Annotated in this window: 99 protein-coding genes, 1 tRNA gene and 1 pseudogene (2 of these 101 cut by a window edge); 39 read left to right on the forward strand and 62 right to left on the reverse strand. The window is 74.5% G+C overall.

All coding sequences use genetic code 11. From position 1 onward, the window contains the following. The 5 genes from NQU55_RS00975 to NQU55_RS00995 all read left to right on the forward strand — a co-directional run. Positions 1-884: the 3' portion of an ATP-grasp domain-containing protein gene (locus tag NQU55_RS00975; RefSeq protein ID WP_168092201.1), read on the forward strand. It extends 358 nt beyond the left edge of the window; the window shows 884 of its 1,242 coding nt (coding positions 359-1,242); its start codon lies beyond the left edge, outside the window; its stop codon occupies positions 882-884. A gap of 194 nt (positions 885-1,078) precedes the next feature. Then, positions 1,079-2,164 carry a polyprenyl synthetase family protein gene (locus NQU55_RS00980; protein WP_168092200.1) on the forward strand — a complete coding sequence of 362 codons (1,086 nt, stop codon included), beginning with the start codon at positions 1,079-1,081 and terminating at the stop codon, positions 2,162-2,164. Between the two features lie 260 nt (positions 2,165-2,424). Then, entirely contained in the window at positions 2,425-3,009 is a 585-nt protein-coding gene (locus NQU55_RS00985; protein WP_168092199.1) for an RNA polymerase sigma factor, read from the forward strand. Then, the gene (locus NQU55_RS00990) at positions 3,006-3,725 is read left to right on the forward strand and encodes a hypothetical protein (protein WP_168092198.1); all 720 of its coding nucleotides are present in this window, start codon (positions 3,006-3,008) and stop codon (positions 3,723-3,725) included. The genes NQU55_RS00985 and NQU55_RS00990 overlap by 4 nt, the downstream gene beginning before the upstream one ends. Before the next feature lie 76 nt (positions 3,726-3,801). Next, a complete protein-coding gene (locus tag NQU55_RS00995; RefSeq protein ID WP_168092197.1) occupies positions 3,802-4,011 on the forward strand; it encodes a hypothetical protein in 210 nt (69 codons plus the stop codon). Between the two features lie 55 nt (positions 4,012-4,066). Here NQU55_RS00995 and NQU55_RS01000 read toward each other — a convergent pair whose 3' ends face one another. The 3 genes from NQU55_RS01000 to NQU55_RS01010 all read right to left on the reverse strand — a co-directional run bounded on the left by NQU55_RS01000 (position 4,067) and on the right by NQU55_RS01010 (position 7,396). Beyond that, entirely contained in the window at positions 4,067-5,077 is a 1,011-nt protein-coding gene (locus NQU55_RS01000; protein WP_168092196.1) for an SCO0930 family lipoprotein, read from the reverse strand. 118 nt (positions 5,078-5,195) lie between these two features. Next, positions 5,196-6,698, reverse strand: a complete 1,503-nt coding sequence (locus NQU55_RS01005) for an NADH-ubiquinone oxidoreductase-F iron-sulfur binding region domain-containing protein (protein ID WP_256789421.1) — start codon at positions 6,696-6,698, stop codon at positions 5,196-5,198. Beyond that, positions 6,695-7,396 carry a hypothetical protein gene (locus tag NQU55_RS01010; RefSeq protein ID WP_240976249.1) on the reverse strand — a complete coding sequence of 234 codons (702 nt, stop codon included), beginning with the start codon at positions 7,394-7,396 and terminating at the stop codon, positions 6,695-6,697. Before NQU55_RS01010 ends, NQU55_RS01005 begins: the two co-directional genes overlap by 4 nt. 345 nt (positions 7,397-7,741) lie before the next feature. On the opposite strand from NQU55_RS01010, the gene NQU55_RS01015 reads away from it, so the two are divergent. Beyond that, a complete protein-coding gene (locus tag NQU55_RS01015; protein WP_168092195.1) occupies positions 7,742-8,872 on the forward strand; it encodes a PucR family transcriptional regulator in 1,131 nt (376 codons plus the stop codon). Positions 8,873-9,035: 163 nt separating this feature from the next. Here NQU55_RS01015 and NQU55_RS01020 read toward each other — a convergent pair whose 3' ends face one another. The 3 genes from NQU55_RS01020 to NQU55_RS01030 all read right to left on the reverse strand — a co-directional run bounded on the left by NQU55_RS01020 (position 9,036) and on the right by NQU55_RS01030 (position 12,116). Beyond that, positions 9,036-10,433: a DUF1996 domain-containing protein gene (locus NQU55_RS01020; protein WP_168092194.1), complete on the reverse strand. Its 1,398-nt coding sequence runs from the start codon at positions 10,431-10,433 to the stop codon at positions 9,036-9,038. A gap of 6 nt (positions 10,434-10,439) precedes the next feature. Continuing rightward, positions 10,440-11,144, reverse strand: a complete 705-nt coding sequence (locus NQU55_RS01025; protein ID WP_168092193.1) for a DUF4142 domain-containing protein — start codon at positions 11,142-11,144, stop codon at positions 10,440-10,442. Between the two features lie 174 nt (positions 11,145-11,318). After that, positions 11,319-12,116, reverse strand: coding sequence for an endonuclease/exonuclease/phosphatase family protein (locus tag NQU55_RS01030; protein WP_168092192.1), 798 nt, complete (start codon positions 12,114-12,116; stop codon positions 11,319-11,321). A gap of 274 nt (positions 12,117-12,390) precedes the next feature. On the opposite strand from NQU55_RS01030, the pseudogene NQU55_RS01035 reads away from it, so the two are divergent. Beyond that, positions 12,391-13,158 (forward strand): annotated as a pseudogene (locus NQU55_RS01035) (alpha/beta fold hydrolase); the annotation flags it as partial. Positions 13,159-13,208: 50 nt separating this feature from the next. On the opposite strand, the gene NQU55_RS01040 reads toward NQU55_RS01035, so the two are convergent. Beyond that, a complete protein-coding gene (locus tag NQU55_RS01040; RefSeq protein ID WP_168092191.1) occupies positions 13,209-14,267 on the reverse strand; it encodes a methyltransferase in 1,059 nt (352 codons plus the stop codon). Between the two features lie 142 nt (positions 14,268-14,409). Next, complete coding sequence (locus NQU55_RS01045) at positions 14,410-15,258, reverse strand: class I SAM-dependent methyltransferase (protein WP_168092190.1); 849 nt, start codon at positions 15,256-15,258, stop codon at positions 14,410-14,412. Between the two features lie 118 nt (positions 15,259-15,376). Between NQU55_RS01045 and NQU55_RS01050 the strand changes: the two genes are divergently transcribed. Both NQU55_RS01050 and NQU55_RS01055 read left to right on the forward strand, forming a co-directional pair. Further along, complete coding sequence (locus tag NQU55_RS01050) at positions 15,377-15,946, forward strand: helix-turn-helix domain-containing protein (RefSeq protein ID WP_168092189.1); 570 nt, start codon at positions 15,377-15,379, stop codon at positions 15,944-15,946. A 157-nt stretch (positions 15,947-16,103) separates the two neighbouring features. Then, positions 16,104-17,375, forward strand: coding sequence for an MFS transporter (locus NQU55_RS01055; protein ID WP_168092188.1), 1,272 nt, complete (start codon positions 16,104-16,106; stop codon positions 17,373-17,375). A gap of 72 nt (positions 17,376-17,447) precedes the next feature. Here the strand turns inward: NQU55_RS01055 and NQU55_RS01060 are convergent, their stop codons facing one another. Next, positions 17,448-18,434 (reverse strand): winged helix-turn-helix domain-containing protein, encoded by a 987-nt coding sequence (locus NQU55_RS01060; protein WP_168092187.1) that lies wholly within the window; start codon positions 18,432-18,434, stop codon positions 17,448-17,450. 160 nt (positions 18,435-18,594) lie between these two features. Between NQU55_RS01060 and NQU55_RS01065 the strand changes: the two genes are divergently transcribed. Beyond that, positions 18,595-19,872 (forward strand): alpha/beta hydrolase family protein, encoded by a 1,278-nt coding sequence (locus NQU55_RS01065; protein WP_168092186.1) that lies wholly within the window; start codon positions 18,595-18,597, stop codon positions 19,870-19,872. Between the two features lie 18 nt (positions 19,873-19,890). On the opposite strand, the gene NQU55_RS36715 is transcribed toward NQU55_RS01065, so the two are convergent. Next, a complete protein-coding gene (locus tag NQU55_RS36715) occupies positions 19,891-21,636 on the reverse strand; it encodes a LuxR C-terminal-related transcriptional regulator (protein ID WP_256789424.1) in 1,746 nt (581 codons plus the stop codon). A gap of 162 nt (positions 21,637-21,798) precedes the next feature. Between NQU55_RS36715 and NQU55_RS01075 the strand changes: the two genes are divergently transcribed. Next, positions 21,799-22,485 (forward strand): esterase/lipase family protein, encoded by a 687-nt coding sequence (locus NQU55_RS01075; RefSeq protein WP_168093938.1) that lies wholly within the window; start codon positions 21,799-21,801, stop codon positions 22,483-22,485. On the opposite strand, the gene NQU55_RS01080 is transcribed toward NQU55_RS01075, so the two are convergent. Beyond that, a complete protein-coding gene (locus NQU55_RS01080; protein ID WP_168093939.1) occupies positions 22,475-23,659 on the reverse strand; it encodes a hypothetical protein in 1,185 nt (394 codons plus the stop codon). The genes NQU55_RS01075 and NQU55_RS01080 overlap by 11 nt on opposite strands. A 164-nt stretch (positions 23,660-23,823) precedes the next feature. Beyond that, complete coding sequence (locus NQU55_RS36340) at positions 23,824-24,513, reverse strand: VC0807 family protein (RefSeq protein ID WP_284702434.1); 690 nt, start codon at positions 24,511-24,513, stop codon at positions 23,824-23,826. A 141-nt stretch (positions 24,514-24,654) separates the two neighbouring features. Between NQU55_RS36340 and NQU55_RS01090 the strand changes: the two genes are divergently transcribed. Continuing rightward, positions 24,655-25,458: a hypothetical protein gene (locus tag NQU55_RS01090; RefSeq protein ID WP_168093941.1), complete on the forward strand. Its 804-nt coding sequence runs from the start codon at positions 24,655-24,657 to the stop codon at positions 25,456-25,458. 56 nt (positions 25,459-25,514) lie between these two features. Here NQU55_RS01090 and NQU55_RS01095 read toward each other — a convergent pair whose 3' ends face one another. Both NQU55_RS01095 and NQU55_RS01100 read right to left on the reverse strand, forming a co-directional pair. Next, positions 25,515-26,852 (reverse strand): phosphatidylserine decarboxylase family protein, encoded by a 1,338-nt coding sequence (locus NQU55_RS01095; RefSeq protein WP_206329562.1) that lies wholly within the window; start codon positions 26,850-26,852, stop codon positions 25,515-25,517. A gap of 74 nt (positions 26,853-26,926) precedes the next feature. After that, positions 26,927-28,471, reverse strand: coding sequence for an MFS transporter (locus tag NQU55_RS01100; RefSeq protein ID WP_168093942.1), 1,545 nt, complete (start codon positions 28,469-28,471; stop codon positions 26,927-26,929). A gap of 126 nt (positions 28,472-28,597) precedes the next feature. On the opposite strand from NQU55_RS01100, the gene NQU55_RS01105 reads away from it, so the two are divergent. Continuing rightward, a complete protein-coding gene (locus tag NQU55_RS01105) occupies positions 28,598-29,605 on the forward strand; it encodes an Lrp/AsnC family transcriptional regulator (protein WP_168093943.1) in 1,008 nt (335 codons plus the stop codon). A 309-nt stretch (positions 29,606-29,914) separates the two neighbouring features. On the opposite strand, the gene NQU55_RS01110 is transcribed toward NQU55_RS01105, so the two are convergent. From NQU55_RS01110 to NQU55_RS01125, 4 genes are all read right to left on the reverse strand, one after another. Further along, positions 29,915-30,856 (reverse strand): MurR/RpiR family transcriptional regulator, encoded by a 942-nt coding sequence (locus NQU55_RS01110; protein WP_168093948.1) that lies wholly within the window; start codon positions 30,854-30,856, stop codon positions 29,915-29,917. Positions 30,857-30,936: 80 nt separating this feature from the next. Beyond that, complete coding sequence (locus tag NQU55_RS01115) at positions 30,937-31,254, reverse strand: hypothetical protein (RefSeq protein ID WP_168093944.1); 318 nt, start codon at positions 31,252-31,254, stop codon at positions 30,937-30,939. Between the two features lie 161 nt (positions 31,255-31,415). Continuing rightward, a complete protein-coding gene (locus NQU55_RS01120) occupies positions 31,416-31,760 on the reverse strand; it encodes a hypothetical protein (protein WP_168093945.1) in 345 nt (114 codons plus the stop codon). A gap of 150 nt (positions 31,761-31,910) precedes the next feature. After that, positions 31,911-32,321: a DUF7144 family membrane protein gene (locus tag NQU55_RS01125; RefSeq protein WP_168093946.1), complete on the reverse strand. Its 411-nt coding sequence runs from the start codon at positions 32,319-32,321 to the stop codon at positions 31,911-31,913. Positions 32,322-32,489: 168 nt separating this feature from the next. On the opposite strand from NQU55_RS01125, the gene NQU55_RS01130 reads away from it, so the two are divergent. The 3 genes from NQU55_RS01130 (at position 32,490) to NQU55_RS01140 (ending at position 36,919) form a co-directional block, all read left to right on the forward strand. Next, a tRNA-Lys gene (locus NQU55_RS01130) sits at positions 32,490-32,563 on the forward strand. A 134-nt stretch (positions 32,564-32,697) separates the two neighbouring features. Continuing rightward, positions 32,698-33,510, forward strand: a complete 813-nt coding sequence (locus NQU55_RS01135; protein WP_256789428.1) for an AfsR/SARP family transcriptional regulator — start codon at positions 32,698-32,700, stop codon at positions 33,508-33,510. A gap of 16 nt (positions 33,511-33,526) precedes the next feature. Then, positions 33,527-36,919, forward strand: a complete 3,393-nt coding sequence (locus NQU55_RS01140) for an NACHT domain-containing protein (RefSeq protein ID WP_256789430.1) — start codon at positions 33,527-33,529, stop codon at positions 36,917-36,919. Between the two features lie 35 nt (positions 36,920-36,954). Here NQU55_RS01140 and NQU55_RS01145 read toward each other — a convergent pair whose 3' ends face one another. The 9 genes from NQU55_RS01145 to NQU55_RS01185 form a co-directional block, all read right to left on the reverse strand. After that, on the reverse strand, positions 36,955-38,295 hold the full coding sequence (locus tag NQU55_RS01145) for a PP2C family protein-serine/threonine phosphatase (RefSeq protein ID WP_256789431.1): 1,341 nt from the start codon (positions 38,293-38,295) through the stop codon (positions 36,955-36,957). 88 nt (positions 38,296-38,383) lie between these two features. Beyond that, positions 38,384-38,812, reverse strand: coding sequence for a hypothetical protein (locus tag NQU55_RS01150; protein WP_168092467.1), 429 nt, complete (start codon positions 38,810-38,812; stop codon positions 38,384-38,386). Positions 38,813-38,933: 121 nt separating this feature from the next. Continuing rightward, positions 38,934-39,530, reverse strand: a complete 597-nt coding sequence (locus NQU55_RS01155; RefSeq protein ID WP_168092466.1) for a TetR/AcrR family transcriptional regulator — start codon at positions 39,528-39,530, stop codon at positions 38,934-38,936. Between the two features lie 286 nt (positions 39,531-39,816). Then, on the reverse strand, positions 39,817-42,450 hold the full coding sequence (locus NQU55_RS01160; RefSeq protein ID WP_168092465.1) for a condensation domain-containing protein: 2,634 nt from the start codon (positions 42,448-42,450) through the stop codon (positions 39,817-39,819). Beyond that, positions 42,447-46,289, reverse strand: a complete 3,843-nt coding sequence (locus tag NQU55_RS01165; protein ID WP_240976294.1) for an amino acid adenylation domain-containing protein — start codon at positions 46,287-46,289, stop codon at positions 42,447-42,449. The genes NQU55_RS01160 and NQU55_RS01165 overlap by 4 nt, the downstream gene beginning before the upstream one ends. A 60-nt stretch (positions 46,290-46,349) precedes the next feature. Continuing rightward, positions 46,350-47,528 (reverse strand): acyl-CoA dehydrogenase family protein, encoded by a 1,179-nt coding sequence (locus NQU55_RS01170; RefSeq protein WP_168092464.1) that lies wholly within the window; start codon positions 47,526-47,528, stop codon positions 46,350-46,352. Further along, complete coding sequence (locus NQU55_RS01175; protein WP_168092463.1) at positions 47,525-50,686, reverse strand: non-ribosomal peptide synthetase; 3,162 nt, start codon at positions 50,684-50,686, stop codon at positions 47,525-47,527. Before NQU55_RS01175 ends, NQU55_RS01170 begins: the two co-directional genes overlap by 4 nt. 131 nt (positions 50,687-50,817) lie before the next feature. Continuing rightward, a complete protein-coding gene (locus NQU55_RS01180) occupies positions 50,818-52,149 on the reverse strand; it encodes a condensation domain-containing protein (RefSeq protein ID WP_168092462.1) in 1,332 nt (443 codons plus the stop codon). A 560-nt stretch (positions 52,150-52,709) separates the two neighbouring features. Then, positions 52,710-53,960, reverse strand: coding sequence for an MFS transporter (locus NQU55_RS01185; RefSeq protein ID WP_168092461.1), 1,251 nt, complete (start codon positions 53,958-53,960; stop codon positions 52,710-52,712). 326 nt (positions 53,961-54,286) lie between these two features. Between NQU55_RS01185 and NQU55_RS01190 the strand changes: the two genes are divergently transcribed. From NQU55_RS01190 to NQU55_RS01205, 4 genes are all read left to right on the forward strand, one after another. Continuing rightward, a complete protein-coding gene (locus NQU55_RS01190; protein ID WP_168092460.1) occupies positions 54,287-54,973 on the forward strand; it encodes a ribonuclease H family protein in 687 nt (228 codons plus the stop codon). Between the two features lie 58 nt (positions 54,974-55,031). Further along, positions 55,032-55,802, forward strand: a complete 771-nt coding sequence (locus NQU55_RS01195) for a GNAT family N-acetyltransferase (protein ID WP_168092459.1) — start codon at positions 55,032-55,034, stop codon at positions 55,800-55,802. A gap of 166 nt (positions 55,803-55,968) precedes the next feature. Further along, on the forward strand, positions 55,969-56,616 hold the full coding sequence (locus NQU55_RS01200; RefSeq protein WP_168092458.1) for a DUF4360 domain-containing protein: 648 nt from the start codon (positions 55,969-55,971) through the stop codon (positions 56,614-56,616). A gap of 60 nt (positions 56,617-56,676) precedes the next feature. Then, a complete protein-coding gene (locus NQU55_RS01205) occupies positions 56,677-57,324 on the forward strand; it encodes a DUF4360 domain-containing protein (RefSeq protein WP_256789435.1) in 648 nt (215 codons plus the stop codon). Between the two features lie 72 nt (positions 57,325-57,396). Here NQU55_RS01205 and NQU55_RS01210 read toward each other — a convergent pair whose 3' ends face one another. The 5 genes from NQU55_RS01210 to NQU55_RS01230 all read right to left on the reverse strand — a co-directional run bounded on the left by NQU55_RS01210 (position 57,397) and on the right by NQU55_RS01230 (position 62,633). Beyond that, entirely contained in the window at positions 57,397-58,068 is a 672-nt protein-coding gene (locus tag NQU55_RS01210) for a response regulator (protein WP_372504598.1), read from the reverse strand. Further along, entirely contained in the window at positions 58,065-59,405 is a 1,341-nt protein-coding gene (locus tag NQU55_RS01215; RefSeq protein WP_256789436.1) for a sensor histidine kinase, read from the reverse strand. Before NQU55_RS01215 ends, NQU55_RS01210 begins: the two co-directional genes overlap by 4 nt. 77 nt (positions 59,406-59,482) lie before the next feature. Beyond that, a complete protein-coding gene (locus NQU55_RS01220; RefSeq protein ID WP_168093679.1) occupies positions 59,483-60,685 on the reverse strand; it encodes an acyltransferase family protein in 1,203 nt (400 codons plus the stop codon). 116 nt (positions 60,686-60,801) lie between these two features. After that, entirely contained in the window at positions 60,802-61,521 is a 720-nt protein-coding gene (locus tag NQU55_RS01225; protein WP_256789439.1) for a YoaK family protein, read from the reverse strand. A gap of 59 nt (positions 61,522-61,580) precedes the next feature. After that, complete coding sequence (locus tag NQU55_RS01230; RefSeq protein WP_240976476.1) at positions 61,581-62,633, reverse strand: GntR family transcriptional regulator; 1,053 nt, start codon at positions 62,631-62,633, stop codon at positions 61,581-61,583. Between the two features lie 168 nt (positions 62,634-62,801). Between NQU55_RS01230 and NQU55_RS01235 the strand changes: the two genes are divergently transcribed. From NQU55_RS01235 to NQU55_RS01245, 3 genes are all read left to right on the forward strand, one after another. Then, positions 62,802-63,929, forward strand: coding sequence for an FAD-dependent monooxygenase (locus NQU55_RS01235; protein ID WP_168093677.1), 1,128 nt, complete (start codon positions 62,802-62,804; stop codon positions 63,927-63,929). Positions 63,930-64,028: 99 nt separating this feature from the next. Then, the gene (locus NQU55_RS01240) at positions 64,029-64,463 is read left to right on the forward strand and encodes a thiol-disulfide oxidoreductase DCC family protein (RefSeq protein ID WP_168093676.1); all 435 of its coding nucleotides are present in this window, start codon (positions 64,029-64,031) and stop codon (positions 64,461-64,463) included. A 76-nt stretch (positions 64,464-64,539) separates the two neighbouring features. Further along, positions 64,540-65,334: an HAD family hydrolase gene (locus NQU55_RS01245; RefSeq protein WP_168093682.1), complete on the forward strand. Its 795-nt coding sequence runs from the start codon at positions 64,540-64,542 to the stop codon at positions 65,332-65,334. On the opposite strand, the gene pip is transcribed toward NQU55_RS01245, so the two are convergent. Then, the gene (gene pip / locus NQU55_RS01250) at positions 65,331-66,335 is read right to left on the reverse strand and encodes a prolyl aminopeptidase (protein WP_168093675.1); all 1,005 of its coding nucleotides are present in this window, start codon (positions 66,333-66,335) and stop codon (positions 65,331-65,333) included. The two genes, NQU55_RS01245 and pip, sit on opposite strands and share 4 nt — an antisense overlap. Before the next feature lie 55 nt (positions 66,336-66,390). Here pip and NQU55_RS01255 point away from each other — a divergent pair, with 55 nt between their 5' ends. The 6 genes from NQU55_RS01255 (at position 66,391) to NQU55_RS01280 (ending at position 71,783) form a co-directional block, all read left to right on the forward strand. Further along, positions 66,391-66,957: a MarR family winged helix-turn-helix transcriptional regulator gene (locus tag NQU55_RS01255; RefSeq protein ID WP_256789441.1), complete on the forward strand. Its 567-nt coding sequence runs from the start codon at positions 66,391-66,393 to the stop codon at positions 66,955-66,957. Positions 66,958-67,130: 173 nt separating this feature from the next. Continuing rightward, positions 67,131-67,283 (forward strand): hypothetical protein, encoded by a 153-nt coding sequence (locus NQU55_RS01260; RefSeq protein WP_168093673.1) that lies wholly within the window; start codon positions 67,131-67,133, stop codon positions 67,281-67,283. A 118-nt stretch (positions 67,284-67,401) separates the two neighbouring features. Next, positions 67,402-69,816 carry a SpoIIE family protein phosphatase gene (locus NQU55_RS01265; protein ID WP_168093681.1) on the forward strand — a complete coding sequence of 805 codons (2,415 nt, stop codon included), beginning with the start codon at positions 67,402-67,404 and terminating at the stop codon, positions 69,814-69,816. Between the two features lie 163 nt (positions 69,817-69,979). Then, positions 69,980-70,588, forward strand: coding sequence for a carbonic anhydrase (locus NQU55_RS01270; protein ID WP_168093672.1), 609 nt, complete (start codon positions 69,980-69,982; stop codon positions 70,586-70,588). A 103-nt stretch (positions 70,589-70,691) separates the two neighbouring features. Continuing rightward, positions 70,692-71,165 (forward strand): cyanase, encoded by a 474-nt coding sequence (gene cynS / locus NQU55_RS01275; RefSeq protein WP_168093671.1) that lies wholly within the window; start codon positions 70,692-70,694, stop codon positions 71,163-71,165. Positions 71,166-71,285: 120 nt separating this feature from the next. Continuing rightward, positions 71,286-71,783 carry a nucleoside deaminase gene (locus NQU55_RS01280; protein ID WP_168093670.1) on the forward strand — a complete coding sequence of 166 codons (498 nt, stop codon included), beginning with the start codon at positions 71,286-71,288 and terminating at the stop codon, positions 71,781-71,783. 22 nt (positions 71,784-71,805) lie between these two features. Here the strand turns inward: NQU55_RS01280 and NQU55_RS01285 are convergent, their stop codons facing one another. From NQU55_RS01285 to NQU55_RS01335, 9 genes are all read right to left on the reverse strand, one after another. Then, positions 71,806-73,101, reverse strand: a complete 1,296-nt coding sequence (locus NQU55_RS01285; protein ID WP_308402189.1) for a benzoate/H(+) symporter BenE family transporter — start codon at positions 73,099-73,101, stop codon at positions 71,806-71,808. Between the two features lie 32 nt (positions 73,102-73,133). Continuing rightward, complete coding sequence (locus NQU55_RS01290; RefSeq protein WP_168095455.1) at positions 73,134-74,288, reverse strand: sensor histidine kinase; 1,155 nt, start codon at positions 74,286-74,288, stop codon at positions 73,134-73,136. After that, positions 74,281-75,048, reverse strand: coding sequence for a response regulator transcription factor (locus NQU55_RS01295; protein ID WP_168095454.1), 768 nt, complete (start codon positions 75,046-75,048; stop codon positions 74,281-74,283). Before NQU55_RS01295 ends, NQU55_RS01290 begins: the two co-directional genes overlap by 8 nt. 548 nt (positions 75,049-75,596) lie before the next feature. Next, the gene (locus tag NQU55_RS01300; protein WP_168095453.1) at positions 75,597-76,265 is read right to left on the reverse strand and encodes a lysophospholipid acyltransferase family protein; all 669 of its coding nucleotides are present in this window, start codon (positions 76,263-76,265) and stop codon (positions 75,597-75,599) included. Positions 76,266-76,269: 4 nt separating this feature from the next. Next, positions 76,270-76,944, reverse strand: a complete 675-nt coding sequence (locus tag NQU55_RS01305) for an AIM24 family protein (protein WP_168095452.1) — start codon at positions 76,942-76,944, stop codon at positions 76,270-76,272. 150 nt (positions 76,945-77,094) lie between these two features. Then, a complete protein-coding gene (locus NQU55_RS01310) occupies positions 77,095-77,298 on the reverse strand; it encodes a hypothetical protein (protein WP_168095451.1) in 204 nt (67 codons plus the stop codon). Positions 77,299-77,399: 101 nt separating this feature from the next. Next, positions 77,400-78,104 carry a CHAP domain-containing protein gene (locus NQU55_RS01315; RefSeq protein WP_168095450.1) on the reverse strand — a complete coding sequence of 235 codons (705 nt, stop codon included), beginning with the start codon at positions 78,102-78,104 and terminating at the stop codon, positions 77,400-77,402. Between the two features lie 301 nt (positions 78,105-78,405). Next, on the reverse strand, positions 78,406-82,269 hold the full coding sequence (locus tag NQU55_RS01330) for an nSTAND1 domain-containing NTPase (protein WP_168095392.1): 3,864 nt from the start codon (positions 82,267-82,269) through the stop codon (positions 78,406-78,408). Between the two features lie 169 nt (positions 82,270-82,438). Beyond that, positions 82,439-82,873: a MarR family winged helix-turn-helix transcriptional regulator gene (locus NQU55_RS01335; RefSeq protein ID WP_168095391.1), complete on the reverse strand. Its 435-nt coding sequence runs from the start codon at positions 82,871-82,873 to the stop codon at positions 82,439-82,441. A 109-nt stretch (positions 82,874-82,982) separates the two neighbouring features. On the opposite strand from NQU55_RS01335, the gene NQU55_RS01340 reads away from it, so the two are divergent. Further along, the gene (locus NQU55_RS01340) at positions 82,983-84,011 is read left to right on the forward strand and encodes an ABC-2 transporter permease (protein ID WP_168095390.1); all 1,029 of its coding nucleotides are present in this window, start codon (positions 82,983-82,985) and stop codon (positions 84,009-84,011) included. Positions 84,012-84,035: 24 nt separating this feature from the next. Here the strand turns inward: NQU55_RS01340 and NQU55_RS01345 are convergent, their stop codons facing one another. Further along, entirely contained in the window at positions 84,036-84,323 is a 288-nt protein-coding gene (locus NQU55_RS01345) for a DUF1876 domain-containing protein (protein ID WP_058041646.1), read from the reverse strand. A gap of 216 nt (positions 84,324-84,539) precedes the next feature. Between NQU55_RS01345 and NQU55_RS01350 the strand changes: the two genes are divergently transcribed. The 3 genes from NQU55_RS01350 to NQU55_RS01360 all read left to right on the forward strand — a co-directional run bounded on the left by NQU55_RS01350 (position 84,540) and on the right by NQU55_RS01360 (position 86,581). Further along, on the forward strand, positions 84,540-85,520 hold the full coding sequence (locus tag NQU55_RS01350) for an ABC transporter ATP-binding protein (protein WP_256789446.1): 981 nt from the start codon (positions 84,540-84,542) through the stop codon (positions 85,518-85,520). Next, positions 85,517-86,338, forward strand: a complete 822-nt coding sequence (locus NQU55_RS01355; RefSeq protein WP_168094188.1) for an ABC transporter permease subunit — start codon at positions 85,517-85,519, stop codon at positions 86,336-86,338. The genes NQU55_RS01350 and NQU55_RS01355 overlap by 4 nt, the downstream gene beginning before the upstream one ends. A gap of 120 nt (positions 86,339-86,458) precedes the next feature. Further along, positions 86,459-86,581 (forward strand): DUF6126 family protein, encoded by a 123-nt coding sequence (locus NQU55_RS01360; protein ID WP_240976559.1) that lies wholly within the window; start codon positions 86,459-86,461, stop codon positions 86,579-86,581. A 27-nt stretch (positions 86,582-86,608) separates the two neighbouring features. Here the strand turns inward: NQU55_RS01360 and NQU55_RS01365 are convergent, their stop codons facing one another. Continuing rightward, positions 86,609-87,547, reverse strand: coding sequence for a PhzF family phenazine biosynthesis isomerase (locus NQU55_RS01365; protein WP_168094189.1), 939 nt, complete (start codon positions 87,545-87,547; stop codon positions 86,609-86,611). A 93-nt stretch (positions 87,548-87,640) separates the two neighbouring features. Here NQU55_RS01365 and NQU55_RS01370 point away from each other — a divergent pair, with 93 nt between their 5' ends. After that, positions 87,641-88,555, forward strand: a complete 915-nt coding sequence (locus NQU55_RS01370; RefSeq protein ID WP_168094190.1) for a LysR family transcriptional regulator — start codon at positions 87,641-87,643, stop codon at positions 88,553-88,555. On the opposite strand, the gene NQU55_RS01375 is transcribed toward NQU55_RS01370, so the two are convergent. The 3 genes from NQU55_RS01375 to NQU55_RS01385 are packed head-to-tail and all read right to left on the reverse strand — an operon-like array spanning position 88,552 to position 92,167. Beyond that, positions 88,552-90,642 (reverse strand): xanthine dehydrogenase family protein molybdopterin-binding subunit, encoded by a 2,091-nt coding sequence (locus NQU55_RS01375; RefSeq protein ID WP_168094191.1) that lies wholly within the window; start codon positions 90,640-90,642, stop codon positions 88,552-88,554. The genes NQU55_RS01370 and NQU55_RS01375 overlap by 4 nt on opposite strands. Further along, positions 90,639-91,640, reverse strand: coding sequence for an FAD binding domain-containing protein (locus NQU55_RS01380; RefSeq protein ID WP_168094192.1), 1,002 nt, complete (start codon positions 91,638-91,640; stop codon positions 90,639-90,641). Before NQU55_RS01380 ends, NQU55_RS01375 begins: the two co-directional genes overlap by 4 nt. Next, entirely contained in the window at positions 91,637-92,167 is a 531-nt protein-coding gene (locus tag NQU55_RS01385) for a 2Fe-2S iron-sulfur cluster-binding protein (RefSeq protein ID WP_168094193.1), read from the reverse strand. Before NQU55_RS01385 ends, NQU55_RS01380 begins: the two co-directional genes overlap by 4 nt. A gap of 179 nt (positions 92,168-92,346) precedes the next feature. Between NQU55_RS01385 and NQU55_RS01390 the strand changes: the two genes are divergently transcribed. Then, a complete protein-coding gene (locus NQU55_RS01390; protein ID WP_168094194.1) occupies positions 92,347-93,150 on the forward strand; it encodes an SDR family oxidoreductase in 804 nt (267 codons plus the stop codon). A 56-nt stretch (positions 93,151-93,206) separates the two neighbouring features. Here the strand turns inward: NQU55_RS01390 and NQU55_RS01395 are convergent, their stop codons facing one another. The 4 genes from NQU55_RS01395 to NQU55_RS01410 all read right to left on the reverse strand — a co-directional run bounded on the left by NQU55_RS01395 (position 93,207) and on the right by NQU55_RS01410 (position 96,569). Beyond that, entirely contained in the window at positions 93,207-93,593 is a 387-nt protein-coding gene (locus NQU55_RS01395) for a VOC family protein (protein WP_168094195.1), read from the reverse strand. A 233-nt stretch (positions 93,594-93,826) separates the two neighbouring features. Continuing rightward, positions 93,827-94,486 (reverse strand): MBL fold metallo-hydrolase, encoded by a 660-nt coding sequence (locus NQU55_RS01400; protein WP_168094196.1) that lies wholly within the window; start codon positions 94,484-94,486, stop codon positions 93,827-93,829. After that, positions 94,483-95,568, reverse strand: coding sequence for an S-(hydroxymethyl)mycothiol dehydrogenase (locus tag NQU55_RS01405; protein ID WP_256789452.1), 1,086 nt, complete (start codon positions 95,566-95,568; stop codon positions 94,483-94,485). Before NQU55_RS01405 ends, NQU55_RS01400 begins: the two co-directional genes overlap by 4 nt. A 119-nt stretch (positions 95,569-95,687) precedes the next feature. Beyond that, entirely contained in the window at positions 95,688-96,569 is an 882-nt protein-coding gene (locus tag NQU55_RS01410; protein WP_168097066.1) for a LysR family transcriptional regulator, read from the reverse strand. A 304-nt stretch (positions 96,570-96,873) separates the two neighbouring features. Between NQU55_RS01410 and NQU55_RS01415 the strand changes: the two genes are divergently transcribed. Continuing rightward, positions 96,874-97,425 carry a cupredoxin domain-containing protein gene (locus NQU55_RS01415; protein ID WP_168096794.1) on the forward strand — a complete coding sequence of 184 codons (552 nt, stop codon included), beginning with the start codon at positions 96,874-96,876 and terminating at the stop codon, positions 97,423-97,425. 127 nt (positions 97,426-97,552) lie between these two features. On the opposite strand, the gene NQU55_RS01420 is transcribed toward NQU55_RS01415, so the two are convergent. Together NQU55_RS01420 and NQU55_RS01425 are read right to left on the reverse strand one after the other, a co-directional pair. Next, the gene (locus NQU55_RS01420) at positions 97,553-98,290 is read right to left on the reverse strand and encodes a dienelactone hydrolase family protein (protein ID WP_168096793.1); all 738 of its coding nucleotides are present in this window, start codon (positions 98,288-98,290) and stop codon (positions 97,553-97,555) included. Between the two features lie 89 nt (positions 98,291-98,379). Further along, positions 98,380-99,498, reverse strand: coding sequence for a GNAT family N-acetyltransferase (locus NQU55_RS01425; RefSeq protein WP_256789456.1), 1,119 nt, complete (start codon positions 99,496-99,498; stop codon positions 98,380-98,382). 283 nt (positions 99,499-99,781) lie between these two features. Here NQU55_RS01425 and NQU55_RS01430 point away from each other — a divergent pair, with 283 nt between their 5' ends. Then, positions 99,782-99,985 (forward strand): cold-shock protein, encoded by a 204-nt coding sequence (locus NQU55_RS01430; protein WP_256789458.1) that lies wholly within the window; start codon positions 99,782-99,784, stop codon positions 99,983-99,985. An 18-nt stretch (positions 99,986-100,003) separates the two neighbouring features. On the opposite strand, the gene NQU55_RS01435 is transcribed toward NQU55_RS01430, so the two are convergent. The 5 genes from NQU55_RS01435 to NQU55_RS01455 all read right to left on the reverse strand — a co-directional run bounded on the left by NQU55_RS01435 (position 100,004) and on the right by NQU55_RS01455 (position 106,060). Next, positions 100,004-101,011 carry a quinone oxidoreductase family protein gene (locus NQU55_RS01435; RefSeq protein WP_168096580.1) on the reverse strand — a complete coding sequence of 336 codons (1,008 nt, stop codon included), beginning with the start codon at positions 101,009-101,011 and terminating at the stop codon, positions 100,004-100,006. 43 nt (positions 101,012-101,054) lie between these two features. Then, positions 101,055-101,492 carry an Rrf2 family transcriptional regulator gene (locus tag NQU55_RS01440; RefSeq protein ID WP_168096579.1) on the reverse strand — a complete coding sequence of 146 codons (438 nt, stop codon included), beginning with the start codon at positions 101,490-101,492 and terminating at the stop codon, positions 101,055-101,057. Positions 101,493-101,629: 137 nt separating this feature from the next. Then, the gene (locus tag NQU55_RS01445) at positions 101,630-102,868 is read right to left on the reverse strand and encodes a MalY/PatB family protein (RefSeq protein ID WP_206330171.1); all 1,239 of its coding nucleotides are present in this window, start codon (positions 102,866-102,868) and stop codon (positions 101,630-101,632) included. Between the two features lie 58 nt (positions 102,869-102,926). Further along, a complete protein-coding gene (locus NQU55_RS01450) occupies positions 102,927-105,311 on the reverse strand; it encodes a glycoside hydrolase family 65 protein (RefSeq protein ID WP_256789460.1) in 2,385 nt (794 codons plus the stop codon). After that, entirely contained in the window at positions 105,308-106,060 is a 753-nt protein-coding gene (locus NQU55_RS01455) for an HAD family hydrolase (protein ID WP_168096300.1), read from the reverse strand. The genes NQU55_RS01450 and NQU55_RS01455 overlap by 4 nt, the downstream gene beginning before the upstream one ends. Before the next feature lie 151 nt (positions 106,061-106,211). Between NQU55_RS01455 and NQU55_RS01460 the strand changes: the two genes are divergently transcribed. Further along, the gene (locus tag NQU55_RS01460; RefSeq protein WP_168096301.1) at positions 106,212-106,730 is read left to right on the forward strand and encodes a hypothetical protein; all 519 of its coding nucleotides are present in this window, start codon (positions 106,212-106,214) and stop codon (positions 106,728-106,730) included. A gap of 481 nt (positions 106,731-107,211) precedes the next feature. Beyond that, positions 107,212-107,856 (forward strand): hypothetical protein, encoded by a 645-nt coding sequence (locus NQU55_RS01465; protein ID WP_256789461.1) that lies wholly within the window; start codon positions 107,212-107,214, stop codon positions 107,854-107,856. A gap of 102 nt (positions 107,857-107,958) precedes the next feature. Here NQU55_RS01465 and NQU55_RS01470 read toward each other — a convergent pair whose 3' ends face one another. The 4 genes from NQU55_RS01470 to NQU55_RS01480 form a co-directional block, all read right to left on the reverse strand. Beyond that, positions 107,959-110,181, reverse strand: coding sequence for a HelD family protein (locus tag NQU55_RS01470; RefSeq protein WP_256789463.1), 2,223 nt, complete (start codon positions 110,179-110,181; stop codon positions 107,959-107,961). Positions 110,182-110,335: 154 nt separating this feature from the next. Next, positions 110,336-110,449 (reverse strand): MFS transporter small subunit, encoded by a 114-nt coding sequence (locus tag NQU55_RS37255; protein ID WP_420823907.1) that lies wholly within the window; start codon positions 110,447-110,449, stop codon positions 110,336-110,338. Further along, positions 110,446-111,816 (reverse strand): OFA family MFS transporter, encoded by a 1,371-nt coding sequence (locus tag NQU55_RS01475; protein ID WP_168096348.1) that lies wholly within the window; start codon positions 111,814-111,816, stop codon positions 110,446-110,448. Before NQU55_RS01475 ends, NQU55_RS37255 begins: the two co-directional genes overlap by 4 nt. Positions 111,817-111,983: 167 nt before the next feature. Beyond that, on the reverse strand, positions 111,984-112,763 hold the 3' portion of the coding sequence (locus tag NQU55_RS01480; RefSeq protein WP_168096347.1) for a thioredoxin family protein. The gene runs 366 nt beyond the window's last position; the window shows 780 of its 1,146 coding nt (coding positions 367-1,146); its start codon lies beyond the right edge, outside the window; it ends in the stop codon at positions 111,984-111,986.

Below are 112,763 nucleotides of genomic sequence, written 5' to 3' on the forward strand. Positions count from 1 at the left end.
GGGACGCCGGCCTCGCGGTCCCCGGCTTCGCGCCCGTCGACGACGCGATGGACCTGCTGGACTTCATCGACGCCCACGGCTACCCGGTCGTCGTCAAGCCGCGCTTCGGCGCGGGCGCCGAGGGCGTCGCCATGCTGCACACCGAGGAGGACCTGGACGCGTTCCTCGCCCCCGCCGGCCGTCCGGCGGACTCCGGGGAGCCGTTCCTGCCCGGCCGGTGGATGGCGGAGGCGTTCGTCCGCGCACCCTTCTTCCACGTCGACGGCATCATGCGGGACGGCGCCGTCGTGCACTGCTGGCCGTCCCGGTACAGCGGTGGCATCGCGGAGCACCTGAAGGACGCGACCGGCTTCAGCAGCACCCTGCTCGCACCGGACGACGAACGCACCCCCCTCCTCATGGAGTTCGCGGCCGCCGTCATCGCCGCCCTGCCCCGCTCGGAGCAGACCACCGCCTTCCACCTGGAGGCGTGGATCGGCGACGACGGCCGGCCCGTGCTCTGCGAGATCGCCTGCCGCGCCGGGGGAGTGCTCATCGCCGACGCCTACGAGCGGGCCTTCGGCGTCCACCTGGCCAAGGAGGGCCTGCGCGCCCAGTGCGGCCTGCCGCTCACCCTCACCGCACAGCCCGCGGCTCCCGCCCCGGCGGTCGCCTGGGCCATCTTCCCGCCCGCCGAGGGCGTCTTCGCCCCTCCGGCCGGCCCCTGCCCCGTGCCGGGCGCCGAGCTGACCCTCCACCTCGCCGCGGGGACGAGGAGCGAGGGGATGCAGTACGCGGGAGAGTCCGCCGCGGCCGTCATGGTCACCGCGGACACCGCGAAGGAGGCGGGCGAACGGCTGAACGAGGCCACGCAGTGGTGGACCCTTGACGCACGCTGGACGTAGGAGCGCCGGCCCGCCGCGGCACCGGGGCCGCGGCGGGCCGGCCCGGCCGCGGTGTCCGGCGCCGGTCGCGCGCCCGCGCCCGGCGGCGCCGGCCCGCGCCGTCGAGCGCTCCGTGCACTCCCGGACGCCCTGCTGAACCGGCCCCTTCCGGTTGTACATTTGCGCTGGGACGCGACAGCGGAGGGGACCGCCTCATGTCGACCCTTGATATCGCGACCGCGCCGCTCGACCTGCCCGCAGTCCGCAGTCAGGTCGACGTCGTCCTGTCCGCGTTCCTGGAGGGCAAGGCGCGCGCCGCCGCCGCGGACGGCCACCCGGCCGTGGTCACCGAATTCCTCGGCACCTTCCTCTTCTCGGGCGGCAAACGGCTGCGCCCCCTGCTGTGCGTCATCGGCTGGCACGCCGCCGGCGGCCACGGCACCCCCGCCCCGACGCTGCGGGTGGCGGCCTCGCTGGAGCTGTTCCACGCCTTCGCCCTCGTCCACGACGACCTCATGGACGACTCCGCCACCCGCCGCGGGCGGCCCACCGTGCACCGCGCCTTCGCCGAGCGCCACCGGGCCGGCCGCAGCGCGGCCGCCGCCGACCGGCTCGGCAGCAACGCCGCCCTCCTGATCGGCGACGTCGCCCTCGTCTGGTCCGACGAACTCCTGCACACCGCCGGACTGCGCGCCGGCCGCCTCGCCGACGTCCTGCGGGTCGTCGACGCGATGCGCACCGAAGTGATGTACGGCCAGTGCCTGGACCTGCTGGCCACCGGCCGCCCCACCGCGAGCACCGCGCACGCGCTGGCCATCGTCCGCTGCAAGACCGCCAAGTACACGGTCGAACGGCCCCTCCACATCGGCGCCGCCATGGCCGGCGCGGGCCCGGCCTTCCGCGCGCGGCTGAGCGAGTACGCCCTGCCGCTCGGCGACGCCTTCCAGCTCCGCGACGACCTCCTCGGCGTCTACGGCGACCCGGCCGTCACCGGCAAGCCCCGGCTGGACGACCTGCGCGACGGCAAGCACACCACGCTCGTCGCCCTGGCCCTGGAGCGCGCCGACCGCGCCCAGCGGCGGGCCCTGCACGCCCTGCTCGGCAACCCGGACCTGGACGAGAGGGGCGCCGACCGGATCCGTGCCGTCTTCGCCGAGACCGGCGCCCACGCCACCGTCGAACGGCTCATCCAGTCCCGCTGCGAGCAGGCCGAGGAAGCCCTCGACCGCGAATCCTTCCCGCCCGCCGCGCTCGGCGCCCTGCGCCAGCTGGCCCGGGGCGCCGCCGCCCGGACCGCATGACGGTCCGAACACCGGTCGTACAGGCGAAGTTACGTTCCGTCAAGGTTTTTATGCGACGGACTGGACGCGCGGGGCCTCCGGGACGGCATGAGAAGTGAGAGCACGTGCTGCTCTCCCGGGTCCTCGGGGGGCACCGGGTCCGGACCGCTTCGGAAAGAAACCAGGGAAAACGTGATGTTCGACGGCACGGCGCCGACCGGCCGCCGCAGGGGGGCGACCCTCGTACGGCGCACAGAACAGCACCACGTGCGGGGTCCGGCGTGAGCGCCCGGCACGCCGTGCTGGGCACGGCCGCCAAGGATCAGCACTCGGTGGTCTACGAGTCCTTCGTCCTGCGCAAACGGGGCAGCTACGTGAACTGGTCCTACGTCAAGCTGTATTCGATGGAGGACGCCCGTGAGGCGGCGAACGAGGCCTTCTTCAAGCTCTACCTGCACTGGGACGACGCGCTGGCCAGCGCCAGCACCGATGCCTTCGCCTTCAAGATCCTCCGTGACGTCGTGGCCGACATACTACGAAAACGCGACCGCCGCCCCTGCGTTCCGGTCGGCCTCGCCTTCGAGCCCACGGTCAAACCCATCGCCGGCATCCCCAGCGAGGACGTCGACCAGATCCCCGTGCGCATGGAGGTGCACCGGGCCGTGGCCCGGCTCTCCGAGCGGCAGAACCTCTGCATCACCCTGCACTACTTCCTCGGCTACACCCCCGAGGAGATCGCCGACATCACGGGCCTTGCCGCCTCCACCGTCCGCTCCCACCTGGCGGCCGGCCGCAGCGCCCTGGCCGCGCTCCTCGACGCGCCCGCCGACGAACCGCCCGCACACGAGAAAGGCCACCACGGATGATCGACGACATCCTGCGCGGGACACAGATCCGGACCCCCGCTTACAGCAGCGAGCAGCGCGCCGAGGACGACCGCCTGCTGCGGGCCCGGATCGAGCAGGTGGAGCGGCGCCGCGCCCTCGCCGCCCGCGGCCCGGCCCACGACTGGCTGGTTCCCACCTCCCCGGAACTGGCCGACCTGCTCCTGCAGTCCGTCGGCGGCGAGGCCCTCGCCTCGCTGTGGAAGCTCAAGCGGCGCCTGCGCCGCGATCTGAAGGAGCTGTGCAGCCAGGTCGCCCAGGCGCCCGGTGCGGCCGAGCGGCTGGTGGAGTTCGCGGAGGCCGAGCGCCCGACCGACCCCGTGGGCGCCCGCGGCCTGGGCTGCCTGCTCTACCTCAACGGCTGTGAGGCGGGGGCGCGGTTCTGGTGGCGGTACGCCGCCGGCGCCGACGACGCCACCAGCGCCTACTGCCTCTTCCTGGAGGGACTGCTGCGCGACCGCCCCGGTGAGGCCGTCCACTGCTACCGCGAGCTGAACGCCGGCGGATTCCTGTGCGACGAGGACTGGGAGAGGCCCGCCGCCGGGGCGCCCGCGAACGCCTCGTGGCCGACGGCGATCAGCGAGCACATCCGCGAGGTCAACACCGGCTCGGGGCACGGGCAGGTGCCCATCCCCGAGGGCTACCTGGACGACGCCTCCCCGGCGGAACGCGACGAACTCCTCTGCCACCGCTGCTGAACGCCGCCGCCCGTGCCCTGCGGACCGTTGCGGGCCGCAGGGCACCGCCGTGCCGACCCCGGACCGAAGGACCGCCATGCCCCGATCACGCATCGTCCGACCCCGCATCCCCCGGCCCTGCATTCCCCGGTCGCGCAGGCTCCGGCGACGCCGGTTCCCGGCACCGCGGAAGCGCACCGGCCTGCGCCGCTTCGTCCGCACCCACCGCATCCAGATCGTCGGCGCCCTCCTGAGCGGCACCCTGCCCGCCGCGGCCGACTTCCTCGGCCCCTGGCTGGGGCGCTGACGCACGGGGGCGAGTGCCCGGCCCTGCGGAGCCGGGCGCCGGCCCTGCCCCCGTGTCAGGCCGCGGGGGCCGAAGTGACCTTCTTGCCCTGGTCGTTCACGGCGAACCACAGGCCCTGCTTGCCCTGTCCCGCGGTGTCGCCGGGTTTCTTGTCGCCCGTGAACCAGTAGACCGGCCAGCAGTCGACCGCCAGCTGCTCTGTGCCGTCCGGCCGGGTGACGGTGGTGATCAGCTTCTCCGGCACGCCGCGCACCGCGCTCTTCTCGACGGGCTCGGCGGGCTTCCACGTCTCCAGGCACGTACCGGTGCACGCGAACTTCATCGGCCAGGCGCTGTCCTTGGCGAACCGGTACAGGGTCCGCCCCTTGCCGTCCACCAGGATCTTGCCGAGGGCGGGGTTGTCGGCGACGGACACGCCCGCGGCGGCGGGCTTCCCGCCCTGCTCCTCGCCGTCCTTCGCCTTCTCCCCTCCCTGCTCCTGGTCCTTCTTCCCGTCCTTCTCCTCCTGCTTCGCGCCCGCCTTCTTGCCGTCCGGGGCGAACGCGCTCCACGTGCCGCCCACTCCCTGGCCCTTGGCGTCGCCGGGCGCGGTGTCCTTGGCGTAGCGGTAGACGGGCCAGCCGGCGAGCGTGAGCTGCTTGGTCCCGTCGGCGCGCACGACCTCCCCGACCTTCGCCCCGATCCCGGAGGCGGCGGTCGCGTCGCCGGCCGGCACGGGGGGCCAGGCCTTCGCGCAGTCGCCGTCGCACGTGGAGGCGGGCGGCTGCGCCGTGTCCTTGTCGAAGCGGTAGAGGGTCATGCCCGCGCTGTCGGCGACGACGGAGCCGATCCCCGGGGCCTCGCGCACCGTCATCTCCTTGGCCGGGGCGTTCTTCGCCTGCGTTTGCGAGGAGTCGCCGGAGCCGTAGCCACCGGCCCCGTACCCCCCGCCGATCTTGGAGGAGCTCCCGGCGGGGGCCTTGCCGTAGTCGTCCTTCGTGGACGAGTCACCGCCGCCGCAGGCCGCCGTGAGCATCATGACCGTGATCGCCGCTCCTGCGAGAGAGGCGTGACGCAGCTTGTTCATGAACCGTCCTTTGCTCGTGTTCCGGCGGTGAACCGCCGTTGCAGGGGGGATACGGAGCCGGTCCCTTCGTCCGCTCAACGGGACCGGAAATTTGTCATCCGGTGACAGAAAGCGGCGCTCAGCCGGAGGCGGCGATGCGCAGGGCGAGGGCGGGGCAGCGCCGCACCGCCCGCAGGGCCCGGCCGCGCATCCGCGCCGGGAGGGGCATCACGGCCCGCTCGGGGTAGCCGTCCGCGCCGAGCCGCAGCAGGCCGGGCAGCAGGTCCGCGCACAACCCGTGCCCCTGGCACAGCGTCCAGTCCACCAGCAGCTGCTCGGCGGGCGGCCGGGCGGAGCCGTCCGCCCGGGCCGGCGACACGGAGGTGTGCACGGCAGGCTCCTCGGGCAGCGGCAGGGCGCCGAGCGTCGGGCGGGCGCAGCCGTGCCCGAGGGCGTGGGCGGCGAACTCGTCGGTGAACACCGTGAGCGCGGAGGCCACGAAGCGGGCGGTACCGTCGGGGTGGGCGCAGGCCCCGCGCCGCTCGACCGCGGCCATCCGCGCGCGGGCCGCGTCCAGGGCGCGCTGCCCGCCGCCGTCCGCCGCGTCGGCCAGGGCGTCCGCGAGGGAGGGCAGGCCGAGGGCACAGGGCCCGCACTGCCCTGCCGACTGGGCCGCCAGCCACCGGGCCGTGCGGACCACTTCGCCCACGGGGCAGGTCGTCTCCGGCAGCGGCAGCACGGCTCCGGCGCCGAGGACGCCCCCGGCCGCGGCGAGCGAGTCGCGCGAGACGGTGGCGGACCGGGCGGCCTGCGCCGGAAGCCAACTGCCGTGGTAGCCGCCGACCAGGACGCCCTGGCCCGGCCCCGTCCGGCACAGGTCGAGGATGTACGTCATGGGCACGCCGGTCGGGGTCTCGACGACGTGGGTGCCGGCGACGGTCAGCATGACGGTGCCGGGCTCGGTGGGCAGCCCGCACGCGCCGTAGCCCGCGGCCCCGAGCCGCGCCGCGACGGCGAGCTGGGCGAAGGTCTCGGTGTTGGAGAGCAGGGTGGGGGAGCCGCCGAGCCCGCTCTCGCTGGTGCGGATCCGGCGGCCGGACGGCAGCGCGGGGCCGCCGTCGATGCCGCGGACGAGCGCGGAGCTCTCGCCGGTGACGAAGCGTTCGGGCAGCAGGGTCACGTCCGCCCGCGGCTCGGAGGCGTCGCGTTCGGCGATGGCGCGGTTCACCGACCGTTCGACGTCGGGGCGGGTCACGCCGACGGCCACGCGCCGGGCGCCGAGGGCCTTCGCCGCGAGCACGGCGCCGTCGAGGACGAGGTGCGGGGCGTAGAGCAGCAGGGCCGTGTCCTTCAGGCAGCCCGGTTCGCCCTCGCTGCCATTGACGACGACGGCGGCGGACGAGCCCTTGCGGTGCAGGGACGCGGCGACCGCGCGCAGCTTGCGGGCGAACAGGAAGCCCGCGCCGCCACGGCCCCGCAGGCCGGTCTCCTCGGCGAGCGCGGCGAGTTCGCCGGTGTCCAGGTCGGGGGCGGGGCCGTGCACGGACAGGTGGGCGTCCCGGTCCATCCACGCCGTCTCGTCCAGGCCGGCCAGGAGCCTCGGCGGCCCGACGGTGGCCAGTGCGGGCACGGTCCGGTTCACGATGCGCCTCCGCGGCTCCCGCGGCCCGCGCGTTCCTCGCGCAGCCGCGAGCGCATGCGCAGGGCCAGGGCGCCCGCCACCCCCGCCAGGCACAGCGCGTACGCCGCGGTGGCCCAGCCGGCCGCGGGACGGCCCGCGTGCAGCCCGTGCACCAGGGCCGCGCCCCAGGCCGGGTAGGCCGCCATGTGCAGGGCCCGCCACCGGCGCGAGCTGCCGACGCCGCTGAACGCGCTGCGGAACGCCCCGGTGACCGCGACGGCGACGAACAGGTAACCCGCCATCGTGCCCAGGCCGATGAGCAGTGGTTGCGTGTTGTCGGCGAACGGAACGGCCGCGGCCGCGGTACTGGTACGGTCCTCGGCAACCTTCACCCAGATGTGCAGGGCGAGAAAGCCGAGCCCGGCCACGGCCAGCCCGCGGTGCACGCCCTGGGCGAGGAGTCGGTGGGCCGAGCCCAGCAGCCGCCGGTCGGTTGCGGCCAGCCCCCACAGCACGGTGGAGGTGAGCGAGACGAGCGCGAGGACCCCCGCGCCGAAGTCGAGGAACTCCTGCGTCCGTTCGGCCACTCCGGCCCGGGCGGCGACGGCGAGGAGGAGCAGGATCGCCGCCGGAAGGGCGGGGCGGGCCGAGGGCCGCAGCTGCGGCCGGGCCCGCGCCCTCGTGGCCCGGGGTCGAGGAAGGGTTTGCATTCGCGACATGTGCATACGGGTCTCCGCCGAGCGGTCTCCGGTGCTTCCGGCGACCGCCCGTGTTCCTGAGAAATCCGGAAATCCCTCGCTTCGGCGATATCCGCCGGGAGGGCCCTTGTTGAATTCACACGGTGTGACCGGCCGGCCACGGGAAGCCCGGCGGCCGAATGTGCAGAAGCATCGTCCATCTCCGCAGGATCTTCATAAGGTTTATCGCGCTGTGACAAATTCCCGTACGGCTGTCCCCCCGACGGCCGCCGACTGCTGATGATGCCCACTCAGGCGAGAGCGGCCCGGCCCGCATTTTCCGGTTTCCCGGCCCTCGCGCCCGGAACGGAAGTCCGGAGGTAGACGATGTGCGAAATCCTGAACCGCATCTGGTCGCGGCCGCGCGGTGAGTGGTCCCGGGCGGTGAGAAGGGAACTCCCCGCGGTCGCCGCCCGGCTGGCCGAGGAACTCCAGCGCAGCACGCCGGCGTTCTCGGCGGTCGCACAGCGCATCGGCCCGGAAGCGACCCGGACCGCCGTCGAGCAGGCGCTGCTGCAGACGCTGGGGCTGGGGCCCGAGGCCGCCGCGGGGCGCATACCGCAGCCGCGGCGAAAACCCGCCCGCGTCGTCACCGCCATGCCCGGCACCCGGGCGCGCCAGGCACTTTTCGCCGCGCTCGCCGACGACCGGTGCATCCCCTCCGACGTGCTGGCCGAGCTCGCGGGCCAGGCCGGCTGGCCGCTGCCCCGCCGGGTGCGGGCGGTCGTCCTCGCCGCCCCCGGCGACGTGCCCTCTCCCTCACCCCACCTCGTTCCGCAGCCGTCCCCGCAGCTGACGTCCCAGCTGGCCGCGGCGCTCGGCCAGGGACTGCCGGGCACGGTCGAGGCCGACCTGTGCCTGCTGATCCCCGACCCGGGGCCACGGGCCCGGCCCGCGCTGGACGCCGCCCTGGAGGCGGCGCTGGGCGGCCGGCCGGCCGCCGTGGGCCACTCCGTGCCGGTCACCGAAGCCGCGGCGTCGCTGCGCTGGGCGCGCCGGCTGCTGGGTCTCGCGGGAACGGTGAACGGCCCGGGCGGCCGCGTCGCGTTCGTCGACGACCACCTCTCCGACCTGATCGTGCTGCAGGACGAGTCCCTGGCCCGGGCCCTGTCCGTACGGTGGCTGCGGCCCCTGGACGACCTCACCCCGCGGCAGAGCGAACGCCTGGAAGTGACGCTGCTGGCCTGGCTGGAGAGCGGGGGCGCCCCGGAGGCGGCCCGCACGCTCAACGTGCACCCGCAGACCGTGCGCTACCGCCTGCGCCAGATCGAGAAGCTCTTCGGGCCCGCCATGCGCGAACCGCACAGCCGCTTCGAGCTGGAGCTCGCGCTGCGCAGCCGGCGGCTGCTGGCCCGGGCCCGGCTGCTGCGCTCGCGGGCCCACGGCACCGCGCGGGCGGTCGGCGCCGCCGTGCAGCCGCTGGGTTCCGCGGGCCGGGCCCGGGTCAACGGCCTGTGAGCCCTGCGCGCTCCGCCGGGCCCGGACATGGCGCGGCGGCCCCGAATCCGGCAGTTCGGGGCCGCCGCCTTCCCGGCTCCGGGTGGCAGTGGGGGGAGGCGCACCCGGCGCCGGGGGTCGGTGGGAACGGAAGGGCCGAAGGGAAGGGCGGGCGAGGACGTCCTCAGCAGGTGCGGCCGGTGTTGATGCAGTTCGCCGCCCTCGCCATCAGGGCGTCCGGCATCACGTTGATGAAGTCGCCGTGGTCGGTGACGGGCTTGTGCAGCTGCTCGGGGAAGCTGTCCACGGCGAACGGGACGCCCGCCGGGACGTCGTAGGTGATCCGCTGCACCAGCTGCGGGATGGCGCGGAAGCCGCGCGGGCACGAGCCGTCCGCACGGGCGAACGCCACGTGGGTGCGGTGATTGGCGCTGTCCGTGCCGCGCCCGTCCCAGCAGTTCTGGAAGGCGAAGGTGCGCACCACGTCCGCGCCGTCCGGGCAGACCGGGTATTTGTCCTTCAGCTGCCGGTTCTCGAAGCCGGTGCAACTCCACGAGGCATTCGCGTTGGCCGTGCCGTTGGTGAGCGCTTTGGCATCGCCGGTGATGATGCGGAGGAATCGCGGCATCGCGGTCACCTTCGTCACCGGGCTGCCCCGGAACTGCAGGCTCACGGACGCGGGCCGCAGGATGGTTCCCATGTTCCCGTCGTGACCGCCGCCCGGTGCCCGGGCGTCCGGAGCGGCTTTTCCGTCCAGGACGCGCAGCACCGGCCAGTAGTGCGTCGACTTGTCCCCGTTGGTGCAGGTGGTGCCCGCCGCGGCGAGGCTCGCGTCGGTGGAAAAGGCGTCGGTGGATTTATTGCCCACGTAATCGTGCATGTGGTGGGCACCGTTGCGCACCCCCGGCGTCACGATGACATTGTCGGGGTTGAAGTGACCATTTTCATTGCGACCGCACACGGTGGTGAACGTTCCGCTCGACCCTCCGCGGGCCGTGGCGGGCGTGCCTTTGGCGGCCGGGGCGTTCCTGATGTCGGCGAAGTCGGCGCGGGACGGGCCGCCCGGCATGCCCCCGCCGCCGAGCCGGGAGCTCAGGGTGCGTGAGGAGTCGTCGGCCGCGGCCGTGCTGACCTTGCTGGTCCGGCAGCCGCTGAGGCCGGTGAGCTCGTTCGGCGCGGTGCCGGCCGTATCCGCCGCGCCTGCCGCGCCCGCGGCGCGGAGGGAGTCGGAGATCCGGCCTATCGTCTCCGTGCGCTCGCGCTGCAGATCGCCGAGGACGGCCTCGGGCTCCGACTCCGTCATCCTCCCGTAAGCCGCGGCCACTTGGGCGTCGAGCCGGGACAGCCCCTTGGAGACCTCGGTGCGGGCCGCCGCGGGCACGTCCTGCAGCCGGTCGCCGACGTCGGGGCAGGAGATGGTCGTCGCCGCGCCCGCGGCCCGCGTCCCCGCGGCGTCCCGGGAGGACCCGGCCGAGGCGTACTCGGCCACGATCGCCGTACCGCCTCCGCCGAGCAGCAGCGCCGCGGCCGCCACCACCGCCCGGGTCCGCAACTTCGAGCGTTTATGGGCCTGTCGCATCATGTGGGGTCACTTCTTTTCGTTGTCGCCTGTGTGGGGGAAGTCGACGAGTCCGGTGTTCTCGAGGACGGTGATGTGGTCGAGGACGACGGTGTTGGCGCGCGTCGCCAGGGCCCGCACCGTCGCGTTGGCGGTGCGGTCGCGCACGAGGGCCACCAGGCCGAAGACCTTGCCGTGGGCGGCGCGCACGAGGTTGGCGAAGACCCGGTCGAACGTGGCGCCGCGGGAGTCCTGCAACTGCTCCAGCCACCCCTGCTGTTCGGCGCTCGGGCGCTCCGGCAGGCTCACGTCCAGCGAGCGGGCCGTGTCGACGGAACGCTGATCGAGCTCGGTGTGGCCGTCGACCAGGTGGTCCCCGGCCATCCGCACCGCGTCCGTCGTCCCGCGCTCCTGGGCGAGCTTCCCCGCGGGCTTCTCCCAGAGCCCGGCCAGCCGCACCCGCCGGACGAAGTCCCGGTCCAGCGCCGTCAGCGGCCCGGACGGCGTCTGCCGGGTCCCCTCCCCGTCGTCGGTCCACGCGGTGCGGGCGCCGGCCGCCGCCGGGCCGGCGCTGCCGAAGAGGTACACCGGCACCACCAGCGCCAGCAAGGTCGCGGCCAGCGAGAAGACGACGAGCCCGGTGCCGAGGCTCCGCCACGACACGGGCCGGCGCGCCTGCAGGGAGCCGACGGACCTCAGGGAACGTACGGACCGCAAGGGACGCACGGGTCGCATGGATCGCATGGCACCTTCTTCGCTCGCTCGCCTGCTCGGAATGCCCACGGACGCTAATCCCGCGGAGAGCACGGCGGACAAGCCTTCACTCCCTCTGACAAACCCCCGCTCCCGCACCCCGCGCGCTGCTACCGTTCCGCGCGCGCACGGAGCGTCCGTGGGGCGTGCCGCGGCTCAGAGCTCGACGAGGGCCTGCACCGGGAGGTGGTCGCTCGGGAAGCGGCCGTCCAGGGAGTAGGTGTTGATGCCGGCCCGCACGGTGCGCACCGACGGCGATACCAGGATCCAGTCGATGCGGTCCCCGTCCGGGACCAGCGGCCGGTAGCCGTGGAACGTCGCGTACTGCGGGCCGCGCTCGGCGGCGGTGTCCCAGGTGTCGGCCAGGGATCCGTCGCCGAGCAGCGCGTCGTAGACCGGGTTGCCGTGGGCCGGGACGTTGAAGTCGCCGGTGACGATGCGGGGGAGGGCCGGGTCGAGGGCCCGGAGCCGCTCGCCGATCAGGGCCGCGCTGCGTTCCCGCGCGTACTGGTGGAGGTGGTCGAGGTGGGTGTTGAGCACGTGGAGGCCGCCGCCGGTGTGCCGGTCGGTGAACCGGACCGTCGTCGCCATGCGCACGATGGTGTTCCCCCAGGTGGCCGAGCCGATCAGGGCGGGCGTGCCGGACAGCCAGAAGTGGTCGAACTCCTCGGGCGCCAGCCGGAGCGTGTCGTAGAAGACCGCGCCGAACTCGTCGCGGCTGCCGCCGAGCCGGCCCAGCCCGATCCACGCGTAGCGGGGCCCGAGGTCCTCGGCGATGTCGCGCAGCTGCCCGTACAGGCCCTCCTGGGTGCCCAGCAGGTGGGGCCTCTCGTGCCGCAGCAGCCGCCGCATCACCGGGCGCCGCTCCGACCAGGGGTGGGGTCCGGACTCGGAGGCGTACCGCAGGTTGAACGACATCACGCGCAGGGGGGACGACGAGGCGGGAGCGGACATGGTGCCTCCTGGTCGGGAAGGTCCGGAAGGTCCAGCAGATCCTCCCGGCAGGAGGGGAGAGGGGCAAGAAGCGAAAGCGGACTTCTGCCGCACCCCGGAGCCGCACCCCGGAGCCGCGCCCCGGCGCCGTGCCGTGCCCGTGCCGTGTCCCCGTGCCGCGCGTTCCCGTGATCCGGGTCACTGAAGGGCCGGGCGACCGGGTGTCACGAGGAGGATGTCACGGAGGAGGCCACCGGTTCGGCGTGCCGTGCCGGGCCGGGGCGTGAGGGAAGGGATGTGCGCTGTGCCGTACGCCGGGAGCGCGGACGGGGTCCGCATCGCCTATCAGACCGGGGGAGAGGGCTCCCCGCTGGTGCTGCTGGCGGGGCAGGCCTGCAGCCATCACCGGTGGGACGGCGTCCGGGACGACTTCCACGCCGCGCACCGCACCGTCACCCTGGACTACCGGGGCACGGGGGCGAGCGGCAAGCCCGACGAGCCGTACAGCATCGAGGGGTTCGCGCAGGACGTGATCGCGGTGCTGGACGACCTCGGTGCCGACCGGGCCCACGTGTACGGCACGTCCATGGGCGGGCGGGTCGCCCAGGTGCTGGCCGCCCGTCACCCGGAGCGGGTCCGCGCGCTGGTGCTCGGCTGTACGTCGCCGGGCGGCCCGCACGCCGTCGAGCGCGGCGACGACGTGCGCAGGTCGCTGGCCGGGCCGGGGCCCGAGGCCGTGCGGGCCCTGCGCGAACTGATGTACACCCCGGCCTGGCTCGCGGCCCACCCGGGCCCTTCGCCCGTGCTCGGCGACCCCGCCATGCCGGCCCACGCCCGGCGCCGGCACCTGGCGGCCAGCAACCGGCACGACGCGTGGGACGCGCTGCCCGGGGTCCGCGCGCCCACCCTGGTGGTGCACGGCAGCGACGACCTCCTCAACCCCACGGCCAACGCGCACCTCCTCGCGGACCGCATCCCGGGCGCCCGGCTGCACCTGATCCCGGGGGCGCGGCACGCCTATTTCGAGGAGTTCCGCGCCGCGGCGGGCCCGCTCGTCCTGGACTCCTCGCGGAGCACGAGCGCACGACGTGACGGGCCCGGCGCGGGGGAGCCTCAGGCCGGTACCGCCTCGATGAGGTGGAAGGCGTTCGGGCGCGGCAGGGGGGTGATGGAGTCCAGGCGGAAGCCTCCCCGGGCGCACAGGGCGGCGAAGTCCTCGGCGGTGCGTTCGCGGCCGCCCACGGTGACCAGCATGTTGAGGTCGCTGAGGTAGGTCAGGTCGGTGTTGCCCGCGGGCACGACGGGCGGCAGGACGGGCTCGACGATCAGGAGGGCGCCGCCGTCCGGGACGACCTTGCGGATGTGGCGCAGGATGGTCGCGCACTGCTCGTCGTTCCAGTCGTGGATCACGCTCTTGAGCAGGTAGAGGTCGCCGCCGGGAGGGGCCGAGGCGAAGAAGTCGCCGGTCTCCAGGGTGACCCGGTCGGCGAGGCCGTCGCGCGCGAGCCGCTCGGGCGCCTGGGCGAGGCCTTCGGGGGTGTCGTAGAGGATGCCGCGCGGCCGCGGGTGTGCGCGGAGGATCGCGGAGAGCAGGGTTCCGTCGCCGCCGCCCACGTCCACCACGGTGCCGAAGCGGCCGAAGTCGTACCGGCCGGGGACGGCCGCGGCGGCGAGCTGCGTGGCCTGGCTCATGGCCTTGTTGAACTCGGCGGACAGCTCGGGCCGCTCCCGCAGGTAGCTGAAGAAGTCCGTGCCGAAGGCGGTGTCGAAGGTCGTCTCCCCCGTCCGGATGCCTTCGTCCAGCAGGTCCCAGCCGCGCTGCAGCGAGGGGTCGGTGAACATCCGGGCCACGGCGGTCATCGCGCCGGGGACGTCCGGGCGCAGCAGGTCGCCGGCCGCCGTGGTGGCGAAGGTGCCGGGCGCCGTCTCGGTGAGCAGCTGCAGGCCGGCCAGGGCCCGCAGCAGGCGGTGCGTGGCCTGGGGCTGGGTGCCGAGTTCGGCGGCGAGCCCGTCGGGCGTGCACGTGCCGCCGCCGATGCGTGCGAAGACGTCCAGCCGTACGGCGGCGCCCAGTGTCTGCGTGGCCAGTTGGCCGAAGACCAGCTGGGCCACGATGTCGCGCTCGTGCCGGCCGGCCGGTGCCTGTCCGTCGTCGTTTCCCGTCGTGGTCATCGATGCCCTCCCGTTCACGGCGCCTTGCGGCACCCGTCGACGATCGTGCGCATGCCGGGGCCGGTGGCGCGGGGCCGTGCGACCGCCCGGCATGCAACTTAGGTAACCCTAAGTTGTGCGCCGGGCGATCGGCAATGCTCCGTCAGCTGCCGTCCTCCGGGCGCAGGCCGAAGTGCACCGTCTTCGCGGTCAGCAGGAACAGGTCCGCACGCCGGTCGATCCCCGCCGGGTCGGCCGGGTCGAGCAGCCGGTCCAGCGTCGCCGCGTCCCCGGCGTCCAGGAGCTCGGTGCACATCCTGCGCTGCCGCTCCAGGGACTGCCGCACCGACTGCCGCGTCCCTTCGTCGAGCGGCGCGGGGCGGTCGACGAGGAAGGTCTTGCTGCGCACCTGCGCGAGCCCCGCCGCCCGCAGCATGCCGGGCCAGTCCTCGACCACGGCGACGGATCCGGGCAGCTCGTTCCGCATCCGGCTGAACCGTTCCGCCATCGCCACGTCCAGCCGGGCCTGCAGGCCCGGCCGCCCGAAGCCGAGGTCGCGCGGCAGCGAGCGCGCCCGCATCTCGCCCTCGACGACGGCCAGCACACCCCCCGGAGCGAGCAGCCCGGCGAGCCGGCCGAGGGCGTCCTGCTGGTCGCCGACGTGGTGGACCACCTGCGCCGTCCACACCAGATCGGCCGTCCCCAGGCCGTCGATCCCCTCCGGGAACCCGGCCACCCGGGTCCGCAGCCGTACCCCGAGCCGGGCGGCCCGCTCCTCGGCGCGCGCCAGCAGCTCCGGCGATCCGTCCACGGCGACGACCTCGGCCCGCGGGAACGCCTGCGCCAGGCGGCAGGCCGCGACCCCCGGGCCGCTGCCGATGTCGAGGATCCGCCGCGGTGCGCCGCCGGTCAGGTGCCGCAGCTCCTCGACGGCCTGCTGCACGTAGGGGCTGTGCGCCTCGCCTTCGAGCTCCAGCATGTCGGCCAGTGCGGCCCAGTCGAAGTCGTTCACCGGATGTGCTCCCTCGGCTCGTCGGCCGGCTCCGCCGCCGGCTCGTCCCTCTGGCGCAGACTGTGCGGCCGGATGACGAGCCTTGACAAACCTTGTTGCTGTTTCTGCAATAGAGGGCATGGAAGAAGTGCTCGCCGCCGTCGGCCCCCGACTCAAGAGCATCCGCCGGCAGCGCCAGTGCACTCTCGCCGCCCTGTCGGAGGCGACCGGCATCTCGGTCAGCACGCTGTCCCGGCTGGAGTCCGGGCAGCGCAAGCCGAGCCTGGAGCTGCTGCTGCCCATCGCGCACGCCCACCAGGTCCCCCTCGACGAGCTGGTGGGCGCGCCGCCGGTCGGTGATCCGCGCGTGCGGCTGAAGCCGGTCCGGCACGGGGACTCCACGATGGTGCCGCTGAGTCAGCAGCCCGGCGGGGTGCAGGCGTTCAAGATGGTCATGGGCACCTCGCGCAGCCGCCCCGAGCTCCGCACGCACGAGGGATACGAGTGGCTGTACGTGCTCGGCGGCAGGCTGCGGCTGGTCCTCGCCGAGCACGACATCGTCCTCCAGGCCGGCGAGGCCGCCGAGTTCGACACCCGGGTGCCGCACTGGTTCGGCAGCACCGGGGAGGCGCCCGTGGAGATCCTCAGCCTCTTCGGACCCCAGGGCGAGCGCATGCACGTCCGCGCCAAGCCCTCCGGCCAGGCCTGACACCGACGAATAGCGGCCCCGGCCGGACGTCTCCTCAAGCACCCGCCGCCGGACCGGGCCCTTGATGCCTGCGTTCCGGCCGTGACGTCCGCCGCCGCCCGCCGGCGGCGGTGCCGCGGGCCGCCCCCTTCACCCCGTACCCCTTGGAGACCTCCCCGTGCGCTACTTAGCCGACCTCACACCCCTGCGCCGCTCCGCGGACTTCCGCCGGCTGTGGTGCGGGAACACCGTGTCCTGGATGGGCCAGCAGATGACCGCGCTCGCCGTCTCCCTGCAGGTCTACGCCATCACCGGCTCCACGTTCTCGGTGGGCCTGGTCGGCCTGTTCTCCCTGGTCCCGCTGATCGCCGCGGGCCTGTACGGCGGAGCCGTCGCCGACACCGTCGACCGGCGGGCCCTCGGCCTGGTCAGCGCGTCCGGCGCGGCGCTGCTGTCCGTCGTCCTGGCGGCCGCCGCGCTGGCCGGGCTCCAGCAGGTGTGGCTCCTGTACGCGGTCGTCGCCCTGCAGTCGGTCTGCTTCGCGATGAGCACCCCGGCCCGCAGCTCGATGATCCCCAAGCTCCTGCCCCGCGAACAGCTCCCCGCCGCCAACGCCCTGTCCTCCCTGACGGCCAACCTCGGTCTCATGGGCGGCCCCATGCTCGGCGGCGCCGTCGTCGGACTCTGGGGCTTCCAGGCCGCCTACCTGATCGACGTGGCCGCGTTCTCCGCCTCCTTGTACGCGATGTGGCGCCTGCCCTCGATGCGCCCCGAGCCCGCGGCGGTCACGGGGCCGGCCGGCGCGGCCGGGGCGTCCGCGGAGCGGCGGCCGCAGGGGCGCGCCTCCGTACGGGGCGGCCTGCGCTTCCTCGTCACCCGGCCCAACCTGCGCATCACCTTCCTCGCCGACCTGGCCGCCATGGTGCTGGCCCAGCCCCGTGCGCTCTTCCCGGCCGTAGCGGGACTCTGGTACGGCGGCGACACGAAGACGGTCGGCTTGCTCGTCGCCGCGCCCGCCGTGGGGGCGGTGCTGGGCGGGCTGTTCTCGGGCTGGCTCGGCCGGATACACCGGCACGGACTCGCCGTGCTGCTCTCGGTCGCCGGCTGGGGAACGGCCGTCACCGTCTTCGGCCTGACCCGCAACCTCTGGCTCGGCCTGCTCTTCCTCGCCCTGGCCGGATGCGCCGACAGCATATCGGCGGTCTTCCGCACCACCATGCTCCAGGCCGCCACCCCGGACGACATGCGCGGCCGCCTCCAGGGCGTCTTCATCGTCGTGGTCGCGGGCGGGCCCCGGCTGGGCGACTTCCTCGCGGGCTCCGCCGCGGACCTCGCCTCACCCTCCTGGGCCGTCGTGGGCGGCGGCCTCGCCTGCGTGGCGGCGATCGTGTTCATCGCGGCCCAGTGGCGCAACTTCGCGCGCTACGACGCGCGTTCACCCCAGCCGTAGGGCGGGCGTTCTCCCCGGGCGCAGGACGCGCAGCGCCCCCAGCCGCAGGACGGACCCGGCCGCGGGCCCGGCTCAGGCGGAGAACCGGCCCGCCAGCAGGGTCCCGAGCGCCGTGCGCCGGTGCAGCACCGCCCGCCCGTCCCGGACCGTCGTGATCAGTCCCGCGTCGCGCAGCGCGGCGGCGTGGGCGGAAGCGGTGGCGTTGCTGACGCCCACGCGCCGGGCGAGGCCGCTCGTGGTGTGCTCCCGGGCGAGCGCGATCAGGATGTCGGTGCGGGTCCGCCCGAGCACCCCGGCCAGGGCGTCGTCCGCGCGTCCCGTACCGCCCGCCGTCCCTGCCCCGTCCGGTGCGAGGGGCAGCCCGGGACCGGCCGGGTAGGTCAGGCCCAGGGGGCCGCCGGGCAGGTCGGCGAGCATGGGGCGGCCGTTCCAGTGGAACGTGGGCAGGAGCAGCAGGCCGCGCCCCCGCAGCCGCACCTCCCGTTCGCCGGGCGCCTCGATCTCCCAGACGTCCCCGCGCAGCCGGGTGCCGGGGAGGAGGCCGGTGAGCGCGGCGCCGGTCCCGTGCTCGGCCACGGTCAGGGCGTGGCGGGTGAACTCGGCCCGGTGCAGGTCCTGGACGAGGGGCCACACGGGGCGCAGGACCGTCTCGAAGGCCGTGTGCTGGGCGCGGCGGATCAGCTGCCGGGCACCGGCGTCCCCGCGGTGCAGCGCGCGGATCCACGGCGGTGCGGGGGAGGCGTGCCCGGCGTACACGCGCTCGATCTCGGAGCGGACCAGTTCCGGGCGCGCGGCGAGCACGCTGTCGAGCGCGTCCTCGAGCGAGTCGCTGAACACGTCGAGGAAGCCCGGCGCCGCTCCCGCGGGGACGAGGTCCCCCAGCGGCCCGGCCGAATCCGGCAGGGAACGCAGCAGCCGCTGCCTCCAGCGGCCGAAGAGCAGCTGGTCGTCGCGGCGGAAGGCCGTCATGAACGCCGCGTTGAGCTCCTGCAGCGGGGCCGGGCGGGGCGCGAACCGGACCCGCGCGAAGTCGGCGGCCGTGAAATGGATCCGGATCACTACGCTCCCCGGCGCCGCGGCGCCATCGTTTCGGGCAGGGCCTCAACGATCGACCGCGCTCCCCGCCGGGCGCCAGCATGCAGGCGTGCCCCCGCCATTCACGCAGGGGGCCGCCGGACACCGCAAGGGCCGGCGTCACAGTGGGCACCAGGGGAGAACCATGCACCGTCACGGAGTTCGTGAACACGCCGGGGTGAGCCGGCGGGCCGTCACCAGGTCCGCCGTCCTGGCCGCCGCCGCACTGCTGCTCCCGGGAGGCCCCGGCGGGATCGGCGGCACCGGCCGGGCCGTCGCGCGGGAGCGGGACGCCGCGGCCGGCATCACCCTGCGGCTGCCGGCGCCCACGGGCCCGTACCGCACCGGCGTCACCACGCTGTACCTCGTCGACCGGTCGCGGCCCGACCCGTGGGAGCCGGGGATCCCCGTCCGGGAGGTGATGGCCACCGTCTTCTACCCGGCCCGCACCGTCCACGGCTTCCCGGCCGCCCGGCAGATGAGCGCGGGTGCCGCCGAGTCCTTCGGGCTGTACGGGCGCAGAATCCACCCGGAGCTGCCGGAGGCCGGTGCGGACTGGTCGGCCACCACGACCCACTCGCACACGGGCGCCCCCGCTCAGGCCTCGCGTCGGCGGCCGGTGCTGCTGTACAGCCCCGGCGGCGGCGATCCGCGCACCATGGGCACCACGCTCGCCGGGGAACTGGCGAGCCACGGCTACGTGGTGGTGACCCTCGACCATCCCGGCGACGCCGGTGAGGTGGAGTTCCCGTGCACCATGGCCGGCCGGGAGAAGGTGCGCCCGACGGTCCTGCGCGACGACCCCAGGAAGCACCCGGACCTCTTCCGCGCCATGATCGACACCCGTATCGCGGACGCCCGCTTCGTCCTGGACCGGCTGGCAGACCTGGCGGCCGGACGGAACCCGGACGCGGCCGGGCGCCCCCTGCCGGAAGACCTCGGACGCGCCCTGGACCTGCGGCGGGTCGGCGTCTACGGGCACTCGGCAGGCGGCACCACGGCCGCGGGGACGATGTACGAGGACCGGCGCGTCGGCGCCGCGGTCAACCTGGAGGGCTACCTGGACCGGGCGCCGGAGGCGCCCGGCCGGCCGGGCGAGTTGTACCCGGTCGCCCGGCACGGGTCGGACCGGCCGCTGCTCCTGCTGGGCACGGACGGCTTCCCCGGCAGGAAGGAGCTGGAGCCTTCCTGGCGGGCGGTGCTCGCCCGCTCGGCCGGGCGCGCCCACCGCAGGCGGCTCGACGGCGCCGCGCACGGCGTGTTCACCGACTACGCCGCGCTGGCGCCGCAGTTGCAGGCCGCCGGGCTGATGACGGCCGCCGCCCGGGCCTCGCTGACCGGCCCGGCCGACCCGGCGCGGTCGGTGCCTGCCGTTCGCCACCACGTCCTCTCGTTCTTCGCCCGCCACCTGCCGGCGCGCTGAGCGGGCACGACCCGGGGGTCACGGCGCCGCGTGCCGCACGGCGGACGGCGGGCCGCCGCCGAACGAGGCCAGCGCGTGCACCAGTTCCACCCGGGAGCGCACCCCGAGCGCCGCGAAGACGTTGCGCAGGTGGTGGTCGACGGTCCGGTGGCTCAGCGCGAGGAGGGCGGCCACCTCGCGGTTGGTGCGGCCTTCGGCCACGTGCCGCGCCACCCGCAGCTGCTGCGGGGTGAGTCCGGCCGGGCAGCGGGGGCGGGGGCCGCCGCCCGGCTCGGCCTGGCCGGCCGCCCGCATCTCCTCGCGCGCCCGCTCCGCCCACACGCCGGCGCCGCACGCCTCGAACAGCAGCATGGCGCCGCGCAGGTGCCCGCGGGCGTCGGCCGGCCGGCGCAGGCGCCGCAGCGCCATGCCGAACGCCAGCTTCGTGCGGGCCTGGGAGAACTCCGAGCCCACCCGCTCCACCAGCGCCAGCGCCCGGTCGAAGCACGGGTCCGCGGTGGCCGGCGCCGCGGTGGCCGACAGCACGGCCCGGCAGTGCAGGGCCGCGGCCCGGGCGCGCTGGTCGCCGTTGACCGCCGCCCAGTCCTCCAGGGTCCGCAGGATCAGCCGGGCCTGGCGGCAGGCGCGCTTGCGGGCCGGGGCGGGGAGTTCGGCGACGGCCAGGGCGACGGCCTCCACGAAGGAGGGGATGACCTGCAGGCGCCAGGCGAAGTGGTGCACCCCCGACTCGCCCAGGACGAGGGGGCGCAGCCGCTCGACCGCCTCCCGCGGCTGCTGGTGCGCGAGGTCCAGCCGGCCCAGGCTCCACGTCGCGAGCAGCGCGGGGACCACCAGGCCGTGGGCCTGCGCCGTGCCGAGCGCCCACCGGGCGTGGTCGCGGCAGGCGGCGGCGTCCCCGCGGATCGCCGCGGTCATGGCGAGCGTGGCGCGCAGCTGCGCCGCGGCGTTGGGCCGGCCGGCGGCGAGGGCGGCCTCCAGGCCCCGCCCGGCGTGGGCCGCGGCGCGGGCGTAGTTGTCGGCGACGAGTTCCACCAGCGCGAGGAGGCCGAGGAGTTCCGGCGTCGCCCGCTGCGGCGCCGCGGCCCGGGCCAGGGCACGGGTGGCCAGGTCCCGGGCGTGCGACACCTCGCCCAGCATGAGCGCGGCGCGGCAGGCGTGGACGAGGGTGTGCGTGCGGCCGTCCGCCGCGGGCACGCCGCCGGAGGCCGCGCGGAGCAGCGGGACGGACAGCGCGTGCTCGCCGCGCAGGGCCGCGGCGATGCCCCGGTAGTAGTCCCGCACGACCGGGGGCGCCGCGGCGTGGCCGCCGAGGCGCTCGGCGGCCCCCGCGTACCCGGTCCGGTCGCCCGCGGTCCAGCTCGCCTCCGCGGCGTGCAGGAGGGCGGCGAGCTCCTCGTCCGTGCGGTTCGCGTGCCGGAACAGTGCGGCGGCCAGGCGCAGGGCTTCGCGCGCGTTGATCACTTCGCCGGTGCGCAAGGAGTGCAGGCCGCGGGCGAGTTCCTGCTGCCCGCGGGCGGCGGAGGCGGCCTTCTGGCGGAGGGAGAGCGCGCGCAGGACCGTGGCGCGCCGCGAGCGCCCGGCCAGTCGGGCGTGGTCCGCGGCCGCCACGAGGAGCCGGTCGCGCGCGCCGTCCTCCTCCGTGCGCCCGGCCGCTCGTACGAGGGCGGACGAGCACCGCACGTGCAGGCGTCGCGTGGTGCCCGCCCGGCCGGCGGGCGGCCGGGGGCGGGAGCGAGGAGGACGTACGGCCTGGGAGTCGCGCACGGTTGCTCCTCGGCGTTCGGAGGACGGCTGGAAAGAGGGTGCGTTGCCAGCAAGTTACCCGCAAGTAAAACCGCTGGGTAGGTGATTTCGCCGATGCGTCGTCCCCGGAGGCGGACGCATGCTCTCCGCAGCCGCTCGGCAGTCCACTCCCTGGAGGACCGTATGCGAAAGTTCAGCCGTGCCCTGGCCCTGACGGCAGCCGTGGCCGCCGTCCTGACGACCGGGACCGCCGCCACCGGCACCGCCGAGGCCGCCACCGCGCGCACCCCCGTCGTCTTCGTCCACGGCTACCTCAGCGACTCCGTGATCTGGGACCCGGCCCGCACCGCCTTCCGCAACGCGGGATACAAGGACAGCGAACTCTTCTCGTACACCTACGACTTCCTCTCCTCGAACGAAGCGAGCGCCCGCGGGCTGGCCGGCTTCGTCGCGAAGGTGAAGAAGGACACCGGGGCGCAGAAGGTCGACATCGTGAACCACTCCATGGGCGGCCTCGTCTCCCTCTGGTACGCCAAGGAGCTGGGCGGCGCCGCGGACATCAAGCACATGGCGTCGCTGGCGGGGAGCAACCACGGCACGTACGTCGCGGGGCTGTGCACCATCCTCTCCCCCTCCTGCGTGGAGATGACGCCCGGCTCGGCGTTCCTCCGCACGCTGGCCTCCGGCGACGAGACGCCCGGAGCCGTCGACTACCGCACCTGGTACTCGCCGTGCGACGGAGTGATCAACCCGTTCACGAGCACCGTTCTGGACGGCGCGGTCAACACCCTGCTCCCGTGCGTGACGCACCTGGGGTTCCTGACCGACGAGGGGCTGCTGTCCCAGGTGGCCTCCTACCTCAAGGCGTGATCCCGCCGGGCTCGTAGTTGGTCAGGACGCAGCCGTCCACCACCGCCTTCTCGGAGCGGTAGCCCTGCGGGGTGGTGAAGCCAGGCCGGCACTCGAGGCGGAAGAACTGCTGCTGGTACAGCCCGAACCGGGAGGAGGGATCGTTGGTCTCGATGGCGACGTTCCCACCGAGGAGCAGCATGCTCTTCGTCGCCTTCGGCCGGCCGCCGTTCTCCTGGATCTCCTTGAGCTGGACGGCCTTGGCGCGCGACTGCAGGGCGGCCATGTCGTCGACCTTGTCGAGCCAGACCAGCCCGTGGGCGCGCTGTGCGCCCCCGGGCTGCCCGCACAGCCCGCGCTCGCCGACTCCCCAGGCGGCCGCGTCGCCGTCGATGAAGGGCTCGTAGTCGATGGACCGGATGGCGACGGTCTCCGGATCCGTGGAGAAGCGCTTGCAGTCGACGCTGGAGGCGATCAGCTTCCTCAGCTCGGAGAGGCTGCCGGCGCTCGGCAGGGCGGGGTTCGCCGGCGGCTTCTGCTGCCCGCCCTGCGAGGCCCCGGGCTCCGGGCTCCCGTCGCCCGGGCCGTCCGCCGTGTGCACGAAGTCGCTCAGCACGCAGGAGCCGGCGAGGGCCTTCTCCTTCTTGCGGCCCTCCGGCACGCCGAACGTCGGGTTGCACGTCAGGACGCGCATGCCGGACTTCGCGAGCGCCCGGGCCGTCGTGGCCGAGGTCGGCTCGGCCACGAAGTCCTTGCCGACGAGGACGCGGCTGTACAGGCCGTACGCCCCCTCGCCGGCCGCGATCCTGTCCATGACCTGCCGGTGGTAGGCCTCCTGGAACTTCTTCATGTCCGGCGTCAGGAAGATGCCGATCGCGCCGTTCTCGCGCAGGTCGCTGCAGACCCCCAGCCCGGCCACGGACCCGCCCACGCTCTTGACGGTGCTCGACCGCAGGCGCACGTCGTCCGGGCCGCCCGTCGCCAGGTTCTCGCAGGAGACGTGCTGACGGAGGTACTTCTGCGCGTCGGCCGTCGAACCGGCCGACGGCGGCCCCGCCTGCGGGGCGGGAGTGGCCGGTCCCGCGGGGATCGTGGCGCCGCCCCGGCCGGGTTCCGGCTTGTCGTCGCACGCGGTGACCGCGGAGAGGGCGATGAGGGCCGCTGCGGCCGCGGCGAGGGTCTGCTTGATGCGCATGCGGGGCTTTCGTCGGTGGGAAGGAGCGGGGAGAAGCACTTGGGGGTGTGGCATGCGCATGCTAGTCAGGTGATCCGGTCCCGTCGCGTACGGGCCCGGAAACGCCCTGCGGGGGTGCAGGAGGTCACGTCCTCCCGCACCCCCGCACAAGGGGAACGCGCGTATTACGCCATGCTCTTCACGGCGGGAGCGCCGTCCGCCGCGAGACCGGCCCCGGCCCGGGCCGCGGCCTGAGCCTCCGCTTCGGCCTGCGCGGCCGCCTGCCGGGCCCGGCCCTGCTTGCCCACCCTCACGGTCCACGCGACGAGCGCCGCCACCACCACGAGCGGGAAGACGTTGTTCACCAGCACCATGGCCTCGGTCGGCAGCGTGTAGGCGAGCGCCACGCGGATCGCCGCCTCCACCAGGAAGCCCGTTCCCCACACCGACGTCAGCAGGTACTGGGCGCGGCGGAAGCCCGGGTACTGCCACAGGCCGTTCCAGCGCGCCAGGTCCTCGGGCGTGCCGTCCGTGCCGAACTTGCGGCCCAGGTAGAACATCAGCGGCCGGCGCAGCGCCAGGCTGCCCAGGAACACCAGCCCCAGCAGGCCGGTGATGGCCGAGTCCTTGATGAACACCAGCTCGGTGGAGTTGTACGCGAGCGCGCTCAGCGCACCGAGGACCATCATCGCCAGCATCATCACGCCGAACTCGTCCACCCGGCGCCGCAGTGCCAGGTGCAGGAGCGTCTCGGCCGCGGGCCACAGCGAGATCAGCAGCAGCGCCTTCACCTTGCTCACCCCGTGGTCGGTGAGCACCCCGTACGTGACGAACGGCAGGACGACCCCGAACAGGATCGCCGGTGCCCAGTTCATCACTGACTTGCCCCTGCCGCCGCGCTCGTTCTTCATTTCCCGCTCGTCCCCCGGACTCTGTGTACTAGGCATTGTGTATCGCATAGGCTCACGATCGTGAGCGAGAGAGTAACAGATCAAGATCGGCAAGGCGGGGCGAGCGTGTCCCGCGGGGCGAACGTCGCCCTGGTCCCCTTCCTCTACGGCGTGGCGGGCCGCGAGGAACTCCCGGGCGTCGCACTGGTGAAGCTCCTCACTGACGTGGGGCTGACCGCCGCCGGCGCGCGTTCCCTCATCGCGCGGATGCGCAAGGACGGTCTGATCGCCGCCACTCCCCGGGGCCGCGGCGCCGACTACCGCCTCGCCGGCACCTTCCTGGAGTCGTTCCGGCAAGTGCGCCACGGCCGCCCCGAACCCCCGCCCTGGGACGGCTTCTTCCACGCCGTCTTCTACACCGTGCCGGAGTCCCGGCGGGCCTACCGCGACCGGCTGCGCCGCGCCGCCGCCCTCGCCCGCTACGGCCTCATGCAGCCGGGGGTCCTCATCTCGCCGGTCGATCGCCGTGACCACCTGACGGCCGAACTCGGCGGACCCCCCGAGGAGGGGACCGTGTACTTCGGACGCATCGAGCTCTCCACCGCCGACGCCGCCCGGGTCGCCCACCGCGCCTGGGAACTGGGGGAGCTCGACCGGCGCTACCGCGAGCACGCCGCCCGCCTGCGCGCCGCCGTCCGGGAGCACCCGGTACCGCCCGGGCCCGGCGGGCCCGCCCTCGCGGCCTACGCGAAGCTCTTCGGCGGCAGCCTCGTCGACACCCTGCGCACCCCGCCCGGCCTGCCCCCCGAACTGCTCCCCGGCGACTGGTCCCTGCCCGTCCTGCTGGCCGAGGTCGGACGCACGTACGCGCACTTCGGCCCGCCCGTGACCGCGTACGTGGAGGGGGTCGTCGCCGGGGAGGGCACCTGACCCGCGCCTCCGGCCGGGCGCCGCCTCCGCCTCCGCGGCAGGGGCGGCGCCGGGGCTCACTTCGCGGTGGCGATCCGCCCGTTGACGAAGACCGGCGCGCCGTCGTCGGCGTGCTCGATCGTGTTGTTCGGCACCGTGAAGTCGACCTTGCCCGGCTCGAAGACCAGGCACATGCTCGACCCGCCGTAGCTGAAGCAGCCGAGCTCGTCGCCCCGCGTGACCTTGTCGCCCACGCTGACGCTGAACGTCACCGAGGAGATCTCGGTGATGCCGACCGGGATGACGCAGACCTGGCCGATGCCGGGCACGGTGCTCTCGATGACCACCAGACCGCGGGTGTTGACGTTCGCCTGGTAGCCCTGGGAGAGCGTGCCGGCGCTCTCGTCGACCTTGTCCGTCTTCAGCTCGCTGAACATCAGGCCGGGGACGCGCTCGACGTGCTTGACGATCCCGTCGACGGGCGCGTGCCAGCGGTGGTAGTCCGCGCCGGAGAGGAAGGACTGGAAGACGTCGCCGCCGATGAACCGCTCGGTGTCCGCATAGCCGTTGAGCATCCGGCGCAGGGAGTACGGCTGGCCCTTGACGTCGAAGATGTCGGCGTCCATCTGAACGCCTGACAGGTACCGCACCACCGAGCCGTCGTTGGGCGAGACGACGGCCTTGGGATCGTCCTTGGCCCCGTTGGGGCGGAACTCCGGCTTGATGTGCCGGTGGAAGAACGCGTTGAAGGAGTCGAAGCCGCCGTAGAGCGCGCCGGGGTCGGGGATGACGAACTCGTACAGCTTGTTCTGCTCGGAGGCGGCCTGGCAGAGCCAGCCGTCGGGGCCCTCGTTGAGGACGTACCGGCTCTCGGGGCTGTCCAGGAAGCCGCACCAGACCGTCAGGATGTTCAGGAGCGCGTCGTTGAACTGCGCGATGCGGAAGGCCTCCCAGCCCGCGTCCGTCGCCATCATGTAGCAGAACAGGGCGGACAGGGGGAAGAAGACGCGCTCGTTCGGGTCCAGGCGGTATTCGGGCGCGGTCACCGTGATCTCGTCGAGACAGTTCAGCATCTCGTCGATGCTCTTGACGTGCTTGTGCTCGTGCTCCGGGTCGAGCTGCTGAGCCTGCTCGATCATCAGGTTCACCAGGTCCCGGAGGGGCTTGTCCTGTTCGAGCAGGTCCGCCAGCTCCTGGACGACGGGGACGTGGGCCGCCGTCCGCTGCCGCGCCCTGGCGACGAACCGCGTCAGCCACGCGTCCACGGCGCTGCGGTTGCGCGGCAGGTATCCGGCCGCGCGGCCGAACGAGTTCTGGTACCGCGCTTCGAGCGTTGCCGCTGTGCCGGGCTTGACCATGGTCGTCCCTTCGTCGTTCGGACCGTTGCGCGGCGCCGCACCGGCGTACGAAGTCACCTGCTCCGTACGCCGGTTGTGTGCACCGAAGGCCCGACCGTAGCGGGCCGCCGCCTGCGCCGCAGGAGCCCGAATCAGCCGCGGGCCGCCGGGACGGGAGGCGCCGCCTGCGCCTGCTGCTGCGGCGGCCGGGCCGGGGCCGCGGACCGGCGGACGAGGGCGAGCGCCACCAGCCCGCCCAGGACCCCCAGGACCCCGGAGACGAGGAACGTCTGCCGCAGGCCGGCCGCGAAGGCCTCGTGCACCAGCTGCCCGATCAGCTCCCGCTGCGCGGGGCCGGCCTGGGCGACGACCGCTCCCGCCTGGCCCCCCGCCAGGGCGTCGGCGGTCGCGGACGGGTCGGCGACGGCCCCGGCCCCGTGGTCGCGGAGGGCGCCCGCCAGCCCGGCGTGGAAGACCACGCCGAGGACGGCGATGCCCAGGGCGTTCCCCAGCTGGCGCGCGGTGTTGACCGCGCCGCTCGCCATGCCGGCGCGCTCCGGCGCCACAGAGGCCATCGCCGCGGACGCCAGCATGGGCGTGGCGATCCCGACGCCGACGCCGGTCACCGCGAGACCCGGCACGAGGGCGGTCCACGTCGAGCCCGCGTCCACGGTCGCCTGGAGGAAGGCGCCCGCACCGATCAGCAGCAGCCCGCCGCCGATGGTCCAGCGAGGCGAGACGTCGTGCAGGAAGCGCCCGGCCAGCGACGCGACGACGAAGGCGGCCGCACTCATCGGCAGACAGGTCAGGCCCGCGGCGACCGGCCCCATGCCGCGGACGGACTGCAGCCACAGCGAGGTGTAGGCGAGGTAGGAGAACGCGGCGACGGACAGCAGGACCGCGGCCGCCATCAGGCCGGAGAAGGACGCGCGGCGGAACAGCTTCAGGTCCAGCAGCGGCTGCTCGCGGCGCGTCTCGATCAGCAGGAACGCGACCAGGGCGGCCGCGGCGAGCCCGAAGACGCCCAGGGTTGCGGCCGACGTCCAGCCGTGGTCGCTGCCCTTGATCAGCGCGTACGTCGCGCCGCCCGCCGCCGCGGTGAAGGCGGCCAGCCCGGGCACGTCCACCCCGCGGCCCCGGCGGGGCGGCGCCGCGGCGACGAACCGCAGCGTCATGACGATGGCCAGCACGCTGATGGGCAGGTTCACGAAGAAGATCCAGCGCCAGTCCAGGTGCTCGGTGAGCAGACCGCCCATGACCGGCCCGGCCGCCGAGGCGGCTCCGCTGACCGCGCCCCAGGCGCCGAACGCCACTCCCCGGTCCCGGCCGTGGTAGATGCTGCTGATCAGTGCCGTCGTCGTCGCGAGCATCGCGGCGCCGCCGATGCCCTGGAGGCCGCGGAAGGCGATCAGGGCCTGCGGGCCGGTCGCCAGGCCGCAGGCCAGCGAGGCGAGGGCGAACAGGGCGAGGCCCGCCACGTACACCTGCCGGTGGCCGGCGCGGTCGGCGAGGGAGCCGACGCCCAGCAGCAGCGCCGCGAGCGCGAGCGCGTAGACGTCCATCACCCACTGCAGGTCCGCGAACGAGGTCCGCAGGCTCCCGGCCATGTCGGGAAGCGCCACGACGACGATGGTCACGTCCACGAGCAGCATGAACGTCCCCAGGCACACCGCCACGAGCGGCAGCCACTTACGCATGTTCCATACCTCCGGAAGGTGTTGTCCGACGAGGACCGAAGGTCGCACCTGCTGGCTGTTTCTCAGAACTCAGGTCCGGTTTGGTGACGGAATCCGATGTGGTGCGGTCGTGGGATGATGGAAAGCATGACCGATGACGTGCAGGCGTTCGATCCTCTCGACCGGCGGCTGGTGCAGGCGCTGATGATCGACGGCCGGGCCGCCTTCAGCCGCATCGCCGCCGTCCTCGGCGTCACGGACCAGACGGTGATCCGCCGCTACCGCAGGCTGCGCGGCGCGGGCCTGCTGCGGGTGCTCGGCCTGCCCGAGGGCGAGCGCGTCGGCCTGTACGAGTCGCGGCTGCGCATCCAGTGCGTCCCGGGGGCGGCCGTCGACATCGCCGAGGCGCTGGCGCGCCGTCCGGACACGGGGTGGGTCAAGATCTTCTCGGGCGGCACCGAGGTGGGCTGCCTCGTCAGCTCGCGCACCCGCGAGGACCACGAGGCGCTCCTGCTCCGCAAGCTGCCCCGCACGCGGCAGGTCACCGGCGTCACGGCGCAGACCATGCTGCACGAGTACACCGGCGGCGCGAACCGCTGCTTCGGGCGGGACGAGCTGACCCGGGAGGAGATCGCGGCGCTGGAGCCCGCACCGGCCGGCGGGGAGGGCGCCGGTGAGGACGTCGTCCGGCTCGACGACGCCGACCACGCGATGCTGGCCGTGCTCGCCCGGGACGGCCGGGCGGGCTACCCGGAGCTCGCCGCGGCGGCCGGCCGGTCGGAGTCCACGGTCCGGCGGCGCATCGAGTACCTGCGGGGGAGCGGCGCGCTCTCCTTCGACGTCGAGGTCCACTCCGTCCACCTCGGGTACGCGCTCGAGGCCGGGATCTCCGCCACGGTCGCGCCGAGCGAGCTGGCGGCGGTCGGCGCGGCGCTCGCCCGCCATCCGCAGGTGCCGTTCGCCGCGGCGGTGACGGGCGCGGCCAACCTCGCCGCCTCGGTGCTCTGCCGCGATCAGCGCGACCTGTACCGGTACATGACGGAGGGCATCGGCGCGCTGACGGCCGTGCACCGGCTGGAGGTGCTCCCGGTGCTGCGGAGTGTGAAGAGGGCGGGGCTGATGAGCGACGGCAACCGGCTCTTCGACGCCCCGTGAGGGGGTGCGCGGGTGTTGCCGACGGCCCCGGCCCAGGGGTAGACCGGGGCCGCCGGGGGTGTCCGAGGGGAGCGGACCACCCAAACGGAACGCGCAGGGCCGATGAGGAGGGTCTCGTCCCTGGTGTTCGCCCACCTTGACGTCCCGGGCGCTCACCGTCGTGAGCGCTGCAAGCCCGGGTGCCACATGCAGTAAATATATTTACTGCCCGGTAAGCAAGGGTATGAAAATTTTCATTCGAGCCGGCGGCCGGTTCCGGTGTGAAAGTCCGTTATCGGGTGTCGAGGACTCCGGCCGCCGGGCGGGCCGTCAGTCGTCGAGGAAGAAGTCGTGCTGCTCCGCGGCCTGCTCGTACTTCTCCAGCCGCATCTGCGTGCGCTCCGGATCGGCGTCGGCCATGGCCTGGAGGATCGCCGCGGACAGCACCCCCGGCGCCGCGTAGGAGTCGAAGACCAGGCGCGAGCCGGTGCCGGCGGTGAGCGCCACGTCGGCCTCCTCCACCAGGGGCCCCAGGCTCCCGTCCGTGATCAGCGCGACGCGCAGGCCCGTGCTGCGGGCGGCCCGCATCGCCGCCAGCATCTCCTTGGAGTGCCGCGGCATGGCGAACGCCAGCACCCACGTGCCGCCCGCCTCGCGCGACTGGAGCAGGGCGTCGTAGGCGACGCTGCCCCCGCGCGAGACGAGGCGCACGTCCGGGTGGATCCGCTTCGCCGCGTACGCGAAGTACTCCGCCAGCGAGACGGAGATCCGCAGGCCGAGGATCGTCAGCGGGACCGACCTGGCCAGCTCGCGGCCGATCTCGAGCACCTGGTCGGTGTCCGTGAACGCGCGGCGCAGGCTCTCCAGGTTCGCGATCTCGGCGTCGACCGCCGCCTGCAGTTCGTTGCGGCGGTCCTCCTCCCGTGCGCCGGGGGAGCCGGCGACCGCGCTCAGGGCGATCGGCTGCAGCGCCTCGCGGAGCGCGGGATACCCGCTGAAGCCCACGGAGACCGCGAAGCGGGTCACCGAGGGCTGGCTCACGCCCACGCGGTCCGCGAGGTCCGTGATCGACAGGAACGCGGCCTCGGTGAGGTGGTCGGTGATGTACTGCGCGATGCGCCGCTGTCCGGGAGACAGCCGGTGACCGCCGAACAGGGCGCGGACCTTGTCCGCGGGCGCCGGTTCCGGGACGCGCGGCCGCTGCCCCGGCCCGCCCGGCCTCCCCGGTGTGATCGCGGACGCCTGAGCGCGCGCCTGCTGCCCCCACGGCACCGGTGTGCTTCGTTCTCGTCCCACGGCGCTCAACATAGCTGAAGCGCCGTGGGGGCCGGCATCGGTCGCTGGGAGGACGGTCAGCGGCCGCCGAACTTCACGCTGGCGAAGCGGAGGCTGCGCGGGGCGTCCTTGCCGGGGGAGAGGCGAAGCGCCTGCCGCTTGCAGGTCTTGTCGGTGTAGAGGGCCACCGGGACCCCCGTTCCGTTGTGCGCACCGCGGGCCTCGTCGCTCATCGTCAGGCACCGGCCGTCCGGCGGGTTCTGGATGTAGAACGGGGCGCCTTTGGGCCCGGCCCAGGAGAACCAGCCCTTGGCGGCGACCGCCGATCCCGTGGGCAGGGCCAGGGCGAGAGCGCATCCGGCGAGAGCGACGAGCGCGGGGCGGATGAAGCGCATTACTGATCCTTCCAGTCGATTACAGAGGAATGCACAGGAAATGCACGAAATGCCTTCACGGAGTGAACGACGCCGGGCGCCGATCGACACGCACGCCGGTCGACGCGTACGCCTGCACAGCGGTCCGGACCGGCTCGTCCGGCCGGACCCCCTCCGCGGGATCACGGCAGCAACTGGAAGGTCTCGGAGAAGACGCGGACGCCGTAGGCGCACAGGCCGATCGCCCCGAGGAAGGCGCCCGTCGCCGCCGCCGGCCCGCCGTGTCTGCGGCGGGCGACGGCCAGCGCACCGCCGAGGAGCGCCCCCGCCGCGGGCGCCCCGACGATCGCGGCGCCGAGCCGGGCGCACGCGGTGCCCGTCCCGTGGTGCCCGGCGGACCGCAGTTCCAGCACCCAGAGCCCGATGCCGGGCGTGAGGAACAGCAGTGTGAGCACCAGCATGGCCGTCACGTACGGGGCCCGGTTCTCCGCGCGGGCGTCCGCAGGGCCCTCATGAGCATCCGTCATGGGGTCCACCTTGGGCAGGAGCGCCGTCCGGGCGCATCCGCTGTCGTACTCAGTTGCGAAGACGACGGGCCCTCGGTGGAGGTGCTGCTTCCGGGCGGCCCCGGCCGCACGGCCGGAACGGTGCTCAGCCGCCCACGTCGCTCAGCCGCCCTAGACGTCCTCCTGCCGGACGACGCACAGCGCCCAGATGACGAAGGCGCACAGCGCTATGACGACGATCGACCACAGCGGGTAGTACGGGATGGACAGGAAGTTGACGATCAGCAGCAGTGCCGCGATGATCACGCCGAGAATCCTGGCCCACAGGGACACCCGGAACAGGCCGACGCCCACCATCAGCGCCGCGATTCCGAGGAACAGGTGGATCCATCCCCAGCCCGCCAGACTGAACTTGAAGACGTAATCCGGCGTACTGATGAAGACGTTGTCATGGACGATGGCCATGATTCCCCGGAAGATGTCGACGAAGCCCGCGATCAGCATCATCACCGCCGCGAACAGCGTCAGCCCGCCGGCGGCGGCCCGGGATGTCTCCGAGTGGGGATTGAGGGTGGATGACATGGGACTACCTCCCTTGTCTGTACGACGGCCCGTAGGACAGGCGGACCCTCATCTCCATGATTTCCTCTCCCGTCGGCGCTGTCCATGCAGGGAGCTTCCGCGGGCGCCGGATTCCCACCGGCCGGCCTGGTCGGCGCGGCCTCGAAAGTCGGGTAATATTCATGTCGCGCGCCGCTAGCTCAGTTGGTTAGAGCAGCTGACTCTTAATCAGCGGGTCCGGGGTTCGAGTCCCTGGCGGCGCACAGAGAAGCCCCCTCGATTCGTCGGCGGGGGCTTTTTCTCCACCTTCCGGCATTTACGGAAAGCGATTCTCTCGCCGCTTTCCGTGACATTCCCGCGATTCGACACCCGGCGGGCACCCGCCCACGATGGAAGGGTGCCCTCACGAGACGAAGGCGCGACCCTCCGCATCGCCCTGCTCTGCGGATTCCGCCTGGCCGCGGGCGACGTCCTCGTACGCATCCCCGCGGGATCCGAGCGCCTGCTGGCCTATGTGGCCCTCCGCCCCGGCGGGGTGGCCCGGAGCGCCGTCGCGGAGAACCTTTGGCCCGACGTCTCCGAGGCGCGTGCCCACGCCGCCCTGCGGTCGGCCCTCAACCGCCTCCGCGGCGCGGGGTGCCGCCGGGTCCTCGACATCGGCCCCGCGGAGCTCGCACTCGCCGAAGGCGTCGCGGTAGACCTCCACGGGTTCCGCTCCCTCGCCCGGGCCGTCCTGGACGGGCCGGAATCCGCCCGCGCCGGCGCAGGGGACCCCGGCACCCGGGACGTCGGCAGCCGGGAGATCGAGGGCCTGTCCCAGGACCTGCTGCCCGGATGGTGCGACGAGTGGGCGCTGCGCGAAGCGGAGGAGTGGCGGCAGCTGCGGCTGCACGCGCTCGAAGCACTCGCGCGCCGGTTCGTCAGGACGCGGCACTTCGCCCACGCGGTGTCCGCCGCGGGTGCGGCCGTGCGCGCCGACCCCCTTCGGGAGAGCGCCCGCGCGGCCCTGATCGCGGCCCATCTCGCCGAGGGCAACCAGTCCGAGGCGCTCCGCGAGTTCCGGCAGTACCGTTCGCTCCTCCGGAGCGAACTCGGTCTGCGCCCGACGCCGGACCTGCTCGGCCTCGTGGCCGGCCTCCGCCCGGCCGCGTCCGGCGTCGACGGGCACCAACGCCGCGGTCACGCCGCGGTGACGGTGCGGCGCCCATGATGGACCGAGATACGGAATGCGCTCGTTCGCCATGGGCTACGTCATCAGGCACCCCAAGGACAAGGTCGTACCCCGGAAGGCTCCGCTCCTGGTCCGGCCCCGGCGCTCCGTGTCCGGTGTCACCGGCACCCTCGGCCGCTGCGAGCGCGCCCTGCGGGTCAGGGCGGCCGCCCGCAGGAAGGTGGCGCCGGCCCAGCGGTGGTGGATGCGGCGCTCGCTCCTGCAGCGGCTCTCCTACCTGGCCGTTCCCCTCCTCCTGGCCTGGGTCGGCTTCGGCGTCTTCGCCCTCGTCGCCGGTGACTCCTCGCCGGTGGAGAAGTGGTGCCGGGCCCGGGGCAACGGCTGCGCGGTGGTCTACGGATTCCTGGCCCCGTTCCTGAGCCTCGGCCTCGCCACCTTCTGCTTCCTCGTCCTGACCTACGCCTCGGTGCGCCGGCCCATGACCCGGGCGGCCAGGAAGGACCCGCGCAGCGTCGTGCCGACGGCCGGCCCGGTCGTCGCGGACGTGGTCGGGCGGCGGGAGATGTGCCTGATCCTCGCCCGGGGGCTGCGCGACCGGCGCACCCGGCGGCCGTACCTGCTCGTGGGCGGTGTGGGGGCCGGGAAGACGTCGGTCCTCGTCCAGCTCACCCGGATACTCGCCGAGAAGGGCGCCGTCCCCGTCCCGGTCCGGCTGCGGGACGCCGACCTGAACGGGGCGCGCCTCGACTTCCGCGAGGTGGCGATGAGGCGCTTCAGCGAGGTGGTGGAGCGCGATGTGCTCTCCGCGCGGCACAGCGACCGCGTGTGGCGCCAGCTCTGCATGGACGACAAGGCCGTCATCCTCGCCGACGGCCTGGAGGAGACGTTCTCCGGCGGTGAGGACCAGAAGGAGCGGGACGTCCTCATCCGCCGGGCGATCGAGCGGGCGGAGGAGCAGAAGCTGCCGCTGGTGATCGCCTCCCGCCCCCACGCGCCGCTGGAGCACACCCGGGCCGCGACCGTCGACCTGGAGCCGCTGAGCGAGGAGGCGGCGCTGCAGTACCTGGAGGAGGGCCACCCGGACCTGGACAGCCACCGCATGGACTGGATCGTCGAAACGGCGGCCGTGGCGGAGTCCCCGCTGTATCTGCAGATCGCTCACGAGCTGCGCGAACACCACCTCCTGGAGCATCTGACCGGCGCGAAGCGCTGGGCGGAACTGGACACCCGCAAGGGCGACCGCGCGACCCTGCAGAAGCGCCTGCTCGACGCGTGGTGCAGCGCGCTGACCGCCGGCCGGATCCACGGAGAGGTGGCGCTGGACCCCGGGCAGCGCAGGGTGATCATCGAGGTGATCGCCGCGCTGGCCGGGATCGGGCTGCTGCACGATCAGCTGGAGGTCCGGCTCGCCGACCTGGGGCGGAATCCGGATATCCGGAAGCGGCTCCTGCAGCAGCTCGGGGAGGAATGCTGCAAAGAGGTCGACGAATCCCGGCAGCGCGCGCTCCTGTCGCTGTGCGCCACCCAGGGGGAGCGGCTCGGTCTGGTCGAGACGCGCGGGGAGAAGGTGCGCTTCCAGCACAGCATCCTCCAGGCGTACCTCGGCTCCCGTTACCTCGGCGTCAGGGAGCACGGCCTCCTGCCCGCGGCGCTCAAGGAGCCGGGCCCCGGCCGGGAACTCCTCATCGGGCTGACCCTGAACTCCCGGTCTGCCGGCGCGGCGGGCCAGGACGCCGTGGTCCGCCACCTCCTCGAAGCGGCGACGCCCCGCAAGGACGCCAAGGCCCTCGACCTGTACGCCACCGCCCTCGAGATCGACCGGATCGCAGGAGCCGCGGCGCACACGCGGATCGCCCGGACGCTGGCCGGGCAGTGGGAGTCCTTCGTCGGGGACGACCGCAGGACGCTCGACGAAGCGAAGGAACGGCTCGTGCACCGGTTCGGGGAGGTCCTGCGGGCGATCGGCGCGGCGGAGGCCGACGAGCACGACCCCGCTCACGGCACGTCCCCGGCCTACGAGTGGTTCTTCGAGATCGCCACCGTCGAACCCTCCTACCCGCTCCAGCTCGCCGTCGCGCAGGAGATGGGCGCCGGCGGCGACAAGGCCTTCGAGACCCTGCGCACCATGTTCCCCCTGCCCAAGACGGGGGTGCCCGGGCGGGACGACCCCTGGGTGCAGTACGAGACGGCGTTCCGCGAGCAGCTGCAGGCCGAGCACCGGACCCGCGAGATCCTCCTCAAGCTGCAGCCCGGCGACCAGCAGTACGCGGAGTACGAGAAGCGGCTCAAGGGAGCCGGCGAACAGCGGCTCCGGATCTGGCGACGGTTCGTCATGAGGGCCTGGCTCGTGCCCATGGTGGTCGGCTCGGTGACCGACAAGCACCGGGAGCAGGCGAAGGAGCGGCTCGGCCTCTGGCTCGCGCACCTGGAGCCCCGGCACACCCGCGCGCACGGGGCGGACCTGACGCTCTCCCTGGAGATCGCCCTAGCCCAGGGGTTCAAGAGCGCCGCCAACCGGCGGGAGCGGCATCCGCAGACGAACGAGGAGGCCCGGACGTTCCTCGTCACCCAGGCGGAGAACATGCTGGCCCACGCCCGTTACTGGTACGCGCAGATGACCCTCCTCCACGCCCTGTGCCTGTGGGAACTCCCGGACCGCACGGGAAGCGCCCCGCAGGACGGCTCCCGCACGGCCCGCCCGGCGGGGAAGGCCGAGCCCACCCAGGCGGTCAAGCGCTGGCTGGCCCTGGCCGGCAGCAACCAGGACCCGCGCGCCCTGCACCCGGGCGACCGCACCCGCAAGGGCGACCGGCTGCACCCCTTCGTCGCCGAGGCCGGCAACCTCGCGGTGCTCGCCCTGGAGAGCGGACACCCGGAGCGGTTCCTGTGGATCGACGAGATCGGGGCCGCGAGCAAGGTCGGCTCCTCCGCCGCGGCTCCCGGCACCTACCGCAAGCACAACCTCTGGATCCCGCCGTCGGCCGGATGGAGCACCCTGCACCCCCGCGCCCAGCAGCTCCTCGCCGACGTCTTCCTGCTGCGCAACCTCACCGAACGGGACGGCCAGCAGCCGGCCGAGCTGGAGGAGCGCCTGGTACGCGCCGACCGCACCGTGCTGCCCCCGTGCTTCACCGACGACCGGCACCCGTTCCGTCCGCTGCGGACCGTGGGCACCGCCGGGGACGCGCCGCCGGGCAGCACCTGCCTGCGCGACTGCCCCTTCGAACTGTGCCCCTACCCGGCCATGGGCGCGCAGCCGCGGGCCGAAGTGCGGGAGATCTTCTGCAGGCAGCAGCAGGCGCTCCTGCGCCGCTACCGCTGGAGGAGCTACCTCAATCCCCTGTCCTACCTGCGGCGCAAGCGGGCGCCGTGGCAGGGCATGACGGCGAGCGAACTGCGGAAGTTCTGGGAGGACATGGCGAACCGGTCACGGACCCCGTCCTCCTGACTCCCCGGCCGCGCCTCAGCTCCGCTCCCCGTGCCTCAGCTCCGCTCCGGCGCCCGCAGGACGAGCAGGGCCAGGTCGTCGTGGCCGTCGCTGGGGCGGGCCTCGGCCACGGCCCGGCCGAGGACGTCGAGCGGCGCCCCGGCGTGGGCCGAGGCGACGTCGGCGATGGTGCGCAGCCCGGCGTCCAGCCCGTGGCCCGGGTGCTCCACCAGGCCGTCGGTGAACATCAGCACGGTGGCCCCGGCGGGCAGGAGGTACCGGTGGTCGTGGCGGGCGAAGCCGGCGTCCACCCCGATCGGCACGTCCGGCTCGGCGTCGAGGAAGCGCGTGCCGCCGTCGGCGGTCACCACCAGGGGCGGGGGGTGCCCCGCGCTGCTCCAGACCAGGGACCACCCGCCGTCCTGAGGCGCGAGGCGCACCAGGCAGGCGGTCGCCATCGTGGGCTCGGCGACCGCTTCGAGCGTACGGTCCAGGCGGCTGAGCAGTTCGCTGGGCAGCGCGTCCGAATCGAAGGCCAGAGCGCGCAGCATGTTGCGGATCTGGGCCATGGTGGCGGCGGCGCGGACGTCGTGGCCGAGCACGTCCCCGACGATCATCACCCGGGTGTCGTCGGGCAGCACCAGCGCGTCGTACCAGTCGCCGCCGAGCAGGGCGGGGTCCGCGGCCGGCTGGTACGTCGCCCAGGCGTCGAACGGGGAGAGGTCCGGCAGGCTCGGCAGCAGCAGCCGCTGGAACTGCTCCGCGCCGGCCCGGACGCGGCCGTAGAGCCGGGCGTTCTCGATGGCGACGCCGGCGGCGCCCGCCAGCGCGACCACCACGGACTCGTCGTCGGCGTCGAAGGTGCCGCCGCCCTGCCGGTCGGTCAGGTAGAGATTGCCGTAGACCTTGCCGCGCACGGTGATGGCGACGCCGAGCAGCGAGCGCATCGGGGGGTGGCCCGGCGGGAACTGGGCGGCCTGGGGGTGGTCGGCGATGACGTCCACGCGCAGGGGGCGGGGGTCGGTGATGAGCAGCCCGAGGAGGCCTTCGCCGTGGGGGAGGGCCACTCCGGTGAGCCGTTCCTCCTCCTCGCCGTGCAGGCCCACGGGAATGAACTCGGCGAGCTTGGTGCCCTCCTCGTCCAGCACGCCGAGGGCGCCGTAGCGCGCTCCCACGAGCTCCATCGCCGTCGTCACGATGCGGCGGAGCACGACCGGGAGCTCCAGCTCGCCGCTGATCGTGAGTATGGCCTCCAATAAGCCCCGCATCCGCTCCTGGGCGCGGGCGAACTCGGCCAGCTGCTCCCCGAGCCGGTCGAGGTCCGCGTCGAGGTTCAGCCGCCGGCGGGCAGGGCTGTGCGGGGGACGGTCGTCATGATCTGTCTCGCTTGCTGCCACCGGCCACAGGCTAGTGACTCGGGGTCCGGAGCGTGGCCAATACTCGTATGTCAGTCCCGTGTCGGCCGCGCCCCGGCGGCGCCCGGGCTCACAGCCGCGTGACGGACTCCTGGTGGGCGTAGCCGAAGCCCTCGTCGTCGAAGTAGAAGACCGTGACCTTCACCTGGTCGCCCTTGGCGAAGTGCGAGCCCGTGGCGGGGCGCAGCGTCACGCGGGCGGCGTGGCTTTCGTAGTCGCAGGTGAGCTTGTCGACCTTGATCGTTCCGGCGGCGACGGACTCGTCGTGGCCGGTCGTGCCCTGCTTGACCGCGTTGGCGACGAGCTGGTGGTTCATGCCCGGGTCGCAGGAGTACGTGACGTCCGCCCGCAGGCCGGGCTCCTGGAGCGCCACCTTGCCGATCTCCAGGAGGTTGGCCTTGGCGGCAGCGGACGGAGCGGTGGCGAGCGCGCCCGCGCCGATCACGAGTGCGGCGGCCGCGGTGCCGGCGAGGCGGCGCGCGAAGCGGGACGACGTCATGAAGGTTCCTTCCCCCCGGACTGCCGCGGATCCCCCGGCCGTACCGGCCGCTGCGACAGTTGTTCGTATGTCGTGTGAGGTATCGGATGCTACGGGACGCGCCTGGTGCGGAGCGGCGGTTTCAGGCCATGTCCGGGGAGGGCAGGGTGGGGTTGGGGGTGAGGATGCGGCGCAGGACGGACTCGACCTCGGTGCGGGTGGGGGGCCGGGTGCCGGCCAGGCCGCGCAGGGTGATGCCGTTCATGGCCACGGTCGCGGCGTGGGCGGTCACCGGGTCGGTGTAGGGGAGCAGGGCGTCGATGCTCAGCTGCATGTACCGGTCGGCGGTCTCGCGCAGGGCCGGGCGCCGCAGCGCGGCCATGTACAGCTCGAACTCCATCACCTGAGTGTCGCGGGACGGGCCGAAGCAGCCCATGAGCGCGTCGGTGAGCAGCACGGTCAGCTGCTCGGGGGTGAGTTCGGGGCGCCGGGCCACCCAGTCCTCGAGGTAGGCGCCGAAGCGGTCGACGGAGCGCTCCAGGGCGGCGGCGATGAGGTCGTCCTTGGTCGCGAAGTGGTACGTCGTCGCCCCGAGGGGGACGCCGGCCTCCTCGGCGACGGCGCGGTGGGTCAGCCCCTCGATGCCGCGCGCGGCGATGACCCGCTCGGTGGCGGCCGCGATCTCGGCGATCCGCCGCTGGGGGTCGCGCCGCCGCCTGGGGGCGTTCTGCTCGGCCATGGCTGCGGGCCTCCCGGTGGCGCAGAGGGCTGATGCGAGTGGTGGTACAAACGTACCACCACTCGCATACCGGGCTTTTGTGCTCCCTGCGTTCGCTTTCGTGAGCTGCGCAGTACTCATGTACCACTCGACGCCCGGATTGCAGGGTTCCGCATCGTCTCGCGGCCGGGCCGTGACGTCCGCCGGGCCCGGTCGTTCTTCACGGCGGGTGCACGTAATACCGTCGGGCCGCCAAGGTGATCGCCTTGGCGGCCCGACGGTTTTCGCGTGCCGGACGGACGGGCCGTCAGAGCGCCAGCATCGCCGCGATCGCCGAGCGCCAGTCCTCGCCCGGGCGCTCCACGAGCTCCTCGGCCAGGGCCTCGGCGCGGTAGCGGTGGCGGTGCAGGAGGCCGGGGGCCCGCTCCGGGGAGGGGACGATCCCGCCGGGGCTCTCCATCAGCCGCACGAGCTCGGTGGCGAACTCCTCCCAGCCCACGTGCCCGCCGATGGCGTTCACCGTGCCCTGCGGAGGCCGCTCGGCGCACGTGACCAGGGTCCGGGCCAGGGCCGCGGCGTGGATCCACGGGACGCCGGACCACAGGTCGCCGGACGGGGGTACGGCGCCCGCCGCCGGCAGGACCACCGGCCGGCCGGCGCGGGCGGCCTGGAAGAGCGCGCCCGTCGCCCCCCAGCGCAGCTGGTCGCGCAGCCTCGGGTGCGGCCCCCAGACGATCGGGGCGCGGACCACGCCCGCCCCGCCCCGCCCGGACGCGCCCGCGGCCTCCCACAGCATCCGCTCGCAGTCGAGCTTGGCCCGCCCGTACGCGGTGAGCGGCTCCTCCGGCGGCGTGTCCTCGGCGACGTCCGTCACGGACGGGCGCCCGTACGCGTCCACGCTGCTGACGAAGACGAACGAGCCGCCCCGCCAGCCGTCCAGCAGGACGCGCATCGCCGCGACGTCCACCTCCGGAGAGGTGAAGGTGCAGGCCGCGTGGATGACCGCGTCCACCCCGCCGGAGACCGCCGCGCGCAGGCTGTCCGCGTCGGCGAGGTCGCCCTCGGCCACCTCGACGCCGTCGCCCGCCACCAGGTGCGCCGACTCGGGCCGGACGAGCGCCCGGACCGGGCGCCCCCGTGCGGCCAGCTCGCGCAGGACGAACGCCCCGACCCCGCCGGTGCCGCCCGTGACCAGGACCGTGCCCGCCCGCGCGGACGCGCTGCGCGCCGCCGGGGTGCGGGCCGCGGGGCGGCGGCGCTCGCGGGCCCGCTCGTCCAGCAGCGCCCCCAGCGCGCGCGGGGTGCGCTGCTCCAGGACGTCCAGCCCCGTCAGCGGAACCCGAAGCCGCTCGCGCAGGCGCTCGGCGACCCGTACCGCGAGCAGGGAGTGCCCGCCGAGGAGGAAGAAGTCCCCGTCGGGGCCGGTTCGTTCGCCCAGCAGCTCGCCGAAGACCGCCGCCACGGCCTCCGCCGAAACGCCGAGCCCCGGCTCCTGCGGGGGCTCCGGCTCCCCGGCGCTCGCCGCGGCCGGGCGAGGGGCGGCCGGCAGTGGCCGGCTCCGGCCCGCCGCCAGTGAGTCGAGCACCTCCGCGAAGCCCTCCAGCAGCTTCCGGGCCGCCCCCTCGTCGACCCGCCCGCGGTCGAAGCGCACCAGGCAGCGCGGCCCGGCGGCGTCCGTGCCCTCCTCCAGATAGAGGCCGAGGCCGAACTTGACGCCGTCCAGCTCGATGTCGACCGGCTCGCACCGCGCCCCGGCCAGCCGCAGCGCCGCGGGCCGGCCCAGGACGTCCGCGGTGACGCCCACCAGGGGGTTGCCGCCGCCGTCGCGGGCCGCCGCGCCGAGCCGCTCCACCATGAGGTCGAACGGGACGTGGCGGTGGCGCTGCGCTTCCAGCAGCGCGTCCCTCACCCGCGGCAGCAGCGCCCCGGCGTCACCGGCCCCGGCCAGACGGGGCCGGATCGGGAGCGTGTTGACGCACAGGCCCACCAGATCCCGGGCCCCGGCGGTGTCCCGGTGGCTGCTGGCGCACCCGACGACGAGGTCCTCCTCGCCGGTGGCCTCCAGCAGCGCCGCGAACGCCGCCGAGAGCACGACGGTGAACAGCGTCGCGCGGTGCGCGCGGCCCGCCGCCCGCAGACCGCCGACGGTCCCGGGCGCCAGCGCCGCGGACAGGGTGCGCGCCTCCCCCCGGCCACCGGCCTCCGCCGCGGCCCGGGGGAGCGGCACCGGACGGGCGTCCGCGAGCCGCTCCTCCCAGTACGCCAGGCCCGCGTCGAGCGCGTCCGCCCCGGCCCGTTCCCGCCGGGCGAAGTCGGCGTACCGCGGCGCGGGGTGCTCCGGCTCCCCGTCGCCCCCCTCCAGCTCCGCGCGGTAGCGCTCGCCGAGCTCGCGGGCGATCACTTCCAGGGAGCCGCCGTCGACGGCTATGTGATGAAACGTCAGCAGCACGGTGTGCTCGTCCGGAGCGTGCCGGACGTGCAGGGCCCGCAGCACCGGGCCGGCCGCCAGGTCGAACCGGCGGGCCGCCTCCGCGTCGAGGAGCCTCTGCGCGGCCTCCCGCGCGGCGTCCACGGTCCGCACCGGCACCTGCCGCGCCGCCGTCACCTCCTGGTACGGCTCGCCGCCGTCCTGCCCGTAGCGGGTGCGCAGCACCTCGTGACGGCGCACCAGCCCCGTCAGGGCCCGGCCGAACGCGTCCGCGTCGAACGGGCCGTGCACCCGGGTCGCGAACGGCACGTTGTAGACGGCGCCGCCCCGGCCGAGGCGCTCCATGAGCCACATCCGGTGCTGCGCGTGGGAGAGCGGCGCGCGGCCGTCACCGGCGTCGCTCGCCGGTGCGGGCGCGGGGGGCTCCTGCCGCGCGCGGGCGTCGGCGCTGCGGCGCCGGGCCAGCCGCAGCAGCGCCTCCTGCCGGGAGGTCTCCGAAGCCGTGCCGCTCACCGGGCCGCCCCGTTCTCCTCGGTCTCCGGCTCCGTGCCGTACATCTCCACCAGTGCCTCCTCGATGAGTGCGGCCTGCCCGGCCACGGTGGGCGCCGAGAAGAACGCGGCGAGCGTCAGCTCCACGCCCAGGTCCTCGCGCAGGTCGTCGACGACGCCCAGCGCGAGCAGCGAATGCCCGCCCAGGGCGAGGAAGTCGGCGTCCGGGGTGCCGACCTCGCACTCCAGCGCGCGGCCCCAGGCATCGGCCACCGCCTGCTGCACGGGCGTCAGCTCCTGCCGTACGGGCGCGGGCCCCTCTTCCCCGGCGGCCGGCGAAAGACCGGGCAGCGGCCGCCCGGCGAGGGCCCGGCGGTCCACCTTGCCGTTGCTCGTCAGCGGCAGCGCGCCGACCACGGACCACGCGTTGGGCAGCAGGTGCGCGGGCAGCCGCCCGGCCAGGTGGTCGCGCAGCGCCGCGACGGCCGGCTGCCCCTCGCCGTCCGGCACGACGAACGCCACGAGCCGGGCGTCGTCCGCGCCGGGGCGCACGACGGTGACGGCGGCGTCCGCCACGCGCGGGTGGTCCCGCAGGGCGTGCTCGATCTCGCCGGGCTCGATCCGGAAACCCCGGACCTTGACCTGGTCGTCGACGCGGCCGTGGAAGTCCAGCGTCCCGTCGGGCCGGGCCGACACGATGTCGCCCGTGCGGTAGACCCGCCCCGCCGAGGGATGCTCCACGAAGCGCTCCGCCGTCAGCGCGGGCTGCCCGAGGTAGCCCGCGGCCAGGCGCGGCCCGCCGACCCACAGCTCGCCGCGGGTGCCCGCGGGCACCGCGTCGCCGCGCTCGTCCAGGACGTGCACCGTCGCACCGGCCAGCGGGCGGCCGATCGGCGGCGGGGCGTCGCAGTCGGCGTCCCGCACGCGGTGGGCGGTGGCGAAGCTGGTCGTCTCGGTCGGCCCGTAGCCGTTGACCAGCTCCAGCCAGGGGTGCGCCCGCAGGACCGAGCGCGCGTGCCGCGCCGACACCGCCTCGCCGCCCACGATCACCGAGCGCAGCACGGCGAAGACAGGCGAGCGGCGCGCGGCCAGGTGGTGGAAGAGCGCGGTGGTCAGGAACGCCACGGTGACGCCCAGCCGCTCCACGTCCCGCACCAGGCCCTCCAGCGACTGCCGGCCCGCGGTGGAGACGGCCACGGCGGCGCCGTTGGCCAGGGCCACCCACGTCTCGAACGGCGAGCCGTCGAAGGTCAGCGCCGCGTGGAGGAGGACCCGGTCCCGCCGGCCCACCGTCAGGTAGTCCGGGTCGGCGGTCAGGTCCGCCACGCCCCGGTGGGTGATCGCGACGCCCTTCGGGCGGCCCGTCGAGCCCGAGGTGTACATCACGTACGCGGTCGCGCCGGGGTCGTACGCGGGCGGCTCCGGCAGGTCGTCCTCGGAGTGCTCCGCGGCGCAGCTCCCGGCGAGCCCGCCCGCGGTCAGGACCAGCGCCCGGACGGCCGGTACGCCGGCCGCTTCGAGCAGGTCCTTCTCGCCGACGACCAGGGAGACGCCGGCGTCGGCGAGCATCGCCTCGGTACGGGGGCGCGGGTAGGCGGCGTCCAGCGGTACGTAGTGGCCGCCGGCCCACCAGACCGCGAGCTTCGCGACGACGACGCCCACCGAGTGCGGCAGCAGCAGGCCCACCGCGGTGCCCTGTCCGACGCCGCGGGCCCGCAGGGCGCCGGCCAGCCGCCGGGCGGCCGCGGTCAGTTCCCCGTAGGTGAGGGTGAGTTCGCCGTCCGTCACGGCGAGGGAGGCCGGATCCGCGGCGGCGTGGGCGAGCACGCGGCCCAGGACGCCGCCGGGGGCGGCGGGAAGGGCGTCGCCCGGGGCGGGACTTGCGAGCCCCGCCGGGGCGTCCGTGCTGTGGCCGGGTACGGCGTCCGGCGCGGGGTTTGCGGTAGCGGTGGTGCGCTCCCGGCGGGAGTCCACCAGTGCCGCCAGGCTGCGCAGGTCGGGCTGGCGCAGCAGCTGGGGCGCCCGCAGCCGGACGCCGAACCGTTCCTCCAGGCCGGTCAGCAGCCGGGCCGCCGTGAGCGAATCGCCGCCGGACGCCAGGAAGTTGTCGCCGGGGCCGGTCTCCGGGCGGTTGAGGACGCCGCGGCACAGCTCGACGACGATCCGCTCCGTGTCCGTACCGGTGACGGCGTCTCCCGCCGCAGCCGGTGCCGCCGCAGGGGCCGCTGCCGCAGGAGCCGTTCCGGCCAGCAGCGCGGCCCGGTCCACCTTGCCGTTGGCGTCGAGCGGGAACGCCTCGACGTACCGCAGCGCCGACGGCACCGCCTGCTCGGGCAGGCGGTCGCGGACCGCCTCCAGCAGCTCCGTCGCGGACGGGGCCCCGGCACCGGGTGCGAGCCGGACGAACGCGATCAGCCGGACGTCGCCCGCGGGGGAGGGCTCGGCGGCGACGACGGCCCGCAGAACGCGCGGGTCGTCCTCGAACGCGGCCTCGGTCTCGGCCGGTTCGATCCGCGCGCCGCGGACCTTGACCTGGTCGTCCAGGCGGCCGAGGAACTCCAGCACGCCGTCGGGCCGCATCCGCACCCGGTCGCCGGTGCGGTAGACGCGGTCGGTTCCGGTCACCTCCGGCGGCGGGGCGACGAAGCGGCGCGCGGTCAGGGCCTCGTCCAGATAGCCGGTAGCCAGGCCCGCGCCGCCGATCCGCAGTTCGCCCGCCTCGCCGCGCGGCACGACGTGCCCGGCGGGGTCGGTGACGCACACGACGGTGCCGTCGAGAGGCGTGCCGATCGGGGGCGGGGTGCCGGGGGAGTCCCCGCCCGTCTCCAGGGCGTGCGCGGTCGCCACGACCGTGGCCTCGGCCGGACCGTAGGCGTTGTCCACGCGCGCGGTGACGTCCGGTCCGGGCCGGCGGCGCAGCCGGTCGCCGCCGATGCTGAGGTGGCGCAGGGCGGGCAGGTCCGGCCAGGGGCGTTCGAGGACGATCTCCGCCAGGGGGGTGGGCAGGATGGCCACGGTCACGCCCGCCCGCCGCCACCAGGCGGTGAGGGCGTCAGGGTCCCAGCGGACGTCGTCCGGGGGCACGGTGAGCGCCGCGCCGGAGGTCAGGGCGGCCCACAGCTCCATGACGTGCGGGTCGAAGGAGACGCCGATCAGCAGGCTGTGCCGGTCGCCGGTGCGGGCGCCGGTACGGGCGGCGTACCAGCGCAGGCGGGCGGCGAGCGCGGCGGAGGTCACCGCCACGGCCTTGGGCGTGCCGGTCGACCCCGAGGTGAGCACCGCGTAGAAGGTGCCGCCGGGAACGGCGGGCCGGTCGGCGTCGGCGCGGGGGGCGGGGAACGCCGCGACGGGCTCCCCGTGCGCGTTCGCGCCCGCCGCGGGCAGCGGCAGGGTCAGCCGCTCGGCGCCGTCGTACGCCGCGGGCAGCGCACCGGGCGCGCCGATCAGGCAGGTGACGCGGAGCCCGTCCGCCACGGCGGCCAGCCGCCGTTCGCCGGGGCGCGGCCCGAGCGGGAGGTAGACGGCCCCGAGCCGGGCGAGGGCGACGGCCGTGGCGACCAGGGCGACGGAGCGGTCGAGGCAGACGCCCACGAGGTCGCCGGGGCGCACGTGGTCGCGCAGCGCGTCGGCCGTCAGCTCGGCGAGCGCGTCGAGTTCGGCGTAGGTCCAGGTCAGTTCGCCGTCCTCGACGGCGGGGGCGTCCGGGTCCCGGGAGACCTGCAGGGCGTACCGGGCCAGGACGTCGTCCCAGCCGTGCGCGGTGGCGGTGCCTCCGTGGGCCACGGACAGCGCGGTGGACAGGGCGGTGGACAGACCGGTGGAAGGGCCGGCGGCCGGGGTGGTGACAGATGAAGAAGTCATCATTCCTCCGTGGATGACGTCGGAAGGCGGATCAGGAGGGAGAAAGGGGCGCGGGAGCGGTCAGCCCAGCCCCATGGCCCGGGCGACGATCACCTTCTGGATCTCGGACGTCCCCTCGATGATCGTCATCATCCGGACGTACCGGTACAGGAACTCCAGCGGATGGCCCCGCACCCAGCCCGTCGCCCCGTGCACCTGCAAGGACCGGTCCACGACCCGGACCGCGGTCTCGGAGGACGTCAGCTTGGCGAGCGCCGCGTTCTCCGGGGCCTCCACGCCCTCGTCCACCAGCCGCGCGCACGCCAGCGTCAGCAGCTTGGCCGCCTCCACCTCCGCCCGGCTGCTCACGAGGTGCTCCTGGACGTGCTGGTACGCGCCGATGCGCTCCCCGAAGGCCCGCCGCTCGCGGGCGTACGCGATCCCCAGTTCCAGCGCGTGCTCGGCGATGCCGTTGCACATCGCCGCCACCACGAGCCGGCCCCGGGAGAGGCTGTCGATGCCGTTGCCGAGCGCCGCGCCGACGCCCGCCTCGCCGCCGATGACGGCCTCGGCGGGCAGCCGCACCTCGTCCAGCACCAGTTCGTACAACTCCTCGCCGGACATGCCCTGGTAGCGCTGGCCGATGCGCAGGCGCGGCTGGTCCATGCCCATGACGAACGCCGTGGCGCCGCCCTCGCCTCCACCGGCGTCGACGGCCCGGGCCACGACGATGACGAAGTCCGCGTGACCGGCGTTGCTGACGAAGGTCTTGCGCCCCGACAGCACCCAGCCGCCGTCCGCGTCCCGCACGGCGGTGGTGGTGAGGTGGAAGGCGTCGGACCCGGCGTTCGGCTCGGTCAGCGCCAGGCAGCGCGTCGCCTCGCCGCGCACCAGCGGCTTGAGGTACTGCTCGATCTGCTTCTCGGTGCCCTGGCGCAGCAGCGGGCTCGGCCCGTCCGAGCCGGCGAGCGCGTACGGGGCCAGCGGGCAGCCGCTGCGGCCGGCCGCGTGGTGCAGCAGCACCACGGCGCTGAACGGCATGCCGGAGCCGCCCAGTTCCTCGGGGTGGTCGCCGGCGTAGAAGCCCAGCTTCGCCGAGCGGCGGCGGACGTACGCGCGCAGGTCGGCCGGCGGCATGTCCCCGTTCTCCGGCAGCTCGGCCGCCAGGGGGACCAGCTCGCGGCGGACGAACGCGGTGAAGGCGTCGGCGATCTCGCGGTGCTCCGTCTCCAGGACGGAGGAGGGGGTGGTGGCGCTCATCGGGCGGTCTCCGTCAGGGCTCGGGCCTGGTCGGCGAGGACGGGGTGCTGGAAGAGGACGCGCAGCGGCGGGCGCGTGCCGAGCCGGGCCTCCAGCCAGGCGGCGAGGTGGGCGGCCAGCAGGGAGTGCCCGCCGACCTGGAAGAAGTGGGACGACGGCGAGAACCGGTCGTGCCCCAGCACTTCGCGCCAGCCCTCGGCCAGCAGGGCGACGGCCGGGTCGCCGCCGTCCTCCTCCTGCGGAGCAGCGGGGCCGGCGGCCGTTCCCGCCTCGGCGGCGAGGCGGGCCAGTGCGGCGCGGTCCGGCTTGCCGCCGGGCAGTGTGGGCACGGCTCCCGCCGGACGGATCCAGCGCGCGGGGACGAGCGCGGCGGGCAGCCGCTCGGACAGCGCCTTGTGCAGCAGGGCCTGGTCGGGCTCCTCGCCGCCGTCGACGAAGCCGGTCAGACAGGGGCCGCCGGCCGCGTCCCGGCCGAGGACGACCGCGCACGAGCGCCCGCCGAGCACCTCGGAGGCCACCGCCTCGATCTCCTCCAGCTCGATGCGGTAGCCGCGCAGCTTGATCTGGTTGTCGCGGCGGCCGAGGAACCACAGCAGGCCGTCGCGGTCCCGGTAGCCGAGGTCGCCGGTCAGGTAGACGCGCGTCCCGCCGAGCGCGGGCACGGTGACGAACCGGGCCGCGGTGGCCGCCGCGGCCTCGCCGCCGCCGAGGTAGCCCTCGGCGAGCCCGGCGCCGGAGACGGCGAGTTCGCCGACCGCACCCACGGGCAGCGGCTGCAGACCCGCGTCCAGGACGTGCACCCCGACGCCCGGCAGCGCGGTCCCCAGCGGCACCTCGCCGCCCTCGCCGGTGCCTCCGGCCCCCTCGCGGGTCACCTCGTGGACCGTGGAGGTGATGGCCGCCTCGGTCACCCCGTAGGCGTTGAGGACCGTCGCGTCCGTCGCGGCCAGGACGTCCCGCAGCGCGGCGGCCGGCAGCCGCTCCCCGCCGGCGACCAGCAGCCGCGGCTCCCACATTCCGTCGCGGAGCGCCTCGCACAGCTCCTCCCGTACGGCCAGGAGGTAACTCGTCGGCAGGTTGGCGACGCTGACCCGGCGGGCGGCCAGGACGGCGATGAGCTCGGCCGCCGTCGGGACCTCCCGCTGCGGCACGACCAGGGACGCGCCGGCCAGCAGGGACGGCAGCACCTCCTCCAGGGCCACGTCGAACGAGGGCTGGGCGAAGAGCAGCACCTTGTCGTCGCTGCGCAGCCCGAAGCGCCCGGCCACCGTCGTCGCGTGGTGGGCGAGCGCGGCCCGGCCGACCGCCACGGCCTTGGGCAGGCCCGTGGAACCGGACGTGTGGATGACGTACGCCGCCCCCTCGACGCGCGCGGCCGGCGCGGCGGCGGGGAAGGCGCCGCCGGCGTCGAGCAGCGCGACCGGGACCGGCAGGCCCGCCGCGGGCAGCGCGAGGGCGCTCTCGCGGTCGGCCAGGACCAGGGCCGGGGACAGGCGCCGCAGCAGCGTCTCCAGGCGGCTCGCCGGGTCGTTGGGGGACAGCGGGCAGTAGACCGCGCGGACGCGCAGGCACGCGAGCAGGGTCACGACGGTGTCCACGCCGCGCGGCAGGACGGCCGCGACGGGCTGACCGGCGGTGACGCCCGCCGCGCGCAGGCGCGCGGCCAGCTCGTCGACGAGCCGGTCGAGTTCACCGTAGGTGATCTTCCGGGCGCCGCTGACGAGGGCGGGGAGGCCGGGGTCGTGACGGGTGACGGGGTCGAGGGCGGAGTCGGGGGCGTCCGTGGCCCCGGACTCGTGGGCCTGCGCCGGTACGGGCGCCGACCGGACGGCGAGCGTCGCGAGCGGCGCCTCCGGAGTCTCCAGATAGGCCCGTACGAGATCGAGGAAACGATCCGCCAGCAGCCGGGCGGCGTCCTCGTCGAACAGGTCCCGGTCGTAGTCCCAGACCAGCGTCATGCCCGCGGGGCCCTGCCGCGGCCCGACCGTGCGCCGGTCGTCGGGCAGCAGCACCAGGTCGAGGTCGAAGCGGGTGGTGCCGGTGTTGAAGCCCTCGAACAGCGACACCTCCAGGCCCGGCACCTCGACCTCCGGCAGCGCCGCGTCGTGGGCGCTGAACATGACGCTGAAGAGCGGGTTGTCCGCGCCGGACGTGTGCAGGCCGAGCTCGCGGGTGAGCACCTGCACGGGGACGTCCTGGTACGGCAGGGCCCGGATCAGGCTGTCGGTGACCTCGTCCACCGCCTCGTCCGCCCCGGCCGCCGGGTCCAGGCGCAGCCGCAGCGGGATCGTGTTCACGAACATGCCGGTGGCCGACTCGAAGCCCTCGGGGCGGTTGCCGACCGCGGTGCCGACGACGAGGTCGGCACGGCCGCTGTGGCGGCGCAGGAGTTCGGCGAAGAGCGCGAGGAGCGTGGAGAAGGGGGTGTGGCCCTGGGCGCGGCTGTGGGCGCGCAGGCGCTCGGCGAGCGCGGCGTCGACGGCCTGCCGCAGCTGGCCGCCCGCGTGCCGGCGCCGGGCCCCGGGCCGGGCGAGACCGGGCAGCGGCAGGTCGAACGACGCGTCGCCCAGCTCGCGCCGCCAGTGCGCCAGGCCCGCCTCGCGCCGGGCCGCCCGCTCGGGGCTGCCGGCGGCCTCGACGTGGTCGGTGTAGGAGGCGGCCGGCGGCAGGACCGCCTGCTCGCCCAGCACGCGGGCCCGGTAGACGGTGAACACGTCGTGCAGCAGGATCGCGAACGAGTGCCCGTCGTGCACGAGATGGTGCTCGACGTGGACGAGGCGGTGGTGGTCCGCACCGAGCCGGACGAGGCACCAGCGCAGCAGCGGCGCCTCGTGGACGTCGAGGGGCGTCTCGGCCTCGGTGCGCAGCAGCGCCGCGAACGTCTCCTCGGGGTCGGCCTCGCCGCTGAAGTCGACCGTCCGCAGCCGGGGCGCGCAGTTCTCGCGCACGCGCTGGCCGGGCAGGCCGCCGGGGGAGTCGACGAGTTCGAGGCGCAGGCCGGGGTGCCGGTCCAGCGCCGCCGCCAGTCCCTCCCGGAGCGCGGCCTCGTCGAGGGTGCCGCGCAGGTCCACGGTGGCGGTGAAGTTGTAGGCGCGACTGCCGGGCAGCATCTGCTCGTGCAGCCAGACGATCTCCTGGGATGTGGAGAGTCCGAACATGATCAACCTTTCCGGGTCGGGAGGTGTGCGGGCCGGGGCCGGGTGGGCCCGTGCGGCCGGTGGAGGAGCCGCCCCGGGCGCCGCGCGCCGGTCGGGCGGTGCGGCGCAGGGCGGGGCGGCCCGCGGCGGGCTCAGCCCGCGGGCGCGGGATGTGCGCTGCGCGTGGCGAGCGCGGTGAGCGCGTCGGTCAGGTGGTCGAAGGCCTCGTCCGCGCGGTGGTCCGGAACGGCGGACCGGTCCCAGGCCATGCGGACCAGCAGGTCGGATCCGTAGGAGACGGAGACGGCGAAGGGGGCCTGCACGGGGCGGCCGTCGATGTGCGTCTCCCGCCCCGTGGCGTCGCCGAGCCGCAGCGGCGGCCGGCGGCCGAGGTCCTCGAAGGTGAGGAGGCCGTCCAGCCGGCCGGACCACGGTGCCCCGGCCCGGCGGGCCGCGTGGACCACCTCGTCGAAGGGGGTGTCGGCGCGGTCGAGGTCGTCCCACCAGGCCGAGGCCCGCTCGGCGAGGCCGGTGTCGTCCGCCGGGTGCGCGACGGTGTTGAGGAAGCAGCCGAGGACCGGTGCGGCGCCAGGCGGCCTGCCGCCCCACGGGTAGCCCAGGACCGGTACGGAGTCCGGGCCGTAAAGCGTGCGGGCCGCCCCGGCACAGGCGTCGAGGAGGACGGGGAAGGCCGTGGAACGCGCGCCGTCGCCGGGGACGGGGATCCGGCGCAGGGCGGTGCCGGTGCCGGTGCCCGTGCCCGGGGCGGGGTGGGCCTGCCCGCTCGCGGGGGCGCTCGCGGCGCCGCCGCGGAGGTCCGCGAGGCGCTTCGCCCAGTAGGCGAGGGCCTCCGGCCGCGACGCCCGTTCCTCGGCGGCGAGTTGACGGTGCACGGCGTCCGCGTAGGCGGCCGTGCCCTCGGCCGCCACGTCCGCGGGAACGTCCTGCGGCCCGAGGCCGTCGCGGTAGGCGTCGGAGAGGCCCGCCGTGATCAGCCCCAGGGACTGCTCGTCGCAGGCCGTGTGGTCCAGGACCACGGCGAGGACCTCCTGCGGGCCGCCGTCGTCCGCCAGGACGAACCGCAACGGCGGGCCGTCCGCGGGCCATGCGGCCAGCGCGCGCCGCAGGGCGTCGTCGGCGCTCTCCCCGGGCCGCGGCCGGACCCGCTCCACCTGCCCGACGGGGTCGCCGGGCACCTGGAGCGGCACCCCCCGCCGCACCAGCGGGCGCGTGCGCAGCGCCGGGTGCAGCGCGGCCAGGTGCCCGGCGGCCGCCCGCAGCCGCCCGGTGTCGACGGCCCCCGCGGGGAAGACGAAGAACAACGGGACCAGCACGGGCCGCCCGGCGGGGTCGAGCTGCCGGGAGAGCAGGAACCGCCGCTGCGCGCCGGTCACGGGCAGCGGTGCGCCGCCGGGCTCGGCGGCGCCCTCGGTGAGGCGCCGGTAGCGGGCGAGATAGGACGAGGTGATGTTGCCGGGTTGCACGATGACCTCCCGTGCGCCGGGGGCGCGACGGCTCGTGGGACGAGAAGGGAGCTGGCAGGTTGTCGAGCGGGTTGGTGCTGCGGGTTTCGGCGGTGACGGATACGGGCGGCGTCGGCGGGGCGCCGCGGCCTTCGGGCCGTATCGACGGCCCACCGGCCGGCCGGGGCGGCCCGGCCGCCCGGGTGCCGGGGTGGGCCGGTGACCGGGGTGGCACGGCCGGCCGGGGTCTGTTGTCCGGTCGGGGCGGTGCTGGAGGCCGGCCGGTACCGGGACGGGCTGGTGACCGGGGGGCGCGGCCGGTCGAGGTCGCTCGTAGGGTCGGGGCGGTGTCGGGGGTCGGCTCGGGGCGGTTGTCGGTGCGGAGCCCTCGGCGGCGGCCTCGCCGATCGGGCCGGGGCCGTGGCCCCGTGGCCCGGGCCGGCGGCGCCCGCGGGGTGTACCGGCGCTCCGCAGGGCCGCATCCGGGTCGCCCGGGGCCGCAGCCCGGTGGCTTCGCCGGCCGGGGGACGGGCGCGGGACCGGCCCCACGCTCGCTCCGGCCGCCGGAGGGCGGGGGCGTCTCAGCCCGTGACCACCGGCGCCGCCGGCAGGTCGCGCAGGCGGCGCAGGGGCGACGCCAGGAGCGGCACGGGCACCAGCAGGAGCCCGGCGGCGCACACCCACACGGCGGCGCGCGGTCCGGCCGTCTCGGCGACGGCGCCGCCGACGAGCGCGCCGAGGGGCATGGTGCCCCACACCATGAAGCGCAGCGTGGCGTTCATCCGGCCGAGCAGCTCGGCGGGGCACAGCAGTTGCCGGAAGCTGACCTGGGCGACGTTGTAGACGACGGCGCCGAAGAAGACGGCCGCGGAGGCGACGGCGAACCACGCGGCGGAGGCGCCCCGGCCGGCCAGCGGCCAGAGCAGGGCGAACGGGCCGGTGACGACGGTCGACAGCCAGATGACTCTCGCCTGGCCGACCGCGCGGGCGAGCACTCCGGCGCACAGGGCGCCGGCGAGGCCGCCGACGGCCGAGGCGGACATCATCAGTCCGAGGACGCCGGGCGGCAGGTCCAGCACCCGCACCAGGAACACCGTCTGGACCGCCACGAGCATCGCGGTGAAGAAGTTCGCGAGCGCCGTCGCGCAGGCGATCATGCGCAGGACGGGGTGCCGGAAGACGAAGGCGAGGCCCTCCGCGATCTGGGCGCGCAGCGGGATGCCCGGCGCGGGTGCGGGCTGTGGTTCGGGGGCCCGGATGCCGCGCAGGAAGACGGCGGACAGCACGTAGCCGATCGCGTCGGCCAGCAGGGCGAAAGGGGCGCCGAGGAGCTGCACCAGGGCGCCGCCCAGCCCGGGGCCCGCGACCTGGGCGGACGAACGCGCCGTCTCCAGGGCGCCGTTGCCCGCGACCAGCTGTTCACGCGGCAGGAGGGACGGAAGGTAGCTCTGGTGCGCGATGTCGAAGAAGACGGTGGCCACGCCGGTGACGAGGGCGACCACGTAGAGGTGCGCCATGGTCAGGGCCCCGGCCCAGGCGGCGAGCGGCAGGCTCGCCATCGCCGCCGCGCGGACGACGTCGGCGCGGATGAGGACCGGCAGCCGGCGCATCCGGTCCACCCACGCTCCGGCCGGCAGGCCGACCAGCAGGAACGCCGCGGTCTCGGCGGCGGTCAGCAGGCCGGCCTCCATGGGGGAGGCGTCGAGCACGACCACGGCGACCAGGGGCAGGGCCACCACGGTCACCTGAGCGCCGATCTGGCTCACCGCGGCACCGGCCAGCAGCAAACGGAAATCCCTATTCCGTAAGAGGCCGCCGCTGTGAGGCTTCATTGACAACATTTGGCAGACATTTGGGCATGACCATGCGCTCAGTCAAAAATGACGGATATTTTCGGTCATTAACGTTCTCAATATGGACAACTCCTATCGACCGCCCAGTGAACCGAAGATGTTCGGCATCTGAACGGCACCTGCGTGACCTGCGGTGGTCCCCCGCGGGTGGGAGCAGGGGGCCACCGGGCGGGTCACGCCAGGGGAATGTCCGGTAATCGGTGTCCGGACACCGCAGAGCGCCCGCCGGGCCCGGCGGGCGGACGGGGCGGGGCCGTCCCGCCGGACGCGCACGGCGGGGCCGGGAAGCCTGGCATGATCGAGGGATGTCTGAACAGATCATCGCCGCCTGTGACGGGGCATCGAAGGGCAACCCCGGCCCCGCGGGCTGGGCCTGGGTCGTCGCCGACGCGACGGGCACCCCCGAGCGCTGGGAAGCCGGCCCCCTGGGCAAGGCGACCAACAACATCGCGGAGCTGACCGCCCTCGAACGGCTCCTGGAGGCCACGGACCCGGCCGTACCGATGCAGGTGCGGATGGACTCGCAGTACGCGATGAACGCCGTCACCAAGTGGCTGCCCGGATGGAAGCGCAACGGCTGGAAGACCTCGTCCGGCTCGCCCGTGGCCAACCGCGACCTCGTCGTGCGCATCGACGCCCTCCTCGCGGGCCGCACCGTCGAGTTCCGGTACGTGCCGGCCCACCAGGAGAACGGCGACCCCCTGAACGCCATCGCCGACCAGGCCGCGAGCGACGCGGCCTCCCTCCAGCAGGCGGCCGGCACCGCGCAGGGAGCCGAGGGCATGCCCGTGCCGGCGCCCCGCGAGGCCTCGGCGCCCCGGCGCTCCGGCCCGCCGAAGAGCCGCAAGCCGCGCTCCTCCGGAAACGGAACGGCGACGATCAAGGCGAAGTTCGCGGGCCGCTGCCCGTGCGGCCAGTCGTACGCGGTCGGCGAGAAGATCTCCAAGGGCGAGCGCGGATGGGGCCATCCGTCGTGCGCCTCGGCCACGTGAGCGCCGCCGCCCCGTAATTGCCGCGCGCTCCGCACGGGCCGCCGCCTACGCTCGGCCCATGCCGGACTTCGAACTGCGGCGGATCCACGCCTTCGTCTCGGAATTCGCCCGCCGCCAGGCCGGGCGCACCCTCCCCCTCCCGGGCGGCTTCGCGGCGCGCGACGACGCCTTCGCCCACTCCCGGGGGAACAATCAGGTCGTCATCGACGGCGCGGTGGACCCCGCCGCGCTGCCCGCCCTCGCGGACGAAGCGCTGGGGGACCTCCCCTTCCGTCTGATATCGGTCCTGGACGACGCGACCGGGAAGGCCTGCGCGGAGCCCCTGGCACGGGCCGGCTACCAGCACTCGGTCTGCCTGGTCATGCTGCACTCCGGCCCCGCCCATGCCCCGGGCGCCGGGCGCGAGGCGGGCGTCGTGGGCCTGGACGACCTCCGGGGGCCGCTGACCCGCAGCTGGCGCGACTTCCTCCCGGACGCCGGAGAGGAGGTCGTGCGCCACCTCGTCGAGCGCCGCGAGACCCGGCGGCGCGGCGCCGACGTCGTGCACTTCATCGGCTCGCGCGCGGAGGACGGCGAGGTCGCGTCCTGGGCCGACCTGTACATGGACCGCGCCTCGGGCACGGCCCAGATCGAGGACCTGGTCACGGCGGAGGACCACCTCGGGCGCGGCCATGCCGACGCCGTCCTCGCGGCCGCCCTGCGCATGTCGGTCGCCGCGGGCTGCGGCACGCGCTTCCTGATCGCCGAAGCCGAGGACTGGCCGCGCCACTGGTACGCGCGCAGGGGCTTCACGGCCATCGGCCGCATGCACACCTTCGAACGCTCCTAGGGCGCCCCCGTTCCCTTCCGCTGATGCTGCCGGTGCCGGCGGGACCCAGGAGGTGGCCGGCCCGTCCCCAGGGTCGGCTCAACCTGGCCTATGCACGACCCCTCCCCGGTGGTGGCATGGGCCGCGCGCACAGCGAGTCCGCGCCAGGGAAAGAAAGGGGAATCCCATGTTCAGACCGGTGATGACCGCCGGAGCGGCCGTGGCGCTGGTGGCCGCCGCATCGTTCGCACCCTCCTCGGCCGCCACCGACGGGGTGCCTCCGCCGGACAGGGTCGTCATCGACGTCATGTCGGTCAACGGCTCCGGCTGCCCGGCGGGGACGGCCGCGGTGGCGGTCGCGCCGGGCAACACGGCCTTCACGGTGACCTACAGCAAGTACCTCGCCCAGGTGGGAGTCGGCGCCAAGCCGACCGACTTCCGCAAGAACTGCCAGCTCGGCCTGAACATCCACGTCCCCCAGGGCTTCACCTACGCGATCGCCAAGGCGGACTACCGCGGCTTCGCGCACCTGGAGAGCGGTGCCGTGGGCATGGAGCGGGCCAGCTACTACTTCCAGGGCATGTCCCACACGACCTCCGTCTCCCACCGCTTCACCGGTCCGCTCGACGACAACTGGCAGACGACGGACGTGACGGACGCGGCGGAAGTCGTCTACGCCCCCTGCGGCGCACAGCGGCTGCTCAACGTGAACACCGAGCTCCGGGTGAGCGCGGGCAGCTCGGACCCCGCGAACAGCACCAGCTTCATGGAGATGGACTCCACCGACGGCAGCGTGAGCACGCTCTACCACTTCTCGTGGAAGGAGTGCCCCTGACCGGCCGTCTCGGGTCAGAGGTGTTCGTCCGTGAATCCTGGACCAGGGGGAGGTATCTCCATGTTGAGACCGGTGGTGATCGGCAGCGCGGCCGTCGCCCTGCTCGCCGCTTCGATGGTGCCGTCGTCGGCCGCTGCGGATGGGGACCCTCCGCCTGACAAGATCGTGATCGATGTGGTGGGCGTCAACGGCTCGGGCTGTCCGGCCGGAACGGCAAATGTGACCGTCAGCCCCGACAACACCGCCTTCACCGTGACCTACAGCAATTACCAGGCTCAGGTGGGCCTGGGCGCCAAGCCGACCGACTTCCGCAAGAACTGCCAGCTCAGCCTGAACGTCCGCGTCCCCCAGGGCTTCACGTACGCGGTCGCCGAGGCGGACTACCGGGGCTTCGCCCACCTGGAGAAGGGCGCGACCGGCCTGGAGCGGGCCAACTACTACTTCCAGGGCATGTCGCAGACCACGTACGTGAACCATCACTTCGCGGGCCCGCTCCACGACAACTGGCAGACGTCCGACCTCACGGAGATCGAGTCGCTCGTCTACGCGCCCTGCGGGGCCGTCCGCTACCTGAACATCAACACCGAACTCCGGGTGGACGCCGGCACGTCGGACACCACCCGCACCACGAGCTTCCTCGCGATGGACTCGACCGACGGCAGCATCAGCACGCTCTACCACTTCGCCTGGAAGCAGTGCCCCCGCTGATCCGTCGCCCCCCGTCCCCCGCCCCCTCGTCCCCCTCCCCCTCCTCCTCGTCCTCCGATCCGCCGGCCCGCGTCAGTAGCCGGCCGGCCTGACCAGACCCGTCTCGTACGCGAAGACCGCGGCCTGCGTGCGGTCCCGCAGCCCCAGCTTGACCAGGATCCTGCTCACGTGCGTCTTGACGGTCTGCTCGGCCACGACCAGCCGCGCGGCGATCTCCGCGTTCGACAGGCCCTGGGCCACCAGGGACAGCACCTCCGTCTCACGTTCCGTCAGGCTCCCCACGCGCTCCTTCAGGGGCGCGCGGGGAGCCCCGGTCATGCGGGAGAACTCGGAGATCAGCCGCTTGGTGATGTTGGGGGAGAGCAGGGCGTCCCCGGCCGCGACCACCCGGACCGCCTGGGCGAGGTCCTCGGCCGAGGCGTCCTTCAGCAGGAATCCGGACGCGCCCGCGCGCAGCGCCTCGTACACGTACTCGTCGAGGTCGAACGTGGTCAGGACGAGCACCTTGGTGGTCGCCTCGGCCGGGGCGGTGATGCGGCGGGTCGCCTCGATGCCGCCGAGCTCCGGCATCCGGATGTCCATCAGGACGACGTCGGGAGCGAGCTCGGCGGTCCGGGCGACGGCGTCGAGGCCGTCCACGGCCTGGCCGACCACCTCGATGCCGGGTTCGGCGTTGAGCAGGACCGTGAAGCCCTGGCGGACCATCATCTGGTCGTCGGCTATCAGCACGCGAATGGTCGTCACCGGGCGTCCTCGGCAAGGTCGGAAGGGGCGGGCGGTCCGGGAAGGCCGGAAGGCCCGGACAGATCGGAAGGTTCGGAAAGGCCGGAAGCATCGCAGGGGAGGACAGCGGTCACTTCGTAGCCGCCGTCGGGGGTGGGGCCCACGGCCAGGTCGCCGCCGAGCATGGCGGCCCGCTCGCGCATCCCCAGCACCCCGTGCCCGGCACCCGGCGAGCGCGGGGCGGGCTTGTCCGGCGGGGAGTTGACGACTCGCACGGTGATCCGGCGCGCCCCGTACGCGGTCTCCACCCGTACCGACGCTCCGGGTGCGTGCCGCATGGCGTTGCTGAGGGCCTCCTGGACGATGCGGAACGCCGAGAGCTCCACGCCCGGCGGCAGCGGGCGGGGCTCGCCGGCGACCGAGGAGGTGACCGCGAGGCCGGCGCTGCGGACGTTGCCGAGCAGTTCGTCCAGCCGGTCGAGGGTGGGCTGGGGGGCGTGCCGCACCCCGTCGGCCAGGGCGTCCTCCGAGCGCAGCACGCCCAGGACGCGCCGCAGTTCGGCCAGCGCCTCGACGGCGTTCTGGCGGATGCCCGCGAGGTTCTCCCTGAGCTCCTGCGGCGGCTCCGTGACCAGGTGCGGGGCGACCTGGGCCTGGATGGAGATCACCGACATGTGGTGGGCGACGACGTCGTGCAGCTCGCGGGCTATGCGGTTGCGCTCCTCCAGCAGGGTGCGCCGGGCCCGCTCCTCGGCGGTGAGCACCTCCTGTTCGACCAGCCGCTCCTTGGCCACCCGGCCGGAGCGCAGCGCGGCGCCGAGCAGCACCGCGGTCGTGAGGGCCACGGTGCCCCGGGTGAGGACCTGGTTGTGGCTGTGGGCCGCCATGGTCATGTTGGCCAGCCCCGCGAGCACGGTCAGCGCCAGTGCCACGGCCGTGCTCTGGGGGCGGACCCGCAGCGCCAGGAGGAGCAAAACGAGCGAGTGCAGGGCGATTCCGGCCACGTTCCAAGGCCACAGCATGCCGCTGTCGACCGTGTCGTCCGTGACCAGTCCGGACACGAAGAGCAAGGCCGTCGAGAGCCACCAGGCGGGCGCCGGGCGCATCATGGCGAAGGGGACGGCTGCCGACTGGAGCACGATGATCAGGAGTCCTGTCTCCGTGTCCGGCCCGAACCTGCGGTGGTCGTTGGCATTGAGTATGCCCAGGAGCACCACGAGCAGGGCCGTGTGGACGTGCGGCAGCCAGCCCAGGTGCCTCCCGCGCGGCAGCGGGTCGCGCGCCACCGTCCACAGGTCCTCGTACACGGCGCGCGGCCCCGCCGCCAGTGCTCGCAACAGCCGCTTGTCCACGCGCATTCCGTCCCCCGTGCCCCCCGCGCCACAGGCGCTCACATGATCCATTCTAGGGATCACGTACGAACGCCGACGCATGCTCACGGGCGCCGCGGCGCCGCGGCCGGACCGGGCCGGTGCTCGCGCACGACCCGCGAGTACCCGCGGCTCCGGGGGCGCCCGTGCTCGAAGCGGCGGAACAGCGCCCAGCACCCCAGCAGCGCCGCCCCGAACACCGGCAGCCACGCGAGCCGGGCGCACACCCAGCCGGGCCCGTCTGGGACGGTGTGCAGACCGGGCAGGGGAGTTCCCGCGAGCAGCCCGGCCCCGGTGACCGCCATCATCGCGGTCTGGTGCCAGAGGAAGACCGTCATCGCGAAGAGGTTGACCAGCGCCACCGCCGTCCAGGCCGCCGGGCGCTGCATCGCCCGGCGCAGCGGGCCGAGGAGCAGGAGGGCGGCGCCGCACTGGGCGAGGCCGAAGGTGACGGCGGCCAGCGTCGGCGGGCTGAGATTGGAGACCTCCGCGCCGGGCACCCCGACCATGGAGGCCGGATAGCCGGCGAACGTCACGAGCAGCGCGGTGGCGAGTGAGCCTCCGGCCAGCAGTGCCAGGCCGGTCGTGCGGTTGTGCAGGCGCCCCCGGGCCCATGCGGCGCCCAGGCAGTACGGGACGAGCCAGCCCGCCGCCACGTTCACCCATCCCGGCCACGCCGGCCCGTCCAGGCCGAACCGGATCGCGTCGACGCACAGGACGACGGCCAGCGGCCACCAGGGGGACACCTTCGCGACCAGCGGCGTCGCCGCCGTCAGCGCCGCGAAGACCAGGAGGAACCACAGCGGCGACCACACCAGCTTGAGCAGCGTCAGCACGGTCCCGGTGCCGGTGCCCGACGCCAGCAGCACCCCTGTCGCGACGGCCCACACCGCGAGGACCACGGCGACCGGACGGAACAGCCGGACGAGCCGGCCGCGCAGCCACTGCCCGTACGTCATGCCCCGCGTGCGGGCCGACGCGTGGCTCATGACGCCCACCTGCCCGCCCACCAGGAAGAACACGGCCAGGGTCTGCAACAGCCAGGAGGCGGGGGCGAGTGCGGGCAGGTGGCTGAGCGGGCTCGCGCCGTGCACGGTCCCGCTGTCGGCGACCAGGGCCGTCACCAGCCAGTGGCCGCCCACGACACCGAGGACGGCGAAGGCCCGCAGGCCGTCGAGGGCGCGGTCGCGCGCGGGCGGCGCCGCGCCGCGCAGGGCGGGCCACAGGACACTTCCGCGGTGCCGTGGAGCTTGCGTGGGGGACGCCATGAAGGACGGTTCCTTCCGTGCCGGGTGTGGGTGGTGCTTCCGGCACGGAAGCTACGGACCGCGGCCTGTGGCCGGCGTCCCCCGCGGGAGTGCACCCGCGGCGTAGCTCTGCAGTACTACGGGTCCGGGGGGTGGTGGCCCGGGGTGCAGATGCAGGTGAGGGCGAGGGCGAGGGCGACGGCCAGGACGCAGGCGGACGTCACCAGGAGGACGACGGGAGGGCGCACGGCCTCGTGGAGCATCCACGCGCCCAGCAGGCCGCCGGCGAACATCGCGCCGACCGAGGCGGTGCGGCGGAGCTCGTAGCGGGGGCCGGAGGGGATCCTGGAGTCGAGGCCGAAGGGGGAGGTGCCGATGAGGGCGGTCATGGTGCGGGTGATGACGGTGGTCGGCATGTCCGGCACGCTCGCCCGCAACGTCGTGACGTTGCGCATGCCCATGGCCAGGGCGACCAGGGCCACCACCACGTACTGACGGAAGGCCGGGGGATGGCCGGACCGTCCGGCGGTCCAGCCCGTCAGTCCCGCGACGGCCAGCAGCACGGACTCCGCGACCAGGGCCCGCACGAGCCACCGGCGCCCGAGGGCGTCCGCGCGGGAGCTCAGCCGCGCCCCCAGGGCGGCGCCGACGGCGAACCCGATGAGCGACGCCCCCGACGCGGCGGCGGAGAACTCCCCGGATCCGACGACCGCGAAGCCGAGGAAGAGCGTGTTGCCCGTCTGGACGGCGGTGAAGACGGGGCCGAGCGCGAGGAAGCTGACCGCCTCGACCATCCCCGTCGTCACGGTCAGCGCCACCATGGCCGTCGTGAGGGCGGCACCGGGCTGCAGCTTCACGGGTACCACTGTCGGCGGGCCCGCGGCGCCCGGCGCCGATTGCGCTGTCCGTGGGCCGTTCAGGCCTCCCGCGCCGGGCCCGCCCCCGGGCCCTCGACCAGCGCGGTCAGGCCGTCCAGCATCGAGGTGAGGCCGAGCTCGAAGACCTCGTCGAGGCGCAGGTCGTAGCCGTCGCCCTCGGCGAACGCCCCGATCACCTTGGCGAAGACGGGATAGCGGCCGGAGGAGGTGAGGGCGTCGTAGGCCGCGGCCTGGGAGTCCATCCACTCCTCCCCGGACAGCCCGGACTCGCTCGCGGCCTGGGCCTCCCGCTCCAGGTGGACGGCGGTGCCCTGGACGTAGCTGTAGAGCAGGACGTTCAGGTCGAGCATCGTCGCCGGAGCCAGGCCGTGGCCGTCGAGCGCGCCGAGCATCCACTCGGAGTAGCCGATGAGCCGGGGCACGGCGAGGGGGCGGGTGAGGGGCCCGATGTGCGCGAGCCAGGGGTGCCTGCGGTGCACCGCCCACAGCGCGCGGGCCCCCAGCTCCAGGCGCTCCCGCCAGCCGGCGGGCGCGTCGTCGGGGTAGGCCAGCTCGGCGAGCACCGCATCGGCCATGAGGAGCACCAGGTCGTCCTTGCCGGTGACGTAGCGGTAGGGCGACATGGCGGCGACCCCCAGGCGGCTGGCGACGCCGCGCATGGAGAGCGAGGCCAGCCCTTCGGCGTCGGCGATGGCGACGGCCGCCCGGACGATGCGGGCGCGGGTCAGCTCGTGTTCGGTGCCGGACGATGCGGGCGCCGGTGCGGCGGTGCCCTTCCCGGCGGGCGGGGCGGCGCCCTTCGCGGCGGGCGCGGCTGCGGACGCCCGCGGGGCGCGCTCGGGCCGGGTCCGGTCGGGCCGGGGCCGCTCCGGGCCCGCGACCACGGTGCCCACGCGCGGCCGGGCTTGTACGAGCCCCTCCTGGCGCAGGGTGGTCAGCACCTTCGTGGCCGTGGCGAGGGCGACGCCGAAGTCCTCGGCGATCTGCCGCGTGGACGGGACGCGGTCGCCGGGGGCGAGCTCGCCGTCCGCGATGCGCCGCCGCAGCTCGGCCGCGATGCGGAGGTAGGGGGGAACCGATGTGCCGGCCAAGGACGGCCTCCTTCTTCTTCCTGTACTAGTACAGAGCCTAGCAGGGGAGTAAGTCGTGAAGGGCTTCTGTACTAGTGCAGAGCCTGTAAGTGTGCTTGTCAATGCTGCGCTTACGGCGTACATTCAGCCGCGTACAGCGTAAGCAGTGAATGCGAAAAGGTGCTCACCATGAAGACCGTCCTCATCTCCGGTGCCAGCGTCGCCGGGCTCACCCTCGCCTACTGGCTCCGCCGCAACGGCCTCGCCGCGACCGTCGTCGAGCGGGCCCCCGCCGTCCGCCCGGGCGGGCAGGCCATCGACGTCCGCGGCGTCGCCATCGACGTCCTCGACCGGACCGGGATCCTGGAGGAGGCGCGCGCCGTCCGCACCCGGCTGCGCGGCATGGCGATGCTCGACGGCGGCGGCAAGGAGGTGTGGCGCTCCGAGGAGATGACGCTGAGCGGCGGCCGTCTCGACAACGAGGACATCGAGCTGCTGCGCGAGGACCTCACCGGGCTGCTGCACCGGCAGGCGCTCGGCGAAGGCGTGGAATTCCTCTACGGCGACTCCATCGCCGCTCTCGACGAGGGGCCGGACGGCGTGCGGGTCGCCTTCGAGCAGGGCCCGGAGCGGACCTTCGACCTCGTCGTGGGCGCGGACGGCCTGCACTCGCGCGTGCGGCAGCTGGCCTTCGGCCCGGAGGAGCGGTTCATCCGGCGCCTCGGCGCCTACGTCACGGTCTTCAGCGCCCCCAACTTCCTCGGCCTCGACAACTGGGAGATATGGCTCAACGACGAGTCCGCGGCCGGCGGCGCGACCTACTGCCTCTACCCGGTGCGGGACAACAGCGAGATGAGGGCCACGCTCGGCTTCAAGTCGGACCCCGTCGCGTACGACCACCGCGACACCGAGCAGCAGAAGGAGCTCATGGCCGAGCGGCTGGCGCACGTGGGCTGGGAGACGCCGCGGCTCCTGCAGGCCATGCGCGAAGCCCCGGACTTCTACTTCGACGAGATGGCCCAGATCCACATGGACCGGTGGGCCGCCGGCCGGGTGGCCCTGGCGGGCGACGCCGGCTACTGCGCGTCTCCGCTCTCCGGCCAGGGCACCAGCCTGGCGCTCGTGGGCGCCTACGTCCTGGCCTCCGAAATCGGCCGGCAGGGGAACGGCGATCACGCCGCCGCCTTCGCCCGCTACGAGTCGCGCATGCGGCCGTTCGTGGCCCTCAACCAGGCGCTCGCACAGGAGAACGCCGGGGGGAACGCGTCGGAGGAGTCGATGGAGAAGGCGAAGCACGGCATCGCGCTCGACAGCTGAACCGCAGCTGAACCACAGCCGAACCGCAGCCGAACCGCCGGGTGGAGCCCTCGCCGGACCCGCCGCCGGACCCGGTGCCCGGCGCGGCATGATGGCCCCATGGGAACCCGACCTGTGCTCGTCTACGACGGCGACTGCGGCTTCTGCACGACCTCGGTGCGCTGCGCCGAGAAGTACGTACGGCCGCGCTGCGACGTCGTCGCATGGCAGTTCGCGGACCTGGACGCGCTGGGGGTCACGCGGGAGCGGGCCGAGCACGAGCTGCTGTGGATCGCGCCCGGCGGCACGGTGTACGGCGGCGCCCAGGCCGTCGCCAAGCTCCTGCTCAGCGCTCGCGGCGGATGGGCCGTACCCGGCGCGGTGCTCACGCTGCCGCTCGTGCGCCGGGTCGCGCACGGCCTGTACCGGATGGTCGCGGACAACCGGCACCGCATGCCCGGCGGCACGGCGGCCTGCGCCCTGCCCGCCGGACGCCGCCCCGGCGCGGCGGCGGGGGCCGATGCGGAGGCGGGGCGTCCGAACGCGGGCCGCTGATCTGCGGGTTCACGTTCTCCGCGCGTCTTGCGGCGCCGGATCCCTGAGGTAGCGTGGTGCGATGACGCGCCCCCGCATGATTGCCACGGACCTCGACGGCACCCTCCTGCGCAACGACAAGACGCTCTCCCCGCGCACCCTGCGCGCCCTGCGCACGGCGACCGCGTCCGGCGCCGAAGTCGTCTTCGTCACCGCCCGCCCGCCCCGCTTCGTCGACCGGCTCTCCGCCGCGACGGGCCTCGCCGGCACGGCCGTGTGCAGCAACGGCGCGCTCGTGTACGACCTCGCGGCCCGTACCGTCACCGCGTCCCGTGCCCTGCCCGTCGACGTCGCCCGCAAGGTGGTCGCCGCCCTGTCGGCCGTCGTGCCCGACGTGGGGTTCGCCGTCGAGACCGGCCGGAACGTGCTGTACGAGCCGGCGTACGGGCTGCGCCTGCCCGAGGACGCCGGGGCGGAATCGCCCGTGGCCTGCCTCGCGGACCTGTGGACGGCGGACGTCCCCATCGCCAAGCTGCTGGCCTGGTCGGCGCGGCTCGACGCGGACCTGCTGCTCGCCGCCGCGGAGCAAGCCGCGGGCACCGAGGCGCAGTTCACGCACTCGGGTGGCAGCGGCCTGCTGGAGATCAGCGCGCCGGGCGTCACCAAGGCCGGGACGCTGGCGGAGCTGTGCGCGGGGCGGGGCATCCCCGCCGCGGAGGTCGTCGCCTTCGGGGACATGCCCAACGACCTCACCATTCTGACCTGGGCGGGCACCGGCTACGCGATGGGCAACGCCCACCCGGCGGTGCTCGCTTCGGTGGCGCGGCGCACCGGGACCAACGAGGAGGACGGCGTCGCCGCCGTCCTGGAGCGGCTCTTCGGGCCGGCCTAGCGCGCCCTGCCCGGCGCGGGCGTGGTTCCGCCGTGCCTGGCGAACGCGTCCAGGGCGCCGAGCACGTGACGGCGTGTCGCGGCGGTGCCCAGGTGCCCCGCTCCGTCGACGACGACCAGCCGGGACCCAGGCCAGGCGCGGGCGAGTTCCCACGCCGTGCCGAGCGGGCCGGCCAGGTCCAGGCGGCCGTGGACGAGCACGCCCGGGATCCCGGCCAGGCGCCCCGCGTCGCGCAGCAACGCGCCCTCCTCCAGCCAGGCGCCGTGGGAGAAGTAGTGCGCGCAGATGCGCACCAGGGCCAGCCGGGCGGCGGCCGCCCGGCCGGTATAGGGCGCCGTGGCCCCCTCCGTCTCGCCCGAGAGGACCGCGTCCTCCCAGGCGCACCAGTCGGCCGTGGCCTTCTCCCGCACCGCGGCGTCCGGGTGCTCCGTCAGGCGCGCGTAGGCCGCCACGACGTCGCCGTCGCGCGGTGTGCCGGCGGCCCCGGCGAGGAAGCTCTCCCACTGCTCGGGGAAGAACCGGCCCGCGCCGCGGTAGAGCCAGTCGATCTCCGAGCGGCGGGTCGTCGTGACGCCGGAGACGACGATCTCCGAGACCCGCTCCGGGTACGTCTCCGCGTAGGCCAGGAGCAGCGTCGACCCCCACGAGCCCCCGTACAGCAGCCAGCGGTCGACGCCGAGGTGCGTGCGCAGCCGCTCCATGTCGGCGATCAGGTGCGCGGTGGTGTTGTGCCGCATGTCCGTCGCGGGGTCGCTCGCGTGCGGGGTGCTGCGGCCGCAGCCGCGCTGGTCGAACAGGACGACCCGGTAGCGGTCCGGGTCGAAGTACCGGCGCACGCCGGTGCCGCAGCCCGAGCCGGGCCCGCCGTGGACCACGAGCGCGGGCTTGCCCTCCGGGTTGCCGCAGGCCTCCCAGTACACGAGGTTGCCGTCGCCCACGTCGAGCAGGCCCGTCTCGTACGGCTCGACCGGCGGGTACAGCCCTTCCGCGTCCGCGCCCATGTGCGTCGTTCCTCCCGCCCTCCGCCAATACAACAGCGCTGTTACATTACGGCATGTGACGTCTTCCCCGGAGACCCCCGAGACCCCCGAGACCCCCGAGACCCCCGAGGCTCCCCATACCCCGCGGACCCCGGACGCCCCGAGCGCGCCCGGCCCCGAACTGCTCGGCACCCGCCTGCGCCACCTCCTGGAGCTGCTCGACGGCGACGTCGGCGCCGTGTACGCGGACCTCGGCCTGGACGGGTTCCGCCCGCGCTTCACCCCTGTCGTCCGTGCGCTGGCCGCCTCGGGGCCGGGCACCATCCGCGACCTCGCGCGAGCCGTCGGCGTGACCCACTCGGCCGCGAGCCAGACGGTGGCCCGAATGGCCGAGGAGGGGCTCGTCGTCCTCGCGCCGGGGCGGGACGCACGGCAGCGCGTCGTGCGGCTGACGCCCCGGGCCGAGTCGCTGCTGCCGGTGCTGGACGCCGAATGGGCGGCGACGGCCGCCGCGGCCGCGGAATTCGAGGCGGAGCTGTCGTACCCGCTCAGCAGGCTCGTCACCGAGGCGCTCGACGCCCTGCACCGGCGCCCGATGCGGCAGCGGATCGCCGAGTCGCTGCCGCCGGGTGCCGCGGGCTGAGGGCAGGCACACGGCCGCGGCTGCGGTCCGGCCCGTCCGGCCCGCACGCCCCACGGATGCTCCTGCTCCACATGGGGGAGTGCGGACCACCCATGTGCGCCACCCGGCCAGGTTTGCGCCGCCCCTGTGCGGCAACGCGACCTGTGAGTCCCTCCTCCCGGCAGGAGCCTCCCGTGGTCGTCTTCGCACTCGTCCTCCCCCCTCTGCTGCTGTGCGCGATCCTCGCCCTGGGCCGCTACGAGGAACGCATACTGACCGGACCCGCCCCGCCGCGCCGCACGCCGGGCAGGCACCGCGGCTCCCGCAGGCGCCGGCGCGTCGTCTGAAGCGGTCACGGGCCCGCCGGGTCGGCAAGCGCCGACGCCCCTCACCCATCACTGTGGAAGCAGAAGACGGCAGCCACGGCGCGTCCGGCGGAAGGAGGACGGCGTGACGGACGAACCGATGACGCTCTTCCACGAGAGCCCCGAGGACCCCTTCTCGGTCGGCAACTCGGCGTCGGTCGTGCTGGACCACCGCGGAACCGTGGTGGGCTGGGGGGACCGTGCCGAGGTGCTGCTGGGCCACCCGGCGGGCGACGTGATCGGGCGGCCCGGGCTGGAGGCGCTGGTGGACCCGGGCGACCGGGACGCGGTCGTGGCGGCGGCCGCCGCCTGCCGGCAGGACTCCGGCTGGTTCGGCATCGTCCCCGTCCTCCACCGCGACGGCCACCGCATCCTGGTGGGCGTCCGCGCCCGCTGCATCGTCCGCGAAGGGGCCGCACCCGAGTGGTTCCTGGTGGGCGCCCCCGCCGGGGACGTGATCCAGTGGGAGACGGACCGCTCCGTGCTGGACGGGCTGTTCCGGACCGCCCCCGTGGGGCTGGCCGTCCACGCCCCGGACCTGAGCATCCTGCGCATCAACCGGGCCGTCGCCCGGATCGGCGGCATCACCGCCGAGCAGGCGCGGGGCCACCGCACGGGCGACTTCCTGGTCGCGGCGGACACGGAGACGGTGGAGCGCCGCCTGAACGAGGTGCTGGAGACCGGACGGCCGATGATCTTCACGGAGCAGCCGTGCCGGCTGCTCGCCGACCCCTCCCAGGTCCGCTACGTCTCCGTCTCCGCGTTCCGCATGGAGGATTCGGCCGGGGCCATCCTCGGCGTCACCCAGTTGGTCGAAGACGTCACCGAACGGCACCGGGCCAGGCTCCGGCTGGCCCTGCTCAACGACGCGGGCGCCCGCATCGGCACCACGCTGGACGTGGCCGCCACCGCCCGCGAGCTGGCCGACGTCCTCGTCCCCGAGCTCGCCGACGCCGTCACCGTCGACCTCCTCGAACCCGTCAGCCGCGGCGAGGAACCCTCGCAGGACGGCTTCGGGCCCGTCCGCCGGACGGCCGTCCGGTCCGACACCCCGGGCGCCGAGGAGGCCCTCAACCCGCTCGGCGGCCTCATCCGCTTCGCCCCCGAGACCCCCCAGGGCAGGTGCCTGGCCGAGAAGAGCCCGATCCTCGTGCCGGAGCTGCGCACCCCCGAGGACCTCGCCCTCGTGGCGCAGGAACGCGCCCCCCACGCCCGGGCCCTGGGCGCCCACTCCGTCATGATGCTGCCGCTCGCCGCCCGCGGCCTCGTCCTCGGCCTCGTCAGCCTGTGGCGCTCCCGCCGCCCCGACCCGTTCGAGGAGGACGACCTCACCCTCGTGGGCGAGTTCGCCGCCCGCGCCGCCGTCTGCATCGACAACGCCCGCCGCTACACCCGTCAGCACCAGGCCGCCCTGGCCCTGCAGCGCCGCCTGCTGCCCGCGGACCTGCCCGAACTGCCGGCCGCCGAGGTCGCCCACCAGTACATCCCGGCGGGCGCCGTGGAAGGCGTCGGCGGGGACTGGTTCGACGTCATCCCCCTGTCCGGCGCGCGCGTCGCCCTCGTCGTCGGCGACGTGATCGGCCACGGCATCGACGCCGCGGCCACCATGGGGCGCCTGCGCACCGCCGTCCACACCCTCGCCGAACTCGACCTCGACCCCGACGAGGTCCTCTCCCACCTCGACGACCTCGTGTACCGCCTCGCCGCCGAACAGGAGAGCAACAGCCGGGACTCCCCCCTGGACCAGGTGACCGGCGCGAGCTGTCTCTACGCCGTCTACGACCCCGTCTCCCGCGTCTGCTCCCTGGCGCGCGCAGGCCACCCGCCGCCCGTCCTGGTCACCCCCGGCGGGCAGGTGAGCATCCCCGACCTCCCCGGCGGGCCGCCGCTCGGCCTCGGCGGGCTGCCCTTCGAGGCGACCGAGATCGAACTGCCCGCGGGCAGCCTCCTGGCCCTCTTCACCAACGGCCTCATCCACAGCCACGACCTCGACATCGACGCGTCGCTCGACCGCCTCTCGCAGGAACTCGCGCGCCCGGAACGGTCGGTGGAGGAGACGGCCAAGGCCGTCGTGGACGCACTCCTGCCGGCCGAGCCCGTGGACGACGTCGCCCTCCTCCTCGCCCGCACCCGCGTGCTCCCGGAGCACTGCGTGGCCACCTGGACGCTGCCCTCGGACGCCCGCGCCGCCGGGCAGGCCCGCACGCTGATGGCCGAGCAGCTCAGCGCCTGGGAGCTGGACGAGCTGGCGTTCGCCACCGAGCTCATCGTCAGCGAGCTCGTCACCAACGCCTACCGCTACGCCGGCGGGCCGGTCACCCTGCGGCTCATCCGCGGGCCCCGCCTCATCTGCGAGGTCTCCGACACCAGCAACACCGCCCCCCACATGCGCCGGGCCCGGACGACCGACGAGGGCGGCCGCGGCCTCTTCCTCGTCGCCCAGCTCAGCGAGCGCTGGGGCACGCGGTACGGCCGCGAGGGCAAGACGGTCTGGACGGAGCAGCTGCTGCCGTGACGGCGCCGGCGCCCACCCCGGGCAGGCCGGGACGCGCGGGCTTCCCTCGGGTATAGATGAGCTCTATGGAAGTCATGGATTCCATCTCTTGGACGTTATAGGTGCAGGTCATGCACAGTGGATGACGTCGGCCCCCACCGGCATCCACCAAGGGAGTGAACCCATGCACCACCTTGCCCAGGGAGCCCAGCGCTTCCGGCGGAACGTCTTCCCCGCCCGCGCGGAGCTCTTCGAGCGGCTCGCCACCACGCACCGGCCCGGTGCGCTGTTCATCGGCTGCTCCGACGCCCGCGTCGTCCCCGAACTGATCACCCAGCGCGAGCCGGGCGAGCTGTTCGTCATCCGCACCGCGGGCAACCTCGTGCCCGCCCACGCACCCGGCGCCGACGCCGTGGCGGCCGGCGTCGAGTACGCCGTGGACGTCCTCGGCGTGGCCGACGTCATCGTCTGCGGGCACTCCGCCTGCGGCGCCATGACCGCCCTCGCCGAGGGCCGGGACCTGTCGGCCCTGCCCGCCCTGGCCGACTGGCTGCGGCACGCCGACGCCGCCCGCGCCAGGTGCGCCACCGATTCCACCGAGGACAAGGTCGCCGCGATGGTGCGCGCCAACGTCCTGGCCCAGCTGGCGAACCTGGCGACGTACCCCTCCGTCGCCCGCGCCCTGGACCGCGGCGCGGTGCGCCTGCACGGCTGGGTCTTCGACATCGGCACCGGCGCCGTCGAGGAACTCGACGCGGCGAACGGCCGTTTCGCGGCCCTTCCGGCCGCCTGACGGTTCCGACCCGGTTCGGCCGGCGGCCGTACCACCGGGCCGCATCGCGGCCGCATCACCAGCCCCCCACATCACCAGTTGTCCCACCAGTGAAGGAAGTCCCATGACCGTCCACGCCCAGTTCGACCCCCAGGCCCGTCAGCAGCTCGCGATCGCCGCGGTCGAGGCCAAGACCCGCAAGGACCTCACCTGGCAGGAGCTGGCCGACGCCGCCGGCCTGTCCGTCGCCTTCGTCACCGCCGCCGTCCTCGGCCAGCACGCCCTTCCGGCCGGTTCGGCGAAGGCCGTCGCCGAGCTGCTCGGTCTGGACGACGACGCCGCGATGCTGCTGCAGACCGTGCCGACCCGCGGCTCCATCCCCGGCGGCATCCCGACCGACCCCACCATCTACCGCTTCTACGAGATGCTCCAGGTCTACGGCACCACCCTCAAGGCCCTGGTCCACGAGCAGTTCGGCGACGGCATCATCAGTGCGATCAACTTCAAGCTGGACGTGAAGAAGGTCGCCGACCCCGAGGGCGGCGAGCGCGCCGTGATCACCCTCGACGGCAAGTACCTGCCGACGAAGCCCTTCTGACGCCCCGTCCTGACGCCCCGTCGTCCGTACCGCATCCGACGGGACGCCCCGCGCCCGGCCGTCCGCCGGGCGCGGGGCGTCCCGTACCCCACCCCACCCCTCCCCAGGAGCACCCGCACCATGGACTTCGTCCGGCGCACCATCGACATCGCCCGCAAGAACGTCGAGGAGGGCGGCCGTCCCTTCGCGACCGTCATCGTCAAGGACGGCGAGATCCTCGCCGAGAGCCCCAACCTCGTCGCCCAGACCTCCGACCCGACGGCGCACGCCGAGATCCTCGCCATCCGCGAGGCGTGCACCAGGCTCGGCACCGAGCACCTGACCGGGACCACGATCTACGTGCTCGCCCACCCCTGCCCCATGTGCCTGGGCTCGCTCTACTACTGCAGCCCCGACGAGGTCGTCTTCCTCACGCAGCGCGACGACTACGAGCCCCACTACGTCGACGACCGCAAGTACTTCGAGCTGAACACCTTCTACGCGGAGTTCGCCAAGGGCTGGAGCGAGCGGCGGCTGCCGATGCGCCACGAGCCCCGCGACGAGGCCACCGCCGTCTACCGGTTCTGGCAGGAGCGCAACGGCGGCGAGCGCCGTGTGGCCGGAGCTCCCACCGCCTGACGGGGGCGGCCGCGGCGGCGCCTCAGCGCGCCGCCTTCTCCTCCGCGGCGCTCACCGGCCCGGCGGGCCTCTCCGCGGGGCCCGTCTCCTCGCCCGCCTCCCGCTCCCGCGCCGCCGCGGGCTCGCGGCGGCGCCCGTTCAACACCACGGTCGCCAGCACGCCGGCCAGCAGGCCCCAGAACGTCGAGCCGATGCCGGCCAGGGTCATGCCCGACGCGGTCGCCAGGAAGGTGACGACGGCCGCCTCGCGCATGCGCGCGTCAGCGAGCGCGGCCGTGAGGGAGCCGCCGATCGTGCCGAGGAGGCCGAGCCCGGCGATGCCCATGACGAGGGAGGCGGGCATGGCGGTCAGCAGCCAGCCCACGACGCCGCCGAAGAGGCCGACCGTGATGTAGAACAGGCCCGCCCACACGGAGGCCAGGTAGCGCCTGCGGGGGTCGCGGTGGGCCTCCTCGCCGGTGCAGATCGCCGCGGTGATCGCGGCCAGGTTCAGCCCGAAGCAGCCGAACGGGGCCAGCACCGCGTTGACGATCCCGGTCCAGGTGAGCAGCGGCGAGACGGGTGTACGGTAGCCCGCGCCGCGCAGCACGGCCACGCCCGGCAGGTTCTGCGACGCCATGGTCACCACGAACAGCGGCAGGCCGACGCCGATCAGCACCTGCCAGGAGAACTCGGGGCGCACGAAGACCGGTTCGGCGAGCGCCACGTGCAGCCCCTGCAGGTGCCACGAGCCGCGGAACGCGCTCACCACGACGCCGGTGGCCAGCGCGCCGATGACCGCGTACCGGGGCAGCCACCGCTTGCAGGCCAGGTAGACCGCGAACATCGGGAACACCACGGCGAAGTCGTGCTGCATCTTCGTGAACAGGCCCGTGCCGAACTGCACGAGCACGCCCGCCAGGAGCGCCGACGCCAAGGGCACCGGGATCCTGTCCATGACGCGCTCGAACCAGCCGGTCGCACCGCTGACGATCACCAGGACCGCCGAGAGGAGGAACGCGCCGGTGGCCTCGGCCATCGACACCCCGTGCAGGCCGGTCGCCAGCAGGGCCGCACCGGGCGTGGACCAGGCCGTCACCACCGGCGCCCGGTGGCGCAGCGACAGCCCCGCGCAGGTGACCCCCATGCCGATGCCCAGGGCGAACATCCAGGACGTGAGCTGCGCCGGGGTGGCCCCGGCCGCTTCCGCCGCGGTGACGACGATGGCCACGGAGCTGGTGATGCCGATGAGCACGGCGAGGAAGCCCGCCGTGACCGCGTCGGCGGGTGCCGCGGAGCGGATGCGCTGCGCGAGCCGGGTCATTCGAGGCGAGGGCACGCGTGCGAGTCCACTACACAAGTTGATCTTCGTCAACCGCCTTGCGGACGCGCGGCGGTGGGGCGGCCGCGAACCGTCTGACCGGCCGCGGGCAGGACCACCTCGAAGCGGCAGCCGCCGGGCACGTTGCGCACGGCCGCGCGGCCCGCGTGCGCCTCCACGATGCCGCGGACGATGGCCAGGCCCAGCCCCGCGCCGCCCGGCGGCGTACGGGCCTCGGTGCCGCGCCAGCCCGTGTCGAAGACCCGCGGGAGGTCCTCCTCCGCGATGCCGCCGCAGCCGTCCGTCACGGACAGCACGACCGTGTCCGCCTCCCGGTGCGCGGCGACCGCGACCGTTCCGTCGGCGGGAGTGCGGCGGATGGCGTTGACGAGGAGGTTGCCCAGGACGCGGGTCATCTCCTTGCCGTCGACCTCGACCGGCACCGCCTCGACGCCGTCGCCGGTCAGCCGGACGCCGTGCTCGCGGGCCAGGGGCCCCACCCCGGCGAGGGCGTCGTCCACCAGGTCGTCCACCGACATCCGGCTCGGGTGCAGCGGCAGGGCGCCCGCGTGGATGCGGGAGAGCTCGAAGAGGTCGCCGACCATGGCGTCGAGGCGCTCCACCTCCGTGCGCATCCGGCGCAGGTAGCGCGGCGGGTCCTCCGCCACGCCGTCCTCCAGGGCCTCGGACATCGCCCGCAGCCCGGCCAGCGGGGTGCGCAGGTCGTGCGAGATCCAGGCCACCAGCTCGCGCCGCGAGGTCTCCAGCGCCTGCTCCCGCTCCCGCGAGCGCGCGAGCTTCCCGCTCGTCGCGGCCAGCTCGCGCCCGAGCGCGGCGAGCTCGGCCGTGGCGCCGCCGCCCGGGGCCGCGAAGCTGCCCTCGTCGCCGAAGGAGCGCGCGGCGCGCGTCAGGGCGTTGCTGTGCGCCACCACCCAGCGGCCCAGCAGCAGGGCGGTGGCGAGGGAGACCACGGCGGCCGTCGCGCAGACCGTCGTGACGACGGTCAGGTCGTGCGAGGAGAGGAACATCGCCCGGGCCACGGCGAGCGTGCCGGCCAGCATCGCGACGACGGACACGACGGCCACCACCGTGAGGGAGACCGCCACCGAGCGGTGGCGCAGGGCCCGCAGGGCGAGCGCGCCCAGCAGCCCGGCCGCCGCGGCGCCGAGGAACGAGTAGAGGGCGATCAGGAGGACGTCACGCACGGCCGGCCCCTTCGCTGCGGGCCTCCGGCCCGTCCGGCTCGTCAGAAGGCCGCACGCCGTCGGCCTCGAAGCGGTAGCCGACGCCCCAGACCGTCCGGATCAGCTGCGGCCGGGCCGGATCGTCCTCGACCTTGCCGCGCAGCCTGCGCACGTGGACGGTCACCGTCGACACGTCGCCGAACTCCCAGCCCCACACCTCGTGCATCAACTCCTCCCGGGAGCACGCCCGGCCCGGGTGGCGCAGCAGGAAGGACAGCAGGTCGAACTCGCGCAGGGTGAGGGCGAGCTCGGCGCCGTCCTTGGTGGCGCGCCGGGCGGCCGGGTCGAGCACGAGGCCCCCCGCGCGCAGCAGGGGCGCCGGGCGCGGGTCCGCGGAGCGCGCGTGCGCGCGGCGCAGGACGGACCCGACGCGCAGCACCAGCTCCCGGGGGCTGAACGGCTTGGTGACGTAGTCGTCCGCGCCCACCTCCAGGCCGAGGATCCGGTCCTCCTCGTCGCCGCGCGCGGTGAGCATGATCACCGGGACCGGGCCGTCCGCGCGGAGCCGGCGGCACACCTCCAGCCCGTCCATGCCCGGGAGCATCAGGTCGAGGACGACGAGGTCGGGCCGGACCGCCGCGGCCAGCTCCAGCGCGCGGGGGCCGTCGGCGGCCCGGTCGACGGTGAAGCCGGCGCGGTCGAGGTAGCCGGCGACGACTTCGGCGACGGTCGGGTCGTCGTCCACGACGAGGACGCGGGAGGGCTGCGGTGTCTGCTGCATGCCGCAAGCCTCGCACCGCCCGCCGCACGGCGCCGCGCGGGTCCGTGTCACCGGAGGCCGCGCCCCCGCTCATCGCGCTTATCACACTTCGAGCACGGTGTCTGGTGCCTTCGGCCCGGTTGTCCGATGGTGAAGGCAACTACGGCTGGTCCACCGGCATTTGACGCTGTCCGGCGAGCGCCGCAGGCAGGAAGGGGGGTCATGAACTGTCCCGAATGTGGCGCGTCGACCATCAACGGTCCTGACGGGAAGTCCTCGTGCTCACAGTGTTCATGGCAGTCTGGGTGACATGGAAGAGCAGGCATGGCGCTCACACGCCGCACCCGGCGAGCCCTACTACACCACCAACACCTGTAGCGGCTGCGGATCCGTCGTCCTGGGGGTACACGGCAGGTGGACGTGTGCCTCGTGCGGGACCTGCAGCCCGTACCAGGAACCCCCCGAGGGCTGGGCCTCGGAGATCGTTCCGGAAGGGAAGGGCGGTAACGGCCGGGCCTGCGACGATCCCCAGGCCAGACGGTAAGGCGCGAAAGGCGGGCCCGGTGGCTTCAGGCCGCCGGGCCTGCCGGTTCTCCCAGGCGTGCGGCCGCCGTGCGCCAGGCGCCGGTCACCGCTTCGTGGGCGCGCGCCGTGGCCGCGGCCCGGTCGCCGGTCAGCCGGAGCGGGGCGCCGATGTGGACGTGCAGGGGCGGCCGGCGCACGGGCGCGGTGAGCACGCCGGCGAGCTGCCGGGTCCGGCTGCCGGAGCAGAGGCGGCGCGCACCCGCCTGCCCCAGGGGCACGACGGGGGCTCCGGTGGTGAGGGCGAGATGGGCGAGCCCGCCGCGGAAGGGGCGGGGTGCCGCCTCGCCGGAGTCCCGGCGGCGGGGCAGGGCGCCCTCGCCGTAGATGAGCACGGTGCGGCCGTTCGCGAGCGCGGCCCCGGCCCCGTCGAGGGCCAGGACCGCCCGCGGGTCGCCGCGGTGGACGGGGACGTACCCCTCGCGGGTGAGCAGCCGTCCCAGCAGCGGGATCCGCCACAGGCCGGCGGCGGCCAGGGCGACGGGGGAGACCCCGAGCCGGTGGAGGGCGGCGAGGACGACCGCCGGGTCGGCCAGCGAGGTGTGGTTCGCCGCGACGATGCTGCCGGGCGCGGGCCCGGCACCGGCGCCGTCGTCGGTCGTCACCGTCAGCCGCCCGGCCGCGGGCAGCACGGCGGAGGCTATGCGACCGAGCACCGGGTCAGCCGTTCTGCTGCTGCGGCTTGGCCTCGCTCGGCCGGACGATCACGAAGCCCTCGCCCTCCAGCTTGAGCTGGACGGCCTCGCCGGAGCCGCCGCGCAGCATGGAGCCGATGCTCTGGGAACGGTGCAGCGAGGTGCGCAGGGAGGCGGACCAGCCGACGACCGCGTCGGTGTCCACGTAGACCGGGGCCTGGACGGAGACGGGAATGACGATGGGGTTGCCCTCGCATATCACGCCGAGCTTCCCGTGGCCGCTGAAGACGGAGTTGAAGAGCCCGCCGCCCGTCATGCCCGCGCCCTTCACGGTCTGGATCTCGTAGGAGAGGGTCGGGTCGAAGCACAGGACGTTGCGGCCGTTGACGGTGAGGCTCTCGCCGGGCGCGATGTCGACGATGAAGCAGTTGGCGGCCTCGTGCGCGAACCACACCTCGCCGCGGCCCCGCACGGCCATCAGCGCCAGGCCCTCGCCGGTGACGGCGCGCTTGAGGAACTTGCCCACGCCCTGGCCGAGCTTCTCGAACTGCAGCTCGCCGCGGAAGGCGACCATGGAACCCTGGCGCGCGTAGCACTCGCCGTCGACGGCGTAGACGATGGACTTGGCGTTGTGGACGGCCATGCCGGGCGCAGCGGCGGGCTTGGCCATGTTCTGCTGGGCGAAGAGGTCACTGTGCATGACGTGCATGATCACCCATATGGCGGATATGCGGCAACGGCGCGAGCCGGGGCGGCCGCGGCGCGCCGGGCTCCCGGCCGGCGTGCGGAGACAGGGCCGCCCGAGGGGCGACGGCCCTGCTGCGCAGCCGGCGGGGCGTGACCGGCCCGGTCAGTTCCGGTGGGGGCAGGTCCCGGCCGGGAAGGCCCGGCACGGGTCGGCCGCGTCCGTGCCGCCGGTGGCGGTCGTGGTCGCCGTGACGGTGACGGTCGTCGTGGTCGTGGTGGCGACGGCGCCTCCGGCGAGGGTGAGCGCGGCCAGGAGCAGCCCACCGGCGGTGCGGAGGCGGGCGAGGGGGGAGGAACGGGGGTCCATGGCGGTGTCCTTCCGGGGCCGTTGAAGGGTGAGGGGTGAGGGGTGAGGGGTGTGGGGGCGGTGTGACGCGGGTGGGGAGACGGGGGCGGGTGGGGCGCGGGTCAGAACCGGGAGGCGAAGCCCTGGATGACCTTGGTCCGGTCCTTCAGCACCGGGCCGGCGCCTGTCCACTCGTAGCGCTGCCGGGCGATGCTGTCGTTGTGGTAGCCGGTGTTGCCCTCGACGGTCGTGACCCGGGTGCCGGAGACGCCGACCACGACGGCGACGTGCCCCGCGTGGTTCCGGCCGGCCCACATGAGGACGTCGCCGGGCTGCGGCGGCCGGTCGGCCGCGTACGGGTGCCACCGGTCGCCGGTGCCGCTGCGCCAGGCCCGGCTGTTGCCGGGGTCGGCGGGCACGCCGCGGTTCGCCCACATCCGGGCGGCGAAGAAGCCGCACCACGGACGCTGGTCCGGGTTCTTGGCGAAGCCGTTGTACTCGTTCAGGTTGGCGTTGCTGTTGCCCTTGCCGAGGTAGTTGGTGTCCCGGTCGGGGTGGCCCGGCCGGGAGAGGTGCACGGGCCCGCCGTGCGTGAGGCGGAAGCGTTTGGGGGTGGTCAGGGCGCTGAGGGCGCGCTCGACGATCTTCTGCCGCTCGGCCGTCACGGCGCCGTCCGGCTCCGGTGTGGCCCAGGCGGCGGGGGCCATGGTGACGGCGGTGGGCGCGCCCTCGGCGAGGGCGGCCGTGGCGCCGGTGAGGGTGAGGGCCAGGAGGACGACGGCGGTGGGGAGGACGAGGCTGCGGTTGCGGAGGCGACGGCTGTTCACGGGGGCTCCTTGTCTCGGCTGAGGCCGTATCGCCGGGGGGTGGTTTCACCCCTGTTGTCCCGGTACTTCGAGTCTCGGAGCGGGGCAGCGGTGCGGAACAGGGGTTTCCTGTTGCCTCGGCGGACAAGGCGGCGGGCAACCGCGTCCCACCGGCCGTGATGCGCATGTGGGTGAAGTGCCGCCGGTGGAGGGGAGAGCGGGCGCTCAGGGGCGGCCGGAGGCCGGGAACGACCGGAGATCAGGAGCGGCCGGGTCCGGGAACGGCCGGATGTCAGAACCGGATGTCAGAAGCGGCCGGCGATCAGGGGCAGCCCGGCGCGTAGGGCACGTCCGGCAGCAGGCGCTCCCACAGCGGCCGGTCCGTGGCGCTGCCCAGCGCCTTGCAGGTGCGGGCGAGGACCTCCGGCACGTCCAGGTTCCACCAGCGCACCGTCCCGTCCTCCGCCACCGACACCACCGGGCCGTCGTCGCCGAGGAAGGCCGCGGCCCGGACCCGGCCGGTGTGGCCGGTCAGCGTCAGCAGCAGGCGGCCGTCGCGCGGGTCCCAGATCCGTACGGTGTTGTCGCGGCCGGTGGTCACCAGCCGGGTGCCGGCGGGGTTGAAGGCCGCGGACGTGACGGGGCCGGTGTGCCCGGCCAGGGTGCGCAGGCTCGTGCGGCCCTCGGGGTCCCAGAGCTTGACGGTGTGGTCGCGGCTGGCCGTGGCGAGGACGCCGGCGCGGCTGAGGGCCAGGCCGAAGACGGTGTCCTCGTGTTCCGTCAGGCTGCGCAGCGCCCGGCCGTCGGAGTAGCGCCAGATGCGGACGGTGTTGTCGAGGCTGCCGGTGGCGAGGGTGTCCCGGCCGAGGAAGAGCACGCGGTAGACGCCGTCGTCGTGGCCCGGCAGCGTCCGCTCCGCCAAGGCGGCGTCCCCCGCGAGCCGCCACAGCTTCGCGCTGTGGTCCTCGGAGGCGGTGGCGAGCGCTCCGGCGTCGCCGGGGCGGAAGGCGAGCGAGGTGAGCGCCCGGCCGTGCGCCCGCCAGCGGTGCAGCGGGCGGCCGAGGTCCGCGGTGCGCCAGACGGTGGCGGTGCCGTGTTCGTCGCCCGCGGCGACCAGCGACCCGTCGTGGCTGAACGCCACCGCGCGCACCGGGTCCTTCCCGGCCCGCACCGTGCGCAGGCCGCGGTCGGCGGTGCGCAGCAGGCGCAGCGTGCCGTCCCGCCCCGCGACGGCGAGGAGGGAGCGGTCGGGGCTGAGGGCCCCGTCCTGCCAGGCCGAGCCCGGCAGCGGGGTGGTGACGGCGGCCTGCGGGGTCCACAGGCGCACCGAGCCGTCCTCGCCGGACGTCGCGAGCGTGCGGCCGTCGGGGGAGTAGGCGATGGCGTAGACGGGGCCGATGTGGCTGGCGAGTTGCGCGATGCGGCGGTGCTCGGCGAGGTCCCAGATGCCGGCGGTGTCGTCCTGGCTGGCCGCGGCGATCCGGGTGCCGTCGGGGGAGAAGGCCACGCCGAAGACGGAGTCGGAAGGACCTTCGAGGGCGGCCTCGCGCTCGCCGGTGCGGGTGTCCCACAGGCCGATGCGGTTGAGCCACTCCCCGGTGGCCAGGCGGCGGCCGTCCGGCGAGAAGGCGAGCGCCCGGACGCGGCCGAAGTCCCGGCTGCCGACGACCCTCGACCGCCCGCTGTCCACGTCGAGGAGCCACACCCGCCCGTCGAAGCCGGCGGCGGCGACCTGCCGGCCGTCCGGGCTGACGGCGGCCGCGTACAGCCAGCCCAGCCCGGCGTCCCGGACCTCGGTGCGGGCCGGGCCGCCGCCCAGGCGCGTCAGGCGCACCGTGCCGTCCTCGCCCGCCGTCGCCAGCAGGTCCCCCCGGTCCGACAGGGCCGCTCCCCGGACGGGCCCGCGGTGCCTGCTCCGCGCCGGCAGCGCCACGGCGCGGCCGCCCGTGCCCTCCCGCAGGGTGACGACGCCCGCCTCGTCCCCCCAGGCGGCCAGGTTCCGCTGCCGGGCCGCGGCCAGCGCGCGCACCGCCGCCCCGCTGCGCGCCGCCCCCACCTGCCGGCGCGTCCGCACGTCCCACTCCCGGACGGTGGCGTCCGCCCCCGCCGACAGCAGCCGCTGCCCGCCCGGCAGCCAGGCCACGGCGTGGGCGCGCTTGCTGTGCCCGGCCAGCCGCCCGGCGTACGGCTGGGCCTGCGTGCTCAGCACGGCGCTGGCCGCGGCCGGGGTGTGGGCGTCGCGCCAGGCCCCGGTCGCCAGCAGCATCGCCACCTCGGGCCGGGGCGCGCTGCCCGAGACGGCGCGGAAGGCCAGCTCCTCCGAACGGGCCACGTGCCGTTCGGCCTCCGCCCGCAGGCCCTGGTGGACCGCGGCCACCCCGCCGGCCAGCGCCAGGACGAGGAGGACGGCCATGGACACCAGCAGCCGGTACAGCCGCCGGGCCCGGCGGCGCTCCGTCTCCTGCTCGGCGGCGGCCAGCGCCGTCGCCGCGTCCAGGAACGCCCGCTCGACGCCGCCCACCGCGGCCAGGGGATGGCTCGCTGTCTCGTGCGCGGCGGCCAGCCTGCTGCCCCGCGGCAGCAGCGCGGGGTCGCGCCCCTCGGCCTCCCACTGCCCGGCCGCGGCGCTCAGCTGCTGCCAGCCGTGCAGGGCCGCCGCGTCCGCCTCGATCCACCGGTGCAGCCGCGGCCACGCCCGCAGCACGGCCTCGTGGGCCAGGGTGACCTGGTCGGCGTCGACGGTGAGCAGGCGCGCCCGTGTGAAGGCCTCCACCACCTCCGGCGCCGCCGCGGCCTGTGCCCCGAGGTCCTGCGACAGCCGCTCGCGCGAGACCCGCCGGCGCGCCGACCGCCCGTCCTGGTCCACCCGGACCAGCTGCAGCAGGACCGCGCGGGCGGCCTCCCGGCAGCCGGGCGACAGGCGTCCGTACGCGCGCTCCGCCGTCGCCGCGACCGCCCCCGCGATCCCGCCGGCCTGCTGGTACCCCGCCACGGTCAGGAGCCTGCCGCTGCGCCGCTGCCAGGTCGCCAGCAGGGCGTGGGAGAGCAGCGGCAGCGCGCCGGGCTCGTACCCGCCGCCCTCCCGCTCCCCGCCGTCGTCCCCGGCACCCAGGTCGCGCAGGATCAGCTCGGCCAGGCCGGGCTCCAGCTCCAGGCCCACCGCGTGGGCCGGCCGCACCACGGCGTCGCGCAGCTCCTGCACCCGCAGGGGCTCCAGGGGAAGCTGGCCCGAGCGCAGCGCCGCCGCCAGCTCGGGGAACGCCAGGCACCTGCCGTAGAAGTCGGCCCGCATGCCCAGCACCACCAGCGCCGCGGAACCCTCCCGGCCGTCGGCGGGAGCGGGGCCCGTCGCCAGGGCGTGCAGCGCGCGGACGAAATCCGCGCGCTGCCGGGCGTCCGGGCACAGCGTGAAGACCTCCTCGAACTGGTCGACGACGAGCACCACCCGGGCCGGCTCCGTCGCCTCCGCGCCCGCCGCTCCCGCTCTCCCGGCGCCCCGCGGGCGGCGGTTCAGCGCGGCGTGGACGGCGCGGGCCAGCGCTCCCGCCCCGCCGCGGGCCAGCGCCCTGGTCAGGTGGTCGGGATCCGCCGCGGCGGCGTCCGCCACCCGGCCCAGCAGCTCGTCGAGGGGGCGTTCGCCGGGGCGCATCGTCACCACGGGCCAGCGGTGCGACCCGGGGACGGGCAGGACGCCCCGGCGCAGCTCGGGCACCAGGCCGGCGTGCAGCAGCGACGTCTTGCCGGTGCCCGACGCGGCGACCACGGCGGTCGGCCCGGAGCCGTCCAGACGCTCGGTCAGCTGACGGACCAGGGCGGACGTGGCCCGGTCCCGGCCGAAGAACCAGCTCGCGTCCGCGGCGTCGAACGCCGCCAGGCCCCGGTAGGGGCACACCTCCAGCAGCCCGTTGCGCGCGGAGCGCCGGCCCTCGGCCGGCTCCGGCACCAGCCCGGAGAGCACCCCGCCGGCGCCGAGGGCCTCTTCGCACCGCCGGGCCACCTCGGGCGTCATCGGCTTCTCGCCGGTCTCGACCCGGCTCAGATAGCCCTTGGTGTAGTGGACGGCGCGGGACAGCCCGGCCAGGGACATGCCCCGCTCCTGCCGCAGCCGGCGCAGCTCCTCCCCCGGCGACGCGGCCACGGACGGCGGGGGCCCGCCCCGGTCACGGTCGTCTCCGCGTGGCTGCACGGTCCCCACACCCTTCCGTCCGGGCCTGCCGGCAGGTCGTATCCGTCAGGCCTGCATAACGGCTCCGGTGAGGGCGACTCACCCGTAATGGCAGCAAAACAGCCCATCGAGTGACCAACCACCCCTGATTCGGGGAGTGGGTGTGGCATTCCGGCCGGGGTGCGGCGTCTCAGTCGAGCGGTCCCGCCGAGGCGTTGTAGCGCAGCAGGTAGCCGGCGAAGCGGTCCAGGTCGGCCTCGTCCCAGTCGGCGAGGCGCTCGCGGAAGGCCGCCCGGCGGTTGGCGGTGACCTGTGCGAGGGTCCCGGCGCCGCGGGGCGTCAGGTGCAGCACCTGGGCGCGCTGGTCCTCGGGGGCGGGCCGGCGCTCGATGAGGCCGAGCCGCTCCAGGGCCGCGATCTGCCGGCTGACCGTGGACTTGTCCAGCAGATAGTGCGCGGCCAGGTCCGTGGCGCGGCACCCGCCGCGGTCCTCCAGGTGGGCGAGGAGGGTGAAGGAGACCAGGGAGAGCTCGGGGTGCATGCGGGCCGCTGCGGCCCGGGCGCGGCGGGCGAAGGCGGTCAGCTCGCGCTGGATGGTCTCCACGGAGGCGTCACGATCGGGCACGGCGGCTTCCTTTCGAGGTCTGGTTGTATAGTACAACTTAAAGGGAAGGTTGTAAAAGCCAACCAATTTCCGGGACGGTCGCCGACCGCCCCGGCCGAGGAAGGACACGATGGGACCCGCCACCCGCGGCGCGCTGCGCCACGTACTGAGCCACCTGCTCACCCCCTTGCTGATGTGCGTCGGCATGGGCCTCGCCTACCTGGGCGCGTTCGCGCAGCCCACGCCCCACGAACTGCCCGTCGCCGTCGTGGAGTCCGGCCCGGGCGCGGGGACCCTGGCGCGGGGCATCGCCGACAAGGCGGGGGACCGGCTCGCCGTCCGCACCGTCGCCGACCGCGACGAGGCCGTCCGCGCGCTCCGCCGGCGCGACGTCTCCGGCGCGTACATACCGGACCGGCACGCCCCCGAACTGCTCGTCGCCTCCGCCGGGTCCGACACCACCGCCATGGCCGTGCAGAAGGTCTTCACGCCGGTCGCCGCCCGCACCGGCGCCCCCCTGAAGGTCACGGACGTCGCGCCGCCCGCCGAGGGCGACCCGACCGGCCAGGGCATCTTCTTCCTGCTGGTCGCGGTCAGCATCGGCTCGTACGCCTCCGTCGCCGTGCTGGGCGCCGCGGGCGGCGCGCTGCCCATGAGGCTGCGCGCGGCACTGGCGGTGGCGACCTCGTTCGTGGTCGGCCTGATCGGCGCCGCGCTGGCCGGGCCCGTCTTCCACCTCGTCGACCACGGGCTGTGGGGCCTGTGGGGGATGGCCTGGGCCTACTCGGCGGGCATCCTGCTCGTCGGCGTCGGGCTGCACACCTTCCTCAAGCGCTGGACGACGCTGGGCATGATGGTGCTGTTCGTGATGCTCAACTTCACCAGCGCGGGCGGCGTGTACCGGCCCGAGCTGCAGAACGGCTTCTTCGCCGGGCTGCACTCCTTCTGGAACGGCGCCGGCTTCGTCGAGGGCACGCGCAGCCTCGTCTACTTCGACGGCACCGGGCTCGGCCGCCACGTCGCGACGCTGGCGCTGTGGCTGGTCCTGGGCGCCGCCGTGACCGCCGTCGCGTGGATCGCCGAGGCGCGCAGGGCCCGCCCGGCCGCCGGGACCGGGCCCGCGGCCGAGGAGGAGATGGAGGAGACGGTCGGGGTCTGACCCCGGCGGGCCCGCCTCACGGCCTCACAGCGGCCACCCGTACATCGGCGACCTCCTGGGCTCGGGGGCCGCGCCCACCGCGGCGACGTCGTGCTCCGCGGCGTGCAGGAGCTGTTCGCCCAGGTCGCGCAGGGCCCGGCCGGCCGCGAACTCGTCCCCGATCGCCGGGATGTCCTTGTCGCCCGGCGCGCACGTGGCGGTCCCGCTGCCCGTGACGGTCGTCGCCCCGGTGTCGAGCGTGGCGCGGGCCCTCGTCCTCCCGTCCTCCTCGACCAGGTCGAGGTGGACGTTCCATTCGGCTGTGTGCGGCATCGTCGGCTCCTTCGCGCTCGGCCCCTCCGCCCGCCTCTCCCTCCGGTCTCCTTCCAGCTTCGCCCATGCGCCGCCGTCCGGCACGGGGCCGGGCCCGCACCCGGCGGCCGGCCCCGGCCGCAGCCCCCGGCGCTTCCGCGAGCCGTGGCGGCCCGGTACCGGCTGACCCAAGCTGAGAAGGAGGGAAACCGCCGGAGAAACGTCCGGGAGGCGGCCTTGGGCGAGCGCACGCGCAACGTCATCGACATCGTCTCGCTGACCAAGCGCTACGGCCGCACGACCGGCGTCGAGGGACTCGACATCGGCGTCGGCGAGGGCGAGGTCTTCGGCTTCCTCGGCCCCAACGGGGCGGGCAAGACCACCACGATGCGCTGCCTCGTGGGGCTGCTGCGCCCCACCGAGGGCCGCGTCCGGGTGCTCGGCCGCGACCCCTTCACCGAGCACCTGAGGCTCGCCCCGTCCCTCGGCTACCTCCCCGGGGAGCTGCGGCTCTACCCCGAGCTCACCGGCCGCGAGACGCTGCGGCTGCTGGCGGCGCTGCAGGGCGCGCCCGCCCGCCTCCAGGACGAGCTCTGCGCCCGCCTGGGCCTCTCCGGCCCGGACCTGGACCGCCCCGTCCGCGCCTACTCGCGCGGCATGAAGCAGAAGCTGGGCCTGGTCCAGGCCCTGCAGCACGAACCCGAGCTGGTGATCCTCGACGAGCCCACCGAAGGGCTCGACCCCCTCGTCCAGGAGACCTTCTACGCCCTGCTGGAGGAGGTCCGCGCGGCCGGGCGCACCGTCCTGCTCTCCAGCCACGTGCTGCCGGAGGTCCAGCGGACGTGCGGGCGGGTGGCGATCGTCCGGGCCGGCCGGCTGGTGACCGTCGGGGCGGTCGCCGCCCTGCGCGAGGCCCGGGCCCGCAAGGTGCGCCTGACCTTCGCCGACGGCCTCGGCCGGCGGCCGCTCGGCGGCGCCGACCGCTGGTCGCCCGACTGGCACGGCGACCAGGCCGTGCTGATGATCCCGCCGGACCGGACGGTCGCCGTCCTGCGGGAACTGCTGGCGCTGCCGGTGCGCGACGTCACGGTCGAGGAGGCCGGGCTGGACGAGGCGTTCCTCGACCTCTACCGGAACCACCGGAGCGGGCAGGACGACCGGAGCGACCACGGTGGCCGGGACACCGGGAGCGATCCGGGCGAAGGGAAGCCCCCATGACGGGCGGATTCCCCCTGCTGCGGCTGGCCCTGCACCGCCGCCGCCGGATGATCATCGCCCTGGCCGTGGGCATCGCCGCCTTCGAGGCCCTCATCGTGGTGATCACGACGACCGTCACGCCGGACCAGATCTTCGGCGCGAGCGGGCGGAAGCTCCCCGACGCCTTCAAGGCGTTCAGCGGATCGAACGGCGACGTGTCGATCGCGAGCTACCCCGGCCTGCTGGGCGCGGGGCTCACCCACCCCTTCTGGATCGCCATGCAGCTGACCGCCGTCGGCTCGCTGGCCGCCGCCGCGGTCGCCGCGGACGTGGAGGCGGGCACCATCGAGCTGCTGATGGTCCGGCCCGTGTCGCGGGCGCGGCTGCTGGCCGAGCGGACCGCCGCGCTCGTCCTCGTCTCCCTGCTGCTCAACACCGCCGCGACCCTCTCCGTGTCCATCGGCGTGGCCCTGCTGCCCGACCTGAGCGCCGCCGTCCCCCAGAGCGGGGTCTACGCGGCCGGGCTGCTCGGCTTCGGCTTCGCGCTGTGCCTGACGGGCCCCGCCCTGGCCGTCTCGGCGGCGGGCCGGAGCAGGACGCGGGTCATGGGCGTGACGATCGCCGTCGGCGCGGTCGGGTTCGCGGTCAACTTCGTCGCCATGGCCTGGTCGAAGGCCGCTCCGCTGCGCTTCGTCAGCCCCTTCCACTACTACACGCCGGGCGACGCCCTGGCCCACGGCACCGTGCCCTGGGGACAGTTCGGCGTCCTCGCCGGCGTCGGCGCCGCGGGCATCCTCCTGGCGTTCGGCCTCGTCGCCCGCCGTGACCTCGCCCCCTGAGTCCCTCTGCGCCACCGCGTGCCGGACGCTGCGCTCACCCTGCGTGAACCGATGGCCGCGTCCGAGGAGTAGACTCGCGCCGGTACGGCGGCGGTCGGTGACACCAGGAGGAGGCCCGCCATGAGCGAGAAGCGGGCGGAGCGGCAGGTTGCCTTCCGGGTCCTGATCTACGTCTTCGTCACCCATCTCTTCGCCGGTTTCATCTGGCTCCTGTTCTACCTCGGCGGCCACGCCGACAAGTGACGGGCGGGGCCGTCCGCACCCCCGTCCTCAGCCGGCCACCGGCACCGCCTGCCCGGTCACCCGCACCCGCGCGTCCGCCGGGTCGACCGCGACGAGCAGGTCGCTCGGGCGTCCCATGTCCTCGCCCTGGCGGATGCGGATCGTGGTGGCCTCGGTGACCTCGCCGATCGCCCGCAGGTAGCCGCCGAGCGCGGCCGCGGCCGCCCCGGTGGCCGGGTCCTCCACGACGCCGCCCACGGGGAAGGGGTCGCGCGCGTGGAACAGCCCCCCGTCCTCCCGCCACACCAGCTGCACGGTGGTCCAGCCGTACGACCGCATCACCGCGGCGAGCGCGTCGAAGTCGTAGGCGAGGGAGGCCAGCCGGGCCCGGGTGGCGGTGGCGAGCACGAGGTGCTCGTTCCCGCCGAAGGCCACGTGCGGCGGCAGCGCCGGGTCGAGGTCCCCGCGGGCCCAGCCCAGGGCGGCCAGCGCGGTGTCCACCTCGGCGTCCGCGGCCGGGCGGGAGCGCGTGGGGGCGCTGGTGAGGGTGGCCCGCCCCACGCCGTCCCCGCCGGTCTCCGTCGCCACCGCGATCTCGCCCACGGGCGTGTCGAAGAGCAGCTCGCCCGGACCGATGCGCCCCGCCAGGGCGACCGCGGTCGCGACGGTGGCGTGGCCGCAGAACGCGACCTCCGCGAGCGGGCTGAAGTAGCGCAGCCGGAAACGGCGCGACGCCGCGTCCCCGGCGGTCACGAACGCCGTCTCGGAGTAGCCCACCCCGGCGGCGACCGCGAGCATCTGCTCCTCGTCGAGACCGGCGGCGTCGAGGACGACGCCCGCGGGGTTGCCGCCGGAGGGGTCGGAGGTGAAGGCCGTGTAGCGCAGGATCTCGCTGCCCTGAACGGCGCCGCTCTGAACGGCGCTGTTCAGAACCGCGGCGTTGTGGATCTCGGTGCTCTGGACGGTGCTCTGGATCTCGGTGGTCATGGGCCCCACTCTTCCGCCTTATGCCCATCATGACCAACGATGGTTTCTGATCCTGCCGATCGGGAAAAGCGATGGCTCACCTATGCTCCCCCCGTGGACACCCGACTCCTCCATACCTTCCTCACCCTCGCCCGCACCGGGAGCTTCACCGCCGCGGCCACGGAGCTGCACCTCGCCCAGTCGACGGTCACCGTGCAGATCCGGGCGCTGGAGAAGGAGCTCGGCACCCGCCTCTTCGACCGGCTGCCCCGGGGCGCGTCGATCACCGCGGCGGGCCGGCGCCTGACCGAGGAGGCCGAGGCCGTGCTGGACGCCGAGGCGCGCCTGCGCGCCGCGGTCGCGGCCGGGGGCCCGCCGGCCGGGCGCGTCGTCGTGGGCGCCGGCGAGACCCTGTGCTCGGCCCGCCTGCCCGGCGTCATCGCGGCGCTGCGCGGCTCCCACCCCGGCATCGAGGTCGACCTGGCACCGGTCGGCACCGCCGCCGCCGTGGAAGGGCTGCGCACGGGCCGGCTCGACATCGCGCTGCTCCTGGAGGAGGACGTCTCCTTCCCCGGCATCGCCGCCGAACCCCTCGCCCACGAGCCGCTGGTGCTGCTCTGCGCCCCCGGGCACCCCCTCGCCTGCCGGACCGCGCCGGTCACCTGGGAGGACCTGGCGCGCGAGACCTTCTTCCTCCACGAGCAGGGCTGCTCCTACAGCGACCGCCTGGCCGATCGCCTCCTCTCCGTCCCCGGCGCGCGCATGCGGCTGACCCGCTTCGGGAGCATCGAGGCCGCCCGGTCCTGCGTGGCGGCGGGGCTCGGCCTGACGCTGCTGCCGCGGGCCACCGCCGAGGACGCCCTGCGCGAGGGCCGCCTGGCCGTGGTGGCCGGGCCCCCGTTCCCCGACGTGCCCGTCCAGGTGGCGCGGCACCGCAGGCGCTGGGTCTCCCCGGCCGCACAGACGGTCGTCGACGAACTCGCACGGCACTTCCCCGCCCGGGCGGCCGCCGGAGAACCGCCCGCCTAGCGGGCCTGCTCCAGGCCGGCCAGGAGCTTCTCCGGCAGCACGGGCAGGTCGCGCACCCGCACCCCCGTCGCGTGGTGCACCGCGTTCGCGATCGCCGCCGCGGTGCCGACGATGCCGATCTCCCCGATGCCCTTGCTCCCCATGGGGTTCAGCCACGGGTCGTGCTCGTCGATCCAGTGGGCCTCGATGCCACGGGCGTCCGCGCACGTCGGCACGTGGTACGAGGCGAAGTCCCGCTCCGCGAAGTCGCCGAAGCGGGCGTCCATCGTGCTGCCCTCCATGAGGGCCATGCCCATCCCCATCGTCATGGCGCCGATGAACTGGCTGCGCCCGGTGCGGGCGTTGAGGATCCGCCCGGCGGCGAAGACGCCCAGCAGCCGGCGCACGCGCACCTCCCCGGTGTCGGTGTCGACGGCCACCTCCGCGAACTGCGCCCCGAAGGCGGCCTTCGCGTGCGGCGGGTCGGACGCGATGTCGTCCTTGGTGTCGGCCGTGGCGGTCAGACCGTCCGGCGGCAGCGTCCCCCCGCGCTCGTCGATCATCCCGTTCAGCGTGCTGCAGGCCTTGTGCACGGCCCATCCCCATGAGCCGGTGCCGGCGGAGCCTCCGGCGAGCCAGGCCGCCGGCAGCTCCGTGCTGCCGATCCGGACGGTGACCAGATCCGGTGCGACGCCCAGCGCCTCGGCCGCGATCTGCGTCAGGATGGTCCGCGCTCCGGTGCCGATGTCGGTGGCGTTGACCCGGACCAGGTAGCGGCCCGCCCCGGTGACCTGTGCCTCGGCCGTGGAGGGCATGAGGAAGACGGGGTAGAGGGACGACGCCACCCCCGAGCCGATCAGCAGACGGCCCTCGGCGCGCGAGCGGGGCCGGGGGTCGCGCGCGTCCCAGCCGAAGCGGCGCGCCCCCTCGCGCAGGCACTCCACCAGGTGCCGGCTGCTGTACGGCTTCCCGCTGTCCGGCTCGGTCGCAGTGTCGTTGCGCACCCGCAGCTCGACCGGGTCCACCCCGGCGGCACCGGCGAGTTCGTCCATCGCGCACTCCAGCGCGAACATCCCCGAGGCCTCGCCCGGCGCCCGCATCCACGACGGGCTCGGCACGTCCAGCGCGGCGACCCGGTGCGTGGTGCGGCTGTTGGGGGACACGTACATGGCGCGCGACGGAGCCGCCGCCTGCTCCACGAACTCGCGGACGGTGGACGTGTGGGTGGTGACCTCGTGCGCGAGCGCCGCGATCACCCCGTCCTCGCCCGCGCCGAGCCGCAGGCGCTGGACGAGCGGCGGCCGGTGGCCGACCACGGCCGCGAGCTGCGCGCGCGGCAGCACGGCCTTCACGGGCCTGCCGGTGTGCCGGGCGGCCATCGCGGCGAGGACGATCTGCGGGCGCGGCGTGCCCTTGCAGCCGAAGCCGCCGCCCACGTGCTCGGCGACGACCGTGATCCGCTCCCCGTCCAGGCCGAACAGGGCGGCCAGGGTCTCCCGGACGGCCGTCGTGCCCTGGCAGGAGTCGTGGGCGAAGAGCCGGCCGTCCTCCCAGCGGGCGGTCGAGGCGTGCGGCTCCATCGGGTGGTTGTGCAGGCCGGACAGCGTGTACGTGGCGTCGACGCGGACGGCGGCGCGCTCGTAGGCGCCGTCGAAGTCACCGCGCTCGCGGCACGCCGGGAGGCCCGCGTTGACCACCTCGGGGACGAACAGGCGCGGATGGTCCGTGGTCAGTACGGCGTCGTGCTCCTCGGGCGCGTACGCGACCCGCACCGCGGCGGCCATGGCGCGGGCCGCCTCCGGGGTCTCGGCGACCGTCAGCGCCACGTACCAGCCGCGGTGCGGCACCCGGTCGTTCTGCAGCACGAGCAGGGTGCGGTCGTCCACGTCCTTCAGGCGCGGAGCGTTCTCGTGCGTCAGCACGGCCAGGGCGCCGGGCTCGGCCATGGCCTCCTCGGCGTCGACCGACAGGACCCGGCCGAGGGCGACCGTGGCGGGCACGGGCCAGGCGTACGCGGTGCCGGGCGGGGTGTGCTCGGCGGCGTAACGGGCGGACCCGGTGACCTTCTCGCGGCCTTCGATGCGGACGGGGCCGGGGGCGCCGCTCATGAGACGGTCCCTTCCCCGCCCGGCGCGGCGAGCCCGGCGAGCACCCGCACGGCCAGGTTGCGGGCCAGCCGCACCTTGAAGGCGTTGTCGCGCAGCGGCTCGGCGGCCGCCAGCTCGGCATCGGCGGCCTGCGCGAAGGACGCCTCGGTGGCCGGGGCGCCGCGCAGCGCGTCCTCCGCGACGCGCGCCCGCCACGGCTTGTGGGCCAGGCCGCCGAAGGCCAGGCGCGCCTCGCGCACGGCGCCGTCGCGCACGTCGAGCGCGGCGGCCACGGAGGCGAGCGCGAAGGCGTACGAGGCGCGGTCGCGGGCCTTGCGGTAGGCGGACGGGCCGGGCGGCGGCGCCGGCAGCCCGACCGCGACGACGAGCTCGGCCGGGCCGATGACCGTGTCCCGCGCGGGATCGTCCCCGGGCAGCCGGTGGAAGTCGCACAGCGGGACCGCGCGTTCGCCGCCGGGCCCGCGCAGGTGGACGACCGCGTCGAGCGCCGCCAGGGCCACGGCCATGTCGGAGGGGTGCGTGGCGACGCACTGCGGCGAGTGGCCCAGCACCGCGAGATCGCGGTGCACCCCCTCGCGGGCCGGGCAGCCGCTCCCCGGCACCCGCTTGTTGCACGGCTTGCCCACGTCCTGGAAGTACAGGCAGCGGGTGCGCTGGAGGAGGTTGCCGCCCGTGGTGGCCGTGTTGCGGATCTGCCCGGAAGCACCGGCCAGCACCGCCTGGGACAGGGCAGGGTAGCGCGTCCGCACGGCCGGGTGGGCGGCGAGGTCGCTGTTGCGGACGTTGGCCCCGATGCGCAGCCCGCCGTCCGGCGTCTCCTCGACGTCCGTGAGCGGCAGGCGGCCGACGTCCACCAGCAGCCCGGGGGAGGCGACGCCCAGCTTCATCAGGTCGACCAGGTTGGTGCCGCCTCCGAGGACCATGGCGCCGGGGGAGGCCGCCAGGGCGGCGATCGCCCCGTCCACGTCGTCGGCGCGCGTGTACGCGAAGGCCTTCACCGCGCCACGTCCCCGATCGCGGCGACGATGTTCACGTACGCCCCGCAGCGGCACAGATTGCCGCTCATCCGCTCGCGGATCTCGTCGGGGGAGAGGCGGACGGGCGCTCCGGGCGGCGCCGCCGCGAGGGGCGTCACGTGGGAGGGAGCGCCCTCGCCCGCCTCGGCGATCATGCCCACCGCGGAGCAGAGCTGGCCCGGTGTGCAGTAGCCGCACTGGAAGCCGTCGTGTTCGAGGAACGCCTCCTGGAGGGGGTGCAGCGCGTCCCCATCGGCCAGCCCCTCCACCGTGGTGATCTCCGCGCCGTCGTGGGCGACGGCCAGCAGCAGGCAGCTGTTCGCCCGCCGCCCGTCGACGAGCACCGTGCACGCCCCGCACTGCGCGTGGTCGCACCCCTTCTTGGCCCCGGTGAGCCCCAGGTGCTCGCGCAGGGCGTCGAGCACGGTCGTCCGGTGGTCGAATTCCTTGTGGTGCGCGACGCCGTTGACGTGCAGGGTCACGGGGGAGGTGGTCTGCGGTGCGGCCACGGTGCCTCGCCTTCAGCTGGAGTCCCTCCGGCACCGTCACGAGGTCCCCGCTCCGCACGCGCGCAAACGCGCGGGGCCGCCACTGCACCCGTTCGGTGCAGCCGCGGCCGCCCGGGAATGAAACGATCACGGGCGGTGGTTCGGGCCAGGAGAGTCCGCGACCACCGGAAGGCGCCCGCATGACCAGCTCGCACTCCTCCGTCTCCGTCCCCGCCTCCGTCCCCGCACCCGCTTCCGCCCCCGCGACGACGCCTGTCCCCGCCGCCGCTCCGCTCACCGGCCGCGACGTCGTCATCGTCGGCGGCGGGTCGGGCATCGGCCTGGAGGTCGCGCGGCGCGCGGTCGCGGCCGGCGCGCGCGTCGTGCTCGGCGGGCGGAACAAGGGCAAGCTCGCCGCGGCCGCGCAGTCGCTCGGGGACGGCGCGCGCTGGGGAGCGGTGGACACCACCGACAAGGAGTCCCTGGCCCGCTTCTTCGACGGCATCGAGCGGATCGACCACCTCTTCACCCCGGCCGCCTCCTACCGGGTGGGCCCCATGCTCGAGTTGAGCGACGCCGACGCCGAGAGCCCGTTCGTGTCGAAGTTCTGGGGCCAGTACCACGCCGTCAAGTGCGCGGCACCCCGGCTGACGCCGGACGCCTCCGTCGTCCTGATGTCCGGCGCCGCGAGCGTACGCCCCCCGGCCGCCGCACCCGCCTACGTCGCCTGCAACGCGGCGATCGAAGGCCTCGGACGCGGGCTGGCCGTGGAGCTCGCGCCCGTGCGCGTCAACGTCGTCTCGCCCGGCACGGTCGACGGCAACCTGTGGGCGCAGCGCCTGGCCGCGGTGCGCGAGGCGAGCTTCGCGCAGTACGGCAGGGACAGCCTGCTGCACCGGCCCGGGACCGAGGGCGAGATCGCCGACGCGGTGCTCTTCCTCTTCGCGAACACCTTCATGACGGGCTCGGTGCTCTACCCGGACGGCGGGTACGCCCTGCGCTGACGCGGAGGGGCCCCGGGCCGTCCCCCGGCCCGGGGCCCCTTTCCGTTCGTCCGGTGCTACGAGCCGCTGCCGTACGGGCGGGTGAGCACTTCCAGGTAGTGACCGGAGGGGTCGGGGAAGTAGACGCCCCGCCCGCCGTCGTGGTGATTGATCTCGTTCGGCCGGGTGCGGTACGGGTCGGCCCAGTACGGCAGGCCGGCTTCCTTGATCCGCCCGAAGATGCCGTCGAAGGACTCCTCCGGCACCAGGAACGCGTAGTGCTGCGGGACGATCTCCGGCCGGTCGCTGGTGATGAAGTCCAGCGTGACGCCGTTGCCCGTGACCACGGGAGCGAAGGGGCCCATGTCGGGCCCGACCTCGAGGCCCAGGATGTTCGCGAGGAACGCGGCGGACTCCCGCTTGTCCCGGGAGTGAACGATGGTGTGATTCAACTCGACTGACACGATGCAATGCCTCCACAGGCATCTCCCGGACACCGGCCGCACTCCACCCGGATGGTGAAGGCGCCCCGATGCCCGGGATCGACCGTAATCGTCCGCCCTGCGCGATGTCATCGGGCTTCGGACCTACTCCGGGAGACCGGCCCGCTCACCGGCCTGAGGATCGGCGCGCGGACCGGTCCTAGGACTTGCCCCAGGACCGGTACGCAGACCGGCCCGGCGGCCCGGTGGCCGTGTCAGTGTCCGCGCGCGATCCACTCCGGCAGCGCCGGGGCCTCGCCGTCGACCGTCGTGCTCTCCCCGTGGCCCGTGCGCACCACCGTGTCCGGCGGCAGCGACAGCAGCCGCTTGCGGATCGAGTCGATGATGGTGGGGAAGTCCGAGAAGGACCGGCCCGTCGCGCCCGGCCCGCCGTGGAAGAGGGTGTCGCCGGTGAAGACCGTGCCCAGCGCCGGCGCGTACAGGCAGACGCCGCCGGGGCTGTGGCCGGGGGTGTGCAGCACCGTCAGCTCGACGCCCGCCACGGACAGCACCCGGCCGTCCGTCAGGTCCCCGTCGGGCGCGGTGTCCGGGTGCGTCCGGTCCCACAGCATCCGGTCGTCCGGGTGGAGCAGGACCGGAGCGCCCGTGCGCGCCGCGAGCTCCGGCGCCGCGTCGATGTGGTCGTTGTGCGCGTGGGTGCACAGGATCGCGACGAGCCGGCGGTCGCCGACCGCCCTCGCGATCGCCTCGGCGTCGTGGGCCGCGTCGATGACGACGGCCTCCCGGTCGTCGCCCACGATCCAGACGTTGTTGTCGACCGCCCAGACGCCGCCGTCCAGGGCGAACACGCCGGAGGTGACGATGCGTTCGACGCGGGCCTTCCCGCCGTCCGGTGCCGTCTCCGCCGCGCTCACAGCAGCACCACCGAGCGCAGCACCTCGCCCTTCTCCATCCGGTGGAACGCCTCCTCCACCCCGTCCAGAGCGATCGTCTCGCTGACGAACGCGTCGAGGTCGAGACGGCCCTGCAGGTAGAGGTCGATCAGCATGGGGAAGTCCCGGGAGGGCAGGCAGTCGCCGTACCACGAGGACTTCAGCGCACCGCCGCGCCCGAAGACGTCCAGCAGCGGCAGCTCCAGCTTCATCTCCGGCGTGGGCACGCCCACCAGCACCACGGTGCCGGCCAGGTCACGCGCGTAGAAGGCCTGGCGGTACGTCTCCGGGCGGCCGACCGCGTCGATGACGACGTCGGCGCCGAAGCCCCCGGTCAGCGAGCGGATCGCCTCGACGGCGTCCGTGGAGGAGGAGTTGACGGTGTGGGTGGCGCCCAGGGCCTTGGCCTGCTCCAGCTTGGCGTCGGAGAGGTCCACCGCGATGATCTTCGCGGCGCCGGCCAGCCGGGCCCCGGCGACCGCCGCGTTGCCCACGCCGCCGCAGCCGATGACCGCGACCGTGTCGCCCCGGCCCACCTGACCGGTGTTGATCGCCGCGCCCAGGCCGGCCATCACGCCGCAGCCCAGCAGGCCGGCGGCCGCGGGCGCCGCGGCGGGGTCGACCTTGGTGCACTGCCCGGCGGCCACCAGCGTCTTCTCCGCGAAGGCCCCGATGCCCAGCGCGGGGGAGAGCTCCGTGCCGTCCGTCAGCGTCATCTTCTGCTTCGCGTTGTGCGTGTTGAAGCAGTACCAGGGGCGGCCGCGCAGACACGCCCGGCACTGGCCGCAGACCGCGCGCCAGTTGAGGATCACGAAGTCGCCCGGCGCCACTTCGGTCACTCCGTCACCGACCGACTCGACCACACCGGCGGCCTCGTGGCCGAGGAGGAACGGGAATTCGTCGTTGATCCCGCCTTCCCGGTAGTGCAGGTCGGTGTGGCAGACCCCGCACGCCTGGATCTTCACGACGGCCTCGCCCGGTCCCGGGTCCGGGACGAAGATCGTCTCGACCCGCACGGGATCGCCCTTGCCTCGTGCGATGACACCGCGTACTTCTTGCGCCATGGGGGTGCTGCCTTTCTCGGTGGTCGGATCTTGTGGTCGGACCGCCCCCCACTCTGCGCGGGAAACCGGACCGTGTCCAACATCCCTGACCGATCACATTCAGCAGTACTCCTGATCAGTCAGCAGTTCTCCTGATCGGTCATGGCCAGCAGCGCACGGGCGGCCGCGGTCGGCTTGCCCGCCGCCGGCACGGCCACGGCCACCTTCCACAGCGTCGGCCCCTCCAGCGGCACCGCACTGAGCCCGCGCGCCTGCTCCTTGACCGTCACCGGGCGCGGCACGACCGCCGCGCCCAGGCCGCGCGAGACGAGGTCGAGCAGCGTATAGACGTCGTTGACCTGCAGCGCGACCTTCCGGGCCACGCCCGCGTCGGCGAACGCGAGATCCGCGGCCCGGCGGGCGCCCCAGTCCGGGTGGAGGTCCACGAACACCTCGCCGGCCAGCCGCGCCAGGGGCACCGGCCCGCTGAGGCCGGCCAGCGGGTGGTCCGCCCGGCACAGCAGCATCAGGGGCTCCTCCGCGACCGGCCGCAGCCGCACCCCCTCGTGGAAGCCGTCGTGCACGACGAACGCCACGTCGAGCTCGCCGCGCCGCAACTGCTCCAGCAGCCGGCCCGAACCCGCCTGCTCCATGTGCACCTCCACCTGCGGGTGCAGCGCGTGGAAGGAGGCCAGCAGCGCGGCCGCGTCCACCGTGCCCATGCACTGCTCGGTCCCCACCGAGAGCGTGCCGCCCATCAGCCCCTGCACCGCGGCGACGGCCTCCCGGGCCGCGGCCGCGCACGCCAGCGTCCGCCGCGCCTCCACCAGCAGCGCCCGTCCGGCGTCCGTCAGCCCCACGCGCCGCGTCGTGCGCAGGAACAGCTCGGCGCCCAACTCCCGTTCCAGGGCCCGCACCGAGGCCGACACCCCCGACTGCGCCACCCGCAGCCGCTCCGCCGCGTGCGTGAAGTGCTGCTCCTCGGCGACGGCGACGAAGTGTTCGAGGTGTCTGAGTTCCATGATTCAGCATCGTAAGTGCTGGATCACGGCCTCCCCGCGGGGCCCTCAGGGGCCGTGCCCCGGGCGCGTGCCCCCGGCAAGTCCGGTCCGGCCGGGAGAGGGCCTTCCGGCGCCGCACGTCGGCCATTCGAACACCCCCGTCACACCCGTCCCGACAGCACTTCCAGGACAACTACTGCACCTGCGGAACCAGCGCCTCCCAGCTCACACCTGCTCCGTAGGCCCCAGCGGCCTTTTCGCACGTGGCCGGTCCTGTACCTGCGGTGCAGTCAGGACGCGACGTGCCTGTCTACTCTCCCGGGCCATGCGCAGATCACTGTTCGGACGCCTCGGGCTGTCCGCCACCCTCGCCTCCGTCGTCGCCCTGCTGGGCATGGCCCAGCCAGCCTCCGCCGCCGACACCCCGCCGATGACCGTCACCGTCGACAAGGCGTCCGCGACGCCCGGGTCCACGGTGAGCATCACGCTCAAGTTCACCAACGACCAGTCCACGAACACCCAGTTCGTGTACCAGTCCATACAGCCGACGTGGAGCACGTCGCAGGACCCCGCGCTGAAGTACGCGTTCGCCTCCTGCACCGGCGACGTGACCAGCTGCAACGTCACGGGCAAGCAGAGCGGCTCGATGAACTACGCCGTGCCGATCCTCCCCGGCGCCAGCCGCACCGTGACCCTGACCTACAACGTCGCCGCGGACTCGGCCTGCGGCCCGAGCCGCCGCATCGAGTTCTACACCTACCTGTACTACGAGTACCAGGGCGGCCAGGCCAAGAAGGACGGCGTCAACTCGGTCGGCACCGACATCGCCTGCAACACGTCGGGGACCCTCGGGAAGGCAGCCGGCGCCGGGCACTGAGCCACGCCGGACCCTCGCTGCACGAAGCCGTAGGTCCGGCCCGGCCAGGAGCGCGCCCTGGCCGGGCCCGGGCGGGCACCCGCCCCTCGGCCGCCCGCCGGTCCGCAGGCTTGTCCTCCGCCGCCGGTCAGTCCGCGGCCAGGTGCTCCGCGAAGAACGCCTCGATGCGCCGCCAGCCGTCCGCGGCCGCCGCCGGCTCCGGGCCGATGCCCATCACCGCGCGCATCACCGGCCGCATCAGCAACGGCACGTTGTCGGCGTGGTTGAAGAACGAGTGCCCGGCGTCCGGATAGACCTTGACGTCGTGCGGGACGCCCGCACGCTCCAGCGCCTCCCGCAGCGGGTCCGCGTAACCCCGGAAGGCCCGGTCCTTCGCACCGTAACTGGCGATCACCGGGCACGCGCCCCGCATCGCCCCTTCCACATCGTCCGGCGGACGCCCGTAGTTGGACGAGGCGGCGTCGTACCCGCCCCGGCCCGCCAGGACGAGCGCGAAACCGCCGCCCATGCAGAACCCGATGACCCCGACCTTGCCCGTACAGCCGGGGTCGGCCAGCAGCCGCTGCCGGGCGGCCTCGATGTCCCCGTACACCGGGCCCCGGCCGGACATCAGCGAGCGCATCGCCGGCACCAGGCAGCGGTAGGGGGAGCGGCCGCGGTAGAGATCGGGCATCAGCGCCAGGTAACCCGCCTCGGCCATCCGCTCGTTGAGCCGGCGGTTGACCGCGTCGGCGCCCACCGCCTCGAAGAGGACGACCACGCCCGGCCGGGGTTCCTTCCCCGGGGGCCGCGCCAGATAGCCATGGAGCCCGGGGGCCCCGCCGTGCCGGACGCTCAGCTCCGACAGATCAACGAGTTCGGCCATCCCGCGACGCTACGACGAGGGGCCTCGCCTCCGCCACCGAATACCGCCGTCCGCATCCGCGGTGCGCGCCGCGCCGCCGGCGGCCGCCGTCACCCCGCCCACGACGGCCGGACCCACGCGGACGGCGAGTCCGGCGCGGGGCCGTCCCCCTCGGGTGCGGGGTCCGGCAGGTCCAGCGCCCGTGCGGCGAGCCCCTCCCGCGCCCGGTCGCGCGCCCGGCCGCCGGTGGTGACGGCCACCGTCCACAGGGGCTCCAGCCGCGCGCCGCGCCGCGACTTGGCCCGGGACGTGCCGATGCCGAGGTGGACGGCGCGGGCCCCCAGCTCGTGGGCGAGCCGGAGCGGTTCGTAGAACATCAGGCCGAAATAGCAGCCGCGCGTCCCGGGGCGGGACTCGTCGACGCCGATCAGCCGCACCCACAGCACGTCGCGGTAGTGGAAGACCAGGTGGCAGCCGACCGTGCGGCCCGCGAGCCGGGCCCGGACGACGTAGGCGCCGGGGAGCTCGGCGCAGCGGGCCAGGTAGCGGGAGAAGCGCGAGCCGGGCCGGTCGTAGGCGGAGCCGTACATGCGCTCGTGCAGCGCCAGCAGGTCGCCCGTGTCGTCGTCGGGTCCGGTCAGCGGGCGGGCGGAGAAGGCGACGCCCGCCATGGTGTACCGCCGCAGGTCGTCCTTCACCTGATGGCGGTGGGCCTTCTCCAGCCCGGCCAGATAGCCGTCGAAGCCGGTGCCCGGAACGTCGAGCCAGGCGTCCCAGGCGATCAGGCCGGCCGGGTGGCCCGCCGACTCGAAGGCGGCGGCCGGCCCGCTCGGCAGGTACGGCAGGAGGGCGGCCTCGGGCGCGGAACCCCCCTCTCCGGGGGCCAGCAGGCCCTCGGCCACCTCGTCGGCCGGCAGCCGCTCCGGCCCGTAGCGCAGTTCGTTGAGGTAGCCGGTGCGGGGCCCGGCGACGACACAGCGCTCGGCCGGGAGCCGCCCGTGGAGGAGGAAGCCCGGGTGGTAGCGCGCGGTCTGCACCGCCGGGCCGTCGGTGAGGGGCGTCAGGGCCGCGGCGCGCTCCCGCGCGCACATCAGCAGCCAGCGGTAACGGTGGCCGTGCCCGTGCAGCAGCTCCAGCCAGGAGTCGCTGCTGTACAGGCCGCGCGCCGGGGCCAGGGGATGGCGCGCGGTCGCTTCCGGCAGTGATGCGTACGCGTACGAGCCGATCACGTGGTCCTTTCCGCCGCTGCGGTCACGGACACCCGGAGCGCCGGCCGTCGCCGCCCGTCGCTCCCGGGCGTCGAATATACCCGGGCCGTGCCGCCAAATGGGGCAAACGCGGACGGGAGGCGGGAAGGAGCGGCATTCCCTCCGAAGGGGTGAAGAGAGGGAAACGGAGGGCATCTCCGCCCGTTGGGAGGGGAAAGGTGAGGGACCGGGCCGGCCGTGACCGGCCGCGGCCGGCGGGTCGAGCCCGCCGCGCCGTACGAGAAGGACGAAGGACTGGAATCACATGGCAACAGGCAAGGTGAAGTGGTTCAACGCGGACAAGGGCTTCGGCTTCATCGAGCAGGACGACGGCGGCCCCGACGTGTTCGTCCACTTCTCGGCCATCGAGGGGACCGGCTTCAAGGAACTGCAGGAGAATGACCGCGTCTCCTACAACGTCACCCAGGGACCCAAGGGGCCCCAGGCGGAGAACGTCGTCCGTGAGTGAGGGGCCGCGCCCCCGGCCCTACCGGCCGTCTCCGGCGACCTTCAGCAGGACGCGTCCGAACGGCCGGTCCTCGATGAGGTGACGCTGCGCCCGGGCGGCCTCCTCCAGGGGGAACTCCCGGGCGACGACGGGGTCGAAGCGGCCCTCGGCCAGCCAGCCGGTCACCGTGCGCCGCGCCGCGTCCGCCGTCGCGGGCGCGAACATGTTGAACATGTACCCGTGGACCCGCGCGGTCCGCCAGATCAGGTCCGTCACGTCGACGGTGCCGCGCGTGCCTCCGGCGTAGCCCACGGAGACGTAGTCCCCGCCCCGGGACAGGCAGGCGAGGGCGTCGCCCAGCAGGGGCCCGGCGACGCCGTCGACGACGACGTCCACGCCCTTGCCGCCGGTCAGGCGGGCGACGCCCTCGCGCAGGCTCTCGCGGGAGAGGTCGACGACGTGGGCGAAGCCGGCCGCGCGGGCCTGTTCGGCCTTGGCGGTGCTGCCGGCCGTGGAGATCACCAGCGACGCTCCCAGCTCGGCGGCCACCTGGGCGGTCCCCATGCCCACCGCCCCGCCGATGCCCGGGGCGAGCACGCTCGATCCCGGGCGGAACCGGGCCAGCTCGGTCAGGGCGAGGTAGGCGGTGACGTGTCCGGCGCCCGCCTGCAGCGCCGCCATCTGCCGGTCCGTCACCCCGTCGGGGACGGGGGACAGACCGGCGGGGTGCTCGGCGACGTACTCGCGCCAGGTGCCGTCCACGCTCAGGCCGCGGCCCTGCCCGGAGACGCTCACCCGGGCGCCCGCGGCCAGCCCCGACGTGCCCGGGTCTGCCACCACGCCGACGGCCGCTCCACCGGGCACGATCGGCAGCGGCTTGTGCAGCTCCGGTGACATCCGCCCGGCCCGGACGGTGTCGTCCAGCGGGCTGACCGTGCCGTAGGTGATGCGGACCAGGGCCTGCCCGGGCGCCGGTTCGGGCACCGGCAGGTCGACCAGCCGGAGTTCGTCGTAGCCGCCGTGGCTGTCGTACTGGATCGCGCGCATGGGGTCTCCCCGCTCCGTTCGTGTGCGGCCGGCGCTCCGGCCCTCAGCCGGCCCGGCCGGCCAGCGTGCCCCGCAGGACGTCGGCGATCGAGGTGCTGCCGAGGGCGCCGTGCACGGCCGCCTCGGCCCCGCCGTAGACCTCTTCCAGGGCGGGCCGGATGCCCGCGCCGATCGGGCACTTCTGGTTGGGCTCCGCGCGGTGGAGGGCGAACAGCGGCTCGGTCTCCACCGCCCGGTAGACGTCCAGCAGGGTGATGGCGTCCGCCTCGCGCAGCAGCCGCCAGCCGGCGCCGGCCCCGTGCAGGGCCTCCACCAGGCCGGCCTTGCGCAGCTCGCCCAGGCTCCGCCGGATGACCACCGGGTTGGTGTTGACGCTGCCGGCGATCTGATCCGACGTCACCACGTCCCGGCCGCGGGCCTTCACGAGCGCCATCCAGGTCAGCACGTGGACGGCCACGGTGAGCCTGCTGTTCGCGGCCATCGCATCCTCCTCGGTTCGTCGGGCGGTTCTCGGTGGTTCTCCGGGCCCGGCGGTGTAACTATTTCAGTTACGACACCGAGGTTGTCAAGATCGTCTTCCGTCGGCCCCGGTTGCGCACCCGCCCCGGAGACCGCGCCTCACCGCCCCACGGCCGCCGCCATCCGGCGCACCGCCTCGGTGAGCACCTCGGGCGAGGCGGCGAAGTTCAGCCGCACGTGGCCCGCCCCGCCGGTGCCGAAGGGGAGGCCGCCGCTCAGCGCGACCCGGCCGCGCTCCAGGAAGACGGCCGCGGGGTCGTCGCCCAGCCCGAGCGCCCGGCAGTCCAGCCACGCCAGGTACGTGCCTTCCGGGCGCAGGTACCGGATCTCCGGCAGGTGCCGCTCCAGCAGTTCGCCCAGCAGCCGCCGGTTGTCGTCCAGCGCCGGCAGGAGGGCGTCGAGCCAGTCGCCGCCGTCGCGCAGCGCCGCGGTGTGCGCCACGACCCCGAGGTGACTGGGACCGTGGCTGACGATCTGCGGCAGCCGGGCCAGGTCGTCCGCGGCGGCCGGGCCCGCGACGGCCACGGCCGCCTTGAGGCCCGCCAGGTTCCAGGCCTTGGAGGCGGACAGCAGGCAGAAGGCGTCCTCCGCGCCGGGCACCGACAGGTACGGCACGTACTGCGCGCCGGGCAGCACCAGCGGGGCGTGGATCTCGTCGGCGACGACGCGTATCCCGTAGGCGTTCGCGAGCTCGGCCACCGCCGTCAGCTCGGCGCGGGTGTGCACCGTCCCGGTCGGGTTGTGCGGGTTGCACAGCAGGTACGCGGCACGCCGCCCGCCCGCGGTCGCCCGCCGGAACGCGGCCTCCAGGGCGCTCGCGCGCAGCCGGCCGTCCTCGCCCAGCGGGGCCTCCACCACCCGCCGGTCCTCGTGCTCCACGAACCCGTAGAACGGCGGGTACACGGGAGGGCTGACGACGACCGCGTCACCCGGCCCGGTCACCAGCTTCAGCATCTCCACCGAGCCGCGCATCACGTCCGCGACGGTCGCCGTCCGCTCCGGCGCCACGCCGTCCCAGCCCCAGCGCTTCCTGGCGAAGGAGTCCCAGGCCTCGGCGTACCCCGGCCCCCAGGGGTACCCCGTGTCGCCCAGGGCGAGCGCGGCGGTCAGGGCCCGCGTCACCGCACCGGCCGGCATCGCGTCCATCTCGGCCACCCACAGCGGCAGGACGTCCGGCGGGTAGGTGCGCCACTTCGCGCTCGTACGGCGCCGCAGTTCGGCCAGGGAGAGCCGGCGCAGGGGGTTGCCCTCCTCGCCGGAGGCGGGGGCACCGGATGCCGGGGCACCGGATGCGGGGACGTCGGGCACACGGGCGCCGGGCACGCAGTCATCAGACATGCAGATCATTGTCCGAACGCGGGGGCGGGGCCGGTAGTGGTGCGTTCGAGCCGGGCGCTCACACCTCCGCCGCCCCGCTCTCCTGCCGCCCCGGCGCCCACCCGCGGTGCGCCGGCTGCCGTCCCGCGGGCTGCGCCGGAGCGGGCGTGTCCGGGACGTCCGGCACCTTCCGGGTCACCACCGCGCCCTGCTTCAGCGTCATCACCTCCCCGTAGTGCTCGACCTCCAGGGCGTCGCCGTCCACCAGCTCGTACGTCGCGGTCCGCCCGGTGATCTCGACGCGCAGCCGGCGCTGCAGCACCTGCACCGTGAACGCCAGCCGGCCCAGCTGCTCGGGCAGCCGCGGGGAGAAGCCGACCGAGCCGTCGCAGTGGCGCAGCCCGCCGAAGCCCGAGACCAGGGCGATCCACGTGCCCGCGAGGGAGGCGATGTGCAGGCCGTCGCGCGTGTTGCTCTCCAGGTCGGACAGGTCCATCATCGCGGCCTCGCCGAGGTAGTCGTACGCAAGCCGCAGCTGGCCCACCTCGGCCGCCATGACGGCCTGGACGCACGCGGACAGCGAGGAGTCGCGCACCGTCAGCGGCTCGTAGTAGGCGAAGTTCCTGGCCTTCTGCTCGTCGGTGAAGGCGTCCCCGCGCAGGTACATGGCCATGACCAGGTCCGCCTGCTTGATCACTTGTTTGCGGTAGATGTCGAAGTAGGGGAAGTTGAGCATCAGCGGGTACTGGTCGGGAGCGGTCCCGGCGAAGTCCCACACCTGGTGGCCCGTGAAGCCGTTGGACTGCTCGTGCACGCCGAGCACCTCGTTGTACGGCAGGTTCATCCGCGCCGCCGCGTCCCGCCAGGCCGCCGTCTCCTCGTCGTCCACCCCGAAGCCCGCGGCGAGGTCCGGGTGGCGCTCGGAGGCGTCCGCCGCGGCCCGCAGGTTCTGCTGCGCCATCAGGTTCGTGTAGACGTTGTCGTCGGCGACGGCGCTGTACTCGTCCGGGCCCGTCACCCCGTCGATGTGGAACTGCCCCTGGTGGTCGTGGTGGCCCAGGGAACGCCACAGCCGTGCCGTGTGGACCAGCAGCTCCAGGCCGACCTCCCGCTCGAATGTGGTGTCGCCCGTGGCCAGCTGGTAGCGCACCACGGCGTCCGCGATGTCGGCGTTGACGTGGAACGCCGCCGTGCCCGCCGGCCAGTAGGCCGAGCACTCGTCGCCGTTGAGGGTCCGCCAGGGGAACGCCGCGCCGTTCAGCCCCAGCTGCCGGGCCCGGTTGAGCGCGGCGGGCAGGGTGGCGTGGCGCCACCGCAACGGCTGCGCCGCCGCCAGGGGTGCGGTGCACGTGAGCACCGGCAGGACGAAGGTCTCGGTGTCCCAGAAGCTGTGGCCGTCGTAGCCGGGGCCCGTCAGCCCCTTCGCGGCGATGGCCCGGCACTCCGCGCGCGCCCCCGCCTGCAGCACGTGGAACAGCGCGAACCGTACGGCCTGCTGGATCTCGGCGTCGCCGTCGACCTCGACGTCCGCCCGCTCCCAGAACTCCTGCAGGTACTGCTCCTGCTCGGCGCACAGCCGCCGCCAGCCGGTGCTCGTGGCGCCCGCCAGGGCCGCGTCCACCTGGTCGCGCATCGCCGGCAGCGAGCGCGTGCTCGACCAGCCGTAGGCGACGGTCTTCTCCAGCCGCAGCCGCTGCCCCGGCCGCAGCACCGTGGTGACGGTGTACCGGCTGAGGTCCGCGCTGCTCTTGGAGTACGTCTTCGTCTCCTCGGGGCCGTCCACGGCGTGCACGGCGGCCGTCGCGACCCGCAGCCCGCTGCGCTGGGTGCGGTGCACCAGGCGCAGCACCCCCTCCTCGGCCGCGTGCTCCTCCGGGACGAGCGGCGACTCCAGCACCGCCGCCACCCGCGGGTCGCCGCCCGCCCGGGGCAGCTGCTCGTTGGCCACCAGCTCCGACTGCAGGACGATGCGCGCCTCGCCGTCGACCGGCTCGACCTCGTAGGCGACGGCCGCGACCGCCCGCTGGGTGAAGGACACCAGCCGCGTCGAGCGCACCCGCACCGTCCGGCCGGAGGGCGACGTCCACTCCGCGGTGCGGTGCAGCAGGCCGGTGCGGAAGTCCAGCACCCGCTCGTGGTGCAGGAGCCGCCCGTACCGCAGGTCGAAGGGCTCGTCGTCGACGAGCAGCCGGACCACCTTGCCGTTGGTGACGTCGATGACCGTCTGCCCCGACTCCGGATAGCCGTACCCGGCCTCCGCGTACGGCAGCGGGCGCAGCTCGTAGACCCCGTTCAGGTACGAGCCCGGCAGGCCGTGCGGCTCGCCCTCGTCCAGGTTGCCGCGCCAGCCGATGTGGCCGTTGGCCAGGGCGAAGACGGATTCGCTCTGCGGCAGCACCTCCAGGTTCAGCTCGGTCTCGCGCAGGCACCACGGCTCGACGGCGTAGGCCGGATGGGTGATCACGTGTGCTCGCCCGCCTCTCCCAGCAGTTGCTCCAGGTCCTGGACGACCACGTCCGCGCCGTGGCTGCGCAGGGCCTCGGCCTGGCCGACGCGGTCCACGCCGACGACGTAGCCGAAGTCGCCCGCCCGGCCCGCCTCCATGCCCGCCAGCGCGTCCTCGTAGACGGCCGCCTGGGCCGGGGACACCCCGAGCTCCCGCGCCGCCTCCAGGAACGTGTCCGGGCGGGGCTTGCCGGGCAGCTTCCGCTCGGCGGCCACCACGCCGTCGATCCGCACCTCGAACAGGTCGGCGATGCCCGCCGCCACGAGCACGTCGTGGCAGTTGGCGCTGGAGGAGACGACGGCCCGCCGCAGGCCGGCCGCGCGGGCGGCGTGCACGTAGCGCACCGAGCCCTCGAAGGCCTCCACACCCATCTCCTTGATCTTCTCGAGGACGATCGCGTTCTTCCTGGTCCCGAGGCCCTGGACGGTGTCCCGCTCCGGCGGGTCGTCCGGATCTCCTTCGGGCAGGCGGATACCCCGCGAGGCGAGGAACGAACGCACGCCGTCGGCCCGGGGCATGCCGTCCACGTACCGGTCGTAGTCCTCCACCGCGTCGAACGGCCGGAAGCCCTCCCCGTCGCGCGCTCTGAGGAACGCGTCGAACATCTCCTTCCAGGCGGCCGCGTGCACGGTCGCCGTCCGGGTGAGCACCCCGTCCAGGTCGAACAGACAGGCGCGGATGGACTCGGGGAGGCCGAGGCTCGTCATGCGGCCATGATGCCCCGTGGGACGGGCGCGCGCCCGGCGCATACACTCGCTTGCGCCCGTCGCCCCGCAGCCGCTCCCGTCCACCCGAAGGCCGTGTACGCCCCGGGCGGGCGGGTGCGGAGTGCTCCGTTCAGACCCGTAAAGTGATCAAATGACCCATCCCGTTGATGCTGTCGATGCCGCCGCGGTCGCCCTGGGCGAGCGCGCCTGGATCCCCCACGAGGAAGAGCTCGCCCTCGGCCGGGCCTTCCTCGCCCACCGCGACGCGGTCGAGCCGCGCCTGCTGCCGGACATGCCCCGCAGCACCGACCCGCAGGGGTGGATCACCCAGCACGTGCTGTGGCTCGAGGACGTGGCGGCCCTCGCCGAGAACGTCCGCAACCAGTGGTACGCCCACCTGCCGACCAGTCACATGACGGCCCTGATCTCCGCCTACGCCGAGCACGCCCGCGCCGTGACGCCGCTCGCCGGCCACCTGCGCGAGGCGTGGGCGGCGGAGTCGCCCGCGCCGCGCACCCAGGAACAGGTCACGTGGTGGGAGGACTGGCACCTCCCGCCCGCCCAGCGCCAGCAGCTCGACGCGCTGACCCACCGCCTGATCGTCATCGGCTCGGTGGTCGTCGCGGCGGTCACGGGGGCCTGGAACGAGGCCCCCGCCGAGGGCGTCTGAGGTCCGGCGGGGCGGGGGTTCGGTGTGCGGTGCCGCGTCGGTCCCGGCGCCGGCAGCACCGGAGAGCCTCCGCCTCGCCACCCGCGGCGGCGGATTCATTCGGCGAGTCGGCGGTAGCCGATGAGGGCTGCGGCTATGCCGACGCCGTGCGCCATCGGCGCGGCCGGGGCCCTCTCAAGGCGCACGCTTGGTAATGGTTCATGCGCCTGAACACTGTCAAGAAGTGGCCTTGAGCCTTTGTTCCCCGCAAATCAGCCATTGCCCCGGTCGTGCGTGCAATTCCGTTGCTACGTTCTGCCCGTCGTGACAGCGGCATGAGCCGCCGTCCTTGCAGGGAGGGGTATGCATGAGCATCGGGGAACGGCAGTCGAGGCGGCGTGGTGCGTTAGGGCGGGTGCAGGGCTGTGAACCGGCCGGCGCCTTCCGCGGGGTGCGGAGAAGACGTACGGGGGTGGCGGTCGCCAGAGACAGAATCGCCGCGGTGATCGGAGCGATCGCGCTGATCGCCACCGCGATGCTCGCCGGTACGGCGGGCACGGCCGCCGCTGCGGAACGGGGGTCGCAGGCCGCGGCAGGCGAGTGGGTCTGCCCCGGGACGCCCGTTCCGCCCCTGTACGTCACCACCGACTACAACCGTAACGGCTGCAACGGCCTGGGCGCCTGGTACCAGGAGCCCGTCCGTGACGGCATATGGGCCTGCTCGGGCTCGACCGTCGCGCCTGGATACGTTTACACCGACCTCAACCGTATCGGCTGCAGCGGCCAGGGCGCGTGGCGTCACGAACGGGTCCGTGACGGTATATGGGCTTGCTCGGGCTCGACCGTCGCGGTCGGGTACGTCTACACCGACCTCAACCGTATCGGCTGCAGCGGCCAGGGCGCGTGGCGTCACGAACGGGTCCGTGACGGCATATGGGCCTGCTCGGGCGCAATCCTCGCGCCTGGGTACGTCTACACCGACCTCAACCGCATCGGCTGCAGCGGCCAGGGCGCCTGGTACCACCAACTGCCCCGTGACGGCGTATGGGTCTGCTCGGGCTCACCCGTCCCGCCCGGCTACCGCTCCACCGACCTCAACAGCAGCGGCTGCAACGGCCAGGGGGCATGGCGCCTCGTGCGCGCCTGACCGGCCCCGATCACGTAGGCCGGAGGCGCCGTGCACCCGTGGCGCCTCCGGTGCGTGAACCGGGAAGCCACTAGGGGGCGACGTCCCGCCGCCCCCGTCGCGTCAGCCGGCGAGCAGGGCGCCCTCCAGGCCCTCCGGAAGCGGGCCCGTGTGCACGATCCCGAGTCGCTGCGTCGCCCGGGTCAGGGCCACGTACAGGTCGCTCAGGCCGAATTCCGCCGGTTCCGCCACGATGACCGCGTCGAACTCCAGGCCCTTCGCCTGCCGCGGGTCCAGGAGGACCACGGGGCGGGTCAGGTCCGGTGCCGGGCCGTGGGCGGCGTCCGGGAGGGCCGCGGAGAGTGCCGCGTGGTGCGGGCGCGGTGCGATGACCGCCAGGCGGCCCTCCTGCGGGAGCTCCTTCGCCACGGCCTCGGCGACCGCGCCCGGGAGGTCGCCGGTGCGCAGCGCCCAGGGGCGCTCGTCCGTGGAGCGGATCGAGCGCGGGGGCTCGAAGGACGGGTCCGCCGAGCGCAGGACGCCCGCCGCGACCTCCATGACCTCGGCCGGCGTCCGGTAGTTGACGCCGAGCCGCACGTGCTCCCAGCGGTCCCCGACGTACGGTTCGAGGACCGTGCGCCACGCGCCGCAGCCGCCCGGCTCGGACGTCTGCGCGGGGTCGCCGACCAGGGTCATCGAGCGGGTGGGGCAGCGCCGCATCAGCAGCCGCCAGGCCATCGGGGACAGCTCCTGCGCCTCGTCCACGATGATGTGGCCGAAGGCCCAGGTGCGGTCGGCGGCGGCGCGCTCGGCGGCGCTGCGGTGGTCCTCCTCCTCGTGCCGCTCGGCGAGCCGTTCCGCGTCGACGAGGTCGTGCGCGGCCAGGACTTCGGAGTCCTCGTCCTCCCGGTCCTCGAACTCCTGGGTGCGGGAGCCGTAGGACATGTCGAGCACGCCCTGGGCGTAGGCGACCTGCCGCTGCCGCTCGGCCTCGGCGGCGGCGCGGGCGGCCGAGTCGTCCTCGCCGAGCAGCTCGGCGGCCTCGTCCAGCAGCGGGACGTCGGCGGGGGTCCAGGCGCCGCCTTCGCGCCGGACGGCCGCGGCGTCGGCCTCGGGGAGGTGGACGGGGTCGGCGAGGTAGTCCGCGATCAGCTGCCGGGGGGTGAGGGCGGGCCACAGCTCCTCGATCGCCGCGTGCACCGCGGGGCTGGCGGCGACGGCCTTGCCGAGCTGGGCGATGTCGTCGGGGCCCAGGAAGTTCGGCCCGCCGAAGGGGTCCGCGCCTATGCGGTCGGCGAGCTGCCGGGTGAGCGCGTCGATGACGTGGAAGGCGAAGTAGGGGCGGGCGAGGTTGTGCGGCAGGTTCGTGGCGCGCGCGTGGTGCCGCGCGTCGGAGGCGATGTCCGCGTCCAGGTGCAGTTCGCCGTCCTCGTGGTCGATGACGGTCGCCGGGTCGGGCAGGGTCTGCCGGTCGCGGACGTAGGCGGCCAGGGCGCCGGCCATGGCCGCGCCGCCCTTGACCTCGGCGGCCCGCGGCGTGTCGGTGCCGGTCGCGGTCACGCCGGGGAAGAGCTCGCCGGGGGTGGCGAGCAGCACGCCCGTCTCGCCGAGCGAGGGCAGCACCTCCCCGATGTAGCCGAGGAAGGCGGGGTTGGGGCCGACGATGAGCACGGCGCGCCGGGCCAGCTGCTCGCGGTGGGCGTACAGCAGGAAGGCGGCGCGGTGCAGGGCGACGACCGTCTTGCCGGTGCCGGGCCCGCCCTCGACGACGAGGACGCCGCGGTGCGGGGCGCGGATGATGCGGTCCTGCTCGGCCTGGATGGTCTGCACGATGTCGTGCATCCGGCCGGTGCGCGCCGCGTCGAGGGCGGAGAGCAGCACGGCGTCGGCGTCGGAGCCCTCGTGCCCGGTGCGTTCGGTGTCGGTGAGGTCGAGGATCTCGTCGTGCAGGGCGGTGACGCGGCGGCCCTCGGTGGTGATGTGCCGCCGGCGGCGCAGCCCCATGGGGGTGTGCCCGGTGGCGAGGTAGAACGGGCGGGCGACCTCGGCGCGCCAGTCGATGACGAGCGGGGTGCGCTCGGCGTCGTCGCGCCGGATGCCGATGCGGCCGATGTGGTGGTCGCGGCCGTCCCGGAAGGCGAGCCGGCCGAAGCACAGGCCCCGCTCGCCGGCGTTGAAGGCGGAGAGGAGCCCGGACTGCTCGGCCACCATGACATCGCGCTCCAGGCGGGCCTGGAAGGTGCTGCCGCCCTGGGCCAGGGCCCGGGCCACCGCCGACTCGGCTCCGGCGCGCAGCTCGGCCAGGCGTTCGTGGAGCATATCGATGAATTCTTGCTCGTTGCGCATGTCCGCGATTGACAATTCAGCTCCAGCCGGGGTACTATGACTTCATAAGGCTTCCCCCTGCCCTGGATTCAGCAGGGCAGGGAAATATTCAATATACGCAGAGAAATCCCCCGTCCGTCAATACGGCCGGGGGATTTCCTGCTTTCCGGGCGGCTCACCCGGTGAACAATTGCCGAAGCCTTGAGGCGAGTTCGTACACTCCGTAGGCGAAGGGCGCCCCCACCCACAGCCAGCTCAGCACGAGCACCGCCTTGCGCACGGGTGTCACAGCCCCGCCCCCTTCTCCGGTACGGCGGCCGCCGGCGGCCGGCCCCCGCCGCCGGCCGGCTCGTGGTGGCGCGGGTGCACGGGCCGGACGAGCTCGTTGGCCGCGAAGCCCACGGCCAGCAGCCCGATCATGACCAGGAAGGACGTGGTGTACAGGCCCGGCCCCGTCCGGCCCGCGGACTTCCCGGCGTCGGCGACGGAGTTGACGATGAGCGGCCCGAGGATCCCGGCCGTGGACCACGCCGTCAGCAGCCGGCCGTGGATCGCACCGACCTGGTAGGTCCCGAAGAGGTCCCTGAGGTACGCGGGCACGGTCGCGAACCCGCCGCCGTAGAAGGACAGCACCACACCGGCGCAGACGATGAACAGCGGCTTGGACGAACTGCCGGCCAGGGCGAGGACGAGATACATGAGTGCGCCCGCGCCGAGATAGAGCCGGTAGACGTTCTTGCGGCCGGCGACGTCGGAGGCGGAGGACCAGACGATCCGGCCGAGCATATTGGCGAGCGAGAGCACACCGACGAATCCCGAGGCGGCGGCCGCGCCCACGGGGGAGGAGGAGTCCGCGAAGAAGTCTGTGATCATCGGGGCGGCCTTTTCCAGAATGCCGATGCCCGCCGTGACGTTCGCGCAGAGGACGACCCACAGGCACCAGAACTGCGGCGTGCGCAGGGCGTTGCGGGCCGACACCTGACCGCTCGAGACGAGCTCCCGGGACGGCGCGCGGCCCCCCGCCCCTCCCGGCGGCCCCGGGGAATCGGGCGGCACCCGTACGAGCAGCACCCCGAGCGTCATGAACACGGCGTACGCCACGCCCATCACCAGGAACGTCCGCGCGATGCCGGAGGAGTCCGTGCCGAAGTGCGACAGCAGCGCGGACGACCACGGCGAGGCGATGAGGGCACCGCCGCCGAAGCCCATGATGGCGATGCCGGTGGCCATGCCCGGGCGGTCGGGGAACCACTTGATGAGCGTGGAGACCGGCGAGATGTAGCCGATGCCCAGCCCGGTCCCGCCGATGAGGCCGTAGCCCGCCACGACGAGCCAGTACTGGCGCGTGGCCGCCCCCAGGGCGGCCACCAGGAAGCCGGACGAGAAGCACACGGCCGACACGGACATCGCCCAGCGCGGGCCGTTGCGCTCCACGAGCGTGCCGCCGAACGCGGCCGACAGGCCGAGCATCACGATCGCCACCTGGAACGGCAGCGCCGAGGCCGTGCCGGACAGGCCCAGCGAGGACTCCAGCGGCGGTTTGAACACGCTCCAGGCGTAGGCCTGGCCGATGGCCAGGTGGATGGACAGCGCGGCGGGCGGGACCAGCCAGCGGCTCCACCCCGGCGGTGCGACGACACCGGATCGGGCAGGCATGGACGGACGCTACAGCGCCTGCGGGGCCTGCGCCCAGACCGCGGGGGAAAGCGGCCGCGGGAGAACCGGCCGTCAGGGAAGCCGAGCGCTTGCCTGACGGCCGGGTGCGTCATCTGCAGGCGCGCCGTGGCCGGTCGCGCAGTTCCCCGCGCCCCTTCGGGCGCGGCTCAGCCGGCGGCGACGCCCACCGCGGCCAGCCAGCCGGTGAGCTGCGCCGCGGAGGCGACCCCGCTGAAGCGGAAGCTCTCCTTGCCCGCGCGCACCAGGATCACGGTGGGCACGCCCATCGCGTCGAACCGCTCCTGCGCCCAGCCGGCCCGGTCCACGTCGATCTTCACTCCGGTCAGGGCGTCGCCGCAGGCCTCGACCACGTCCTCCAGGACGGGGGTGAGCAGGGAGCACGGGCCGCACCACGGGGCGGTGAGGTGGACCAGGACGGGCACGGGCCCGGCGAGCAGCCGGTCCAGCTCGGCCTCGTCGGTGATCTCGCGCAGTACGCCGCGCTCCTGCGGCTCCTCGTCCTCCTCGCCCTCCCCGTCTTCGAAGTCCTCGGCGTCCTCGTCCTCGAAGGCGCCGGTGTCGGCGGCCTCGGCGGCGGCGCGGGCGAAGAGGGCGGCGTTCTCCGGCGGCGCGGCGATGCCGTTGACGCTGAGCCCGGCGGCCAGCAGCCGCTCCAGCACGTCGAGGGCGAGGTCGTGGCCGGGGCGCTCGGCCACCGACACCTCGGCCAGGTGCGGCGTGAGCGCGATCAGGGCGTCGGCGAGGGCGTGGTCGACGGGGAGGCCCTCGAAGGCGAGGGAGGCCAGGTGCGGCGCCTCCGCCAGGGCGGCCAGCGAGCGGGGCTCGAACGCCGTGGTGCCGCTGAGGACGAGGGTGTCGAGGGAGCCGGCCGTCTCCGACCCGGCGAGCGCGGCCAGCCCCGTCCCGGTGAACCGGGGCGACTCCAG

The sequence above is a fragment of the Streptomyces telluris genome, assembly GCF_024519335.1.
Lineage (GTDB): Bacteria > Actinomycetota > Actinomycetes > Streptomycetales > Streptomycetaceae > Streptomyces > Streptomyces telluris.

What these genes read in the sequence shown, in the direction of transcription:
- NQU55_RS00980 (WP_168092200.1), top strand. Translation starts at nt 1,079, where the DNA reads ATGTCGACCCTTGATATCGCGACCGCGCCGCTCGACCTGCCCGCAGTC.
- NQU55_RS00990 (WP_168092198.1), top strand. Translation starts at nt 3,006, where the DNA reads ATGATCGACGACATCCTGCGCGGGACACAGATCCGGACCCCCGCTTAC.
- NQU55_RS00995 (WP_168092197.1), top strand. Translation starts at nt 3,802, where the DNA reads ATGCCCCGATCACGCATCGTCCGACCCCGCATCCCCCGGCCCTGCATT.
- NQU55_RS01000 (WP_168092196.1), bottom strand. Translation starts at nt 5,077, where the DNA reads ATGAACAAGCTGCGTCACGCCTCTCTCGCAGGAGCGGCGATCACGGTC.
- NQU55_RS01010 (WP_240976249.1), bottom strand. Translation starts at nt 7,396, where the DNA reads ATGTCGCGAATGCAAACCCTTCCTCGACCCCGGGCCACGAGGGCGCGG.
- NQU55_RS01015 (WP_168092195.1), top strand. Translation starts at nt 7,742, where the DNA reads ATGTGCGAAATCCTGAACCGCATCTGGTCGCGGCCGCGCGGTGAGTGG.
- NQU55_RS01020 (WP_168092194.1), bottom strand. Translation starts at nt 10,433, where the DNA reads ATGATGCGACAGGCCCATAAACGCTCGAAGTTGCGGACCCGGGCGGTG.
- NQU55_RS01025 (WP_168092193.1), bottom strand. Translation starts at nt 11,144, where the DNA reads ATGCGACCCGTGCGTCCCTTGCGGTCCGTACGTTCCCTGAGGTCCGTC.
- NQU55_RS01030 (WP_168092192.1), bottom strand. Translation starts at nt 12,116, where the DNA reads ATGTCCGCTCCCGCCTCGTCGTCCCCCCTGCGCGTGATGTCGTTCAAC.
- NQU55_RS01040 (WP_168092191.1), bottom strand. Translation starts at nt 14,267, where the DNA reads ATGACCACGACGGGAAACGACGACGGACAGGCACCGGCCGGCCGGCAC.
- NQU55_RS01050 (WP_168092189.1), top strand. Translation starts at nt 15,377, where the DNA reads ATGGAAGAAGTGCTCGCCGCCGTCGGCCCCCGACTCAAGAGCATCCGC.
- NQU55_RS01065 (WP_168092186.1), top strand. Translation starts at nt 18,595, where the DNA reads ATGCACCGTCACGGAGTTCGTGAACACGCCGGGGTGAGCCGGCGGGCC.
- NQU55_RS01075 (WP_168093938.1), top strand. Translation starts at nt 21,799, where the DNA reads ATGCGAAAGTTCAGCCGTGCCCTGGCCCTGACGGCAGCCGTGGCCGCC.
- NQU55_RS01080 (WP_168093939.1), bottom strand. Translation starts at nt 23,659, where the DNA reads ATGCGCATCAAGCAGACCCTCGCCGCGGCCGCAGCGGCCCTCATCGCC.
- NQU55_RS36340 (WP_284702434.1), bottom strand. Translation starts at nt 24,513, where the DNA reads ATGAACTGGGCACCGGCGATCCTGTTCGGGGTCGTCCTGCCGTTCGTC.
- NQU55_RS01100 (WP_168093942.1), bottom strand. Translation starts at nt 28,471, where the DNA reads ATGCGTAAGTGGCTGCCGCTCGTGGCGGTGTGCCTGGGGACGTTCATG.
- NQU55_RS01105 (WP_168093943.1), top strand. Translation starts at nt 28,598, where the DNA reads ATGACCGATGACGTGCAGGCGTTCGATCCTCTCGACCGGCGGCTGGTG.
- NQU55_RS01115 (WP_168093944.1), bottom strand. Translation starts at nt 31,254, where the DNA reads ATGCGCTTCATCCGCCCCGCGCTCGTCGCTCTCGCCGGATGCGCTCTC.
- NQU55_RS01120 (WP_168093945.1), bottom strand. Translation starts at nt 31,760, where the DNA reads ATGACGGATGCTCATGAGGGCCCTGCGGACGCCCGCGCGGAGAACCGG.
- NQU55_RS01125 (WP_168093946.1), bottom strand. Translation starts at nt 32,321, where the DNA reads ATGTCATCCACCCTCAATCCCCACTCGGAGACATCCCGGGCCGCCGCC.
- NQU55_RS01140 (WP_256789430.1), top strand. Translation starts at nt 33,527, where the DNA reads ATGCGCTCGTTCGCCATGGGCTACGTCATCAGGCACCCCAAGGACAAG.
- NQU55_RS01150 (WP_168092467.1), bottom strand. Translation starts at nt 38,812, where the DNA reads ATGACGTCGTCCCGCTTCGCGCGCCGCCTCGCCGGCACCGCGGCCGCC.
- NQU55_RS01155 (WP_168092466.1), bottom strand. Translation starts at nt 39,530, where the DNA reads ATGGCCGAGCAGAACGCCCCCAGGCGGCGGCGCGACCCCCAGCGGCGG.
- NQU55_RS01165 (WP_240976294.1), bottom strand. Translation starts at nt 46,289, where the DNA reads ATGACTTCTTCATCTGTCACCACCCCGGCCGCCGGCCCTTCCACCGGT.
- NQU55_RS01170 (WP_168092464.1), bottom strand. Translation starts at nt 47,528, where the DNA reads ATGAGCGCCACCACCCCCTCCTCCGTCCTGGAGACGGAGCACCGCGAG.
- NQU55_RS01175 (WP_168092463.1), bottom strand. Translation starts at nt 50,686, where the DNA reads ATGTTCGGACTCTCCACATCCCAGGAGATCGTCTGGCTGCACGAGCAG.
- NQU55_RS01185 (WP_168092461.1), bottom strand. Translation starts at nt 53,960, where the DNA reads ATGAAGCCTCACAGCGGCGGCCTCTTACGGAATAGGGATTTCCGTTTG.
- NQU55_RS01190 (WP_168092460.1), top strand. Translation starts at nt 54,287, where the DNA reads ATGTCTGAACAGATCATCGCCGCCTGTGACGGGGCATCGAAGGGCAAC.
- NQU55_RS01195 (WP_168092459.1), top strand. Translation starts at nt 55,032, where the DNA reads ATGCCGGACTTCGAACTGCGGCGGATCCACGCCTTCGTCTCGGAATTC.
- NQU55_RS01200 (WP_168092458.1), top strand. Translation starts at nt 55,969, where the DNA reads ATGTTCAGACCGGTGATGACCGCCGGAGCGGCCGTGGCGCTGGTGGCC.
- NQU55_RS01205 (WP_256789435.1), top strand. Translation starts at nt 56,677, where the DNA reads ATGTTGAGACCGGTGGTGATCGGCAGCGCGGCCGTCGCCCTGCTCGCC.
- NQU55_RS01215 (WP_256789436.1), bottom strand. Translation starts at nt 59,405, where the DNA reads ATGCGCGTGGACAAGCGGCTGTTGCGAGCACTGGCGGCGGGGCCGCGC.
- NQU55_RS01220 (WP_168093679.1), bottom strand. Translation starts at nt 60,685, where the DNA reads ATGGCGTCCCCCACGCAAGCTCCACGGCACCGCGGAAGTGTCCTGTGG.
- NQU55_RS01235 (WP_168093677.1), top strand. Translation starts at nt 62,802, where the DNA reads ATGAAGACCGTCCTCATCTCCGGTGCCAGCGTCGCCGGGCTCACCCTC.
- NQU55_RS01240 (WP_168093676.1), top strand. Translation starts at nt 64,029, where the DNA reads ATGGGAACCCGACCTGTGCTCGTCTACGACGGCGACTGCGGCTTCTGC.
- NQU55_RS01245 (WP_168093682.1), top strand. Translation starts at nt 64,540, where the DNA reads ATGATTGCCACGGACCTCGACGGCACCCTCCTGCGCAACGACAAGACG.
- pip (WP_168093675.1), bottom strand. Translation starts at nt 66,335, where the DNA reads ATGGGCGCGGACGCGGAAGGGCTGTACCCGCCGGTCGAGCCGTACGAG.
- NQU55_RS01265 (WP_168093681.1), top strand. Translation starts at nt 67,402, where the DNA reads ATGACGCTCTTCCACGAGAGCCCCGAGGACCCCTTCTCGGTCGGCAAC.
- NQU55_RS01270 (WP_168093672.1), top strand. Translation starts at nt 69,980, where the DNA reads ATGCACCACCTTGCCCAGGGAGCCCAGCGCTTCCGGCGGAACGTCTTC.
- cynS (WP_168093671.1), top strand. Translation starts at nt 70,692, where the DNA reads ATGACCGTCCACGCCCAGTTCGACCCCCAGGCCCGTCAGCAGCTCGCG.
- NQU55_RS01280 (WP_168093670.1), top strand. Translation starts at nt 71,286, where the DNA reads ATGGACTTCGTCCGGCGCACCATCGACATCGCCCGCAAGAACGTCGAG.
- NQU55_RS01295 (WP_168095454.1), bottom strand. Translation starts at nt 75,048, where the DNA reads ATGCAGCAGACACCGCAGCCCTCCCGCGTCCTCGTCGTGGACGACGAC.
- NQU55_RS01305 (WP_168095452.1), bottom strand. Translation starts at nt 76,944, where the DNA reads ATGCACAGTGACCTCTTCGCCCAGCAGAACATGGCCAAGCCCGCCGCT.
- NQU55_RS01310 (WP_168095451.1), bottom strand. Translation starts at nt 77,298, where the DNA reads ATGGACCCCCGTTCCTCCCCCCTCGCCCGCCTCCGCACCGCCGGTGGG.
- NQU55_RS01340 (WP_168095390.1), top strand. Translation starts at nt 82,983, where the DNA reads ATGGGACCCGCCACCCGCGGCGCGCTGCGCCACGTACTGAGCCACCTG.
- NQU55_RS01345 (WP_058041646.1), bottom strand. Translation starts at nt 84,323, where the DNA reads ATGCCGCACACAGCCGAATGGAACGTCCACCTCGACCTGGTCGAGGAG.
- NQU55_RS01355 (WP_168094188.1), top strand. Translation starts at nt 85,517, where the DNA reads ATGACGGGCGGATTCCCCCTGCTGCGGCTGGCCCTGCACCGCCGCCGC.
- NQU55_RS01360 (WP_240976559.1), top strand. Translation starts at nt 86,459, where the DNA reads ATGAGCGAGAAGCGGGCGGAGCGGCAGGTTGCCTTCCGGGTCCTGATC.
- NQU55_RS01365 (WP_168094189.1), bottom strand. Translation starts at nt 87,547, where the DNA reads ATGACCACCGAGATCCAGAGCACCGTCCAGAGCACCGAGATCCACAAC.
- NQU55_RS01375 (WP_168094191.1), bottom strand. Translation starts at nt 90,642, where the DNA reads ATGAGCGGCGCCCCCGGCCCCGTCCGCATCGAAGGCCGCGAGAAGGTC.
- NQU55_RS01390 (WP_168094194.1), top strand. Translation starts at nt 92,347, where the DNA reads ATGACCAGCTCGCACTCCTCCGTCTCCGTCCCCGCCTCCGTCCCCGCA.
- NQU55_RS01405 (WP_256789452.1), bottom strand. Translation starts at nt 95,568, where the DNA reads ATGGCGCAAGAAGTACGCGGTGTCATCGCACGAGGCAAGGGCGATCCC.
- NQU55_RS01410 (WP_168097066.1), bottom strand. Translation starts at nt 96,569, where the DNA reads ATGGAACTCAGACACCTCGAACACTTCGTCGCCGTCGCCGAGGAGCAG.
- NQU55_RS01415 (WP_168096794.1), top strand. Translation starts at nt 96,874, where the DNA reads ATGCGCAGATCACTGTTCGGACGCCTCGGGCTGTCCGCCACCCTCGCC.
- NQU55_RS01420 (WP_168096793.1), bottom strand. Translation starts at nt 98,290, where the DNA reads ATGGCCGAACTCGTTGATCTGTCGGAGCTGAGCGTCCGGCACGGCGGG.
- NQU55_RS01430 (WP_256789458.1), top strand. Translation starts at nt 99,782, where the DNA reads ATGGCAACAGGCAAGGTGAAGTGGTTCAACGCGGACAAGGGCTTCGGC.
- NQU55_RS01435 (WP_168096580.1), bottom strand. Translation starts at nt 101,011, where the DNA reads ATGCGCGCGATCCAGTACGACAGCCACGGCGGCTACGACGAACTCCGG.
- NQU55_RS01440 (WP_168096579.1), bottom strand. Translation starts at nt 101,492, where the DNA reads ATGGCCGCGAACAGCAGGCTCACCGTGGCCGTCCACGTGCTGACCTGG.
- NQU55_RS01445 (WP_206330171.1), bottom strand. Translation starts at nt 102,868, where the DNA reads ATGTCTGATGACTGCGTGCCCGGCGCCCGTGTGCCCGACGTCCCCGCA.
- NQU55_RS01455 (WP_168096300.1), bottom strand. Translation starts at nt 106,060, where the DNA reads ATGACGAGCCTCGGCCTCCCCGAGTCCATCCGCGCCTGTCTGTTCGAC.
- NQU55_RS01460 (WP_168096301.1), top strand. Translation starts at nt 106,212, where the DNA reads ATGACCCATCCCGTTGATGCTGTCGATGCCGCCGCGGTCGCCCTGGGC.
- NQU55_RS01470 (WP_256789463.1), bottom strand. Translation starts at nt 110,181, where the DNA reads ATGCGCAACGAGCAAGAATTCATCGATATGCTCCACGAACGCCTGGCC.
- NQU55_RS01475 (WP_168096348.1), bottom strand. Translation starts at nt 111,816, where the DNA reads ATGCCTGCCCGATCCGGTGTCGTCGCACCGCCGGGGTGGAGCCGCTGG.